Genomic DNA, 109,430 nt, shown 5'->3' with positions numbered 1-109,430 from the left:
AAGATGACGGCAGACGAGAGAGAGGTCAGTTCCGTGGGCCCGGAGATGTGTAGAAGGGGCAGGGCGGTGGACAAGGGCATCGGGCCGGGCGGCGGGAAGATCGCGTCAGGATGCCCCGGGGACGGTGTCAGCCGTGTGATCCGGGCGCCAGGACGCCGCTGGAATCTAGTCGTAGCGGACTAAACAGGGTCTGACCATCCAGCAGGACCTGACCGTCGCGTTCAGCCAGGCGGCCGGCCACGGCCAGGGCCATGACCGCGGTCACCAGCCGGTGTTCCTGCGGCAGAAGCCGGGCGGCCAGGGTGTCGGGGGTGTCGCCGGCCACGACCGGGATCCGGACCTGGGCCGCCACCGCGCCGGCATCCAGCTCGGGCACCACGAAGTGGACGCTGGCGCCGTGCTCGGCATCGCCGGCCTCCAGCGCCCGGGCATGGGTGTGCAGGCCCTTGTAGCGCGGCAGCAGGGAAGGGTGGACGTTGAGCAGGCGGCCCTCGAAGCGGCGCACGAAGGCCTCGCCCAGGATCCGCATGTAGCCGGCGCAGAAGACCCAGTCCGGGGCGCTGGCGGCCACCGCATCGGCGAGCGCGGCGTCGAACGCGGCGCGGTCGGGGAAGCCGCGCGCGTTCGCGCTCCAGCGCAGCCCCGGCGGCACCCTTGCCAGCGCGGCCGCGTCCGGGCGGTCGGAGAACACGCCGGCGATTTCCGCATCCAGGCGGCCCTCGGCGATGGCCTCCAGCAGCGCCTGCAGGTTGCTGCCGCGGCCGGAGACGAGCACGGCGATGCGCGGTGCGGGCGCCATCAAGAACGGCATCGGGATCGGATCAGCCGATCCGCACGCGCTCGCCCTCGCCGGCGGCGGCGACCTGGCCGATCCGGCGGTGTTCCAGGCCCAATGCGTCCAGCGCCGTTTCCAGCGCGCCGGCGCCGGCCGGGTCGGCGACCAGGACGAAGCCGATCCCGCAGTTGAAGGTGCGCCACATCTCGGCGTCGGCCACCGCGCCCTCGCGCTGCAGCCAGTCGAACACCGGCGGAAGAACAATGGCCGAGGCCTCGATCTCCAGGCCCAGCCCTTCCGGGACCACCCGGATGATGTTCTCGGTCAGGCCGCCGCCGGTGATGTGGGCCATCGCGTGGATCGCCTCGCCATGTTCGCGTAGCAGCGACAGCACCGGCTTGACGTACAGCCGGGTAGGCGCCATCAGCGCATCGACCAGGGCCACGCCGCCGACCTGGACGTCGGCCGGGCGGCCGGCGCGGTCGTAGATCCGGCGCACCAGCGAATAGCCGTTGGAATGCGGGCCGGAGGAGGCGATGCCGATCAGCACGTCGCCGGCGCGCACCTTCGCCCCGTCCAGCAGCTGCGACTTCTCCACCGCGCCGACGGTGAAGCCGGCCAGGTCGTATTCGCCCGGCGGGTACATGTCCGGCATCTCGGCGGTCTCGCCGCCGATCAGGGCGCAGCCGGCCTCGGTGCAGCCGGCCGCGATCCCGCCGACCACAGCCACGGTGGTGTCCACGTCCAGCTTGCCGGTGGCGAAATAGTCCAGGAAGAACAGCGGCTCGGCGCCCTGGACCAGGACGTCGTTGACGCACATGGCGACCAGGTCGATGCCGATGGTGTCGTGCCGGTTCAGCTGCTGGGCCAGCTTCAGCTTGGTGCCCACGCCGTCGGTGCCGGACACCAGCACCGGCTCGCGGTACTTGCCGGACAGGTCGAACAGGGCGCCGAAGCCGCCCAGGCCGCCCATCACCTCCGGCCGGAAGCTGCGCCTGACCAGCGGCTTGATCCGCTCGACCACCTCGTTGCCGGCGTCAATGTCCACGCCCGCGTCGCGGTAGGTCAGGGGGGCGGGCGAGGGAGTCTGGCTCACGTGCGGGGCCTGCGGATCGGAATCGGGGCCGAGATTCTAGCAGCCGGGCCGCGCCCGGACCCCTGGCCCAGCCCGGTGTGCGCCTGGGCCCGCCCGCATGCCGGCGTGCCGTCGCTGCGGTCCTCACGCCGGCTCGATTGGCGCGCCGGCGGCATTCGGGCAACAATTCCTGCACCTCCGCCCACCGCGGTCTTGCCCGAAGGACTCCGCATGCGCGCCTGCCGTGCCGCCGGTACCGCCCTGTTCCACCTGCCTTCGCTGGGCCTTTCGCTGGCCCTGGCGATCCTGGCCGCGACCGCGCCGGCCCACGCCCAGGACGGCCTGCGCACCGAAGGCGACGTGGCCAGCGCCCAGGGTCTGTACTCGGGCGAGGTGCCGGTCAACAGCCAGACCGAGCAGGCCCGCGAATCCGGCTTCGCCCGCGCCCTGGCCCAGGTGCTGGGCAAGATTTCCGGCGATCCCAACGTGGTCAACCGCCCCGGCGTGGCCCAGGAACTGCGCAACGCCGCCAGCTACGTCGAGGGCTACGACTACCGCCAGGACCAGGGCACCTCGCCCGGCGGCGCGCCGACCTTCCGGACCATGCTGGTGGTGCGCTTCGACTCCGAGTCGGTGGACGTGCTCTCGGCCGCGCTGGGCCTGCCGGTGTGGCCGCAGCCGCGGCCCAAGCCGGTGCTGTGGCTGGCGATCGACGACGGCAGCGGCCCGCGCCTGCTCGGCACCGGCCAGGTCAATGCCGCCCGGCCCTTGTTGGACCGGGCGATCGAGCGCGGCTTCCGCCTCGGCCTGCCGGCCGGCGGTGCCGCCGAGCAGGCCGCGGTCGGCGCGATCTGGCGCCAGGACCCGGCCGCGGTGGCGCGCGCCTCGGCCCGCTACAGCCCGGCGATGCAGCTGATCGGCAAGATGTACCGCGCCGGCGCCGGCTGGACCACCGACTGGACCTTCGTCGACGCCGGCCGGGTCCTGGCCACCCGTTCGACCAGCAACGGCGATCCGCGCCAGGCCATGGCCAGCGGCGCCGACGTGGCCGCCGACGCGCTGATCAAGCGCTACGCCAAGGTCCCGCCGTCCGAGCCGGCCGGCACCTACCGGGTCGCCTTCAGCGGCCTGCGCAGCGCCGACGACTACCTCAAGGTCTCGGCCCTGCTGCAGAGGATGCCGGTGGTGCGGCGGGTGGCGCCGGTGCGCGCGGCCGCCGACCGGGTCGAGTTCGACCTGGACCTGCTGACAGGCATGTCCGGCTTCGAGCGCATGCTCGGCGCCGACGCCCCGGTGGTGGCGGTGGAAGGCGTGCCGGCGGAGTACCGGATCCGATGAACGCCGCCCGCGAGGAGTCGCCCGAATCGGAGATCGCCCGCTTCCTGCGCCAGCTCAAGTGGCTGGTGCTGGGCCTGCTGGCGCTGTGGCTGGTGTGGCTGCTGGGGCCGATCCTGACCCCGTTCGTGCTCGGTGCCCTGCTGGGCTGGCTGGGCGATCCGCTGGTGGACCGGCTGCAGCGCGCCGGCCGCTCGCGCAACGTCGCCGTGACCCTGGTGTTCGGGCTGATGTCGCTGCTGCTGGTGCTGGCCCTGCTGGTGCTGGTGCCCTTGCTGGAGCGCCAGATCAGGACCCTGGTCAACTCTTTGCCGCAGTACCGCGACTGGTTCCTGCAGACCGCGCTGCCGTGGGTGGAGGCCAAGACCGGGCTGGAACTGGTGGTATGGCTGGATCCGGAGCGGCTGATCGAGTGGGTGCGCTCGCACTGGCAGCAGGCCGGCGGCTTCGCCGCGACCCTGTTCGGCTACCTGTCGCGCTCGGGCTTCGCGATGGTGGCCTGGATCGCCAACATCGTCCTGCTGCCGATCCTGACCTTCTACTTCCTGCGCGACTGGGACCTGCTGGTGGAGAAGGTCGCTGCGCTGATCCCGCGCGACCACCTCGACACCGTCTCGCGCCTGGCGCGCGAGTCCAACGACGTGCTCGGCGCGTTCCTGCGCGGGCAGTTCGTGGTGATGGTGGCGCTGGGCGCGATCTACGCCATCGGCCTGCAGCTGGTCGGGCTCAAGGTGGGCGTGCTGATCGGGATCGTCGCCGGGCTGATCAGCTTCATCCCCTACCTGGGCGCGACCACCGGCGTGGTGATGGCGGTGGTGGCCGCGCTGGTCCAGGCGCAGGGGTTCGACCTGCAGCTGCTGGTGCTGGTGGGCGTGGTGTTCACCGTCGGCCAGTTGCTGGAGAGCTACGTGCTGACCCCGCGCATCGTCGGCGACAAGATCGGCCTGCATCCGGTGGCGGTGATCTTCGCGGTGATGGCCGGCGGCCAGCTGTTCGGCTTCCTCGGCATGCTGATCGCGCTGCCGGTGGCGGCGGTGGCCAACGTGCTGCTGCGCTTCGCCAGCGAGCGTTACCGGCAGAGCGGGCTGTATACCGGCGACCACGTGCAGATCGTGCTCGATCCCTACGTGGACCGCGGCAGCCTGGAGCAGGCGGCGGCCAGCGAGTCCGCCGTGCGGCAGGAGCAGGGACCGGCGTGACCGCGGCATCTCCGCCGGCCGGGACGCCGCAGCTGCCGCTGGCGCTGCGCTACCCGCCGGAACAGCGCCTGGACAGCTACATCGGCGCGCCTTCCGGGGCGCTGGAGCAGCTGCGCGCGCTGGCATGCGAGCCGGGCGCGGATTGGCTGTACCTCGAGGGCCCGGCCGGCTCCGGCAAGACCCACCTGGGCCTGGCCGCCTGCGCCGAGGCCGAGCAGGCCGGCCGCCGCGCCGCTTACCTGCCTTTGCGCGCGGCCGCCGGGCGCCTGGGCGAGGCCCTGCAGGCGCTGGAGGCCGATCTGGTCGCGCTGGACGGGCTCGAAGTGGTTGCGGGCGGACGCGAGGACGAGGTCGCGCTGTTCGATTTCCACAACCGGGCCCGTGCTGCCGGCATCGGGGTGCTGTACCTCGCGGCGGCCGCGCCGCAGGCCCTGCCGCTGGTGCTGCCGGACCTGCGTTCGCGCCTGGGCCAGTGCACCCGGATCGCTCTGCGGCCGCTGGACGACCAGGCCCGCCGGGACATCCTGCGCGACCGTGCGCGCCGCCGCGGGCTGGTGCTGGAGGAGGCGGCGATCGACTGGCTGCTCACCCGCACCGGCCGCGACCTGGTCCAGTTGCTGTCTTTGCTGGAGCGCATCGACCGCGAGTCGCTGGCGGCGCAACGCCGGGTGACGGTGCCGTTCCTGCGCGGCATGCTCGGCGCCCGCTAGTTCCCTCCGTGTAGGAGCCGGTCTTGCCGGCGACCGTGGAGGCGGACGCATCACCTGCACCCGGTTTCACGCAGACGTATCCGCCATGGCGGTCGCCGGCAAGACCGGCTCCTACGGGAGAAGCCAAAGACACCGGGCTATGGTCAGGCCTGCATTCGCAGGCTCCGGTCCAGCTCTTCCAGGCGCTGCGGCGTACCGACATCGGTCCAGCGCCCACGGTGGTGTTCGCCGGTGACCGCACCGCGCGCCATCGCCGCGCGCAGCAGGGGCGCCAGCCGGAAGCGCGGTGGCGAGCCGGGATCGCCGTCCACGGTGCCGCGCCAGCCTTCGAGTATCGACGGCCGGTATACGCCGATCCCGGAGAAGGTCAGCTTCGTTTCGCCTTCGGCGGCGATCCGGCCATCGCTGCCCAGGACGAAATCGCCGCCGGGGTGATGCCCGGGATTGTCGACCAGCAGCAGGTGCGCGTCGCCGTCCGGCTCGCGCGGCAGCCGGGCGAAGTCGCAGTCGCTCCAGATGTCGCCGTTGACCGCCAGGAACGGCGCGTCGCCCAGCAGGGGCAGCGCGTGCAGCATGCCGCCGCCGGTTTCCAGCGGCGCCGGGCCTTCGTGGCTGTAGTGCAGGCGCAGGCCCCAGCGCGCACCGTCGCCGAGCAGCTCCGGGAAGCGCGGCGCCAGCCACGAGGTGTTGACCACGACTTCCTCGATGCCCAGCGCCGCCAGCTTCTCCAGGTGCCAGGCGATCAGCGGCTTGCCGCCCGCTTGCAGTAAAGGTTTCGGCGTGTGCTCGGTGAGTGGGCGCATGCGCTCGCCCAGGCCGGCGGCGAAGATGAGCGCCCTCATGCGCCGGCTCCCGCGGCCGTGGCCTGCAGCGCCGGGCGGATGCGTGCGTCGAGCAACTTCTGCAGCCCCTCCAGCTGCGGATGCCGCGGCAGGACCTCGTCCAGGTAGGCGATGAAGCGCGGGGCGTCGTCCAGGTAGCGGCTCTTGCCGTCGCGGTAGCGCAGGCGGGCGAAGATGCCCAGGATCTTCAGGTGGCGCTGGACGCCCATCCAGTCGGCATCGCGCAGGAAGGTGGCCAGCGCCGGCACCGGCAGGCCCGCGGCTGCGGCATGAGCGTGGTAGCCGGCCAGCCAGCCGTCCACGCGCTGCAACGGCCAGGACAGGAAGGCGTCCTTGAACAGGCTTACCGGGTCGTAGGCGATCGGGCCGCGCACGCAATCCTGGAAATCCAGGACTGCCGGCGGCCGCGTGGGCATCAGGTTGCGCGGCATGAAGTCGCGGTGGGTCAGCACCTGCGCCTGGCCCAGGGCGTTGTCCATCAGCCGGCGCTGGGCCAGCTGCAAAGCCTCGGCCTCGCCGCAGTCCAGTTCGATGCCCAGGTGCCGGCGCAGGAACCATTCCTCGAACAGCCCGGCGTCGCGCTGCAGCAGCGCCTCGCCGAACTCGCCCATGCCCGGCGGCGGAACGATCGCCTGCAGCCGCAGGAGCTGGTCGATGGCCGCGTCGAACCAGGCGTCGGCGTTGCCGGCGTCGATCGCCTGGGCCAGGGTCGGCCCGCCCAGGTCCTCCAGCAGAAGGAAGCCGGCGTCCACGTCGCGCGCCAGCACCTGCGGCACGCGCACGCCGCCGCCTTCGAGCAGGTCGCGCATCGCCAACCAGGGACGCACGTCTTCCAGCCCGGGCGGGGAATCCATCACGATCCGGCTCGGGCCCTCGCCGCGGCTGCGCCAGTAGCTGCGCAGGCCGGCATCGACCGAGGCCCGTTCCAGCACCGCGCGCGGATCGCCCAGCGCGGCCCGCGCCCAGGCCAGGCGCCGGGCGTCGCGGGTGAAGGCCTCGGTCGTGCTTTCGTTCATGCGGGGGTCGGCGGAGGGCTTGGTGGCAAAGGGTAAACTGGCCCGCCACCGACGTGTGAGAAGTCCGATGACACGACTGCAACCCGTCCTCCTCTCCGGCGGTTCAGGCACGCGGCTGTGGCCGCTCTCGCGCGAGGCCTATCCCAAGCAGTTCCTGCCGCTGGCCGGCGAGGAGTCCTTGCTGCAGGAGACCTGGCGGCGGGTGGCCGAGCTGGCCGAGGCCGCGCCGCTGGCGGTGGCCAACGAGGAACACCGCTTCATGCTCGCCGAGCAGCTGCGCCAGACCGGCGCCGCGCCGGCGGCGATCGTGCTCGAGCCGGTCGGGCGCAACACCGCCCCGGCGATCGCCGCCGCCGCCCTGCAGGCCAGCGCCGGCGGCGAGGATCCGCTTTTGCTGGTTTTGCCGTCCGACCATGCGATCGCCGACGCGGCCGCCTTCCGCGCCGCGGTCCAGGCCGCCCGGGCCGCGGCCGAGGCGGGACAACTGGTCACCTTCGGCATCGTCCCCACCGGCCCGGAAACCGGCTACGGCTACATCAAGGCCGCCGCCGGGCAGGGCGTGCGCGCGGTCGAGCGCTTCGTCGAGAAGCCCGACGAGGCCACCGCGCGCGGCTATGTCGCCTCCGGTGAGTATTTCTGGAACAGCGGCATGTTCCTGTTCCGCGCCTCGCGCTACCTGGAGGAACTGGGCCGGTTCCGCCCGGACATACTCGAGGCCTGCCGCGCCGCCTTCGCCGCCGCGACCCGCGATGCCGACTTCGTCCGCCTGGAACGCGAGGCCTTCGCCGCCTGTCCGTCCGACTCGATCGACTATGCGGTGATGGAGAAGACCGATGCAGCCGCGGTGCTGGCGGTGGACGTGGGCTGGAACGACGTCGGCAGCTGGTCGGCCCTGTGGGAGGTGGCCACGCGCGACGATGCCGGCAACGCCCACCACGGCGACGTGGTCGCCCTGGACTGCCGCGACACCTATGCCTGGACCGACCGCCGCCTGGTGGCGCTGATCGGGCTGGAGGACGTGGTCGTGGTGGATACCGACGACGCCGTGCTGGTCGCGCGCAAGGACAAGGTGCAGCAGGTCAAGGACGTGGTCGCCGGGCTCAAGCGCGACGGCCGCGGCGAGGCGGTCCTGCATCGCAAGGTCTATCGGCCCTGGGGCGCCTACGACTCGATCGACACCGGCGACCGCTTCCAGGTCAAGCGGATCACGGTCAAGCCCGGCGCCGCCCTCAGCCTGCAGATGCACCACCATCGCGCCGAGCACTGGATCGTGGTCCGCGGCACTGCCAAGGTGACCCGCGGCGAAGAGGTGCTGCTGCTGTCGGAGAACCAGAGCACCTACATCCCGCTCGGCGTGCAGCACCGCCTGGAGAATCCCGGCAAGGTGCCGCTGGAGCTGATCGAGGTGCAGTCCGGCAGCTACCTGGGCGAGGACGACATCGTCCGCTTCGAGGACGTGTACGGGCGCAGCGCCTGAGGCCTGGCGCCACGCCGGCGCCGGAAAGAGAAGGCCCCGCCTTGGCGGGGCCTTTCCGTATGCGGCATCGATCCAGGGGCCGCCTTCAGCAGCAGCCGTGCTCGCCGTGCGCCTGGCCGCCGGCGACCGCGCCGACCCCGGCGGTCTCGCCGCGGACGCTGGCCTGGTAGTGCTCGGCGATCACGTGCGAGACGCACTGGGTCACCCGCTTGCCCATCGGGATGTGCAGGAACTCGTTGGGGCCGTGGGCGTTGGAATGCGGGCCGAGCACGCCGGTGATCATGAACTGCGCGCCCGGGAACTTCTCGCCGAGCATGCCCATGAACGGGATCGTGCCGCCTTCGCCCATGTACATCGCCGGCTTGCCGAACGCGGCCTGCGAGGCGGCCTCGATCGCCGCGGTCAGCCACGGCGACTGCGCCGGCGCGTTCCAGCCGGTGGAGGCCTTCTCCAGCTCCAGCTCGACCCGGGTGCCGTTCGGCGGGTCCTTGAGCAGCACTTCCTTGAGCAGCTCGCCGGCACGCTTGCCGTCCAGGGTCGGCGGCAGCCGCAAGGACAGCTTCACCGAGGTGTGCGGGCGCAGGACATTGCCGGCCGAGGACAGGGGCGGCATTCCGTCCACCCCGGTCACCGACAAGGCCGGGCGCCAGGTGCGGTTGAGCACCAGCTCGGTCAGGTCGCCGGACATCGGGGCCATGCCGTCCAGGAACGGGAACTTGCTGAAGACCTCGTCGCCGAGCACCCCGGCGACCTTGCCGGCCTGCTCCAGGCGTTCGGCCGGGACCTCCACGTACAGGCCCTCGACCTTGATCCGGCCGGTGTCCTCGTCCTCCAGCCGCGACAGCAGCTGGCGCAGCAGGCGGAAGCTGGATGGCACGATCCCGGAGGCGTCGCCGGAGTGCACGCCTTCGCTGAGCACGTTGACGGTCAGGTTGCCGCCGGCCAGGCCGCGCAGCGAGGTGGTGCACCACAGCTGCTCGTAGTTGCCGCAGCCCGAATCCAGGCACACCACCAGCGAGGGCTTGCCGATCCGCGCGGCCAGGTGGTCCACATAGGCCGGCAGGTCGTAGCTGCCCGATTCCTCGCAGGCCTCGATCAGCAGCACGCAGCGCGCATGCGGCACGCCTTGCTTTTGCAGGGCCTGGATCGCCGCCAGCGAGCCGAAGATCGCGTAGCCGTCGTCGGCGCCGCCGCGGCCATAGAGCCTGTCGCCCTTGAGCACCGGGACCCAGGGACCCAGGTCCGGATCCCAGCCGGTCATTTCCGGCTGCTTGTCCAGGTGGCCGTAGAGCAGCACGGTGTCCTCGCCGGCGCCTTCGCCGCTGGCCGGGACCTCGACGTAGATCAGCGGGGTGCGGCCTTCCAGTTGCACCACCTCGACCTGCAGGCCCGGGATCGCCTGCGACCTCGCCCAGGACTCCATCAGCCGCACCGCCGCGTCCATGTGGCCGTTGGCCTGCCAGTCCTTGTCGAACATCGGTGACTTGTTCGGGATACGGATGTACTCGACCAGCTGCGGGACGATGTCCTCGTCCCACTTCTGGCCGATGAAGTCCGCGGCGTCGGAATGATCCAGCCGGGTGCTGTCCATGAGGGCTCCAGAGGTAAGTGATGCAACCAATTCTACGGCGGAGCGGCGTGTAGGATTTTTCCTACAGATGAACGGGAGGTTTCCCGGCTGTCACCGGGCCGGGCCGGCGATAGGCTTGCTGCCGGTAACGCGGAAGATGGAACGCACCGGGGAGACGGCAGGACGCCGGTCCCGGTCCATCAACCAACAAGGAGCGTTGCCATGAAGCCGTTTTCCGTCCTGATGAAGTCGCTGGTGCTGTCCGTGCTGCTGCTGGCCGGGACCGCGTTCGCCGCGGACAAGGTCGACATCAACACCGCCGACGCCGCGCAGCTGGAACAGGTCCTGGTCGGCGTGGGGCCGGCGAAGGCCGAAGCCATCGTCGAGCACCGCAAGGCCAACGGGCCGTTCAAGAGCGCCGACGAGCTGGCCCTGGTCAAGGGCATCGGACTGAAGACGGTGGAGCGCAACCGCGACCTGATCGCGGTCGGCAACGCTCCGTCGCCGCAAGTCAGGCCGTCGGCCGCCCCGGGCGCCGCGCAGGCCAAGCCGGTGGCCCCGGTCGCCCGCCGCTGAGGCGGGCACCGGAGCCGGAAGGCCGGAAATTCCGGCCTTCCCCGTAACGAGGCAGTACGCGCAAGGTTTCGTTTCGCCGGACGGATGCTGGACGTCGCGGACCATCTGGATGGTCCATGCCGCAAGCGGCATCCGCCCGCAGCGCTGGAGTCGGTTTCACGTACGGATGCGTGGCCGACGCCTACTGGCAGGGATGCGGTGAGGGAGGCAGGAAGCCGACAGGGAAGTACCCATCGCCCGGTGTTGCACAGGGAGTGCAGCCGGGCGATGTCATTTCCGCTGATCGATTTCCGTCTTGCTTTGCTCCCACATGGGGAACGAAGCGCAGGCTGCGGCAACTGGACACCGCGAGCTCCGGCGGCACAATTGCCGGATGTTCCATGGCCCCGCCCAGTTCCTGCCTGCCCACGAGTACCGGCGCCTGCGCTGGCGCAACGGCGCCGGCTGGACCCGCGAGATCCTCGCGCTGCCCGACCCGGAACGCTGGGACCTGCGGCTGTCGATCGCGGAGATCGAGGCGCCGGCCGCCTATTCGCCCTTTCCGGGGATGCTGCGCGAACAGGTGCTGCTGGCGGGCAACGGCCTGCGCCTGGACTTCGCCGATGGACAACAGGTGGAACTGGCGCCTCCCTACCAGCGCGTCCGCTTTTCCGGTGAACGTGACCTCGTCGCCATGCCCGTCGATGGCCCGGTGCAGGCGTTCAATCTCATCTGGCGGCCGTCGGCGCTGGAGGTGGAACTGCTGCACCGGCCGCTGGTGGGCGGGATGTTCTGTTTCGCCGACGCCGAAACCGCCTGGGCGCTGCACCTGCTGGGCGGCACCGCGCGGATAAGCGGCGATGGCGGCGAGCAACTGCTGGCGGGCGGCGACAGCGCCTGGCTGGCCAGCGCGCAGCGCCGCCGCTTCGCGATCGATGGCGCGGGCGAGGCTTTGCTGCTGCGTGTGGGGCGTGCCGGCGGCGATGAGTCGCCGCGGTTTCAGTAAACGTCGCGGCGGTAGCGGCCTTCGATCCGCAGACGGTCGCGCAGTTCGTCGCCCAGGATCGACGCCAAAGCCGTGTCCACGCCCGGCGCCATGCCGCTGGCGTTGCCGCAGACCAGCACGCATGCGCCCTCGGCGATCCACTGGCGCACGGCGTCGCCAGCCGCCAGCAGCCGGTCCTGGACGTAGGCGCGGTCGCCGTCGTCGCGCGAGAAAGCCAGGTCCAGCCTCTGCAGCCAGCCCTGCGCCTGCAGCTCCCGCAACTCCTCGCGGTGGAAGAAGTCGCGGTCGGCGTTGCGCTCGCCGAACAGCAACCAGTTGCGGCGGGCGCCGGCGGCGACCCGGGCGTGCAGGTGGGCGCGCAGTCCGGCCAGGCCAGTGCCGTTGCCGACCAGGATCAGTGGCTTTCCGGGCGGCGGCGGGTGGAATCCGGGATTGGCACGCAGGCGCAGGTCGATCGCATCGCCGCGCCGGGCGTGGCGGCACAGCCAGCCGCTTCCGAGGCCGGGTTGGCCATCGGCTTCCGTCATTTCCCGGACCAGCAGGTGCAGCTGGCCGTCCTCCGGGATCGAGGCGATCGAGTACTCGCGGTGCGGCAAGGGCCGCAGCCGCGCGGCCAGCGCCGCGGCGGGCAGGCCGTGCAGTCCGGCCGCGTCCGGCAGTTGCGAGCGGGCCAGCAGCGCGGCGAGGGATTCCTCGCCGCGTTCGCCGGCCACGACCGTCTCGCCGTCCAGTTCCAGCTGCCGCAGCAGTGCGCCGACCCGCGTCGGCGGATTGCGCGGCCCGATCTCGGCGATGTCGCCGGGCTGCCAGGCGGGTAGCGGACCGGTCGCCGGCAGCAGGCGCAGGTCGTAGACCGGCCCGCCCTGGCTGCCCGGGTTGAGCAGCTCGCGCTCCACCAGCCGCCAGGGCTCGTAGGCCGGAGGCGCCCAGTCGGGCAGCTGGCCGGTGCCCGCGATCCGGCCCAGTTCGTACTGCCAATGGCGCAAGGCGGCTTCGTCGGCGTTGTCGACCTCGACCCGGTCGAACAGGGGCCGGGCGCCGCGGTGGCGCAGCCATTCGTCCAGTTGCCGGCCGAAGGCGCAGAAGTCCACGTACTCGCGGTCGCCCAGCGCGAGCAGGGCGTACTCCAGCTCCGCCAAGGCCGGGGCGCCGGCCATCGGGCCGCGCAGGAAGCGAAGGGCGTGGTCGGGCGGGTCGCCCTCGCCGGTGGTGCTGGCGATGAACAGCGCGCGCCGGGTCGCCGCCAGTAGGGTGCCGTCGACCTGGTCCAGCGGCAGCAGCAGCACCTGCCGGCCGCCTTCGTGCAGCGCCGCGGCGCTGCGTTCGGCCAGGGCGGTGGCGAATCCGGTCTGGCTGGCCCAGGCCACCAGCAAGGGCGGCTCGCCTCCGTCCGCGGCGCCGGCGGCGGCTGCGCGGCGCGGCCACAGCAGCGCCGCGCAGGCCGCGGCATAGGCCAGCGCGACCGCGCCGGCCAGCCACCAGTGCGAGGGCCGCGGCGTCGCCAGCCACCAGGCGTCGGTATGCAGGGCCAGCAGTCCGCCGGCGGAGGCGGCGAGCACGAGCAGGACCAGGGCGTTGCCCAGCAGGTTCCAGCGGCCGTCCGCGGGAGGAGAGGGCGCGCTCATGCCGCCAGCCGCGCGCGGAACGCGTCGGTCATCGATTCGTGCAGCCGACCGGCGGCCTGGCGGGCGACGAAGCGCGCGGCCAGGCCGCGGGCCTGGGCGAACGCCAGGCCCTGTTCGAGGCCCATCACGGTCAGCGCGGTAGCCCAGGCGTCGGCATGCATGGCGTCGGCGGCGACCACGGTGACCGAGGCGGCCGCGCGTTCGACCGGGGCGCCGCGGCGCGGATCGAAGGTGTGTGCATAGCGCACGCCGTCCTGCTCGAAGCGGTGCCAGCGGTCGCCCGAGGTCGCCACCGCGGCCTCGTCCAGCACCAGCACGCGCGCCGGCAATTCCTCGATGGCCGCTTCCTCGTCCACTTCCGATTCCACCAGCACCCGCCAGGCCTGGCCGTCGGGCTTGCGGCCGAAGGCGCGGATCTCGCCGCCCACTTCCACCAGCGCCGCGGCGATATCGCGTGCACGCAGGTGCTCGGCGACGAGGTCGGCGCCGTAGCCCTTGGCGATCGCCGACAGGTCCAGCTGCAGCTCGCCGGGCTGCAGCAGTTCGCGGCCGTCGGCCCGGCGCTGCAGGCTTTGCCAGCCGGTGCGCGCTCGCTCGCGGGCGATCTCGGCCGCGGCCGGCACCCGCCGCGGCCGGCCGGCGCTGCCGAAGCCCCACAGGTCCACCAGGGGGCCGATGGTCGGGTCGAACGCGCCGTCGCTGGCGTCGGCCACGTCCAGCGCGCAGGCGAGCACGGCGGCGAATTCGGCCGGCAGCCTTTGCCAGCTGCCGGCCGGCGCGCGCCGGTAGCGGCTGATGTCCGAGTCCGCCTCCCAGGTGCTCATCTGCGCCACCACCCGATCCAGCTGGCGCTGGATCCCGGCGTGCAGCGCATGCAGGTCCGATCCGGGAGGCGCGTACAGGCGCGCGCTCCAAGTGGTCCCCATGGTCTGCCCGCCGAGGCTGGCGAGGCTCCCGGCGGCAGCCTGTTCCATCGCGGTTCCCGTCGCCGCGCTTACTGCGGCAGCACTTCCAGGGTGGCCACGTAGCTCAGCCGGCGCTGCTTGGCCTGCGGCACGCTGGTCTTGGCGTCCTGGCTGGACGTCTCCAGCCAGTACATGCCGGCCTCCGGCCAGGTCACGCTGAACTCGCCGGCGGCGTCGGTGGTCGCCTTGATCTCGTCCTGGGCGTTGCGATAGCGGGTCTCGCCGCGGACGATCTCGAACTCCAGCCCCGATGCCGGCTTGCCGTCGACCAGCACCCGGAACTTCGCCGGCTCGCCGGCGAACAGGTCGTTGGGATGGGTCAGCGGCAGCAGTTCGATGCCCTTGCCGCTGGGCTTGAGCGCGGTCTCGTTCGGCGAGCCGTTGGTGACGAAGGTCTCGTTGCGGCCCACGCTCTGCGACACCTGCAGGTTCTTGGCGTCCTTCGGCACTTCGGTAGCGAAGGTCTGGGCGTTGCCGCGCCAGCGCTTGGGCTTGCCGTCCTCTTCCCAACTGGCGAACAGACCTTCGCTGACCACCGCGATCCGGTAGGTGCCCTGCTGCTTGAGCTGCACGTCGAACACGCTGCGGTACTTGCCGGTGGCCGGGTTCTGCGGCTGCACGCTGCTGCCGTCGGGCGCGGTGATCACCAGGTTGTCCAGGCGGATCGGCACGTGGTTGAAGTAGAACAGGTCGTTGGACACGGCCGCATCAACCGTGATCCACGGGTCGGCGCCGGCCAGCACGGTCTGCGAGGGACGCAGCCAGGCCTTGTGCGCGGCGGCGGAGAAGGGGACGGCCAGGGCGAGTGCGGCTGCCAGGATCAGGGTGCGCTTCATGGTGGACCTCCGGTGGGTATCGACGACGGACGGGTCGGATCGGGAAAGAATGCGGGCGGGCGTGGCGCTCAGGGCTTGACCGCCAGGCTGACCGCGCCCAGCTCGCTTTGGCCCTGGACCTTGGCGGCCTGGGCCTTGCCGTTCCAGGAAAAGGGCAGCTTCACCAGTTCGCGGCCGCCGACTTCGCGCGCGGCCTCGACCACCAGGGTGTACTCGCCCGGGGCCAGGTCCTTGAGCTGCGGCTGGCTGCCGGCGAAGGCCAGGGCATGGGTGCCTACCGGCCGGGTCGGCCCGGTGACGCCGTCCACCGGCACCTGCAGGTTGCGCCCGGACTTGCGCCACCACTGGCGCAGGTCGGGCAGCCACTTGGTGCCATGGCCCTCGGCGGTGTCGCGCAGCTGGTACCAGACGGCGAGGTTGGCCGCGACCTTCTGGTCGGCGCCTTCCACCCAGATCGCCACGTAGGGGCGGTGGTATTCGGCGACGTTGAGCTTGGGGATCTCGACGTTGACCTGCAGCTCGGCGGCGTAGGCCGGGAGCGTCAGCAGGCCGCTGACCGCGATGAAGAGCGTGGCGCGCATCGGTGGAACCTCGTGTGGAAGTGGAGGGTCAGTGGATCAGGAGCAGGGCCAGCAGCACCGGCACCACCAGGCCCAGGCCGACCAGCGGCCAGGTCAGGCGCCTTTGCCGCGCATGCAGGTGCAGCAGGAACAGGCCGGTGATGCAGAACACCAGGCAGGCGATCGCGAACACGTCGATGAACCAGCCCCAGGCCGGTCCCGCGTTGCGGCCCTTGTGCAGGTCGTTGAAGTAGGAGACCCAGCCGCGGTCGGTACGCTCGTACTCGATCGCGCCGGTCTCGCGGTCGATGCTCAGCCAGGCATCGGCGCCGGGCGAGGGCATCGACAGGTAGGCCTCTTCCGGCGACCACTCGGCGGGGCGGCGGCCGACGGGGACGTCGAGCGCATCGTCCAGCCATGTGGCGATGGCTGGCGGCAGCGGCGCGTTGCCTTCTTCCGGGGCGCCGGCCAGCGTCTCCAGCAAAGGTGCGGGCAACTCCAGGGCGCGGTTGTCGACCTGCGGGCTGGCCTCGATCTTCGCGGCGTGGTTGAGGGTGATGCCGGTGGCGGCGAACAGCAGCATCCCCACCAGGCACACCGCCGAGCTGATCCAGTGCCACTGATGCAGCGTGCGCAGCCAGAAGCCGCGACGGCGCTGGGCGGTGACCGGGTCGGGAGAGGCGGTGGCGGGCACGGAAGGACGGGTTCGGTCGGGTCGCCAAGTATAGGCCATCGATGAGAACGATTCTCATCGATGGCCGGTTCCCGGGAGGAAACGCATGCGCGGCCGGGCGGTTGACACACCCGGCCCACGCGCGCGCGAAAGTCAGAAGCTGAAGTTCACGCTGACCCAGACGTTGCGGGCCTTCTCCTTGTTGTTGTAGTCGTCCTGCGCCGACAGGGTCCAGCTGCCGTCGCCGGCATCCAGGAACGAGTACTGGTAGCTGGTGAAGTCCCGGTCCAGCAGGTTGTTGATGCGGGCGTTGACCGTGACCCATTCGGCCAGCTCGTACGAGGCGCCCAGGTGGAACACCTCGTAGTCCTTCCAGTACAGCGGCTGGCGGGTGGTCGCATCCACGCCGCGATAGCGCTTGGAACGCAGCTCGGCGCTCAGGAACAGGTTGAAGCGCTCGGTCGCCTGCCAGTCCAGGGTGGCGTTGGCCATGTGCTTGGCGCTGTTGCCCAGCGGCAGGCCCTTGGACGTGCCGCTCTTCTGTTCGCTGTCGGTGTAGGTGTAGTTGGCGCGCAGGCCGAAGCGCTCGGCGACCTGCCAGCGGCCGGCCAGCTCGGCGCCCTGGACCACGGCCTCGTCGATGTTGACCGGCACGCTGCCGGTGACGTAGCCGAGCTCGGCGTATTCGCCGGTGGGGCAGGCCAGCGCCAGGTTGGCGCCGCAGCTCTCGGTGGAGAGCTTGTCGTCGAATTCGTTGCGGAACACGGTGGCGTTGAAGTTGTGCCCGTCCGGATGCTGCCAGTACACCGCCAGCTCGGTGCTGGTGCTGGTCTCCGGCTGCAGGTCCGGATTGCCGAACAGCGGGGTGGTGCCCTGGCCGCCGAAGCCGGTGATGCCGTCGTACAGCTGGGTGGTCTTGGGAGTCTTGAAGCCGGTGCTGACGCCGCCCTTGACGGTCCACTGTTCGCTCAGGGTCCACACCCCGTACAGGCGCGGGCTGACCTGGCTTCCGAACACCTCGTGGTCGTCGTAACGCAGGCCGTAGGTGACCGCCAGCGGCTCGACCACGTACCAGGTGTCCTCGGCGAACAGCGAATACATGTTGTGCTCCTGGATCGCGCTGGGGGTGCCGGCCTCCATGCCGAACACGCCGTCCTCCAGTTCGCCGCGGATCACCTGGGTGCCCAGCACCGAGGTGTGCCGGCCGCGCGCCTGCCAGGGAATGTCGAGCTTGGCGTCCAGGGTGTACTGGCGGCTTTCCAGGGTGCGCTTGGGGCGCGGCAGGAAGGTCGATTCAGCCAGGGCACGGCGATCGGCCAGGCTCATGCCGGCGTACTGGCCGGTGCCGTCGAACATCGCCAGCAGCTGCTCGCGCTCGGCCACGGTGAACGGCAGGGTGCGGCCGTCGTTGTTGGTGGCGATGTGGGCCAGCGAGACCAGGCTGTTGCCGAACGCCCACTTGCCGTCGTGGGTGATCGACCAGCCCTCGCGGGTGAACTCCTGGGTCGGACCGTAGCCGACCCGCGGATTGGCGCGGCGCCCCCAGGTGCCGCCGTTGGCGCGGCAGGCGTTGGCGTTGGCACCGGCCGCGCCCAGGCAGGCGTTGCCCGCCGCCCAGATGCTGGCGAGGCTGTCGACGGTGCCGACCGGGTATTCCTCTTCGCCGTCGTCGTTGATCTTGGTGCCGTTGTCGTATTCCTGCTTCGAGGTGTCGTAGTCGAAGGTCAGGCTCTGGTTCTGCGCCAGGATCCACTCCAGGCTGGCGCCGGCGGCCTTGTTGGTGTTGTCCACGGTCTTGCCGCCGGCGCCGAAGCCCAGCGGGCGGGTGTGGGTCACGCCGGCCGGGTCGGTGACCGGGGCGTACACCGGGTTGGAGGCGTCGCGCTGGTACCAGCTGCCGCGCGCGCTAAGGTTCAGCAGGCCCTTCACCAGCGGGCCGGTGACGAAGAAGTCCGCGGTGGCGTCGTCGCCGAACTGGTCGTCGGTCTCGATCGTGCGGCTCAGGCTGAGCGAGCCGCTCCAGTTGTCCAGGTTCTTCTTGGTGATGACGTTGATCACGCCGCCCATCGCGTCGGCGCCGTACAGGGTCGAGGCCGGGCCGCGGATCACCTCGATCCGCTCGATCGCGTCCAGCGGCGGGATGTGGTTGAACTGGTTGCCGCCGAAGTTGTTCGGGTAGATGTCGCCGTGGTTGTTCTGGCGGCGGCCGTTGACCAGGATCAGGGTGTAGTCCGAGCCCATGCCGCGCATGGAGATGGTGCCCTGGCCGGTCTTGTCGCGGGTCTCGCCCACGTCCACGCCTTCCAGGTCGCGGACCGCGTCGAGCAGGGTCATGTACGGGCGCTTGGCCAGGTCTTCGCGGGTGATGACGCTGATGCTGGCCGGGGCGTCGGTGAGCTTCTGCTCGAAGCCGGCGGCGGTGACGACCACGGTGTCGAGGGTATTCGGATCGCCGCTGGCGACCGGGGCGGCAAGGGCCTGGATGGCGGTGGAGGCGAGCGTAGCAGCCAGGGCGGCGGGGAGGAGGGCAGGACGGAGGTGACGGTTCATGGGAAGGCTCGACAAGGCGATGAGGTGCGCTGGCCGTTGCGCGTGTCCAGGGCGGGCGCACGCCGGCCGCACGCGGGGGTGCGGGAAGCGGGATGGGAGCGGGGCGCGCGCGGCGGCTCGGCGGCCGGCGCAGGCACGGAGCGCACGGAATCGACACCGGCCGGTTGCGTCAGCAGGACCCAGGTGGCGTCCTGCACATCCGGCGCCAGGACCGGTATCAGCAGGGGGACCGGACGCCGCTTCTTCGCCGGCGCCTGGCGATGGAGTTCGTCGCCGGGGAGGCCGTCACCCGGTACGTCCAGGGACGCATGCAGGACGACAGCCTCTTGTTCGAGGAGGAGCTGGTCGCAATGCCCGTCCGCCTGGGCGGCCACCGGAAGCAGCACCGAGGCCAGCGCCAGCAGCAGGGCCACGATCCAGCCGGCCGGCAAGACGCGCGCGGCCACGGCCCTTACGGGCAGCGGCAGGCCGCATCGTGCGCTGGAGTTGGGTTGGATCACGCGTTCCCCGGTCGCCGCCCGGTGGCGGTCGCCGCATATCTTAGATGGGAATGCTTATCATATCCAGACGGGAACGGTTTACGTCAGACCTCGGCCCATTGCCGCAGAAGGTTGTGGTAGACGCCGGTCAGCTGCAGTACCGCGCTGGGGTCGGCCTGGCTCTGGCGCAGGGATTCAATGGCCGTGTCCATCTCCAGCAGCAGGCGCCGGCGGCCGTCGTCGCGGACCATGCTCTGCACCCAGAAGAACGAGGCCAGGCGCGCGCCGCGGGTCACCGGAAGCACGCGGTGCAGGCTGCTGGACGGATACAGGATCATGTCGCCGGCCGGCAGCTTCACTTCGTGTTCGCCGTAGGTGTCGCTGATCACCAGCTCGCCACCGTCGTATTCGTCCGGCTCGCACAGGAACAGGGTGCAGGAGACGTCGGAGCGTACCTGCAGGCGTTCCGGCCCGCTGCCGCTGATCATCACCGCGCCGTCCACGTGGAAGCCGTACTCGCCGCCGCCGGTGTAGCGGTTGAAGCGCGGCGGCAGGACGCGCAGCGGCAGCGCGGCGGCGAAATAGAGCGGATTGCGTTCCAGCGCCGCCAGCACCACCCGGCCCAGTTCGGCCTTCAGCGGCGAGGCATCGGCGAGCTGGTGGTTGCGCTTGACCTGGGCGCCTTGGGCTCCGACCGTCTCGCGGCCGTCGGTCCAGTCGGCCGTTTCCAGTGCCTGGCGGACGCGGGCCAGTTCCTGCGCGTCGAGTACCTGGGGAACGTGCAGCAGCATCGTGGCGGCTCCGAAAGCCGGCCGGGGCCCGGGCCCCGGCCGGCGGTGGATCAGAAGCGCAGTTCCGCGCTCAGCAGGCAGGTGCGCGGCATGCCCGGAGTGTAGCGGTAGCCGCTCTTGTTGATCGCCGCCACGTACTGCTTGTCGAACACGTTGTAGGCGTTCAGGCGCAGGCTGAGGTGGTCGTTGACCGGATAGGAGGCCACCGCGTCCCAGACGGTATAGGACTTGGTGAACGCCGGAGTGCCCACCGCGCCGTCGGTTCCACGGTGCATCTGCCCGGAGTAGCGCACGCCGCCGCCCACGGTCAGGCCGAACGGCAGGCGGTAGGTCGTCCAGCTGGTGAACGCATCCTCGGGGGTGTAGGTCAGGTTGTTGCTGCCGTCGGCGGTCAGCAGGCTGCCCTTGTCCACTTCGGTCTTCTGGTGGGTGTAGCCGGCCGAGACCGACCAGTTGTCGGTGAGATGGCCGACCACGGAGATCTCCACGCCTTCCACGGTCTTCTGGCCGTTCTGGTAGTAGCCCTCGGCCGCGTTGCCGGTGATCTCGTTGGTCACCTCGGTGCGGAACAGGGCCACATCCAGCGCCAGCGCGTCGTCGAACAGGCGCCACTTGGAGCCGATCTCGGCGGTGCGCGCCTCCTGCGGGTCCATGTTGATGTTGTTGGCGTTGCCGGCGGTCTCGTTCAACTGGAAGTTGCTGCCGCCCGGCGGCTGCTGCGAGAGCGCGTAGTTGGCGTACAGGCTGACGGCCTCGTTGGCCTTGTAGACCGCGCCGAGCTTCCAGTTGATCAGGGTGTCGGAGTCCTCCACGGTCCGGCTGGCGATGACGGTGCCGGCCGGACTGCTGCCGCAGGCCGGGCCGCCGCGGCCGCCGCACACCGAGGCGCTGCGGTACTCGGTCTCGTAGTGGTCGGCGCGTACGCCGGCGGTGAGCAGGAAGGCCTCGCCGAACGCGAGCGTGTCGAACAGGTACAGCGACGAGGTGGTGGTCCTGCCGTCGGTGTAGGCGCCGGTAAGGCGGGTGGTCAGGCCGGTGGCGTTCCAGTCCGGGTCGTACAGGTTGGCGGGCGTCCAGCCGGCGCCGGTGGTGCCGGCCAGGCCCCAGGACTTCTGCTGCTCGCGGGTGAATTCCAGGCCGGTGCTCAGGTTGTGCCGGACCTGGCCAGTGGCGAAGTCGGCGCGCAGGTTGAGCTGGTCGGTGAGGATGGTGTTTTCCTGGTCCTTGTAGGTCAGGTTGCTGCGATTGAGGGTGTAGGTGGACAGGTCGTCGATGTCGGTCCACTTGATGTTGCCGGCCATCGGGTTGCCGCTGTTGCCGCCGGTGGACATGAACGCGGTCAGCAGGTAGTCCTGTTCGGTCTTGCCCCAGCGGGCGATGTTGCTCAGCTTCAGCGCTTCGGAGAAGTCGTGCTCGAAGCGGAAGGTGGCCTGCTGCGCGGTGACGTCGTCGTGGTCGTAGCGGGTACCGTAGAAGTTCTCCGGATCGACCGGGTGGTCGGCCAGCTGTTCCAGGCCCGGCTGCGGGGTCCAGCCCGGCAGGCCGAGGGTCGGCACGAAGCCGTCCGGCACGTTGTCCTGCTCGATGTAGAGCAGGTTCAGATGGTAGCGGGTGTCGGTGCCCAGGCCGAAGCCGAACGACGGGGCCAAGCCCCAGCGGCTGTTGTTGACGTGGTCGCGGCCGGCCACGTCGCTGTCCTGCCACAAGGCGTTCACGCGCACTGCGGCGGTGGCGCCCAGGGTCTGGTTCCAGTCCGCGGTGGCGCGCTGCTGGCCATCGCTGCCCGCCGAAACCACGGCGGAGACGGCGTCGTGCAGGTTGGCCTGCTTGCTGACCATGTTGATCGCGCCGGTCGGCGCGCTGCGGCCATTGTCGGTGCCGGCCGGGCCCTTCACCACTTCGACCTGCTCGGTGTTGAACACGTCGCGCGAGATCGAACCCAGGTCGCGCACGCCGTCGACATAGATGCTGCCGGAGCTGTCGAAGCCGCGCATGTAGACGGTATCGCCGGTACTGGTGTTGCCGTTCTCGCCGGCATAGAAGGTGCCGACCCCGGCGCTGTTGCGCAAAGCCTCGGTCAGGGTGGTCGCGCCCTGCTGGTTGAACAGGTCGCCGGTGATGACCTGGATGGTCTGCGGGGTGTCCTGCAGCGGTTGGGTGAACTTGGGCGAGGCCACGCGCTCGGCCTTATAGCCGTGCACGCCCTTGACCTCCAGGCCGTCCAGGGTGGTGGCGTTGCCGGCGCGGGTTTCGGCGGCGTCGACCGCGTCGGCGGCGGCGACCGGCCCGGCCAGGGCCAGGCCGGTGAGCAGGGTGGCGGTGGCCAGGCTGGGCTGGGTGCGCAGCGCGGCAGGCGCGTATTTGCGGGTCCTGATGTGGGTCATGGGTGGTTTCGCGGGTGGGTGGTGGAGGAAGAGCGGCCCGAAGCGGCGGCGCAGGCGCGGCGGCAGCCGTCCCGGAAGGGAACGGAGCGGAGGGCGAAGGACGAATGCGCGTGCTGTTGCGCGCGCATCGACAGGCGCGTCAGACGGCGGGAGGACCCTGGCCGCGATGGCGTGGCGGACGGCTGCCGGCTAAGGACGGCGCAGGTGCGGTGCGCGCGGGGTGGCCGGCTTCAGGGTGTGCTGCAACTACCGGCGGCGGCAGGCAGGGGTCTTCGCTTTCGCACGCGCCGCTGCAGGGCAGGCAGACGCGCGCGGCGGCGGAAAGCGGACTGGTAGCGACGGGACAGGAGCGATGGCCGTCCGTACCGGCCGTGGCGGCGACGGGCGCGTCGTGGGCTGTCGCTTGGCGGCCCGGCTCCGTCCAGGCCAGCAGCCCGAACAGGAACAGCCCCGCGAGCCAGGCGATCGCGAAGGCGATCCGGCTGCGAGGCGGCGGGCAGGCGCGGGACGGGGCGGTTTCCAACGACGTTGACCGGCGGCACGGGCTCGACGGGCGGGGCGCCGATGTTAATGAGATGGATTCCTATTTGCAACCGTGGGCGCATCCACCCGCGTTGCCGGAACCGGCTCAGCCGCGGTCGTCGCGGGTCCAGATCCCGCCGTGCTCGAGCTTGACCGGGAACTTGGGCACCGGCGAGTAGGCCGGGGCGCACAGGGCGCGGCCGTCGCGGAGGTCGAAGCGGGCGCCGTGCAGGACGCACTCGACGCTGCCCTCGGCCGGATCGACCACGCCGGAGGACAGTTCGAAGTCCTCGTGGCTGCAGCGGTCCTCCAGCGCGTACAGCTCGCCGTCCAGGTTGACCACCAGGATCGGGGTACCGGTGACCTCGTCGAACACCGGGCGCATCTCGCCGGGCAAAAGCTCGCCGCTGGCGCAGACGAAGGTCCAGGCCTGCGCGCTCATGCGGCCCGCTCCGCGCCCAGGTCCTTTTCCAGCACCTCGAAGCGCAGGTCGTCGCGCAGCGGGATGCCGAAGCGCTCGTCGCCGTAGGGGAAGGGCTTGAGGATGCCGGTGCGGACGTAGCCGCGGCGCTGGTAGAAGGCGATCAGGCTGTCGCGCACGTCGATCACGGTCATGCGCATCGTCGCCAGGCTCCAGTCCTCGCCGGCGATGCGCTCGGCCTGCGCGAGCATCGCCTTGCCGACGCCGCCGCCCTGCAGCTCCGGGCGCACGGCGAACATGCCGAAGTAGCCGGCGCCGTCCTCCTCGGCGACGTGGGCGCAGGCCAGCAGGGCGCCGTCGCGCTCGGCCAGCAGGACCACGCTGCGCGGGCGGGCGATGTCGGCCGCCAGGACCTGCGGATCGATGCGCTGGCCGTCGAGCAGGTCGGCTTCGGTGGTCCAGCCGGCGCGGCTGGCGTCGCCGCGGTAGGCGGAGGTGACCAGGTCGACCAGGGCGGGGATGTCGGCGGGATTGGCGTGGCGGAAAGCGAGCGGATCCATGGCGCGATTCTAGTGTCCCTACTGGAGCAGGCGTCGGGTCTTGTCGAGCGCCGCGGCGAAGCGCTCGATCTCCTCGTGGGTGTTGTAGAAGGCCAGCGAGGCGCGCAGGGTCGCGGCAACACCGAAGAACTGCAGCAGGGGGTGGGCGCAGTGCTGGCCCGAACGCACGGCCACGCCTTCGAGGTCGAGCAGGGTGGCCAGGTCGTGGGCATGGGCGCCCTCGACCAGGAACGAGATCACCGCGGCCTTGTGCGGGGCGGTGCCGAAGATGCGCAGGCCGGGGATGGCCTGCAGGGCCTCGGTGGCGTGGGCCAGCAGTTCGGCCTCGCGCGCGGCGATCGCGTCCATGCCGACCGACTCGAGGTAATCGACCGCTGCGCCCAGGCCGACGAAGCCGGCGATGTTCGGGGTGCCGGCCTCGAACTTGTGCGGCGGGTCGTTGAACACCGTGCCGTCGAAGCTGACCTCCTTGATCATCTCGCCGCCGCCGATGAACGGCGGCATCGCCAGCAGGTGCTCGCGCCGCGCCCACAGGGCGCCGGTGCCGGTCGGCGCGCACATCTTGTGGCCGGTGAGCGCGTAGAAGTCGCAGCCGATCGCGGCCACGTCCAGCTTCATGTGCGGCGCGGCCTGGGAGCCGTCGACCACGGTGACGATGCCGCGGCGGCGGGCCTCGCGGCAGATCTCGCGCACCGGGTTGACGGTGCCGAGCACGTTGGAGACGTGGGCCAGGGCCAGCAGCTTCACCTCGGCGGTCATGGCCCGGTACAGCGCGTCCAGGTCGAGGCTGCCGTCGGCCAGGATCTCGGCGACCCTGACCGTAGCCCCGGTGCGCTGGGCGACCAGCTGCCAAGGCACGATGTTGGCGTGGTGCTCCATCCGCGAGACCAGGATGACGTCGCCGGCCTTGAGCCGCGGCAGGGCCCAGGAGTAGGCGACCAGGTTGATCGCGAAGGTGGTGCCGCTGCACAGCACCAGTTCGTCGGCGCGCACGCCCAGGAAGCGCGCCAGCTTGCCGCGCGCGCCCTCGTAGGCCTCGGTGGCCTCGGTGCCGAGCGCGTGCACGGCGCGGCTGACGTTGGCGTTCTGGCGGCGGTAGAACGCGTCCTGCGAGGCGATCACCGGCAAGGGCTTCTGCCCGGTGTTGGCGTTGTCGAAGTAGACCAGCGGCTTGCCGTGGACCTCGCGCATCAGCAAGGGGAAGTCGGCGCGCACGCGGGCCCAGTCGACCCCGCCCTCGTGGCTGGGCAGGGCGGCGTCGTGGACGGCGGCCGGGACCGGCGTGCTCATGCGCCGTCCCCTGCGCCGAGCGCGGCCGCCAGCGCCGCGTCCAGGCGCGCCAGCAGCAGCTGGCGCAGGCCGTCCTCGCCGCCCTCGTCGCCGAGCGCCAGCAGCGGCTCGCGACAGAAGGCCACGGTCAGCAGGCGCCGTGCCTGCGCCTCGGGCAGGCCGCGCGAGCGCAGGTAGAACAGGGCGTTGGCATCGAGCTGGCCGACGGTGGCGCCGTGCGCGGCCTTGACCTCGTCGGCGTCGATCACCAGCACCGGCTGGGTGTCGATCTCGGCCTCGGCCGACAGCAGCAGGTTCTTGTTCGACAACGCCGCGTCGGTGCCGTCGGCGCCGGCGCGGATGTCGATTCCGCCGTGGAACACGACCTTGCTGCGGCCGTCGGCGATCCCGCGCCAGAGCAGCTCGCAGGCGGTGTTGCGGCCGATGTGCTCGATTCCCAGGCGGGTGTCGACGTGGCGGCGGCCATCGCCGAGCAGCACGCCGTTGGCGGTAAGCACGGCGCCATCGCCTTCCAGGCGCACGTTGAGCTCGTGCCGGCTCAGCGCCGCGCCCAGTTCCAGGTCGAAGCGCCGGTACTGCGCTTCGCGCGCCAGCACCGCGTCGGTGCGGGCGAAGCGGGTGGCGCGGGCGGCGTCGTGCTGCACCCGGGCGTGGCGCACCCGTGCGCGCTGGCCGGCGTGCAGGTGCAGCACCTCGTTGGCCAGGTGGGCGTGGTCGCCGGCGGACAGCTGGTGCTCGACGATGTCCAGCGCGGCGTCGTTGCGCAGGTCGATGAAGTGGCGCAGGTGCCAGGCGCGGTCGCCGGCCTGCGGCACGCCGACGAAGACCAGGTGCAGGGGCGCTTCGACCCGGACGCCGGCGTCGATCCGGACCACCGCGCCGTCCTCGGCCAGGGCGGCGTTGGCGCGGGCGAAGACCTCGTCGCGGCGCTCGTAGCGGCGGGCGAGGAAGTTGGCGTCGCGCGGCTCGCCGCTGGCCAGGACCTGCGACAGGGCCTCGACGCTGGCGCCGGCGGGCAGGCCGGACAGGTCGCTCTGGCCGGGATCGAAGCGGCCGTTGGCGAACACCAGGCGCGGGGCGGGGATGCCGGCCAGCAAAGCGGGATCGAACGCCGGCGGCGCCGCGTCGGCCGGGGCGAAGGCGCGGCGCTCCAGCGCGCGCAGGGAGGTGTATTTCCACGCCTCCTCGCGCGGGCCGGGCAGGCCGTCGGCGAGCAGGGCGTCCAGGGCGGCCTGGCGCGCGGGCAGCAGTTCGTTGGAAGGTCCGCACATGGAGGTGCGGGCCGTTGCGAGGGACTCGCCAAAAGCCTCGCGGAAGGAATCGAGCAGGGCGCCCATCAGACCGCCTCCGGCGCCACCCGGTCCTTGAGCCAAGCGTAGCCGTGCTTCTCCAGCTCCAGCGCCAGTTCGGGGCCGCCGGTCTGGACGATCCGGCCCTCGGCCAGGACGTGGACCACGTCGGGCTTGATGTAGTCGAGCAGGCGCTGGTAGTGGGTGATCACCAGGAACGAGCGCTCGCCGTTGCGCAGGGCATTGACGCCGTCGGCCACGGTCTTGAGCGCGTCGATGTCCAGGCCCGAGTCGGTCTCGTCGAGGATCGCCAGCTTCGGCTCGAGCACCGCCAGCTGGAAGATCTCGTTGCGCTTCTTCTCGCCGCCGGAGAAACCCTCGTTGACGCCGCGGTGCAAAAGTTCGTCCTTCAGGTGCAGCACCGCCAGCTTCTCGCGCACCAGCTTGAGGAACTGCATCGAGTCCAGCTCGGCCTGGCCGCGCGCCTTGCGCTGGGCGTTGAGCGCGCTGCGCAGGAAGTAGGTGTTGTTCACCCCGGGGATCTCGACCGGGTACTGGAAGGCCAGGAACAGGCCTTCGGCGGCGCGCTCCTCCGGCTCCAGTTCCAGCAGGGGCTTGCCGTCGAACTCGACGCTGCCTGCGCCGACCTCGTAGCCGTCGCGCCCGGCCAGGATGTTGCCCAGTGTGGACTTGCCGGCGCCGTTGGGGCCCATGATGGCGTGCACTTCGCCCGGCTTCACCTGCAGGGAGAGGCCCTTGAGGATTTCCTTGCCGGCGACGCTGGCGTGGAGGTTTTCGATCTTCAGCATGTTGGTTCCATTCGGTTCTTGAGCCCCTCTCCGATGGGAGAGGGGTTGGGGAGAGGGCCGGGGGCATTGCGACGGTCCGGACGCCGCGGCCGCTCCGAACCCTCATCCGCCCCTTCGGGGCACCTTCTCCCGGAGGGAGAAGGAACTAAGGCGTCAGCCGACGCTGCCTTCCAGCGACACTTCCAGCAGCTTCTTGGCCTCCACCGCGAACTCCATCGGCAGCTCGCGGAAGACCTGCTTGCAGAAGCCGTCGACGATCAGCGAGACCGCGTCCTCCTGGCCGAGGCCTCGCGAGCGGCAGTAGAACAGCTGGTCGTCGCTGATCTTGGAGGTGGTGGCCTCGTGCTCGACGGTGGCGCCGGGGTTGCGCACCTCGATGTAGGGGAAGGTGTGGGCGCCGCACTGCTTGCCGATCAGCAGGCTGTCGCACTGGGTGTAGTTGCGCGCGCCGTCGGCATTGCGGTCGACCTTGACCAGGCCGCGGTAGGTGTTCTGGCCGCGCCCGGCGCTGATGCCCTTGGACACGATCTTGGACTTGGTGCGCTTGCCGACGTGGATCATTTTGGTGCCGGTGTCGGCCTGCTGGCGGTGGTGGGTCAGCGCCACCGAGTGGAACTCGCCCACCGAGTCGTCGCCCAGTAGCACGCAGGACGGGTACTTCCAGGTGATCGCCGAGCCGGTCTCGACCTGGGTCCAGGTGACCTTGCTGCGCGCGCCGCGGCATTCGGCGCGCTTGGTGACGAAGTTGTAGATGCCGCCGCGCCCTTCCTCGTCGCCCGGGTACCAGTTCTGCACGGTCGAGTACTTGATCTCGGCGTCGTCCAGCACCACCAGCTCGACCACCGCCGCGTGCAGCTGGTTCTCGTCGCGCATCGGCGCGGTGCAGCCTTCCAGGTAGGAGACGTAGGCGCCTTCCTCGGCCACGATCAGGGTGCGCTCGAACTGGCCGGTGTGGCCGGCGTTGATCCGGAAGTAGGTGCTCAGCTCCATCGGACAGCGCACGCCCCGGGGGATGAACACGAAGCTGCCGTCGGAGAACACCGCCGAGTTCAGCGCGGCGAAGTAGTTGTCGCCATGCGGGACCACGCTGCCCAGGTACTTCTTCACCAGTTCCGGATGCTCGCGGATGGCCTCGGACATCGAGCAGAACACGATGCCCTTCTCGGCCAGCTCCTTCCGGAACGTGGTGCCGACGGAGACCGAGTCGAACACCGCGTCCACCGCCACCCCGGCCAGCTTGGCGCGCTCGTGCAGGGGTACGCCGAGCTTGTCATAGGTATCCAGCAGTTCCTTCGGCACCTCGTCCAGCGACTTGTACTTCGGGCCCTTGGGCGCGGAGTAGTAGCTGATGGCCTGGAAGTCGATCGGTGCGATCTTTAGCTTGGCCCAGTGCGGGACCGGCATGGTCAGCCAGCGGCGGTAGGCGTCCAGCCGCCACTGGGTCATCCACTCCGGCTCCTCCTTCTTCGCCGACAGGGCGCGGATCGTGTCCTCGTCCAGGCCCGGGGGCAGGGAGTCGGACTCGATCTGGGTGACGAAGCCGGCCTCGTAGCGGCGGCCCAGGCGCTCGAGGATCTCGGCGTTCTGCGGCGGCGCTTCGGCGGTGGCGGGAAGAGTGTCGATTTCGGTGGCCATGGGGCTGCCTACTCGTTCAGCTGGCGACGCGCACGGCGATCTCGCGCCGGCGCGTGGTGGGGGAGGTGGGGGGGTGGAGCATCTGCTCCAGGGTCACGCCGCGCAGGGCGTCGGCGACCACGTCGTTGATCAGCCGCCAGTTGGCGCGTACGCCGCACTGGTGGGCGATGCCGCACTGGCTCTCGTGCTGGCTGCATTCGGTCATCGCCAGCGGGCCTTCCATCGCCTCGACGATCTCGATCAGGCTGATCTCGGTTGCGTCGCGGCTGAGCCGGTAGCCGCCGTGGACGCCGCGCAGGCCCTCGACCAGGCCAGCCTGGGCCAGCGGCTTGAGCAGCTTGCTGACGGTGGGCTGCTCCAGCCCGGAATGCTCGGCCAGCTCGGCGGCGCTCAGCACCTGGCCCTGGCGCGCGGCGAGCACGGTCAGGACCACGGTGGCGTAATCGGTCAGCTTGGTGACGCGGAGCATGGCGGGACGTGGGGGTCTTAAAACGTACCGAAATTGTACGCTTTCGCGCCGGCCGGGCCAACCCGGCGTTTTCAGCTGCCGTTCTGCCGTCGCCGGCGAGCCGGCTCCTGCATTAAGAGGAGCCGGCGGTTGGTGCCGGCGGGCGGCATCGGCGAGAATCGCCTCCGTCCCCCGCCCCCGGAACGCGCATGCCCCGCAAGATCGTCGCCCGCAAGTCGCCCATCCACGGCAATGGCGTGTTCGCCGTGGCGCCGATCCGCAAGGGCGAGCGCGTCATCGAATACAAGGGCCGCCGCCGCAGCCACGACCAGGTCGACAACGACACCTCCGGCGACGTCGAGAGCGGCCACACCTTCCTGTTCACCCTCAACGACGAGTGGGTGGTCGACGCCAACTACGAAGGCAACGACGCGCGCTGGATCAACCACAGCTGCGACCCCAACTGCGAGGCGGTGATCGCCGAGGCCGAAGGCGACGACCGGCGCAAGGACCGGGTGTTCATCGAGTCCGTGCGCGACATCGCCCCCGGCGAGGAGCTGACCTACAACTACGGCATCGTCCTGGCCGAACGGCACACCCCGCGGCTGAAGAAGATCTGGGCCTGCCTATGCGGCTCGCCCAAGTGCACCGGGACGATGCTGCAGCCCAAGCGCTGAGCGCCGCGCGGCGGCGCCAGCCGGCGGTCACTCGCCGGTGACCGCCGGCGCGATCGCGCCCAGGTCGCGGTCGAAGGTCACCGCCAGGCGGCCGTCGGCAATAGCCACATCCTGTACCTGCAGGCCGCCGAACATCGCCGCCAGCGCCGGATCTATCCGGTACACCGGCTCGGTCCGTGCGTAGTCGGCCAGCCAGGCGTTGAGCAGGCCGCGCCCGCTTTCGTCGAGCCGGCCCTGGCCGCTCGCCGGCAGAAAGCGCTCGATCCTCGGCTGGTCGAGGTGGAAGGCCTGGCCGGCCGGGTCGTAGCGCAAGGCGCTGCTCAGTTCCGCGGTGCCCAGCGGCACCGGCGCACCGCCGGTGGCCACCGCCAGGTCCAGCATCAGCCGCAGGCGCGGGCCGGGCGGCAGCGACAGCCGCGGCCGGCTCACGTCCAGCGCCAGCAAGGGGCCCAGCGGCGCATAGCGCAGCGGGAACCGGGTCTCGATGAAGGACTGCATGTCGGCCGCACCGACGCTGAGGCGGCGGCCCTCGACCTGGACGCCGGCAGCGCGCGCGATCGGAGCGGCGGCGAGCAGCAGCAGTCCGGCCAGCAGGATGACGGTCGACGTGAGGCGGTGCAGTGGGGAAGCGGTCATGGCGACATGCCTGTGCGGGTCATGGCCATGATCCCGGTCCGGGCTGAACGGCCGGTGCAGCCCGGACCGGCGTCAGTCCAGCTGCGGCTGCAGTTCGGCCGAGGTGATCTCCCAGCCCTGGCCGTCGACGCGGGCGCGCAGGCGGTAGTGGCCTTCCACCCTGGGCGTGCGACCGCCGTCCAGGACCAGCCGCAGGTTGACCGGGATCTCGAACGCGCGCGGCGGCGATTCCCGGTCCAGCGGCAGTGGCGTATAGGTCTGGATGCGCAGGCTGCGCAGCCCGTCGATGCCGCGCAGCAGCGCGTCCCCGGGCGGCGTGCCCGGATCGCCGCCGGCCCACCAGGCGTCGGCGCGCGCGGTGTCCTTGCCGGGCAGCGCGCCGAGGTAGGCATGCAGGGAGGAGGCGGCATGGGTGGCCGCATCGCTGGCGGTGCGGCGGGTGGCGGCGGCAGGGTCGGCCGCGGCCGGCGGGTCCTGCACTTCGCTGGCGTGCGGCGGAGCCGTCGTTGCCGCGGCGCCCTCGGAGGCGGTGTCCGGTTCGTTGCGGCAGCCGCGCCAGGCCACGGCCAGGACGGCCAGTACGAGCAGTGCCAGCAATCCCTTGCGCATTGGTCCGTCCGGAGGAAGTCGCGGTCGCCGCAGGATACCGCCGGCGGCCGCGCCTTACTCAGACCGGGCGCGGCGGCTGCAGGCGTTCCAGCAGGCGCGCCAGCGGTGCGCGCAGCTCGCGCAGGGGATCGTCGGCCAGCTCGGGATGGCGGCGGGCGATGCCGTCGAGCAGACGCGCGCCAATCACCAGGGCGGTGCGTTCGTCGCCGGCCAGGCCGGGCAGGCGCTGGGTGCCTTCGACCAGGCGCATCCAGTCCTCGCCGCAGGGCTGCTCGAATTCGATGCTGCAGCGGCCCGGGCAGGGCAGGCCGCCGTGTTCGACCGGGGTAACCGTGACCCGGTAGCGTTGGGGAGAGGAAGCCATGGAACGGTTCCGCGATGGGGGATGCGGCCAAGATAGGCACGCGCGCCGCCGGGGACGAGGCCCGCGGCCACGATGGTCCGTTCCACCGCGCCGCGCAGGCCGTTCAGTGCGCGGTGCGCATCCGCGGCAAGGGATCCAGGGCGCCCTCGCCGCCATAGATGCCGTAATGCAGGTGCGGCGGGGTGCCACGCGCGTTGCCGGTGTCGCCGACGGTGCCCAGCGGGGTGCCGGCCTCGACCACCTGGCCGGTGGCCAGCCCAGGCGTCCATTCGTCCAGGTGGGCGTAATAGTGGCGCTCGCGCGCCGGGCCCAGCACCCAGACCTGGCGCCCGCCCAGGCCGCGCTCGCGCACGGCCAGGACGATGCCACGGGTGGCGCTGCGCACGGGCGTGCCGCGCGCGGCGAAGATGTCCACGCCCTCGTGGCGACGGTCCTGGCCGCGCGGGGCGCCGAAGGTGTCGGCGATCTGGCGCGCACGCACGCCCTGCACCGGAACCGGCAGCGAGGACGGCGGCGGCATCCGCGACAGCTCCCATAGCGTGCGCGGGTAGTCCAGCCAGGGTTGCCGCCAGGCCCAGGCGGCGAACAGCAGCAGCGCGGCGAGCAGCAGCAGGCGCCAGAGCCAGCGGACCAGCCGCGTGGCCGGCGAGCGCGGGGCGGACGAGGCGGGAGACGGCTGCATCCGGCGAGGATCCACGGGCGGCGTATATGCAGGAAGAAGGCTCTTCGCCCAACTGGGGGAAGCATCCGGATGCAGCGCTGCGGCGCTTTGGCGCGCAGCCTGCTGCCGCTCATGTCCCCCGGTCCCGGCCCGTTGGGCCTTTACTTCCTGTAGGAGCCGGTCTTGCCGGCGACCGTGGAGGCGGACGGATCATTGACAACCGGTTTCACGCAGGCGTTTCCGCCATGGCGGTCGCCGGCAAGACCGGCTCCTACAAAACCGGCGGCCGATGACCGTGAAGCGGTGTGGTGCGATGCCTGCTGACGGGAAGTAAAGGAGGAGGCTGCGGCCGCAGGCCGCAGCCGGGGGACATGAGCGGCAGCAGGCATCGTGCCGCACCGCCGCGACTCCACTTCCCGCCTCGCCGCTTTCCGGGGGTAAGACGACGCATCCCTTAGTTGAGAAAAGACCCAAAAAGAAAAGGCGGCATCGCTGCCGCCCCTTCCGGAAACCCTGGAGTCGCGCCGGTATCAGGCCGCGGCGTCCTTGAGCTTCTTCAGCGGACGCACCTTGACCTTGACCGAAGCCGGCTTGGCGGCGAACCACTGCTCTTCCTTGGTGAACGGGTTGACGCCCTTGCGCTTCGGCTTGGCCGGCACCTTGACCGCGCTGACCTTGAACAGGCCCGGCAGGGTGAAGCTGCCCGCGCCCTTCTTGCTGATCGCGCCGGAGACGGCGTCCTCGACGGCGGCCAGAACGGCCTTGACGTCCTTGGCGACCACGCCACTGGTTTCGGCCAGGTGCTTGATCAGCGCGGACTTGCCCAGCACTTCCTTGAGGGCGGGGGCGGCCTTCTTCGGCGCGGCGGCCTTGGTCACGGCCTTCTTCGCGGCTTTCGGCGCGGCCTTCTTGGCGGCCGGCTTCTTGGTGGTCTTCGCCATAACTTTCCTGTTCCGTTCGATTGGATGATGTGGGAACCGACGTGGTCGGCAACGCGAATGTAGGCCATGCCGGGGCCGGCGCCAAGGGGAAAACAGGGAAAAATCGCGGGAAACACCTTCCAGGCGGTCGTGGCGGGGGGCGCCGGCCGATCGAGCCGGCCCGGTCAGGCCGGGTCGAGGGTCCCGCCGCCGTGGCGGGCGCGCTTGCGTTCGGCCACCTTCTGCCCGGCCTCGTGCTCGCGCGCGGCGCGGATCATCTCGGTCAGCCAGCCGACCAGCACGTCGGTATAGGCCTTCTGGTGCGGCTTCTGGGAGAAGGCGTGGTCGGCGCCGGCGATCCGCCGCTTGGTCAACGAGGCGGCGCCGGAGAAGGCGGCGGCATAGTTCTCGATCACCGCGTGCGGCACGGTCTCGTCGTGCTCGGCCTCGACCAGCAGGACGTCGCCGGCGAAGGCCTGGCAGGCGCGCAGGGCGCGGTTCTCCTCCCAGGCCACCGGGCGGCGGCGGAACGCGGGCAGGTCCGGGTCGGCGTGCAGCCGGCGCTTGGGCAGGTCCCAGCCTTCGTCCTTGTAGAGCGCCGGCGAGCGCAGGGCCAGCCAGCGCACCGGGCGCAGGGCGGTCAGCAGGCTGGCCAGGTAGCCGCCGTAGCTGATCCCGACCACGGCGATCGCGCCCGGGTCGACGTTGCCGCGGCTGGCCAGCCAGTCGTAGGCCGCCACCAGGTCGGCCAGGTTCTGCGGCCGGCTCACGGTTTCCCACTGCGCGGCGGTGGCTTCGTGGCCGCGCAGGTCGAAGGTCAGGCAGACGCAGCCGATGCCGGCGGCCTGGCGGGCGCGGCCCAGGTCATGCTCCTGGCTGCCGCCCCAGCCGTGCGCGAACAGCACGCCCGGCAAGGCGGCGGCGGGGGAGAGCACGGTGCCGCTGACCTGGTCGCGGTCGACGGCGATTTCCACGGGATCGAGACGGACATCCATGAACGGTTCTATGACAGGACGGGAACGGGGTCGACCAGGGCGTACTTCAGCACCGGCCCGCGCACGGCGGCCGGATCGTGGAAGTGCACCTGCGCGCCCGGCGGCGGCGCCTGCTCCGGATCGTGCGACTCGTGGCAGGACACGTCCAGGGGCTGGCCGTCGTCGCCGGCGAGGAACACCTCCAGCGCCGCCAGTTCGGCCGGCGAGGCGCCGCCCAGGCGCCAGGACTGCTCGAGCACTCCGCAGCGCCAGCGTCCGGCCGGATCCAGCCCGGCGACCACGTCGTAATTGCGGCGCGAGGCGTAGAAGCCCGGATAGGCCGCCTGCACCGCCGCGTCGTAGGCCAGCACCTGGCGCAGGGCCGTGCGTTCGGTGGCGTCGCGGGCGTGGTCCTGCAGGGCCTCCAGGCCGCCGCGCACCACCCGCAGGCTGGAACCGCCGTAGACCTCCTCGCCCTGGCGGTCGCGGATCTGGCGCTGGCGGCCGAGGTAGGCCAGGCGCAGCCCGGCGACCCGGATCTCGCCGACGCTGACGGTGTCGGCCTGGTCGAGGTGCTGTTCCAGCACCAGGCCGTAGCGGCGGATGGAGTCGGGATCGAGCGCGGCGGCGGCCTCGCGCAGGGCCTGCGGATCGGCGACCAGCTGCTGGCCGCCGCCGCCGCGCGCCTGCGCCGGCTTGAGCCGGACCTGGCCGCCGAGCGCCAGCAGGCGCAGCCCGGCGGCCTCGACCTCGTCCGGATCGAACACGCTGAAGCCCGGCAGCACCGTTCCTGCCAGGTGGGCGCCCAGGGCGTGAGCCCAGCCTTCAGGCGCGGCCGAGCCGGGACCGGGCAGGGCATGGGTGACCACCTTGCTGGCGACGAAGGCGTGCGGGACCACCCCGCCGAACAGGTCGTCCTCGCCGGCGATGCCCAGCGCGTCGGCCTGGGCCGTGGTCAGGGTCTCGTCCGGAACGAAGTAGGCGCGTCCGGGCTGCGGTGACGGACTGCGCGGATCGTGCGCGCCGGCGAACTCCCAGCCCAGCAGGGTGGCCAGGCGCCGCGCCGCCCAGGCCTGGCTGGCGCGTTCATGGACATCGCGGGGACAGGCGCAGGCGTCGGCGGTGAACACGCTGCGCGGCGGCGCAGGGACGGGCGACATGGACGGCATGCCGGGGTTCCGGTGGTTGGGGGTGGTGGCGTCCACGCTCGCGCGCCGGCGGTGAATCCGCCGCGAAGGCCGCGCCATGGACGTCGCCTTCGCGAAGCCGCCACGGCGCGGCGACACGCCCGGTCCCAGGCTGGGGCTCCCGGAGGATCGCGCTGAAGAGGAGACGGCCATGGCCGGCAAGGCGAAGAAGAAGATCAACCCGCCGCAGAGGCAGCGGCGGCAACCGGGCGTGCAGTCGAAGATGCGGCCCGAGCCGGTGGTGGTGCGTGCCGGCTACCGCGGCAGCGGCCGCCTGCAGGGCAAGGTCGCGCTGGTCACCGGGGGCGACAGCGGCATCGGCCAGGCGGTGGCGGTGCACTTCGCCCTGGAGGGCGCGCAGGTGGCGATCGCCTGGCTGTCGCCGCGCGAAGCCGAGGACGCGGCGCGCACGGTGGCGATGGTCGAGGCCGCGGGCGGCCAGTGCCTGTCGGTGCGGACCGACCTGCGCGCGCCGGCGCGCTGCCGGCAGCTGGTCGAGCGGGTGGTGAAGCGGTTCGGGCGGCTGGACGTGCTGGTCAACAACCACGCCCGCCAGTACCCGGTCGAGGACGCGGAGGAACTGACCCCGGCGCGCCTGCGCGACACCTTCGCCAACAACCTGTTCTCGTACTTCCACCTGGTCGACGCGGCCCTGCCGCACCTGGAGCCGGGCGGCTGCATCGTCAACACCGGTTCGATCACCGGGGTGCGCGGCCACGCCACCCTGCTGGACTACGCGGCGACCAAGGGCGCGATCCACGCGATGACCTTCTCCCTGGCGCAGTCGCTGGCCGAGCGCGGGATCCGGGTCAATGCCGTAGCCCCTGGGCCGGTGTGGACGCCGCTGATCCCGGCTTCGTTCACCCCGAAGCAGGTGGCCGAGTTCGGCAGCGACACCCTGATGCAACGGCCCGGGCAGCCGGCGGAAGTGGCGCCGGCCTACGTCTTCCTGGCCAGCGAGGACGCCAGCTTCGTCACCGGCCAGGTGCTGCAGGTCAACGGCGGCGCACGCACGGGGGCGTGAGCCGCCCGCGGGCGCGGCGCGTCAGCCGGCTGCGGCGAACAGCACCCCGTAGGCCGGCAGCGTGGTCTGGTCGCCGGCCACCGCCGGCGCGCCGAGTCCGTGCCCGTCCAGTACCGTCCAGGCGCCTTCCGGCAGCGCCAGCGACGCCGGCGCGGCGGACAGGTTGAACGCGGCCAGCAGCCTCTGCCCGGCGTGCTCGCGGACGAATGCCAGCACCGGCTCGCCGGTGGCCAGGAACGCGATCGAGCCCTGCACCAGCGCCGGCTGCGCCTTGCGCCAGCGCATGAAGGCGCGGAAGGCGTTGAGCACCGAGCCCGGGTCGGCCTCCTGCCGCTCCACCGCCAGCGCGCGATGGGCCTCGGGTACCGGCAGCCAGGGCGCGGCGGCGCTGAAGCCGGCATCGGCCGCGCCGGTCCACGGCATCGGCGTGCGGCAGCCGTCGCGGCCCTTGAAGTTGGGCCAGAAGGTGATGCCGTAGGGGTCCTGCAGCGCCTCGAACGGCACCTCGGCCTCCGGCAGGCCCAGTTCCTCGCCCTGGTAGAGGCAGACCGAGCCGCGCAGCGAGCAGACCATCGCCACCAGCATCTTCGCCAGCGCCGGCGAGGGATCCTGCCCGCCCCAGCGGGTCACCGCGCGCTGCACGTCGTGGTTGGACACCGCCCAGCACGGCCAGCCCTCGGTCATCGCCGCCTCCAGGCGCGAGACCGTGCCGCGGATGTAATCGACGCTGAAGTCGTCCACCAGCAGCTCGAAGCTGTAGCCCATGTGCAGGCGCTGGCCGGAGGTGTACTCGGCGGTGGTGGCCAGCGAGTCCTCCGAGGAGATCTCGCCCAGCGCCGCCGTGCCCGGGTAGCGGTCCAGCAGGGCGCGCAGGTCCTCGAGGAACGGGATGTTCTCGGGCCGGGTGTTGTTGTACCAGTGGTACTGGTAGGCGTAGGGGTTGTCCGGGCTGAAGCCGCGGCCGGTGCGCATCTCCTTCGGCTTGGGCGGGTTGTCGCGCAGCTGCGGGTCGTGGAAGCAGAAGTTGATCGCGTCCAGGCGCAGGCCGTCGACCCCGCGCGCCAGCCAGAACTCGACGTTGTCCAGGACCGCGGCCTGGACCTCCGGGTTGTGGAAGTTCAGATCCGGCTGCGAGGTCAGGAAGTTGTGCAGGTAGTACTGCTCGCGCCGCGGCTCCCACTGCCAGGCCACGCCGCCGAACAGCGACATCCAGTTGTTGGGCGCGGTGCCGTCCTGCGCCGGGTCGGCCCACACGTACCAGTCGGCCTTGGGGTTGTCGCGGCTCAGCCGGCTCTGGCGGAACCACTCGTGCTCGGTCGAGGTGTGGCTGAGCACCTGGTCGATCATCACCCGGATGCCCAGGCCGTGGGCCTTGGCCAGCAGCCGGTCGAAATCCTCCAGCGAGCCGAACAGCGGATCCACCTGGCGGTAGTCGGCGATGTCGTAGCCGAAGTCGGCCATCGGCGACTTGAAGAACGGCGAGATCCAGATCGCGTCCACGCCCAGGCTGGCGACGTAGTCGAGGCGGTCGATGATCCCGGGCAGGTCGCCGACGCCGTCGCCGCTGGCGTCCAGGAAGCTGCGCGGGTAGATCTGGTAGATGACGGCACCGCGCCACCAGGGAGATTCGGACATACGGAGGACCGGTTGGAGTGCCGGCGTTCCGGCGCGGGGGCTATGGTAGTCGTGGCCTCCGCCGCGGCAATCGACCTGCATACGTATTCATCGCATCCGCGCATCTTCCGGCACTGATCGCGGCTCGCGGCGATGGAATACTCCGGCCGCCACGCGAAGGCCGCAGCCGCGGCCGCACGGCGAAAGGGAGGGGGAATGGCAACGACGGGAGCCCGCGGAGCGATCCGCGCATGCTGCATCGCCGCACTCGCGGCCGCGCCGCTCATCGCGCAGGCCACGCCATCGGCCTGCGCCGGGCAGCAGGCCGCATCCACCGCGCCGGACTGGCGCGACCAGGTGATTTACTTCGCGATGATCGACCGCTTCGACGACGGCGATCCCTCCAACAACGACCAGGGCGCGGACGAGTACGATCCGGCCGACAACGCGCGCTGGAGCGGCGGCGACCTGCGCGGCCTGCGAAACCGGCTGGACTACCTGCGCGGCCTGGGCGCGAGCGCGCTGTGGATCACCCCGCCGGTGGCCAACCAGTGGTGGAACCCGCGGGTCGGCTACGGCGGCTACCACGGCTACTGGGCCGAGGACTTCTCGGAGGTGGATGCGCACTACGGCAGCCTGGACGATTACCGCGCCCTGGCCGACGCCCTGCACGCCTGCGGCATGCAGCTGGTCCAGGACATCGTGGTCAACCACACCGGCGACTACTTCCAGTACCGCGCCGGGGAATGGCGCGCCGGTGCGCCTGCGCGCGGCTTCCACCGCACCGCGGACAGCCGCGGCCGGCGCGCGCCGGTGCAGCCGCCGTTCGACCGCAACGACGCCCGCTCGCGCCGCGATCGCGACGCCGCGGTCTACCACTGGACCCCGGACATCGCCGACTTCGGCCAGCGCCGCCAGGAGACCGATTTCCAGCTGGCCGGCCTGGACGACCTCAACACCGAGAACCCCGAGGTGCGCCGCGCCCTGCGCCGGGCCTACGGCGACTGGATCGGCAAGGTTGGAGTGGACGCATTCCGGGTCGATACCGCGTTCTACGTGCCGGAGGACTACTTCGCCGACTTCATGCACGCCCGCGATCCGCAGGCGCCGGGCATCGCCGAGGCCGCGCGCCGCGCCGGGCGGCCCGCGTTCCATGTGTTCGGCGAGGGCTTCGCCATCGACCGCGGGTACGCCGACGCAGGCGCGCGCAAGATCGAGCGCTACGTCCGCGGCGATGCCGGCGAGGAACGGCTGCCGGCGATGATCAACTTCCCGCTGTACGGCACCCTGGGCGACGTGTTCGGGCGCGGCCATCCCACCGCCGAGCTGGGCCACCGGATCGAGAGCATGATGGCGATCCACGCCCGCCCGCACCTGATGCCGACCTTCGTCGACAACCACGACCTGGACCGGTTCCTGGCCGGCGGCAGCGAGGCCGGGTTGAAGCAGGCGCTGCTGGCGATCATGACCCTGCCGGGCATCCCGACCATCTACTACGGCACCGAGCAGGGCTTCGCCGCCCAGCGCCAGGCGATGTTCGCCGGCGGCCACGGCAGCGGCGGCCGCGACCATTTCGATGCCGATGCGCCGTTGTACCGTTACCTGCAGAAGGCCATCGGCCTGCGCCGCGGCGACCTGCTGTTCTCGCGCGGGGTGCCGACGGTGCTGGCCACCAACACCGCGACCGCCGGCGCGCTGGCCTGGCGGATCGACCACGAAGGCCGCCAGGCGCTGGTGGCGTTCAACTCTTCCGACCGGCCAGCGCTGATGGCCGGGCTGGACACGGGGCTGGCGCCGGGCACCCGGCTGGCGCCCGCATTCGCGATCGACGGCCAGGCGCCGGTGCTGGAGGTGGACGGGCAGGGCCGGATCGGACTGGTGCTGCCGCCGCGCGCGGGCCTGGTGTGGATGGCGGAGGCGGGCACGGCCGGGACTTCGCCGCGTTCCGCATCGAAGGCGTCGGCGGGCCGGATCGTGCTCGACCCGGTGCCGGAGCGGGTGCCGGGCGAACTGCAGGTCTCGGGCCGCGCGCCGGGACTGGCGCGGCTGTCGCTGGTGCTGGATGGCGACATCGCCGCGGCGCAGGAGGTGGCGGTGGCCGCCGACGGCCGCTGGCAGGCCTCGGTCGATACCGCCAGCCTGGTCGATCCGGCACTGGAGCACGCCTTGGTGGCCTGGTCGGCGGACGCGGGCCAAGCCTCGGCGCCGGCACGGTTCCGGGTCGAACGGCAATGGCAGGTGCTGGCGCGGGTCGCCGATCCGGCCGGCGACGACCGCGGCCCCGACGGCCGCTACGTGTATCCGCGCGAAGCCAGCTGGCAGGGCCGGCACACCCTGGACCTGCTCGGCGCCGAGGTGGCCGCCTCCGGCGGTTCCCTGCGGATCGACCTGCAGCTGCGCGACCTGGTCGCCGACTGGAACCCGCCCAACGGCTTCGACCACCTGCTGGTCACCGCCTTCCTGGAGCTGCCCGGGCGCGACGGCGGCGCCAGCGCGATGCCGATGCAGAACGACGCACTGCCGGACGGCATGCGCTGGCACTACCGGCTGCGCGCCGGCGGCTGGAGCAACGCCCTGTTCTCGAGCGAAGGCGCGGGCGCCAGCCACGAGGGCACCCCCGCACCGGTGGCGGCACGCCTGGACGTGGACCGCGGGCAGGGGAGGCTGCGCCTGTCGCTGCCGGCCGAGGCGATCGGCCGGCCGGCTTCGCTGTCGGGCGCGCGCCTGTACCTCACCACCTGGGACTACGACGGCGGCTACCGCGCGCTGGCGCCGCAGGCCGGCGGACACACCATCGGCGGCGGCCGCGCCGACGGGCCGAAGGTGATGGACGCGATGTTGATCGAGCTGCCCTGAGCGGGGCCGTCGTCCCCGCGCAGGCGGGGATCCAGCGTCTTTCGCAACCCGGCTTCAGAGCGGCACGAAGCGGATCGCCTGGCCGCCGCCGCGCCCCAGCTCCAGGGTCAGCACGTCGTCGCGGCCGACCTCCCGGGTCTCGCGGACGAAGGCGAACGGATTCTTCTCCCAGTCCGCACCCGCACCGTCGCGGTAGATCTCGGCGCGGTAGCGGCGCCCCGGCTCGAGGAAGGACAGCGGCGTGCGCAGGCTGCGCGGGCGGTCGTCGCCGACGCTGCCCAGGAACCACGCGTCGCCGCCACGGACCTTGCGCGCGATGGTCGCGTACTCGCCGACCTCGCCATCGACCACCACGCTTTCCTCCCAGTCCACCGCCACGTCCTGGATGAAACGGAACGCGTCCGGATGTTCGGCATAGTGCTCGGGCAGGTCGGCCACCATCTGGATCGGGCTGTACAGGACCACGTACAGCGCCAGCTGCTTGGCCAGGGTGCTGCGCAGGAGCTGGCCGTTGCGACCCTTCAGGCTGACGATGCCCGGGGTGAAGTCCATCGGCCCGGCCAGCATCCGGGTGAACACCAGGGTCGCCTCGTGCTCCGGCGGGTTGGGCGGATTGCCCCAGGCGGCGAACTCCATGCCGCGCGCGCCCTCGCGCGAGACCCAGTTCGGGTACGTGCGGCGCAGGCCGGTGTCCTTGATCGGCTCGTGCGAGTTGACCGCGACATGGCGCTTCGCCGCGGCCTCCAGCACCCGCAGGTGGTGGTTGCTCATCCACTGGCCTTCGTGCCACTCGCGCACGACCGGGCCGCCGGCGCGATCCTGGCGCTGGATGTCGCCGGCGTCGCAGACGTAGCCGGTCTTGACCACGTCCACGCCGTTGCGCGCGTACAGGTCGAGCGCGGCCGGCAGCTGGCGCTCGTAGTGGCTGACCGCGCAGGCGGTCTCGTGGTGGCCAACCAGGTGCACGCCCTTGCCCGCGGCGTACTTTGCCAGGCCTTCCAGGTCGAAGTCCGGGGTGGCCCGGGTGAAGTCGAAGCCCCAGCCGTTGGCGAACCAGTTGCCGTCCCAGCCCGGGTTCCAGCCCTCGACCAGCACCCCGCGGAAGCCGTTGGCGGCGGCGAAGTCGATGTAGCGCCGGGTATTGGCCGTGGTCGCGCCGTGCTTCGGCCCGGTGCCCCAGGTCTCGGTCTCCAGGTGCAGGGACCACCACACCCCGACGTACTTGGCCGGCGTGAACCAGCTCACGTCGCCGATGGCGTTGGGCTCGTTGAGGTTGAGGATCAGGCTGGACTGCGCCAGGTCGCCGGCGCGCTCGCCGACCTGGATCGTGCGCCAGGGCGTGGTGAACGGGGTGGCGCGGACCACTGGGGCGGAATGGTCGTTGCCCGGCGTGAGCGCGGCGCGCAGCACGTCGCCGTCCCCGCGGGCCAGGTTCATGCCGGCGTAGTCGACCAGCGCGGCCTCGTGGATCGACACGTGCAGGCCGTCGCCGGTGCGCAGGGTCAGCGGCGTCTGCGCGGTGCCGATCTGCTGCAGGGGCGTGCGCGAATACAGGTATTCCTCGCGGTTCCACTCGAACGCCGGGATCCACCAGGCGGTGGTGCGCGCGGCGTCGGCCAGGGCGAACTCGGTCAGCTCCTGGCGGATCCGCACCTCCTTCGCCGCCTGTTCGGGGAACTCGTAGCGGAAGCCGATGCCGTCGTCGTAGACCCGGAACACCAGGTCGATGCGGCGGCCCGGATGGCGCGCATCCACCGGCTTCTCGGCGAAGCGGGCGCGCAGTTCGTTGTAGCGGTTGCGGGTCAGCCGGCGCTCGCCCCAGGGCTGTTCCCAGGTCTGGTCGACGCTGCGGCTGGACTGGCCGACCAGTTCCAGGTTGCGCTCGAGGCGGCCGTCGCCGAGCACGAAGCCCAGCCGCGACGGTGCGATCACCGGCGTGCCCTTGCGCTCCACCCGGTAGGCGAGGCGGTCCTCGTGCTGCGATTCCAGGGTCACGGTGAGGACGTCGCCGGGCGAGGCGATCCGGGCCAGGGTCGCGGCCGTGGCGGGCAGGGCGGTGGCGAAGGCCAGAAGCGCCGTCAGTGCGGACAGGTGCCACGTCCGCGGGCGACGCGACGGCGTGCGGTCGGCGCGGGCATGACGGGCGGGCAAGGCGGTGAGGCGTCGGTCGCGCATGGCGGCATTCACTCCAGGACGTAGACGAGGACGGTGCGCGGCGGCACGCTGAAGCGGCCGCGGGCGGGATCGAAACGGGCCTGCTGGCGCGGACGGCGGTCGGCCGCGGCGGGGGACAGGTGGACCGGGTGCAGCACGTAGTGCTTGCCGCGCTCGGACGGCAGCTCCAGCACCTGCGCCTGCGGCGAGGCGTTGAGCAGGTAGAGGACCTCGCCGAAGCCGGCGCCCGGATGGCCATGGCCGTCGAGGTGGCCGGCGATCACCAGCGGATTCTGCCCCGCACCGCTGTTCGGGAAGCTCAGGCGGGCGGAGACCTCGTCGGCCGTGCGTAGCCGGAACAGGCTCGAGCTGGCGCGGATCCGAAGAAGGTCGCGCAGGCCGTCGCGGGCGAAGGCGATGTCGGCCGGCGCCGGCCGCAACGCGGAATCGGCCAGGCGCGGCGCGATCCAAGGCCAGGCCGCCTGGTTGCCGCCGGCCGGCGGCAGGCCGGTGCCGAAGAAGTTGTCGCGGTAGCTCCAGTCCAGGCGGTTGAACCAGTCGCCGGAGTCGAAGCTGTTGCGGTCCATCGACTTCGAACGCAGGGTGTCGATGCCGGCGTGGAAGTAGGCCACGCCCTGGCTCAGCGCGGTGGTGGCCATGCCCAGCAACTGCACCCGGGCGCGGTCTTCGCTCGAAGTGTCCAGCGGCAGCCGGTAGGCATTGAGGTCGTAGAGCGTCTCGTTGTCGTGGTTCTCGACGTAGTTGACGACTTCGCCCGGTGCGGCCGCGTAGCCGGCCGGCTGGCCGTTGTAGTCCAGCGCGTGCAGCGGCGCGACGATCCCGTCGGCAGTGGCCAGCACGTAGTCGCGCAGGGTGCCGGCCAGGCCGGCGCGGACCAGGTCCGCGGCGTGCAGGAGCGCCTTGCGGGCTGCGTCCGGATCGTCGCCGGCGGTTTCGGCGTTGGGCGCGTAGCCCAGGCCGTTGAGCCAGCCCTGGCGGGCGACCTTGTCGCGGCCGTCGCCCGCGCCACCGCGCAGGGCGTCGCGGGCGCGGTCGCTGAAGCTGCCGATCCCGCTGCCGGCCAGCGACAGCTGCGCGGCCTGGACGAAGCGCGCGCCGTCGGCGACCTCGCCGAAGTTCCAGCCCTCGCCGATCAGCGGCACCCGGCGGCCGGCGGCGGCGTCCACCCGCCGCTGCAGGGCCTCCATCGCCGCGCGCGGCTGGTGGCCCATCAGGTCGAAGCGGAACGAGTCGATCCGGTAGTGGCGCACCCACGACTCGGCGGAGTCGATCATCAGCCGCGCCATCATCGGGTGCTCGGTGGCGGTGTTGCCACAGCCGCCGCAGGTGCTGCGCTCGACGTTCCCGACCGCATCCAGGCGGTGGTAGTAGCCGGGCACGATCCGGTCCAGCACCGACGTTTCGTCCTGGCCGGCGGCGTAGGTATGGTTGTAGACCACGTCCATGCCCACCCGCAGGCCCAGCGCGTGCAGGCCCATGACCATCGCCCGGAACTCGCGGATCCGCGCCGCGCCGTCGCCCGGGTCGCTGGCGTAGCTGCCCTCGGGCGCATTGAAGTGGAACGGGTCGTAGCCCCAGTTGAAGCAGTCGCGCGGGGCATCGGCCATGACCGCGGCCTGCTGCGCCGGGCTGTCCGGCGCGGCGGCGGGCACCTGTGGCGTGGCGCAGCCGCGCTCGGGCACGCTGGCGAAGTCGTACACCGGCAGCAGGTGGACGTCGCTCAGCCCGGCCTGCGCCAGCGCGCGCAGGTGGGCCATGCCGGCGCTGCCGGCGTCGGTGAAGGCCAGGTAGCGGCCGCGGTGCGCCGGCGGCACCGTGGCGTCGCCGAGGGAGAAGTCGCGCACGTGCAGTTCGTACACCGACATGTCGGTCTGCGCGGCCAGCGCCGGCGGGCGCGGCGCGGTGTCCCAGCCGGCGGGTTTCAGCGCCGGATCTTCCAGGTCGGCGATCCAGCCGCGCCGCGAATCGGTGCCCAGGCCGACCGAGTACGGATCGGTCACGCGGTTGCGGACCAGGCCGGTGCCGCGGACATGCACGTCTACCAGCCAGGTGTAGTAGCGGCCGCGCAGATCGTCCGCCGTGTGCACCGACCACAGCCCGGTGGCCGGATCGAAGCGCGCCGGCAGCCTCTGCGTGGCCGCCCGCTTGTCGTCGGGATATATGCAGACCGAGACCTGGCGCGCGGTCGGCGCCCACAGGCCGAAAGCGGTGCCGGCGGGCGAGGGATGCGCACCCAGGCCCGGCGCATCGGCCGCGGCGGCGTACAGGTCGTCCAGCGCGCCCGGGGACTGCAGCGCGGTCGCGTGCAATACCCGGCCGGCCGGGTCCTCCTCGACCAGCACCTGGGCCTGGCGATGCAGTTCGCGCAGGGTGGCGTCGCCGGCGTCGAGCGCCAGGGTGGCGCCGTCGCCGGCCCAGGCGAAGCGGCGGCGCACGTCCGCGCCGGGCTCGGCGGCAGGCCGCAGGGCGATCGCGCCGGCCGCGCCGGTCACGCGCCGGCCGGGCAGGGCGACGATGCCGCCGGCGGGCGCGTGGTACAGGCGGTAGCGCGATCCAGGCGCGGCGCCCGGCCAGCGCAAAGTGCGCCGGTCCAGCCACAGCGCGCGGGCCTCGGAGGGCGCCTGCGGATCGGCGGCCAGGACCGTGGCATGCGTGGGTGCGTCACAGGCCGCGGCCGGCAGGGTGGAAGGCTGTGCCGCGGCCGCGTTGCAGGCCGGCAGCAGCACGGCCGCCAGCCAGCACCGCAATGCCTTGGCGGCGCGGCCTGATTCGCGACGGCTGTCGCCGCCGCCTGTCCGATGTCGCATCGTGCCCTCCCAGGCCTTCGTCGATGCTCCGCTGGCACGTGTCCCGGAGCGGCCCGTCACTATTCCACGCGATGCATGCCATCCGGCCGGGCGGGACGCATGAATACGTATGCAGCGGCCGTGCGCGTGCTGCGGCACGCCTCTACCATGGCCGCGAACCGCGCCGGCATTGCAGTCCCATCGCCGGCGCCGCATCGCATCCACGATTCCCGGAGGGGGGAACCGCTCGATGGAAAGCAAACCGCGCCTGTCGTTCTGGCAGATCTGGAACATGTGCTTCGGCTTCCTGGGCATCCAGTTCGGGCTGGCCCTGCAGAACGCCAACGTCAGCCGCATCTTCCAGACCCTGGGCGCCGACATCGACCAGGTGCCCGGGCTCTGGATCGCCGCGCCGCTGACCGGCCTGCTGGTGCAGCCGGTGGTCGGCTACTTCTCCGACCGCACCTGGACCCGTCTGGGCCGGCGCCGGCCGTACTTCCTTGCCGGCGCGATCCTGGCGACCCTGGCGCTGTTCGTGATGCCGAATTCGCCGGCGCTGTGGATCGCGGCCGGCACGCTGTGGATCCTGGACGCCTCGATCAACATCTCGATGGAGCCGTTCCGCGCCTTCGTCGGCGACCAGCTGCCGCCGGCGCAGAGGCCGGCCGGGTTCGCGATGCAGAGCTTCTTCATCGGCGTCGGCTCGGTCGTGGCCAGCCTTTTGCCGTGGCTGCTGGCCAAGGCCGGGGTCGCCAACACCGCCGGTCCCGGCGAGGTGCCGGACACGGTGCGCTATGCGTTCTACCTCGGCGGCGCGGTGCTGTTCGGCGCGATCGGCTGGACCGTGCTGCGCAGCCGCGAGTATCCGCCGGAGTTGCTGGCGCGGCATGGCGGCGCGGTCGCGGTCGCGCCGCGGGCGCCCGCCCCGGCGATGGCCGCCGTGGCCTGGCTGTTGGCCGGCGTAGCCCTGGCGGCGCTGATCGCCGCGCGCGGCTGGGACCGGATGCTGTACGTGCTGGCCGGCATGCTCGCCGGCTACGGCGCGCTGCTGCTGCTGGCGCGCGCGTTGCGGCCCGGAGGCATGCTGCCGACGATCGTCGCCGACCTGCGGGCGATGCCGCTGGCCATGCGCCGGCTGGCGGTGGTCCAGTTCTTCTCCTGGTTCGCCCTGTTCGCGATGTGGATCTACACCACCGCGGCGGTGACCGGCGTCCACTTCGGCAGCCAGGACCCGACCTCGGACGCCTACAACGAGGGCGCCAACTGGGTCGGGGTGCTGTTCGCCGCCTACAACGGCTTCGCGGCGGTGGCGGCGGTGGCGATCCCGTGGATGGTGCGCACCCTGGGCGTGCGCGCCAGCCATGGCCTCAACCTGTGCCTGGGCGCGGCCGGCTTCCTCTCGTTCCTGCTGGTCCGCGACCCGCACTGGCTGCTGCTGTCGATGGCCGGAGTGGGCTTCGCCTGGGCCTCGATCCTGTCGCTGCCCTACGTGATGCTGTCCGACTGCCTTCCTGCCACCAAGATGGGAACCTACATGGGCCTGTTCAACTTCTTCATCGTCATCCCGCAGCTGGTGGCGGCCAGCCTGCTCGGCTTCCTGCTGCGGTTCCTGTTCGGCGGCCAGCCACTGTGGGCGCTGGGCCTGGGCGGGCTGAGCCTGCTGCTGGCGGCGGTCGCCATGCTCGCGGTGCCGCGCCAGGGCGGGCAGGAGGTGCGGGCATGAGCGCGACGATGATCCGCGCGCGCCTGGGCGCGCTGGCTGCAGGCCTGGCACTGGCCGGCAGCGGCTTGCCCGCGGCGGCGGCCGAGGAATTCCACGGCACCCTGGAGCCGTTCGCGCAGGAGGCGGTCTACTTCGTCCTCACCGATCGCTTCGTCAACGGCGACCCGGGCAACGACCACCGCGACCAGGGCGGCGAGCACCGTACCTTCGACGTGCCCTTGCCGCCGTGCGACGGGACGGTCGGCAACGTCGGCTACCTGGGCGGCGATTTCCGCGGCCTGCTCGACAACGCCGGCTACATCCGCGACCTGGGCTTCACCGCGGTGTGGACCAGCCCGATCGTGGACAACCCGGACCAGGCTTTCACCGGCGGCAAGGAGATCACCTGCACCGGTTTCAACACCGACCGCGGCAAGACCGGCTACCACGGCTACTGGGCGATCAACTTTCACCGCCTGGACGAGCACCTGCCCAGCCCCGGCCTGGACTTCGCCGCGCTGAACCGGGGCCTGAAGGCGCACGGCCTGAAGACCATCCTCGACGTGGTCGGCAACCATGGTTCGCCGGCCTTCAGCATGCCGGTGGCGCAGCCGCAGTTCGGCCAGCTGTTCGACGCCGACGGAAAGCTGGTGGCCGACCACCAGAACCTGCATCCCTCGCAGCTGGACCCGGTCCACAACCCGCTGCACCGCTTCTACAACACCGCCCCGGAACTGGCCGAGCTGTCCGACCTCAACGCCGACAACCCGGAGGTGATGGACTACCTGGTGAGCGCCTACCTGAAGTGGATCGGGCAGGGCGTGGACGCCTTGCGGATCGACACCATCCGCCACCAGCCGTTCGCGTTCTGGAAGGCGTTCGCCGACCGGGTGCGGGCCGAGCATCCGGGCATGTACATGTTCGGCGAGGCCTTCGACAACGAGGCCAGCCACATCGCCCCGTACACGCTGCCGGAGAACGGCGGGATCAGCGTGCTCGACTTCCCGATGAAGGAGGCGATGGTCGCGGTGTTCGGGCGCAAGCGCGCCGGCTTCCAGCGCATGGACAGCGCGCTGTACCTGGAGGACGGTCCCTACGCCAATCCCTACGACCTGGCGACCTTCTACGACAACCACGACATGCGCCGGCTGGACCCGGCCGACGACAACGGCTTCATCGACGCCCACAACTGGCTGTTCACCGCGCGCGGCATCCCGGTGGTCTACTACGGCTCGGAGGTCGGCTTCATGCGCGGCCATGTCGAGCATGCGGGCAATCGCGCCTACTTCGGCCAGGCGCGGATCGACGCGGCGCCGGCCAGCCCGATCTTCCAGGCGCTGAAGCGGATCGCGACCCTGCGCCGCGAGTCTCCAGCCCTGCAGCGCGGCCTGCAGTTCAACCTGCGCCTGGCCGGCGACACCGCCGCGTTCTACCGCGTCTACCAGCACGGCGACACCGCGCAGACCGCGCTGGTGCTGCTCAACAAGGGCGACCGGGCACGCACGCTGAAGGTGTCCAGGTACCTGCAGGCCGGGACCTGGCGCGACGGCTTCAGCGGCGAGAAGGTCGAGGTCGGCAGGCGCCTGCGCGCCGAGGTGCCGGCGCACGGCGTGCGGGTGCTGTTCTTCGACGCGCCGCTGACCCGCGCCGACCTGCGCGCGCGGCTGGCGGAGCTGATGGCGGATTGACCGGCTCCTACAAGGCGCCGCGCAGGGATCTCAACCCGCCCCGGTCGACCCGCGCGGCACCAGCTTCGCCGGCAGCTTGCGGCTTTCCACCGGTTCGCCGCGGATCAGGCCGATCAGGCTGTCCACCAGCACCTCGCCGGCCAGGCGGGTGTCCTGCTGCACGGTGGACAGCCCCGGCTGGGTGAAGCTGGCCAGGGCGATGTCGTCGAAGCCGGCCACCGCCACGTCCTCGGGGATGCGCAGGCCGGCCTCGCGCAAGGCCTTCATCGCCCCCAGGGCGATCAGGTCGCTGGCCGCGAACACCGCGTCGAACGGGCGGCCGCGCGCCAGCAGGGCCTGCGCGGCCTCGTAGCCGGCCTGCTCGGTGGTGATGGCGTCGACCTGCAGGGCCGGGTCCGGCTTCAGCCGGGCCTTGCGCAGGGCGCCGGCATAGCCGCGCCAGCGCTCGAAGAATTCGGGGTAGTGGTCGGAGGCGTGGCCGAGGAAGGCGATCTTCCTGCGCCCGCGGGCCAGCAGGTGGGCGCCGACGTCCTGCCCGCCCTGGAAGTTGTCGCAGCCGATCGACACCCCCGGCTCGCCCGGCAGGGCCGCGCCCCAGCGCACGAAGTGGGTGCCCTGGGCGACCAGCTGCTGCAGCTTGGACTCGGCCTCCAGGTAGTCGCCGTAGCCGAGCAGGATGATGCCGTCGGCCTTGTGGCTGTCCTCGAAGTCGGCGTGCCAGTTGGTCGACAGCTGCTGGAACGAGACCAGCAGGTCGAAGCCGCGGCGGGCGCAGGCGCGGGTGATCGAGCCCAGCATCGAGTGGAAGAACGGATTGATCAGCGAGTCGTCCGGGGTCGGGTCCTCGAAGAACAGCAGGGCCAGGGTCCCGGACTGCTGGGCGCGCAGGTTGGAGGCGTTCTTGTCGACCTTGTAGTTCAGCTCGCGGGCGATGGCCAGGATCTTCTTCCGGGTCTCCGGATTGACCGAGGGGCTGCCGCGCAGGGCACGCGACACCGTCGGCTGGGAGACCCCGGCCAGGTGGGCGATGTCGAGCGAGGTGGCCTTGCCCTTGATGATCATGCCGGTCCCCCTCGGGCCGGATCCACGCGGTACCGCCGGCATCATGCCACGCCGTTCCCGGCGGTTTACGCCATCGGCCGCGGCCTGGGCTAGAATCGCCGCATCGCCGCCGGCACCGGGCCGGCGCGCCGGAACGACAGGGTGGCCCGCGGCAACGCCGGCCGAGCGTGCGACATGAGCACTACCACCGCCCACCGCTGAACGCCGCCGAGGCCCCGCTCATCCGCAGGCGCCTCAGGGCGCTTTCTTTTTGCCCGGATGCGTTCGTCCCTGAACAAGAGCCCGCACATCCATGTGCGGACTTTCCAATGCAACAGCGCCGGCTCCGGTCCGGTGCATCGATAGCCGAAGCCTTCCCATGATCACGATCACGCTCCCCGACGGCAGCCGCCGCGAGTTCGACGCCCCCGTTTCCCCGCTGCAGGTCGCCCAGTCGATCGGCGCCGGCCTGGCCAAGGCCACCGTCGCCGGCCAGGTCGACGGCCGCCTGGTCGACGCCGGCGACCTCATCGACCACGACGCGAGCCTGCGCATCATCACCCCCAAGGACGAGGAGGGGGTGGAGATCATCCGCCACTCCTGCGCCCACCTGGTCGGCCACGCGGTCAAGCAGCTGTACCCGGACGCGAAGATGGTGATCGGCCCGGTGATCGCCGAAGGCTTCTACTACGACATCTACAACGAGCGCCCGTTCACCCCGGAGGACCTGGCCGCGATCGAGGCGCGCATGCGCGAGCTGATCGCCCAGGACTACGACGTGGTCAAGAAGGTGACCCCGCGCGCCGAGGTGGTGGAGGTGTTCAAGGCCCGCGGCGAGGACTACAAGCTGCGCCTGATCGATGACATGGGCCCGGAGGTCACGGCCATGGGCCTGTACCACCACCAGGAATACGTGGACATGTGCCGCGGCCCGCACGTGCCGAACACCCGCTTCCTCAAGGCGTTCAAGCTCACCCGCATCTCCGGCGCCTACTGGCGCGGCGACGCCAAGAACGAGCAGCTGCAGCGCATCTACGGCACCGCCTGGGCCGACGAGAAGCAGCTCAAGGCCTACATCCAGCGGATCGAGGAGGCCGAGAAGCGCGACCACCGCCGGATCGGCAAGCAGCAGAACCTGTTCCACCTGCAGGAGGAGGCCCCGGGCCTGGTGTTCTGGCATCCCAAGGGCTGGTCGGTGTGGCAGGTGGTCGAGCAGTACATGCGCAAGGTCTACCGCCAGACCGGCTACGGCGAGGTGCGCTGCCCGCAGATCCTGGACGTGTCTTTGTGGCAGAAGTCCGGCCACTGGGACAACTACAAGGACAACATGTTCTTCACCGAGTCGGAGAAGCGCACCTACGCGGTCAAGCCGATGAACTGCCCGGGCCACGTCCAGGTGTTCAACCAGGGCCTGCACAGCTACCGCGACCTGCCGATCCGCTACGGCGAGTTCGGCAGCTGCCACCGCAACGAGCCCTCCGGCGCCCTGCACGGCATCCTGCGCGTGCGCGGCTTCACCCAGGACGACGGCCACGTGTTCTGCACCGAGGACCAGGTCGAGGGCGAGGTCCGCGCCTTCCACGAGCAGGCGCTGAAGGTCTACGCCGACTTCGGCTTCGACATCGCGTCCGGTGAGAGCATCCAGATCAAGATCGCGCTGCGCCCCGACTCGCGCCTGGGCGACGATGCCACCTGGGACAAGGCCGAGGAGGCCCTGCGCTCGGCCCTGCGCGCCTCGGGCGTGGAGTGGAAGGAGCTGCCGGGCGAGGGCGCCTTTTACGGCCCGAAGATCGAGTACCACCTCAAGGACGCGATCGGCCGCACCTGGCAGCTGGGCACGATGCAGGTCGATTTCATGATGCCCGGGCGCCTGGGCGCCGAGTACGTGGACGAGAACAGCCAGCGCCGGCACCCGGTGATGCTGCACCGCGCGATCGTCGGCTCGATGGAGCGCTTCATCGGGATCCTGATCGAGCACCACGCCGGGTCGTTCCCGGCCTGGCTGGCCCCGGTCCAGGCGGTGGTGGCCAACATCACCGACGCCCAGGCTGAATACGTGGCCGAAGTGCAAAAAACCCTTGTGAATCAAGGATTCAGGGTCGAGGCCGATTTGCGCAACGAGAAGATCGGCTTTAAGATCCGCGAGCACACGCTGCAGCGGGTGCCGTACCTGCTGGTGGTCGGGGACCGCGAGAAGGAGAACGGCGCCGTGGCGGTGCGTACGCGTTCCGGCGAAGATTTGGGCACAATGTCGCTGTCCGCCTTCGCCGAGACCCTGCGCTCGCAGCAGATGGCGTGACCAGAAGGTGGACCGGCCCCGGGGCCGGTCCGCCGCCCAACCCACCTCCGGAGACTGAACAATCAGCACCCCCGAGAAACAAAACCGGAAGAACGGCGAGATCCGTGTCCCGCGCGTGCGCGTGATCGGCTCCGACGGCGAGATGATCGGCGTCCTGACGCGCGACGAGGCCCTGCGCATGGCCGAGGACGAAGCCCTCGACCTGGTCGAGATCCAGCCCAATGCGGACCCGCCGGTCTGCAAGATCATGGATTTCGGCAAGTTCCGCTTCGAGGCCCAGAAGAAGGCCAACGAAGCGAAGAAGAAGTCCAAGCAGGTCGAGATCAAGGAACTGAAGTTCCGTCCGGTGACCGACGAGGGCGACTACCAGATCAAGCTGCGCAACATGCGCCGCTTCCTCGAGGAAGGCGACAAGGTCAAGGTCAACATCCGCTTCCGTGGCCGCGAGATGAGCCACCAGGAACTGGGCCGGCAGATGGCGGCGCGGATCGAGGCCGACCTGGGCGAGGACATCGTGATCGAGTCGCGCCCGCGCCTGGAAGGCCGGCAGATGGTCATGATGATCGCGCCCAAAAAGAAGTGACTTCCGCGCCTTGGCGCGGAAGACCACCCGTTCCCCTCTCCCTGCGTAGAGAAACGGGAGAGGGCAGGGGCGCCGATGGCGCCCCTCGCTTTTTCGGCCTTCCCCGAACCCGCTGATTTGCAAGGCAAAGCGCCGCCGGGCATAATGCGCGGCTCCGGTTCGCCGGAGGGGCTGGCAACAGCTACAGGACCCGTCGAGGTTTCCCCGGGGATTCAACGACTTACAGACCGGTTTGGGCATGGATGGAAAGAGCGGTTACGGCCGCCGCCCGCACCAGTGACAGTTCCTACAAGGACATTCGCAATGCCCAAGATCAAGACCAACCGGGCGGCGGCCAAGCGGTTCCGCAAGACCGCCTCCGGCAAGTACAAGGCCGGCCACGCCAACCGTAGCCACATCCTCACCAAGAAGGCGACCAAGCGGAAGCGCAACCTGCGGCAGACGAACCATGTTCGTGCCGAGGACGCGGGCCGTCTGGACCGCATGCTGCCGTATCTCTGAGGAGGACTGACCAATGGCACGAGTCAAGCGTGGCGTCCAGGCGCGCCGCCGTCACAAGAAGGTCCTCGACCTGGCCAAGGGCTATTACAACGCCCGCCGCAAGGTCTTCCGCGTCGCCAAGCAGGCGGTCATCAAGGCGCAGCAGTACGCCTACATCGGCCGCAAGCAGAAGAAGCGCAACTTCCGCTCGCTGTGGATCACCCGCATCAACGCGGCGGCCCGCAGCAACGGCCTGAGCTACAGCCGTTTCATCAACGGCCTGCTGAAGTCCGGGATCACCCTGGACCGCAAGGTGCTGGCGGACATCGCCGTCAACGACGCGGCCGGGTTTACCGCGCTGGCGGAGAAGGCGAAGAGCGCGCTCGCGGCGTAATGCAGGTTGCCCCTGCCCGCGGTGGCCCGTGCATCGGCATGGGCCGCCGGACGGAGCGGGGAAATCATTGCAGACATGCAAGGGGAAGGGCGCGAGTCCTTCCCCTTTTTGTTTTTGTCCGGTCCGTTCCGCTCCCGGGATGGATCGCCGAAGCGGGACACAGGCGGAAACGACCTCGATGAGCGATATCGCGAAGGTGGGGCAGCAGGCGCTGGCGGAGATCGCCGCCGCGCGGCAGCCCGAGCAACTCGAAGCCCTGCGGGTTTCGCTGCTTGGCAAGAACGGCAGCATCACCGCCCAGCTCAAGCAGCTGGGCGCGCTGCCGGCGCAGGAGCGCAAGGTGGCGGGCGAGGCGATCAACCGCGTGCGCGATGCGGTCGGCCAGGCCCTGGCCGAGCGCAAGGACGTGCTGGAAGAGGCCGCACTCGACGCGCGCCTGGCCGGCGAGGCGATCGACGTGACCCTGCCGGGCCGCGACGCCGCGCGCGGCGGCATCCATCCGGTCTCGCGCACCCTGGAGCGGATCGCCGAGATCTTCGGCCGCCTGGGCTACGAGCTGGCCGACGGCCCGGAGATCGAGGATGACTGGCACAACTTCGAGGCGCTGAACTTCCCGCCGCACCATCCGGCGCGGGCGATGCACGACACCTTCTACTTCCCGCCCGACGCCGCGGGCGTGGCCCGGCTCCTGCGCACCCACACCTCGGGCGTGCAGGTGCGCTACATGGACGACCATGCTCCGCCTCTGCGGATGATCGCCGCGGGCAAGGTCTACCGCAGCGATTCGGACCAGACCCACTCGCCGATGTTCCACCAGGTCGAAGGCCTGCTGGTGGACGAGCACGCGACCTTCGCCGACCTCAAGGGCACCCTGGCCGAGTTCGTGCGCGCGTTCTTCGAGCGCGACTTCCAGATGCGCTTCCGCCCCAGCTACTTCCCGTTCGTGGAGCCGGGCGCCGAGGTCGACATCGCCTGGCAGCAGCCGGACGGCAGCGTGCGCTGGCTGGAGGTGCTGGGCTGCGGCATGGTCCACCCGAACGTGCTGCGCAACTGCGGCATCGACCCGGAGCGCTACACCGGCTTCGCCTTCGGCCTGGGCGTGGAGCGCTTCGCCATGCTGCGCTACGGGGTCAACGACCTGCGCGCGTTCTTCGAGAACGACGTGCGCTTCCTGAGGCAGTTCGCATGAAATTCTCCGAGAACTGGCTGCGCAGCCACGTGCCCGTTTCCGCCAACCGCGACGGGCTGGCCGCCACGCTCACCGCGATCGGCCTGGAAGTGGAAGAGGTCACCGCGCTGGGCGACGGCCTGGCCGGCGTGGTCGTGGCCCGCATCGTCGAGGCGGTGAAGCATCCGGAGGCCGACCGCCTGCAGGTCTGCCAGGTCGAGGTCGGCGGCGGCCAGCGTTTGCAGATCGTGTGCGGCGCGCCGAACGCGCGCGCCGGCCTGGTCGCGCCGCTGGCCACGGTCGGCGCCAACATCGGCGGGATCGCGATCAAGGCGGCGAAGCTGCGCGGGGTGGAGTCCAACGGCATGCTCTGCTCGGCGAAGGAGCTGGGCCTGGATGCCGATGCCTCCGGCCTGCTCGAGCTGCCGGCCGACGCGCCGGTCGGCGCGGCGCTGGCCGACTATCTCGGCCTGCCCGACGCCAGCATCGAGATCAAGCTGACCCCCAACCGCGCCGACTGCTTCAGCGTGCGCGGTATCGCCTACGACGTGGCCGCGGCGCTGGCCAGCGAGGTGCAGCCTTTGCAGGCCGATCCGGTGCCCGCGCAAAGCACCGCGGCCATGGAAGTGGTGCTGGAGGCCGGCGCGAAGGTGCCGCGTTTCGCGGGCAGGGTGATCGAGGGCGTGGACGCCGCCGCGCCGACGCCGGCCTGGATGGCCGAGCGCCTGCGCCGCGCCGGCGTGCGCCCGATCAGCTTCCTGGTCGACGTCACCCAGTACGTGATGCTGGAGCTGGGCCAGCCGATGCATGCCTTCGACCGCGACGCGCTCGAAGGCCCGGTGGTGGTGCGCCCGGCGCGCGCCGGCGAACAGGTCAAGCTGCTCGACGGCCGTACCGCCGAACTGGACGAGGAGTTCCTGGTGGTCTCCGACAGCCGCGGCGGCCGCGCCGCGCGCGCGGTGGCGCTGGGCGGGATCATGGGCGGCGAGGAGACCAAGGTCACCACTGAGACCGCCAACGTGTTCCTGGAAGCGGCGCACTGGATTCCCTCGGCGATCATCGGCCGCAGCCGCCGCCTGGGCCTGCACACCGACGCCGGGCACCGGTTCGAACGCGGCGTGGACCCGGAGCTGCCGGCGCAGGCGGTCGAGTACGCGACCCGCCTGATCCTCGCCACCGCCGGCGGCGTGCCCGGTCCGCTGACCGTGGTCGACGTGCCCGGCGCCCTGCAGCCGCCGGCGCCGATCGCCCTGCGCCGCGCCCGGATCGCCCGCGTGCTGGGCATCGAGATCGCCGATGCCGAGGTCGAGCGGATCCTGCGCGCGCTCGGCATGCGGGTGGCGTCGGCCGTCGACGGCTGGCAGGTCACCGCGCCCGCCCGCCGCTTCGACATCGCCATCGAGGAAGACCTGATCGAGGAGCTGGCCCGGATCCACGGCTACGACCGGATCCCGACCACCGTCCCCGGCGGCCCGGCGCGGATCGCCGCGCCGAGCGAGACCGTGGTCCCGGCCGGCGACCTGCGCCGGCAACTGGTCGCGCGCGACTACCTGGAGGCGATCAGCTTCGCCTTCGTCGAGGCCGAGCTGCTCGCGAAGTGGCACAGCGCCGCCGATACGGTGCCGCTGGCCAACCCTTTGTCCGCCGAACTGGCGGTGATGCGGCCGCGGCTGCTGCCGGGCCTGGTCGATGCGCTGGCGCGCAATGTCGCCCGCCAGGCCGGACGGGTGCGCCTGTTCGAGCTGGGCCGCAGCTTCGCTTCCGCCGATGCCGCCGAACGCGCGCCCGGCGCGCCGGTGCCGGCACCGCTGGAAACCCGCCGGATCGCCGCGGTCGCCTGCGGCGCCGCCCGCGCCGAGCAGTGGGGCGAGAAGACCCGCGCGGTGGATTTCCACGACCTCAAGGGCGACCTGGAATCGCTGGCGGCCGCGTCCGGCGCGGTGCTGGAGTTCCGGCCTTCGGCCGAGGCCTTCGGCCATCCGGGCCGCAGCGCCGACGTGTACCGCGCCGACCTGGAATGCGGCGCGGTGCGGATCGGCTGGATCGGCCAGCTGCACCCGCGGCTGCGCAAGGCGCTGGACCTGGACGTGGACGTGCTGGGCTTCGAGCTGGACCTGGAGCCGCTGGAACGCCGCGCCTTGCCGCGGGCCGAGGCTTCCTCGCGCTTCCCGGCCGTGCGCCGCGACCTGGCCTTCGTGGTCGCCGAGAACGTGGCCTGGGCCGCCCTGGCGGCCAGCGTCCGCGCCGCCGCCGGCCCGGTCCTGCGCGACCTGGAACTGTTCGACCGCTACCAGGGCCAAGGCGTGGAAACCGGCTTCAAGAGTCTGGCTATGGGCTTGATTTTGCAGGACAACACGCGCACTCTGACCGACCATGACGCGGATGAAACGGTGGCACGGGTGGTGGCGGCGCTGGCCGACGCCCACGGTGCCCGGATCCGCGCCTGACCAGGGGAACTGAATGGCACTGACCAAGGCGGAGATGGCCGAACGTCTGTTCGACGAAGTCGGCCTGAACAAGCGCGAGGCGAAGGAATTCGTCGACGCCTTCTTCGACGTGCTGCGCGAGGCCCTGCAGGACGGGCGCCAGGTGAAGCTCTCGGGCTTCGGCAATTTCGACCTGCGGCGCAAGAACCAGCGCCCGGGCCGCAACCCCAAGACCGGCGAGGAGATCCCGATCTCGGCCCGGACCGTGGTCACTTTCCGCCCCGGGCAGAAGCTGAAGGAGCGGGTCGAGGCCTACGCCGGAGCCGCGCCGAATGCTTGATCCCGGCAGCAACCGCGAGCTCCCGCCGATCCCGGCCAAGCGCTACTTCACCATCGGCGAGGTCAGCGAGCTGTGCGACGTCAAGCCGCACGTGCTGCGCTACTGGGAGACCGAGTTCCCGAGCCTGAGCCCGGTCAAGCGCCGCGGCAACCGCCGCTACTACCAGCGCCACGACGTGCTGATGGTCCGCCAGATCCGCGGCCTGCTGTACGAGCAGGGCTACACCATCGGCGGCGCGCGGCTGCGGCTGGAAGGCGAGGGGGCGAAGCAGGAGTCGGCCCTGAGCAGCCAGATCGTGCGCCAGGTGCGGATGGAGCTGGAGGAAGTGCTGCAGCTGCTGCGGCGCTGAGATTTCACCGGGCGCCGCGCGGTCTCGCCGCAGGCACCGTCGAACCGGTATAATCGCCGGCCCGCCTCGGCGGGAAAGCTGCTTCGGGGTATAGCGCAGCCTGGTAGCGCACCAGTCTGGGGGACTGGTGGTCGTCGGTTCGAATCCGGCTACCCCGACCAATTCGTTTGAAGGAACGGCCCGCATCGCAAGGTGCGGGCCGTTTTGCTTTGCTTCCGCTTCTACAAGGGACGCGCGAAAGGCATCGTGCTACGACGCCTCAGCCATGCTTCCCGGGCATCGCTTTCGAGCATCACATCCGTGTCTTTCGATTGCTGCTGTTTCTGAGGCGATTCCCGATGTAATCGCCGCATTCACGCATGCATCGAGCGCGCTTCGCTCATGGTTGTGGAAGCTGCGTGAAAGCTGCGGAGACAAACTTTAACCGTTGCCCACATGCGAGTCGGAATTCTGGCGCCAAGGGATTGTCGCCGCGATCTTCCATGCAATAGTGCATAGCAACATTGCTCGAAAAATCTGTCGTCGGTTCGACGGCATTCCCCCACAACCTGCGGACGCACGAACCCACGACTGACTGGCCCGATGCCGGTCGGAGCCGGCTTCGTGTTGCCGGAAATCCACCCGCCGACACGGTGATCGCGACGCATGAATCCCCGCCTGCGCCCTAGTCTCCATGTGCTCCTTTTGCTCTGCGCGCTGGCGCTGTGCGCCTGCCGCAGCACCGCGCACATGGCGCGCGAACTGCCCCAGCCCGATCCGCTCGCGCTGGCGACGGTGCAGCCCGAATACCGGCTCGCGCCCGGCGACGTGCTGCTGGTGAAGGTGTTCCAGGTCGACGATCTCGAACGCCAGGTGCGCATCGACAACGACGGCAAGCTCTCCTTGCCGCTGGTCGGCGAGGTCGCCGCGGTGGGCCTGGGCGTGGCCGAGCTCGAGCGCGAAGTGGCCGCGCGCTACCGCGACGGCTACCTGCAGGATCCGCAGGTCTCGATCTACGTGCAGGAGGCCAACGGCCGCCGGGTGACCGTGTCCGGCGCGGTCGAGGAGCCGGGCATCTATCCGCTGGTCGGCGCCAACCTCACCCTGCAGCAGGCGCTGGCCCAGGCCAAGGGCGTGAGCACCGTCGCCAGCCGCCGCAACGTGGTGGTGTTCCGCACGGTGCAGGGGCAGAAGATGGTCGCGCGCTTCGACCTCACCGACATCGAGCAGGGGCAGGCGCCGGATCCCGAGATCTATGGCGGCGACATCGTCGTGGTCTACCGCTCCGATGCGCGCCTGCTTTTGCGCACGGTGCTGGAGCTGACCCCGTTCGTGATGGTCTGGCGGGCCTACCGATGAGCAGCCGCCGCGACGACGCCCGGGCGTACCCGATGCCGTACGCCGATTCGGCCGAACTCACCCTGCGCGACTACTGGCGCGCCCTGCTGGCCCAGCGCTGGCTGGTCGTCGGCATCGCCCTGGTAGTGCTGGCCATCGCCCTGGCGGTGAGCCTGCTGATGCCGACCAAGTACCGCGCCACGAGCACGCTGCAGATCGAGCGCGAGCCGATGAACGTGGTCAACGTCGACAGCCTGATGCCGGTCGAGTCGCCCCAGGACCGCGACTTCTACGAGACCCAGTACGAGCTTCTGCGCAGCCGCTCGCTGGCCAAGGCGGTGGTCCGCGAGGCCGGACTGGCTGCGGAAGCGCGCTTCAAGCCACTGGCCGGGAAGGCCGGAGCGGACTACGACGCCGCACACTCCGGTGCCGGTGCCGGTGCCGGTGCCGGCGACGACGGGCGCCGCGAGCACGTGGAGCAGGCCCTGGCCGGCACCCTGCTGCAGGGCCTGGAGATCGAGCCCATCCGCAATTCGCGGCTGGTGCGGATCAACTTCGACTCGCCCGATCCAGCCCTGGCGGCGAAGGTGGCCAATGCCTACGCCAAGGTGTTCATCGACAGCGGCCGGCAGCGCCGGCTCGAGGCGTCGGCGTCGGCCTCGAAGTACCTCTCCGAGCGGCTGGTCCAGCTGCAGCAGAAGGTGGAGGAGTCGGAGGCCAAGCTGGTCGCGTATTCCGGGCAGGAGCGGATCGTATCGGTCGGCGACGACAAGCCCTCGCTGCCGGCGCAGAACCTGGCCGAGCTCAACGCCCTGCTCGCCAGCGCACAGGAAAGCCGGATCCGGGCCGAGGCGGCCTGGCGGCAGGCGAGCCAGGGCGACGGCATGGGCATCCCGCAGGTGGTGGCCAATCCGCTGGTCCAGCAGCTGCGCGCCGAGCAGGTCAGGCTGCAGGCCGAATACCGGCAGAAGCTGGCGACGTTCAAGCCCGGCTACCCGGAGATGCAGCGCCTGGACGCGCAGGTCGGCGAATTGCAGCGGCAGGTCAACGGCGAGGTCCTGCGCATCCGCCAGTCGCTGCGCGACCAGTACCAGGCAGCCGCGCGCCAGGAGGAGCTGATGAACCAGCGGATCGGCACGCTGATGGACGACGAGCTGGACCTGCAGTCGCGCAGCATCCAGTACAACCTGCTCAAGCGCGAGGTCGACACCAACCGCCAGCTCTTCGACGCGATCCTGCAGCGCTACAAGGAGATCGGCGTGGCCGGCAACGTGGCCGACAGCAACGTCTCGATCGTCGATCCGGCGGTCGTGCCGGCCCGGGCGCATTCTCCGAAGCTGATGCTGAACCTCGCGCTCGGCGCGATCTTCGGGCTGTTCATCGCGGTGTCGGTGGCGCTGGTGCGTTTCCTGCTGCGCGACCCGCCGGTCGCCTGAGTTCGACGCCCGACGCGGCGCTGCCGCCGCATCGTGTTTTCCATAACCGGAGGAGGTGGAGCGAGAGACCAGGACATGAGGATCGATCGGGCTTCGGCTCGTTGGAAATGCAGGGCTGTCGCATGACCCGGGGCCGGCGAGGAGGGCGCCACGGCGGCGTGCGGCAGGCAATCGAGGCACGAAGGACAGGGCGTGATCCCCCGCGCGCCATGTCCGGAAGGCTTGGAGGAAACCCCCATGCTACTCGCAGACCTGAGCAGTACCACCTACACCACGGCCGCGTCGCCGCGGTTGTTGACCAAGTACGCGGCCGCGGCCGACCTGATGTTGCGCGTGTTCGACCTGGCGGTCGTGGTGGCCAGCGCCCTGGTCGCCTACCGCCTGCTCTACGGCACGGCCCTGCCCGCTGCGGCCTACCGGGTCGCGATCGGCACCACCCTGCTCTACGCGGTGATCTGTTTCGCGTTGTTCCCGCTGTACCGCAGCTGGCGCGGCAGGGGCCTGCGCCAGGAGCTGCTGATCCTCGGCTGCGCCTTCGGCGGGGTGTTCGCCCTGTTCTCGGTGCACGCGCTGGTGATCCAGTACGGCCAGACCGTGTCGCGGCTGTGGATCGTGCTGTGGTTCGTCGGCGGCCTGGCCACCCTGGTGGTCGCGCGGACCCTGCTGCGCCTGTTCCTCAACGGCCTTCGCGCCCACGGCATGGACGTGCAGCGGGTGGTCGTGGTCGGGCTGCGCCAGCCGGTGGTCAAGATCGACCACTACCTGCAGCGCAATCCCTGGGTCGGGATGGAGGTGGTCGGTTATTTCCGCAGCCCCTACGACCTGCGCATCGCCGGCAGCCGGCGCGATGACCTGCCGTGCCTGGGCGACCCGGAGGAGCTGATCGACTACCTGGAGCACAACCGGGTCGACCAGGTCTGGATCTCGCTGCCGCTGGGCGAGCGCGACCGGATCAAGGACCTGCTCGCGCGCCTGGAGCACTACCCGATCAACCTGAAGCTGGTGCCCGACCTGTTCGACTTCGGCATGCTCAACCAGCAGGGCGACCAGATCGGCAGCGTGCCGGTGATCAACCTGCGCCAGGGAGGGGTGGACCGCAGCAGCTACTTCATCGTCGCCAAGTCGCTGCTGGACCGGCTGCTGGCGCTGCTGGCGATCCTGGTGCTGTGGCCGCTGATGCTGGCCATTGCCATCGGGGTGAAGCTCGGTTCGCCGGGGCCGGCCCTGTTCCGGCAAAGGCGGCACGGCCTGGGCGGGCGCGAGTTCTGGATGCTCAAGTTCCGCTCGATGCGGATGCATGCCAGCGGCGCCGCCGGGCCGGCGCAGGCCACCCGCAACGACAGCCGGGTCACGCCCTTCGGCGCGTTCCTGCGCCGCACCAGCCTGGACGAACTGCCGCAGCTGTTCAACGTGCTCGGCGGCAGCATGTCGCTGGTCGGCCCGCGGCCGCACGCAGCCCAGCACAACACCTACTACGAGCGGCTGATCCAGCACTACATGCACAGGCACTACGTCAAACCCGGGATCACCGGCTGGGCGCAGGTGAACGGCTACCGCGGCGAGACCCCCGAGCTGCGCACGATGAAGAAGCGGGTGCAGTACGACCTGGACTACATCCGCCGCTGGTCGCTGTGGCTGGACCTGAAGATCATCGCGCTCACCGTGGTGCGCGTGCTCGGCCAGAAGAACGCGTACTGACGTGGCCGCGACCGGCATCCACCCGGGCATCGCCTCGCCGCCCGCGCCGCGTCCATGGACGGACGCGCGGCGGGCGCGCTGGCGCAGCCGCGCGATCGAGGCGGTGCTGGTGCTCGGCATCGGCTACAACTTCGTGCTGGCGCTGGTCAACGCCAATGTCTTCGCCGTCGGCCCGGCGGTGACCTATGCGATCGAGTTCGCGGTCTACGCGGCCTGCTTCGTGCTGGGGCTGTGGTCGCTGGACCGCCGGCGCGCGGCCCTGGTGGTCGGCGGCCTGGGCTTCGTGGTCGCGCTGGCCTGGCTGCGCAGCCTGGCCAGCGGGCAGATCGATCCCAAGTTCCTGCGCGATGCGCTGATCGCCTTCGCCTTCCTGGTGCTGGGCGCGGGATATCGCGGCTCGCTGCCGCGGCTGTGCCTGGGCCTGGCCCTGCTGGTGGCGATGGTGGCGGCGTTCGAGCTGGCCGCGCCGCAGGCCTACGGCGAGGTGGTCAACCCGAAGAGCTACTTCGTCAACGCGCGCGGCGCCAGCGCGGCCGGATTCTGGAACCAGGACAGCAACCTGTACGTCAGCGCGACCCGGCCCGGCGCGCGCAACTTCCTGCCGTCCAGCGATCTGCCGCGCGCCTCGTCGATCTTCGTCGAGCCGGTGACCATGGGCAATTTCATCATCTTCTTCGCGGCCACGGTGCTGGCGTTCCGACGCCACCTGGGGCTTCCGGCGCAGGCGCTGGCGGCGGCGCTGGTGGTGTTCCTGGTGCTGGCCTCGGACGGGCGGCTGGCGGCGGGTACCTGCCTGCTGATGCTGGTGCTGGCGCCGCTGTTCCGGCGGCTGGACCAGCGCCTGGCGTTCGCGGTGTTCGGCGTGGTGCTGTTCGCCGGCGCCGGGCTGGTGGCAGTGGCCGGGGTCGAGGCCTTCGACGACACCCTGCTGGGCCGGGTCTTCTTCTCGGTGGATTCGATCCGCGGGCTCTCCTTCCAGGAATGGATGGGGATGGACCCGGGCTCGGCCTACCGCTACTTCGACAGCGGCATCGCCTACTTCATCGGCTCGCAGTCGCTGCCGGGGGTGCTGGCGTTCCTGCTGGCGTATTCGTTCCTGCTGGTGCTGCCGGGCAGGGAGGGGCGGCTGTTCAAGCACCTGGCGATCTTCGCCTTCGCCCTGAGCCTGCTGGTGTCCAACGGCTACTTCTCGATCAAGACCGCGGCCTTGTGGTGGTTCGTCTGCGGCGTGCTGTGGCAGGCGGGCGCGCGGCTGCAGCCGGCAGGCCCGGCGCACCGCATTCCCGCAGCGGCGGAGTCGGCGCGATGAGCGCGCTTCTGACCCGGCGCGACACCCGACTGGACGCGGCCCGGGCGATCGCGATCGTGCTGGTGGTGCTGGGGCATGCACGCGGCATCCCGGGCGGGTTCGCCCTGCTGGTGTTCAGCTTCAACGTGCCGCTGTTCTTCCTGGTGTCGGGCTGGGTCACCACCGTCCACGGGCAGGCGCGCAGCGATGCGCAGGCCTTGGTCCGGCTGGCGCGCGGACTGCTGCTGCCGTACCTGGGCTTCTTCCTGCTGGCCTACCTGTACTGGCTGCTGACCCGCCACATCGGCGAGAAGGCTGCGCGCTGGGGCGATCTGCCCTGGTGGGATCCGCTGCTCGGCGCGTTGCGGGCCAACGGGCCGGGCCTGTACGTGCAGCCGGCGCTGTGGTTCCTGCCGGCGCTGTTCGTCACCGTGCTGGCATTCCGCCCGCTGGTCCGGCGCCTGCCGCCCTCGCTGCTGGCGGCGGTTGCCGCTGCGGTGGCATGGGCCTGGATCGCCTGGTTCCCGCCGCTGGGCCTGCGCCTGCCCTGGGGCTTGGATGTGCTTCCGGTGGCGCTGTTCTTCTTCGCTTGCGGCGCGGCGGTGGGCCGGCCTCCGGCACGGGCGCGCGCGTTCCTGGAGTGGAAGGGCATGGCGCTGCTGCTGGCCGCGGCCTGGCTGCCGCTGGCGTGGCTGAACGGCCGGGTCGACGTCAACATGCTGCGCTTCGGCCAGTGGCCGCCGCTGTTCCTGCTGGTGGCTTTGCTGGGCGCGGGAATGGTCCTTGGCGTGGCGGCCCGGATCGGGCACTGGCCGGCGGTGCAGTGGATCGGGCGCAACACCCTGCTGATCCTGGGCACGCATTTCCCGGTGTTCTTCGTCCTGTCCGGGGTGCGCTCGCTGGCCGGCGTGCAGTCGCCGCCGGGGCTGGGCTGGGCGCTGGGGGTGAGCGTGCTGGCTCTGCTGGCGGCCGTTCCCCTGCGCTGGATCCTGGTGCGCTGGGCGCCGTGGATGCTCGGCGTCGCGCCTCCGTCCCGGGAGCCGGCGGTAGGCATGCCGGAGGCGGGCCGGCGATGAAGGTCGTGCACGTGGTGCGCCAGTTCCACCCTTCCGTTGGCGGCATGGAGGAGGTCGTGCTCAACCTGGCGCGGCACCACGCCCGACTCGGTGGCGAGGTCCAGGTGCTGAGCCTGGACCGGCTGTTCACCGCGCCGGATGAGCGGCTGCCGGCGCGCGACCTGCATGAGGGGATTCCCGTGCGGCGGATCGGCTATGCCGGCTCGGCGCGCTATCCGCTGGCGCCGTCGGTGCTGTCGGCCCTGCAGGGCGCCCACCTGGTGCACGTGCACGGCATCGACTTCTTCTACGACTACCTGGCCCTGACCCGGCTTTTGCACCGCCGGCCGCTGCTGGCCTCCACCCACGGCGGCTTCTTCCACACCGCCTACGCCTCGGGCCTGAAGCGGGTGTGGTTCAACACCCTGACCCGGGCCTCGGCGCGCGCCTATGCCCGGATCGTGGCCACCAGCGAGAACGACGGCGACGTGTTCGCGCAGGTGGTGGCGCCGCAGCGGCTGCGGGTGATCGAGAACGGCGTGGACGTGGACAAGTTCGCCGGCCTGGCCTGCGCGCGGCCGGGGCGGACCCTGCTCTATTTCGGGCGCTGGTCGGTCAACAAGGGACTGCTGGAGACCCTGGACCTGCTGCGCGCCCTGCGTGGCCACGACCGGCGCTGGCGGCTGATCCTGGCCGGGCGCGAGTACGACTTCGACCGGGAAACCTTGCGCGAACAGATCGTCCGGCGTGGCCTGGAGCAGCACGTCGAGCTGGTGGTGGCGCCGACCCTGGAGCGGTTGCGTGCCTGCATCCGCCAGGCGCAGTTCTTCGTCTGCCTGTCCCGGCACGAAGGCTTCGGGCTGGCCGCGGTCGAGGCGATGAGCGCCGGGCTGCTGCCGGTGCTCAGCGCGATCCCGCCGTTCGCGCGGCTGCACCACGAATCCGGGGCCGGGGTACTGGTCGAGGCGGGGCAACCGGATGCGGCCGCCGCCGCGGTCCAGGCGCTGGCGGCGCGCAGCGACGAGGGGCTGGCGGCGATGCAGGCCGCCTGCCGCGGGTTCGCGGCGCGCTACGGCTGGGAGCGGGTCGGCGCGCGCTACCTCGACGAGTACGAGCAGGCCCTGCGCGCGCCGCGCCGGCGGCATCCGGAGGCCGCCTGATGGACGTGCGCCGGAAGGATGCGGACGGATCGCTGGTCGTGCTGTTCTCGACCGAGCAGGCCGGGGCGACCACCAATCCCTACCTGACCCAGCTCTATCGCGCGCTGCCGCCGCCGGTGGAACAGCGCCACTTCTCGATGCGCGCAGCCCTGCTGTCGCGCTACGACGTGCTGCACCTGCACTGGCCCGAATACCTGCTGCGCCATCCGGGCCGGCTCGGGACCTGGGCCAAGCGCCTGTGCGCCGTGCTGCTGCTGGCCCGGCTGCGGCTGTGCCGCACGCCGGTGGTGCGGACCCTGCACAACCTGCAGCCGCACGAGAGCCACGGCGCGTTCGAGCGCTGGCTGCTGGCGCGGATCGACCGGGCGACCCGGCGCTGGATCCGGATCAACGCCACCACCCCGGCGCGCGCGCCGGCCACCGACACCATCCTCCACGGTCACTACCGCGACTGGTTCGCCGGGCTGCCGCGTCCGGCGCCGGAGCGCGGCCGCCTGCTGCATTTCGGCCTGCTGCGCCGGTACAAGGGCGTGGAGACCCTGATAGCGGCGGTGCAGGGGCTGGACGACCGCGGGGTCCAGCTGCGGATCTGCGGCAGGCCCGCCGACGATGCCATCGGTCAGGCCGTGCGCGACGCCTGCCGGCGCGATCCGCGCATCAGCGCCGAACTGGCCTACGTCGACGACGCCACCCTGGCGCGGGAAGTGGGTCTGGCCGAACTGGTGGTGCTGCCGTACCGGCAGATGCACAACTCCGGCACCTTGCTGCTGGCGCTGTCGCTGGAGCGGCCGGTGCTGGCGCCGTGGAGCGAGGCCAACGCCGCCATCGCCGAAGAGGTCGGACCGGGCTGGGTGCACCTGTACGACGGCGAGCTGGAACCGGCCTTGCTGGCGCGGACCCTGGCGTGGGTGCGCAACGTCCCGCGCGGCGTCGTGCCGGACCTGTCGCGGCGCGACTGGGACGCGATCGGCCGCCAGCACCACCGCAGCTACCTGGCCGCGCTGGGGCGCGGTGTGGAGGCGCGGGCATGAGCGGGCAGGCGCCGCCATTGCCTTTGCCGCCACCGCGGCTGGGCGCGCGCGCCGCCGGCGGCGCGGCGGTGACCATGGCCGGGCAGGGCGTGCGCATGCTGGTCCAGTTCGGCGGCATCGTGCTGCTGGCGCGGCTGCTCACCCCGCACGACTACGGCCTGATGGCGATGGTCACCGCGATCGTCGGCGTGGCCGAGATCTTGCGCGACTTCGGCCTGTCGTCGGCGGCGATCCAGGCCCGCCAGCTCAGCCGGGCGCAGCGCGACAACCTGTTCTGGATCAACGCCCTGATCGGCCTGGGACTGGCGGCGGCTGTGTTCGGCGGCGCGCAGGCGATCGCGGACCTGTACCGCGAGCCGGCGCTGGTCGCGATCTCGCAGGCGCTGGCGGCGACCTTCCTGCTCAACGGCATGGCCACCCAGTACCGCGCCCATCTCAGCCGCGACCTGCGCTTCGGCCAGCTGGCCCTGGGCGACGTCGGCGGCCAGGTTGCCGGGCTGGTCGCGGCGGTGGCCGCGGCGCTGGCCGGTGCCGGCTTCTGGGCCCTGGTGGTGCAGCAGCTGGTGCAGGCGGCGGCCACCCTGACGCTGGCGATGCTGTGCGCGCGCTGGCTCCCGCGCGGCTACCGCCGCGACGCGGCGGTCGGGCAGTTCCTCGGCTTCGGCGGCAGCCTGGTGCTGGCGCAGCTGCTGGGCTATGCCAGCCGCAACGTCGGCCAGGTGCTGATCGGCGTGCGCATGGGCGCCGAACCGCTGGGCCTGTACAACCGCGCGTTCCAGCTGCTGATGATGCCGCTCAACCAGGTCAGCGCCCCGGCCACCACGGTCGCCCTGCCGGTGCTGTCGCAGCTACGCGACGAACCGGCGCGCTTCGCCGCGTTCCTGTTGCGCGGGCAGACCGTGCTGGTGCACGCGATGGCCGCGCTGTTCGCCTACGCCTGCGCCCAGGCCTTGCCGCTGATGGTCCTGCTGCTGGGCGAGCAGTGGCGGCCGGCTGTGCCCTTGTTCCAGTGGCTGGCTTTGGGCGGGGTGTTCCAGGCGGCGGCCTACGCGACGTACTGGGTGTTCCTGGCCAAGGGCCTGATGCGGGCGCAGCTCGCCTACGCGCTGGTCGGCCGTTCGCTGCTGGTCGCCTGCGTCGTGGCCGGAGCGGCCTGGGGCGTGGAGGGCGTCGCCGCCGGCTATGCGCTAGGGCTTTTGCTGCTCTGGCCCCTGTCGCTGGCCTGGATCGGCCGGATCAGCGACGCACCGGCGCTGGCCATGTTCAACAACGGCGCCCGCGCGGTGATCGGCTACGGGCTGTGCGCCTGGTTGTCGGCGGAGGTTTCTGCCTGGATCGACGGCCCGCTGGAGTGGCGGCTGCTGGCCGGCACCGCGGCGATGACCGTCGGCTTCGCCCTGGTCTGCCTGCTGTGGCCCGCGTTCCGCCGCGACGTGGCCGCGATCGTCCATATCCGCCATCTGCTCGCCGAAGCCAGGAGCCCGCGATGAATTCCGCCATCCTGCAGCCGCCGCCCACATCCATGCATGCGCCGGGCGAGACCGCGGTCGCCGCCGCCGCGCGCAGGCCCAACCACCTGGTCCTCTCCGCGCACGACTACCGCACCCCGCGCCGGGCCAACATCCACTTCATCGCCCGCGAGCTGGCCCGACGCGGCCCGACCCGGTTCTTCTCCCTGCGCTACAGCCGCCTGTCGCGCTGGAAGGGCGATGCGCGCCTGGTCCTGGACGAGCAGGCCAACCGCGTCGGGCGCCACGAGGACGGCGTGGAGTGCTACCTGTGGCGCAGCCTGGTGCATCCGTTCAACAGCCGCCGGCGCTGGGCGCGGCCGCTGGAGGACGCGATGTTCGGCTGGTACGCGCGGCATCCGCCGCCGGTCCTGCGGCGATGGATCGCCGAGGCCGACGTGATCGTGTTCGAGAGCGGCACCGCGATCGCCTTCATCGAGCTGGCGCGCCGGCTCAACCCGGCCGCGCGCCTGGTCTACCGCGCTTCCGACGCGCTGTCGGCGATCGACGTCGCCGCCTGGATCACGCGCACCTTCGACCGGGTCGCGCCGATGCTGGACGCGATCGCGCTGGTCTCGCCGGCGATGGCCGGCGAGATCGCCGGCGCCGGCAACGTCTTCCACGTCGGCCACGGCATCGATCCCGGGCTGGCGGAGCTGGGCGATCCCTCTCCCTACGGCGAGGGCATCCACGCGGTCTCGGTGGGCTCGATGCTGTTCGATCCGCGGGTGTTCGTGGCCGCCGGCCGCGCGTTCCCGCAGGTCACCTTCCACGTGATCGGCTCGGGCATGGGCCGGCATCCGGACTACGGCGACAACGTCGTCGTCCATGGCGAGATGGCGCATGCGCAGACCATCGGCTACATCAGGCATGCGCGCATCGGGATCGCGCCCTACGCCTCGCCGCAGGTGCCGGCCTACCTGGCCGACAGCTCGATGAAGCTGCTGCAATACGAGTTCTTCGGCCTGCCGGCGGTATGCCCGCACGCGGTGGTCGGCGGGCGCGGCTCCCGCCACGGCTACACGCCCGGGGACGCCGATTCGCTGCTGGCGGCGGTCGCGCACGCGCTGGAGGCGCCGCGCGCACCGGCCCGGCGCTGGCTGGACTGGGCGCAGACCACCGACCGGGTGCTGGACCCGGCGCGCTTCCCCGATACCCGGATCGCCGTCGCGGAGCACGGCCGGTGAGCGCCGCCGCGGATGCGCATCCTTCCATTCCCCCCATGAGCGAAAGGCGGCCCATGCTCGATGTCCTGCTGCACGCCTGGACCGAACGCGCCGAGCGGCGCGCTTTGTACTGGTGGCGGCCGCGCGACGGCCGCATCAACATGGGCGACCAGCTCTCGCAGGTGATCGTCTCTCGGGTGCTGGCCTTGCGCGACCGGCGCCTGGCGGCCAAGCGCAACACCCGCCGGCGGCTGCTCGCGATCGGTTCGGTGCTGCACTTCGCCGCCAGCGGCGACACCGTCTGGGGCAGCGGGGTCAACGGCAAGGTGGCGGCGGATCTGCATCGCTTCGACGACCTCGACGTGCGCGCGGTGCGCGGCCCGCTGACCGCGCGCTTCCTGCGCGAACGCGGGATCGCGGTGCCCGAAGTGTTCGGCGATCCGGGCCTGCTGATGCCGCTGTTCTTTCCGGCCGCCCTGCTCGGGCCCGGCCAGCCGCGCCCGCTGGCGATCGTGCCGCACTTCAACGAGCCGCTGGAGAAGTACCGCGAGCACGCCGCCCTGCTGGTCGCGCCGGATTGCCCGCCGGTGACCTTCATGCGCCGCCTGCTTGGGGCGCGGCTGGTGGTGAGCAGCTCCCTGCACGGCCTGGTCCTGGCCGAGGCCTACGGCATTCCCGCGGTGTACCTGGACTGGGGCAACGGCGAGGACCGCTTCAAGTACGACGATTACTACGCCGGCACCGGGCGGGTGCGATGGCATTCCGGGGGCAGCGTGGACGAGTGCGTGGCCCTGGGGGGCAATGCCGGCTTCGACCTGGCCGCGATCCAGGCCGGCCTGCTGGCGGCCTTCCCGCACGAGCTGTGGTAGCGCGCATGGAACAACGCTCTGGCGACGGCGCCGCGCGCCGGACCTTCGCGGTGGGGGAGACGGTCGCGCTGGGCGGCTTCCAGGTGCTCTCGACCACCCAGGAAGCGTTCGCCCATGAGCTGTTCGCGGCGCTGGCCGCCGGCCAGCCGCGCCGGGTGCTGTTCGCCAACACCAACTTCGTGGTGCAGTGCCAGCCGTTGCGCGCGCGGCTGCGGCGCCTGCCGGCGCTGCGCATCGTCAACGACGGCATCGGCATGGACCTGGCGGCGCAGTGGCTGCACGGGCGCCGCTTCGCCGGCAATCTCAACGGCACCGACCTGGTGCCGTGGCTGTGCGCGCATTCGCCGCAGCCGCTGCGGTTCTTCCTGCTGGGCGGCCAGCCCGGGGTGGCCGAGGCGGCCGCGATCGCGCTGCAGGAGCGGTACGGCCAGGCGGTGGCCGGCACCTGCGACGGCTACGCGGGCAGGGCGCAGGCCGGCGAGGCGCTGGTCGAGCGGATCAACGCCTCCGGCGCCAACGTGCTGCTGGTGGCCTTCGGCAATCCCCTGCAGGAGCAGTGGATCCTGGAGCATGCCGACCGGCTGCGCGTCCCGCTGGTACTGGGGGTCGGCGCGCTGCTCGACTTCCTCTCCGGTACTGCGCGCCGCGCGCCGGACCGGGTACGTCGCTGGCGGCTGGAGTGGCTGTACCGGCTTTGCCATGAACCGCGGCGCCTTTCGCGGCGCTACAGCTGGGACCTGCTGGTGTTCTTCCGCATCTGCTGGCGCCACCGCCGCGGCTGAGGGCGGTCACGGGCCGGAAGCAGACCGACTTGCCTGGCGCGTTCCTGAATCAAGCCCTCGTGCGATGCCATGGGTGCGGACGAAGCGCCGGCCGGTGGGTATGCTCCGCCATCATCCATCCGCAGGGGGCAGGCATGCCGGTACGCATGGTGGCAATGGCATGGATCGCTTTGCTGTTCGCGCCGGCGCTGGGCGCGCAGGAGCGGACGGATCGCATCGAGCTTGCACCCGACGCCGTGCGGGACATGGACACGGTGGTGGTGACCGGGGTGCAGCCGGGCCCCGGGCTGTGGCGGATCCGCGACGGGGATGGCCACACTCTCTACCTGCTTGGCACCCAGTCGCCCTTGCCGCGCGACATGGACTGGCGCGCCGACGAGGTGCGCCAGGTCCTGGGCGAGGCCGGGATGGTGCTGGGGTCGCAGGGCGTGACGGTCAACGCCGACGTTGGCTTCTTCCGCGGCCTGAGCCTGCTGCCGTCGGCGATGAAGGCGATGAAGAACCCTGACGGCGCCACCCTCGACGAGGTCCTGCCGGCCGACCTGTACGCGCGCTGGAGCGTGCTCAAGCAGCGCTACCTCGGCCGCGACCGCGGGGTCGAGAAGAAGCGGCCGATGATCGCGGTGTACGAGCTGTACAAGGCGGCGCTGGAGCGCAACGGCCTGCGCGAGGGCGGCGTGGTCGGCCCGGTGGTGGAGGCCGCGCTGAAGGCGCGCGGGATCAAGACCACCCCGGCGCAGCTGCGGCTGAAGATCGAGGACCCGCGCCAGGCGCTGGCCGACTTCCGCGGCGAAGGGCTGAAGCCGCAGGACCTGGAATGCGTGCGCACCACCCTGGACATCATCGAGCGCGACCTGCCGCAGATCGCGGCGCGGGCCAACGCCTGGGCCACCGGCGACCTGGACGCGCTGCGCGCGCTGCCCGAGCGCCGGCGCCAGGTCGACGCCTGCCTGGCGGCCTGGTCCGGCAGCGAGACCGCGCGCAAGCTGGGCTTCACCGACATCGAGCGGCGCAGCCAGCAGGCCTGGCTGGAAGTGGCGGAAAAGGCCCTGCGCGAGCAGGCCGTCTCGTTCGCGACCCTGTCGATCGACGACCTGCTGCGCGAGGACGGCTTCCCACTGGCCGACCTGCGCGCGCGCGGCTACCGGGTGCTGGCGCCGGACGAACCGGAAGAGACCGAGCCGGGCGAGGGCACGGACGCGGTGCAGGTGGAGACGGCGGCGCCCTGAGGCGCCGCCTCAGGCCCCGGCGGCGAGCGGCAGGCTGTCGCCGCCGCCGGCCAGCTGCGGCCAGCGCCGCAGCACCGCCGCGCGGATCCCGGCGGCGTCGATCCCGGCCTCGGCCAGCAGGTCCTCGCGGCTGGCGTGGTGCTGGAACGCGTCCGGCAGGCCCAGCTGCAGCACCGGCAGCAGCACGCCCTCGGCGTTGAGCAGTTCGGACACCGCCGAGCCGGCGCCGCCGGCGACCACGTTGTCCTCGACGGTGGCGAAGCCCTCGTGGGTCCTCGCCAGGTCCAGCACCAGGGCGCGGTCCAGCGGCTTGACGAAGCGCATGTTGACCACGGTCAGGCCCAGCTCGGTGCCGACCTGCTCGGCTGCCGGCACGGTCGCGCCGAAGGCGAGCAGGGCGATCCGCGAACCCTGGCGGCGGACCTGGGCCTTGCCGACGGGCAGGGTGTCCAGGCCCGGCGCCACCGCCACGCCCGGGCCGGTGCCGCGCGGATAGCGCACCGCGGCCGGGCCGGCATGCCGCAGGCCGGTGCTGAGCATCTGCCGGCACTCGTTCTCGTCGGCCGGCGCCATCACCACCATGTTCGGCACGCAGCGCAGGTAGCTCAGGTCGAGGTTGCCGGCATGAGTGGCGCCGTCCGGGCCGACCACGCCGCCGCGGTCGATCGCGAACAGCACGTCCAGCTTCTGGGTGGCGACGTCGTGCACCAGCTGGTCGTAGCCACGCTGGAGGAAGGTCGAGTAGATCGCCACCACGGGCTTGGCGCCCTGGGTGGCCATGCCCGCGGCCAGGGTCACCGCGTGCTGCTCGGCGATGGCCACGTCGAAATAGCGCTGCGGATACTCCTTCGAGAACCGCACCAGGCCCGAGCCCTCGCGCATCGCCGGGGTGATCCCGAGCAGGCGCGGCTCGGCGGCGGCGGCGTCGCACAGCCAGTCACCGAACACGTCGGTGTAGGTCGGCTTCTTCGCCCCGACCTTGGCGACCAGGCCCTTGGCCGGATCGAACGGGCCCACGGCGTGGTAGCCGATCTGGTCGCCCTCGGCCAGTTCGTAGCCCTTGCCCTTGGTGGTGATCACGTGCAGCAGCTGCGGGCCCTTGAGGGTCTTGAGCGTACGCAGGGCGGCGACCAGCGCCGGCAGGTCGTGGCCGTCGATCGGGCCGGTGTAGTGGAAGCCCATCTCCTCGAACAGAGTGGAGGGCACGAACATGCCCTTCCAGTGCTCTTCCCAGCGGCGGACGAAACGCGCCGGCGGCTTGTTCTTGTCGCCCAGCAGCTTCTTGCCGCCCTCGCGCAGCTTGTTGAGGGTGGCGCTGCCGGTCATCCGCCCGAGCATCCGGGTCAGGCCGCCGACGGCCTCGGAGATCGACATCCGGTTGTCGTTGAGGATCACCAGCAGGTTGGGCTCCTCGTCCATGCCGCCGGCGTGGTTGAGCGCCTCGTAGGCCATGCCGGCGGTCATCGCGCCGTCGCCGATCACCGCGACCACGTGGCGCGGGTCGCCGGCGTTCTGCAGGGCGATCGCCATGCCGAGCGCGGCCGAGATCGAGGTCGAGGAGTGGCCAACGCCGAAGGTGTCGTACTCGCTTTCCTCGCGCTTGGGGAACGGCGCCACGCCGTCCTTCTGCTTGACCGTGTGGATGCGGTCGCGGCGGCCGGTGAGGATCTTGTGCGGATAGGTCTGGTGGCCGACGTCCCAGACCAGCTGGTCGGCCGGGGTCTCGTACAGCCAGTGCAGGGCCACGGTCAGCTCGACCACGCCCAGGCCGGCGCCGAAGTGGCCGCCGCTGCGGCCGACCGATTCGATCAGGTACTGCCGCAGTTCGGCGGCGATCGCCGGCAGTTCGGCCTCGTCGAAGCCACGCAGGTCGGCTGGCGTATCGATGCGCGACAGGCGCGGATAACGGGCGGGATCGATGCTCATCGGGAACGGCACAGTACGGGCGGTCATTTTCCTCCCCGGGGGCGTGACGGGGCAAGCAAGGCGGTTCAGGAGGCCGGGCGGGGCAGCGGCTACGGCGCCTTCGAGGCCCCGTCAGGCGTTTCCTGCGGCCGCGGCGTGGCCTGGGCTTCGCGCAGCTGTTCGCGCGCCTGCTTCAGCGCCTTGGTGTCCAGGGGGCGGATGCTTTCGATCCGGCAGGGGATGCGGCCGACGTGGCCGACCATGGAGCCCAGCGGCATCACCGAATCGAAGCGCGCGTACACCTGGCTGGTGTTGCTGGTCAGCGCGATCGCGGTGGCGTAGTCCAGGTCCTGGCACGGCCCCATCAGGTCCAGCAGCCAGGCTTCCTGCGGCCGCGTCCACACCACCAGGGCACGCTCACCCAGCGGCGTCCAGCCATCGAGCCGGCTCCACATCCGGAAGCTGCGCACCTCGGCCCCGGCATGCGCCTGGTACAGCGCCAGGCGCTCGGCATCGCTCAGCTTCGGCGTGCTGGAGCACCCGGTCAGGGCCGCGGCCAGCGCGGCCGCCACGAGCATCTTGTTCATCGCACCACCTGTGCGCCTGGATGTCCCGCGATCATCGCCCCGGCCACGATCCGCGGCCAACGGCCCGGCGGCGGGACGTTCAGCGCACGTCCTGCTTGTCGGAACGCGGTGCGCCCGTTATGATGCCGCCCCTCGCCGCAGCCAAGCTGCAGCGACGGATGGCCGGGTAGCTCAGTTGGTAGAGCAGGGGATTGAAAATCCCCGTGTCGGGGGTTCGATTCCCTCCCCGGCCACCATCTTTCGGATTCGGTGGTAGCGATCGGGCGCCTTGCGGCGCCTTTTTCGTTTCCGGCGATCGTCCCACGGAATCCTCGGGCCGCGGAATTTTCCTACCGCGATATGGGGCGCTGCCCGACTTGCGCGTTCCCGGCACCCGGCCAGACTGCGCGTCATCAGCCAGGGCTGCCCCGCGGGCAGCCGCAGCCGACCGCACGGCGCGCAAGGATGTCGCCCATGGATTTCCGCCTGCTCACCCTGACCAAGGACCACCGCGGCTGCACCCTGCGCGACGACGGTCGGCCGCTGGCCTGGTATCCGGCGGTACAGCCGGCGCTGGAACTGGCGCGGACCCTGGCCGCCGCCAGCCGCCTGCGCGAGGACCGGGCGGTGGTGCTCGAGCTGAGCGCCTACGGCCAGCCGCCTCGGCGCCTGCCACTGGATTGAGGCGTGCGGCCGCAAGGCCGGCCGGGACCGCCAACGGCCGCTTCCGGGCGGGGTGCTAGCATCCCGGCCCACGCCGTATCCGGAGGCTCCATGCGCGTCCTTCCGATCCTGCTGGTGCTGGGCCTGGCCGTGGCGCCCGCCACCCACGCCAGCGAACCGGTCAGCTCCGTTCCCGCGCTCGACCTGTCGCGCTATGCCGGGCAGTGGTACGAGATCGCGCGCCTGCCGGTCTCGTTCCAGCGCCGCTGCGCGGCCGACATCACCGCCACCTACAGCCTGCGCGGCGACGGCTCGATCGGCGTGCGCAATGCCTGCCGTGACCGCGAGGGCGGGCTGCAGGCCGCCGAGGGCACGGCGCGCACGGTCGAAGGCCATCCCGGCCGGCTGCAGGTGCGCTTCGCCCCGGACTGGCTGTCCTGGGTGCCCTGGGTCTGGGCCGACTACTGGGTGATCGCGCTGGACCCGGAATACCGGTGGGCGATGGTCGGCGAACCCGGCCGCGACTACCTGTGGATCCTCTCGCGCGAGCCGTGGATGGAGCCGGCGCTGTTCGAGCAGCTGCGGGCGCGTGCGGCGGCGATGGGCTACGACCTTTCGCCGCTGGTGATGGCTGCGCCGCTGCGCGAGGCGCCGGCGGCGCCGTAGTATCCTGCCGCTTCATCGTTACCGGAGGCGGCATGAAGGCTTTCCTGCACCCGTTCGCGCGTACCGCGGCCCTCGCACTGGCTGCCCTGGCATTGCTGGCGCTCGCCGCGTGCAGCAGCAGCGGCAAGCGGGTCTCGCCGCCGGCGGCCGCGATCCAGCAGCTGACGGTGCAGGCCAACGGCGACTGGGCGCTGGAACTGCGCCTGCACAACTACAGCAGCGTGTCGATGCGCTTCGACTCGGTCGACCTGGAAGTCAGCGTGGACGAACACGTCGCCGGCCGCGTGCGGGTGGCGACGGGCATCTCCATCGGCCCGACCTCGGCCGACGTGGTCCAGGCCACGCTCAAGCCCGAAGGCATGGCCCGGATCGCGGTGGCCGATGCCCTGGCCGGGCGTCGCTCGCTGGCCTACCGGCTGCAGGGCAAGGTCAACGCCACCCCGGACGAGGCGAGCAAGTCGCGCGAGTTCGAGGTCGACGACCGCAGCGCGCTCAATCCCGCGCCCGGCCTGGACGGCGTACTGCGCTGAGCCGCATACACAAACCGTCACCATTGGGGTATAAGCTGTCTTCCCGATGGAGACGGACACAGCAACGCTAGGTCTGGTCTGCGCCGGCGCCGACAACGGCCCGGTCGCGCCCCCGCTTCCGGTGCGGACTACCGCCCCGGCACTGCGCGTCCTTTCGCTCGATGCCCATGGCCGGGCGATGGACTGGATCCACTGGCAGGACGCCACCTGCCTCTACGCCCGCGACGCCGTCGCCTGGACCCTGGGCGATCCCTGCATGCGCGTGCGCGGCGGCATCCGCCGCGACACCGGCGACCGCAGCATCATCGAATTGCACCCGATCGTGGCCACCCGCGGCCATGCCCATGCGCGGGCGCTGGACCCCACTCCGTCCTTGTCCAACACCGCGCTCTTCGCCCGGGACGCGCACCTGTGCCTGTACTGCGGCCGGCAGTTCGCCCGCCCGCACCTGACCCGCGACCACGTCATGCCGCTGTCCAAGGGCGGGCGCGACGTCTGGGAGAACGTGGTCAGCGCCTGCTTCCACTGCAACTCGCGCAAGGGCAGTCGCACCCCGCAGCAGGCGCACATGCCTTTGCTGGCCGTGCCCTACCGGCCGAGCTGGATCGAACATCTGATCCTGTCCAACCGCAACATCCTGGCCGACCAGATGGCCTTCCTGAAGGCGCAGCTGCCCAAGCGCTCCAAGCTGTCGGACTGAGGCCGGGGCCGGACTGGATAGCGCCTCAGTCGCTTTCGGCCGGCGCGCTGTAGCCGGCCGGCTTGTCCGCGCCGCCGCCGAACAGGAACTTCTCCATCTCCGCCTCGAGGAAGGCACGGTGCTTCGGATCGCGCGGGGAGAGACGGTTCTCGTTGATCAGCATGGTCTGGTGCGCCAGCCAGGCGGCCCAGGCGGTCTTGCCGATGTGGGCGTGGATGCGCTGGCCCAGCGCGCCCGGCCAGGGCACGAAGTCCAGGCCCTCGGTATCGCGTTGCTGGTACTGGCAGAAGACGGTGCGGGACATGGGCGTGCCGGAGTGGGGAGTCAGAGGGCTTCGAGCAGCCGGCGGATCGGCGCGGGCAGGCCCAGCGAGGCCAGTTCGGCGCGCGTGACCCAGCGCTGGGCCTCATTGTCGCCGACCCGGTCGCGCGGCGCGACCTTGCGCAGCCGCCGCGGCTGCAGGTGCAGGCGGTAGTGGCTGAAAGTGTGCACGATCATCGGCAGTTCCTCCGCCGCGTCGTAGTCGCCGTCGATCTCCAGTTCGAACCATTGCCGCAGTTCGGCCCCGGTCTCGGCCTGCGGCAGGGTCCACAGCGAGGCCCAGATGCCGCTGGGCGGGCGCCGCTGCAAAAGGAGTTCGCCGCGGACATTCTCCAGCAGCAGGGCGACCGCCTCGCGTTCGGGCAGGACCTTGCCCGGGCGTGGCGTCGGCAGGGCATCGACCAGGCCCTCGCGCACGGCCGTGCAGCCGTCGCGCACCGGGCACGTCAGGCAGGCCGGCGCGGCGCGGGTGCACTGGGTTGCGCCGAAATCCATCTGCGCCTGGGTGTAGTCGGCCATGCGCCCGTCGGGCACTTCGGCCACGTGCGCCTCGGCCAGGGTCCATAGCCGCTTTTCCACCGCCGGGGTGCCGGGCCAGCCGGCCACACCGTGCCAGCGCGCCAGCACCCGCTTGACGTTGCCGTCCAGGATCGGGAAGCGGTCGCCCCAGGCCTGGGCCAGGATTGCGCCGGCGGTGCTGCGGCCGATACCGGGCAAGGCATGCAGGGCATCGAAGTCGCGCGGCAGCTCGCCGCCGTGCAGTTCGACGCAGCGTTTGGCCGCGGCGTGCAGGTTGCGGGCGCGGGCGTAGTAGCCCAGCCCGGCCCAGTGCGCCATCACCGCGTCGGTGGAGGCGGCGGCCAGGTCGGGCAGGGTGGGGAACGCTTCGACGAAACGCAGGAAGTACGGCACCACCGTGGCCACCTGGGTCTGCTGCAGCATGATTTCCGACAGCCACACCCGGTAGGGCGTGCGCGGATGCTGCCAGGGCAGGCCGTGGCGGCCGTGGCGGTCGAACCAGTCCAGCAGCGGGACGGCGAAGGCGGGGGGCTGGCTCATGCTGGCTCGGCGCTTGCCCTTCTCCCGGCGCGAGAGCGGAGAAGGGCAGGGGTCAGGCGCCCAGAGCCTCGGGCAGCAGGGCGTCGACGAAAGCCTCCGGATCGAACACGCGCAGGTCCTCCGGGCGCTCGCCGATGCCGGCGAAGCGGATCGGGATGCCGAACTCGCGGGCCAGGGCGAACACCACCCCGCCCTTGGCGGTGCCGTCGAGCTTGGTCACCACCAGCCCGGTCACGCCCACCGCGGCATGGAACTGGCGCAGCTGGCTGAGCGCGTTCTGGCCGGTGGTGCCGTCGATCACCATCAGCACCTCGTGCGGCGCGGCCGGGTCGAGCTTGGCCAGCACCCGCTTGATCTTGCCCAGCTCGTTCATCAGTCCGACCTGGGTGTGCAGGCGGCCGGCGGTGTCGGCGATCAGCACCTCGGTGCCGCGCGCCTTCGCCGCCTGCAGGGCGTCGAACGCGACCGAGGCGGCGTCAGCGTTCTGGCCCTGGGCGATCACGGTCACTCCGTTGCGCTCGCCCCAGGCCTGCAGCTGGGCCACGGCGGCGGCGCGGAAGGTGTCGCCGGCGGCCAGCATCAGGCCCCGGCCCTCGTCCTTGAAGCGGCGGGCGAGCTTGCCGATGGTAGTGGTCTTGCCGACGCCGTTGACGCCCACGGTCAGCAGGACGAAGGGCCGGGCTTGGCGGTCGATGGCCAGCGGCCGGGCCACCGGCTGCAGCAGGGCGATCAGGTCGGCGCGCAACGCCGACAGCAGTGCATTGGCGTCGGCGAACTCGCGCGCCTTCATCCGCTTGCGCAGGCCCTCCACCAGCGCGGTGGTCGCGGCCACGCCGACGTCGGCGGTGAGCAGCGCGGTCTCGATCTCGTCGAGCAGGTCGTCGTCGAGCTTGGGATTGCGCGAGAACAGGCCGCCGAAGCTGCGGGCGAAGCTGCTGTTGCGCAGGCGCTCGCGCCAGCCGGGCTTGCCGGCCGCGGCGGCCGGCTGCAAGGCCAGTCCCTCGTCGACCAACCCGGCATCGGCGACCACCACCACTTCCGTGTCGGCCTCCACCGGCGCCTGTTCGACCACCGCCTCGGGCACGACCAGGGTCGCACCGGCGGCCGGGTCGACCAGTCCGGCGTCGGCCGCGGGAACGTCGGCGACATCGGCCAGCGGTGCCGCCCCGGGCGTCGCCGCGTTCGGCGCCTGCGGGAACGCGGCGGCCAGGTCCTGTGCACTGAAGCGGCTGCCCGGTCCGGCGGGAGGGGCGGTTTCGGGCTTCTTGCGGCGGAAGAAACTGACCATTGCACGCGGATGTCGGAGAATGCGCACATGCTAGCACCGCGTTCCCGTACCGCTCCTGCACACAGGCCTGCTGCGCCCGTCCGCCGCCGGTGGTGGGCATGAGCCGGCGCCTGCCGCCGGGCGGCGTTCCGGACGCGCGGCATGGCGGCGGCAGCGTGCGCATCATCGGCGGCCGCTGGCGCGGTACCCGCCTGCAGGTCCCCGATGCGCCGGGCCTGCGCCCGACCTCCGACCGGGTCCGCGAGACCCTGTTCAACTGGCTGATGCCGGCGCTGCCCGGCGCCACGGTGCTGGACCTGTTCGCCGGCAGCGGCGCGCTGGGGCTGGAGGCGGTCTCGCGCGGCGCCGCGCGCGCGGTCCTGGTCGAGCGCGACCCGGCGCTGGCGGCGATGCTGCGCCAGCACGCGGCCCGGCTCGATGCCGGCGACCGGATCGAGGTCGCCAACGAGGACGCTTTGCGCTGGCTGGCGCGCGCGCCAGCGGCCAAGGCCGACATCGCCTTCGTCGATCCGCCGTTCGCCGCCGGCCTGTGGGAGGCGGCGATGCCGGCCCTGCTGCCGCACCTGGCGGCCGATGCCTGGCTGTACGTCGAATCGCCGGCCGGCACCGCGCCCGCGCCGCCGCCGGGCTGGCGCCTGCACCGCGAGCTGGCCACCGCGCAGGCGCGCGCGGCGCTCTATCGTGGCCCCGGGGCCAGGGGCGCTGATACACTCGGCCCCGCCAATCCGGCACCCTGAAGCCCGAGCCCGTGGCCCATCGCCGCATCGCCGTCTATCCCGGCACCTTCGACCCGATCACCAACGGCCACATCGACCTGGTCGCCCGCGCCGCGCCGCTGTTCGAGAAGGTGATCGTGGGCGTGGCCTCCAGCCAGGCCAAGGGTCCGACCCTGCCGCTGGAACTGCGCGTGCGCCTGGCCCGCGAGGCCCTGGCCGAGCACGCGCACGTGGAGGTGATCGGCTTCGATTCCCTGCTGGCGCACTTCGTCCGCGACGTCGGCGCCGGGGTCCTGCTGCGCGGCCTGCGCGCGGTGTCGGACTTCGAATACGAATTCCAGATGGCGAGCATGAACCGCCACCTGATCCCCGAGGTCGAGACCCTGTTCCTGACCCCGGCCGAGCAGTACAGCTTCATCTCATCCTCGCTGGTGCGCGAGATCGCCCGACTGGGAGGCGACGTCTCGGGCTTCGTGACGCCGGCGGTGGCCGCCGCCCTGCGCGACGCGCGCCGGGGCGGTGCTGTTTCCGAGTGACCCCATCCATCCAGAAGAACTACGGGAGGTTCCTGATGAACAAGACCACGCGCGCGCTTTTGCTCGCCTGCCTGCTGATCTCGCCGCTGGCGCTGACCGCCTGCAAGAAGGAAGCGCCGGTGAACAACGAGGCCGCCGAGAACAAGGCGCTGGCGGCCCCGGGCAAGGACGACGACGCCGGCTGGAAGGCCTACCTGCCGCAGGTCGTGCAGCAGAACATGGGCACCATCACCAACAACCCGTTCCTGTACTACCTGCCGCCGGAGTCCGACCCGGAGTTCGCGGCCAAGTACGAGCGCCAGGTGGAGGCGGCCACCACCGCCATGGCCCGCGGCGTGCAGAAGGGCAACCTGCTGGCCTTCGGTTCGCCGGCCTCGGCGAGGATGGCCGACCTGATCGAGGTCGCGTTCAAGGACGTGCCGGCCGACACCCTGAAGGGCGTGCGGATCGTGTTCATCGGCGACGCCGCCGACAACGCCCGGGTCCAGGTCGCCCTGTCCCACACCGGCGCCGACTACGTCTTCGTCGAAGCCAAGTGATCCTCCCGCGCCCGGCCGCCACGGCGGCCGGGCGTTTGCGGAAAGGTCGTCCGCAAGCCGATGTCCCTCAAGATCAACGAACTCTGCGTCAACTGCGATGTCTGCGAGCCGGCCTGCCCGAACCAGGCCATCTCGATGGGCGAGACGATCTACGTGATCGATCCGGCGCGCTGCACCGAATGCGTCGGCCATTTCGAAGAGGCGCAGTGCGTGGTGGTGTGTCCGGTCGAGTGCATCGACCCCGATCCCGAGCATCCGGAAAGCCACGGGCAGCTGCTGGCCAAGCTGCTGCGGCTGCAAAGCGAGCATCCGGAGCTGTACGCCCCGGAGGCTTCCGAATGAAATCCGTTTCCCGCGTCCTGCTGGCGTTCGTGCTGGCGCTGGCGGGGCTGCCCGCCCTGGCCGAAACCGCCCGCCCGCCTTCAGCGCATGCCGATGCCGCCGCTGCACGCGCCGAGGGCGACGGCAAGGCCCTGGCCACGCATCCGCCCGGCGCCGCCATCGCCAGCGCCCACGCGCTGGCTACCGATGCCGGCTTCGAGGTGCTGGCCGCTGGCGGCAATGCCTTCGATGCGGCGGTCGCGGTCTCGGCCGCCTTGTCGGTGGTCGAGCCGATCAGCTCGGGCCTGGGCGGCGGCGGCTTCTTCCTGCTGCACCAGGCCGATGCCGGCGGCGGTGCCGGCCGCGACGTGTTCGTCGATGCGCGCGAGACCGCGCCGGCGGCGGCCACGCCCGAGCGCTACCGCGACGCCGAGGGCAAGCTCGACCGGGAGCACTCGCAGAACGGCCCTTGGGCCGCGGCCATTCCCGGCCTGCCGGCCGCCCTGGTGCACCTGGCCCAGCGCTACGGCAGGCTGCCGCTGTCGGCCAGCCTGGCGCCGGCGGTGCGGCTGGCGCGCGACGGCTTCCCGGTCTACGAGCGGCTCGAGCGCGGCTATGCCGCCCGGCGCGAGGTGATGGAGCGCTATCCCGGCACCCGCGCGGTATTCCTGGCCGGCGGCCAGCCGCCGAAGAGCGGCCAGCTGCTGAAGCAGCCCGATCTCGCCCGCACCCTGGAGGCGCTGGCGAAGGACGGCTTCGACGGCTTCTACCGCGGCCCGGTGGCGAAGAAGCTGCTGGCCGGCGTGCGCGCGCAGGGCGGCCGCTGGACCGCCGACGAACTGGCCGGCTACCGCGTGCAGGAGCGCGAGCCTTTGCGCTTCGGCTACCGCGGCTGGGAGATCGTGACCGCGCCGCCGCCCTCCTCCGGAGGCGTGGCCCTGGCGCAGATGCTGCAGATCCTGGCCGGCTGGGACCTGGCCCGGCTCGACCCGGCCCACCGTACCCACCTGACCATCGAGGCGATGCGCCGCGCCTACCGCGACCGCACCTTCTACCTGGGCGATCCCGATTTCGTCCACGTGCCGGTGGACGTGCTGGCCAGCCCGTACTACGCCGCCGGCCTGCGGGCGACGATCAACCCGGAGAAGGCCACCTCCAGCGACGTCTTCTCCGGCCTGCCCACCCCGCTGGAGGACGAGGAGACCACCCATTTCTCGATCATCGACGTCGCCGGCAACCGGGTCGCCGCGACCCAGACGGTGAACCTGCTGTTCGGCTCGGGCCTGGTGCCACCGGGCACCGGGGTGTTGCTCAACAACGAGATGGACGACTTCGCCCTTTTGCCGGGCCAGCCCAACGCCTTCGGGGTGATGGGCTACGAGGCCAACGCGCCGCAGCCGGGCAAGCGCCCGCTCAGCTCGATGACCCCGACCTTCATGGTCTCGCCCGACGAGGTCGCGGTGCTCGGCACCCCGGGTGGCAGCCGGATCATCACCATGGTCCTGCTCGGCGTGCTCGGCTACGCCGACGGCCTGGGCGCGCAGGAGGTGGCGGCGTTGCCGCGCTACCACCACCAGTGGCTGCCGGACGTGGTCCAGGCCGAGAGCGGCGCGTTCGCCCCGGAGCTTGCCGCGCGGCTGCGGGCGATGGGCCACACCCTGCGCCTGCCCGAGGACACGGTGTCGGCGCGCGCCTCCAGCCACGTCTGGGGCAACCTGCAGACCGTGCTCTGGAACCGCCGCGACAACGCCCTGAGCGGCGGCGCCGATCCGCGCAATCCGGTCGGCAAGGCGCAGGTGCAGGTGCCGATGGCGGTGGCACCCTGAGCGCCGTCGGGCCACGGCCGGGGACGCCGCCGCGGCGCGTCCCGGGCTTCCGGATTCTTAACCGTCCCGGGACTAGCATCCGGCCATGAAGCTCTGGTCCATCCGCGGCAACTCGCAGAAACTCGACGGCGGCTCGATGTTCGGCAACGCTCCGCGCGCGATGTGGGCGCAGTGGTCGCCGCCGGACGAGCACAACCGCATCGACCTGGCCTGCCGCGCCCTGCTGGCCAGCCCGCTCAACGGCAAGACCGTGCTGTTCGAGACCGGGATCGGCGCCTTCTTCGAGCCGAAGCTGCGCGAACGCTACGGCGTGCAGGAGGACCGCCACGTGCTGGTCGAGTCCCTGCGCGCGGCCGGCTTCGAGCACGAGGACATCGACGTGGTGGTGCTCAGCCACCTGCATTTCGACCACGCCGGCGGGCTGCTGGCGCCGTGGGCCGAGGGCCGGGCGCCGGAGCTGCTGTTCCCCAACGCCGCCTACCTGGTCGGCGCCGCGCACTGGGAGCGGGCCCGGCATCCGCACCTGCGCGATCGCGCCAGCTTCATCCCCGAGCTGCCGGCCCTGCTGGAAGCCAGCGGCCGGCTGGAGATCGTCGATGGCCCGCATTCGCGCGCGCTGGGCGAATCGGTGCGCTTCGGCTTCAGCGACGGCCACACCCCGGGACTGATGCTGGCCGAGATCGTCGGGCCGGAGACGGTGGACGGGCAGCCGCACGGCGGGGTGGTGTTCTGCGCCGACCTGATCCCGGGGCGCTCCTGGGTGCACCTGCCGATCACCATGGGCTACGACCGCAACGCCGAGCTGCTGATCGACGAGAAGCGCAGCTTCCTCGAGGACAAGCTGGCGCGCAACGTGCACCTGTTCTTCACCCACGACCCGGGCTGCGCCCTGGCCCAGGTGGTGCGTGACGAGAAGGGCCGCTACCGCACCGCCCACGAGGTCGCCGAACTGCAGGCGCGGCCGCTGGCGGCCTGAGCCGCGCGCGTGCCGGGCGGACGCCGCATCTACATCGGGGAGGTCCGGAACCTGCTGCCGCCTGACACCGGACGCCCACCTGCGGCAAGATCGCCGCCACGTCACCCGTTCCGATGGAAGGTCCCATGGCACCGCTGCCGCGCATCACCCTGCTCATCGTCTCGCTGCATGTCCTGCTCTACCTGCTGTTGTCGCTGCGCGTGGTCCTGCGGCGCAAATCCAGCCGGATCGGCATCGGCACCGGCGGCGACACCGCCCTGGCCCTGAGGGTCCGGGTGCACGCCAACTTCGCCGAGTACGTGCCGCTGGCGCTGCTGCTGCTGCTGGCCCTGCTCGAGCTGTCGGGCACCGTGGCGTGGTTCGTCTGGGCCTGTGGCCTGATCCTGCTGCTGGCGCGGGTGCTGCATGCGATCGGCCTGGGCGGTTCGGCCGGCTATTCGTTCGGGCGCTTCGGCGGCGCAGTGCTGACCTTCGCGGTGCTGCTGGCGATGGCGGCGATGGGGCTGTGGCGCTTCCTTTTGCAGGCGACGCTGTGATGGCCTGCGCGGGTCGCCGCAGCGCGTGTTGGCTGGGCCTGGCGCTGTGTGCCGCCGCAGCGGCGTCGCCGCTCGTCGCCGTCGCGGCTGAAAGCGGCAGCGGAGCGGCCGGCATCCGCCTGGACCAGCTCGGCTTCCTGCCCGGGGCGCGCAAGCTGGCCGTGGTCGAGGGCCACGGCGGGCAGTCGTTCGAGGTGCTGCGCGACGGCGACGGCGCCGTGGTCCGGAGCGGGGTGCTGACGGCGGCGGCCCAATGGGCGCCGGCCGCGCGCCCGGCCGCGGTCGCCGACTTCAGCGCGCTGGACGCGCCCGGGCGCTATCGCCTGCGGGTGCAGGGGCTGGCGCCGTCCGATCCGTTCCCGGTCGATCCGCAGGCCTATGCCGGGCTGGCCGATGCCGCGCTCAAGGCGTTCTACTTCAACCGCGCCGGCACCGCTTTGGAACCGCGCCATGCCGGCCGCTTCGCCCGCGCCGCGGGCCACCCCGACACGAAAGTGGTGATCCATCCCTCGGCCGCCTCGGCGGCGCGCCCGGCCGGCACCGTGGTCGCCGCGCCCGGCGGCTGGTACGACGCCGGCGACTACAACAAGTACGTGGTCAATTCCGGAATCACGACGTGGAGCCTGCTGGCGGCGTACGAGCATTACCCGGAGTTTTTCCGCGGCCGCGACCTGGGCATCCCCGAGAGCGGCGACGCGGTGCCGGACATCCTCGACGAGGCCTGGTGGAACCTGCGCTGGATGCTGGCGATGCAGGACCCGTCCGACGGCAGCGTGTACCACAAGCTCACCAACCTGGCCTTCGACGGCGAGTTGATGCCGGCGCAGGCCGACAAGCCGCGCTACATGGTCGGCAAGGGCACGGCCGCGGCCCTGGACTTCGCTGCGGTGATGGCGATGGCCAGCCGGATCTATGCGGGCTACGAGGCGCAGTTCCCGGGCGAGCCGGCGCGCATGCGCGCGGCGGCCGAGGCGGCCTGGCGCTGGGCGCTGGCGCATCCGGACCTGGCCTACCGCCAGCCGAAGGACGTGCACACCGGCGCCTACGGCGACGAGGCGTTCGACGACGAGTTCGCCTGGGCAGCGGCCGAGCTGTACCTGCTCACCGGCGATGAGGAATACCGCCTGGCCTTCGGCCGGCATGCGGCCGATGCCGGGGTGCCGTCCTGGGCGGGCGTGGGCAGCCTGGGCTGGATCTCGCTGGCGCAGCACCGCGGGCGCCTGCCCGCCGAGGACCGGGTCGAGGTGGAGCAGCAGCTGCGCACGCTGGCCGCGCAGCTGGCGGCGCAGTGGCAGGCGTCGCCGTGGCGGGTGGCGATGCAGGCTGCCGACTTCCGCTGGGGCAGCAATTCGACCGTGCTCAACCAGGCGCTGGTGCTGCTGCAGGGTTACCGGCTTTCGGGCGAGCGCGCGCAGCTCGACGCGGCGCAATCGCAGCTGGACTGGGTGCTGGGGCGCAATCCGCTGGGGGTGTCGTTCGTGACCGGGCAGGGCGTACGCACGCCGATGCACGTGCACCACCGGCCTTCGCACGCGGACGGGATCGACGATCCGTTGCCGGGCTGGCTGTCTGGCGGCCCCAACCCGGGCCAGCAGGACGCCAAGGATTGCCGCGGAGTCGCCTATCCGTCGTCGCTGCCGGCGCTGTCGTGGCTGGACCACGGGTGCAGCTATGCCAGCAACGAGGTGGCGATCAACTGGAACGCGCCGCTGGTGTACGTGGCCGCGGCTTTGCAGGTGCTGACGCCGGCGGCGCCGTGAGCGGCCGCCGTAGCCCTCATTCCACCCGGGTGCCGAAGATGCGGTCGCCGGCGTCGCCCAGGCCGGGCAGGATGTAGCCCTTCTCGTTGAGGCGGCGGTCGATCGCGGCGGTGTAGACCTCCACGTCCGGATGCGCCGCCTCCAGCGCCGCCAGGCCTTCCGGCGCGGCGACCAGGAACACGCCCTTGATCCGCCGCGCGCCGGCGCGCTTGAGCATGTCGATGGTGGCGATCAGGGTGCCGCCGGTGGCCAGCATCGGGTCCAGGATCAGCGCGTCGCGCTCGTCCAGGCGCCCGGTCAGGCGCTCGAAGTAGGGCACCGGCTGCAGGGTCTGCTCGTCGCGCTGCAGGCCGACCACGCTGACCTTGGCGGCCGGGATCAGGGCCAGTACCCCCGGCAGCATGCCCAGCCCCGCGCGCAGGATCGGCACCAGGGTGATCTTGGCCCCGGCGATCCGCCGCACTTCGACCTCGCCGGCCCAGCCGGTGGTGGTGGCCGCCTCGGTCTCCAGGTCGGCGGTGGCCTCGTAGGCGAGCAGAGTGCCCAGCTCGGTGACCAGTTCGCGGAAGCCCTTGGTGCTCAGCCCGGCGTCGCGCAGCAGGCCGATCTTGTGCTGGACCAGCGGGTGGCGGACTTCGACGGTCTTCATGGTGGTCTGCTGCGGGTGGGATGGCCGAAGTCTGCAACAAACCTGCCGCTCCGGAAAGGAAGAAGCCGGCTTGCGCCGGCTTTTCCATGCACACGCGATGCGCCGGTCAGAACGCCCAGCGCATCACCAGCTGGTAGCTGGGGCCGGCTTCCTCGGTCTCCAGCTCGTACTCGTCGTAGTCGCGGTCGAGCTGGTCCTCGAGGGTGTTGAACTTGTCGAAGAATTCGTCCTTGCTGGCGTCGAGCAGGTTGTTGGCCGACAGCCGCACCGAGAAGTTCCGGCTAAAGCGCTTCTCAACGAAGGCGTCCAGTTCCTCACCGTAGCGGATGATGGCCTCCTCGCCAAGGATCCGGGCGTAGGCGTCGCCCTGCTTGCGGTAGGTCATGCCGAAGCTGGCGGCCAGGGCCGGCAGATCCTGGATGAAGCCGATGTTGAAGGTGCTCTTGGCCTGGTCGTTGAAGCGGCGCCGGCCCATGAAATCGTCGACCCGGGAATCGACCCAGGAGTAGTTCAGGAACACGCCGGTGTCGTCCATGCCGAACGCGGACAGCGGGGTGGAGAGGTCGAACTCGAAGCCGTAGACCTTGCCGTCGCCGACGTTGGCCGAGGTGAACAGCCAGCTCTCGGCCTCGAACGGGTTGGCGGCGATGGCTTCGGCCTCGCTGGCGTAGTCGCCGTCGTCGACCATGTCGGCGATGTCGTCCTCGTAGTCCTCGACCGCCGCCTCGCTGGGTGCGCCGGTGTTGACCAGCTCGATCAGGTCCCTGACGTCGCGGTAGAAGAAGTTCAGGCCCACCACGCCGCGCCGGCCCAGGCGATGCTCGAAGCCCAGGTCGATGCCGTTGGCTGTCTCCGGCTCCAGTTCCGGGTTGCCGATGTAGTCGTTGTCGCCGAACTCGCCGTCCAGCAGGGCCGGGATCAGCTCGTTGAAGTTCGGGCGCTTGACCGTCTTGGCCAGCGACAGGCTGATGCGGTCGGCATCGGTCACGTCCCAGCGCAGGTTCACCGAGGGCAGCAGCTGGTCGTAGTCCTTGTCGATGCGGCCCTCGCTTTCCTCGTCCTCGATGTACTCGACCCGGCCCCGGGTGGTCTCGTAGCGCAGGCCCGCCTCCCAGGCGAAGATCTCGCCGCGGCCGCTGAGCATGACGTAGGGATCCACGCGCTTTTCCTCGATCACCGAGGCCACGCTGCCGTCCAGGGCGTAGTCGGCCGGGAAGACCGGGGCGGCCTGGCCTTCCTCGTCGGCCTCCCATTCGTAGCCGGTGACCAGGCTTTCGCGCTTCTTGTTGCGCACATCCACGCCGAACTGCAGCTCGGCCCGGCCGAGCGGACGGGTATGCGCCAGGGTGAAGCCGGTCTCGCTGTCGCGGGCTTCGATCGCCTCGGCCTCGTAGACGGTCTCGTCCCACTCGGCGCCGTCCACGCTCCAGGTCTCGTCCCAGTTCCCGGCGTCGCCGACGTAGACGTGCTCGCCCTCGGTGGTGCCCTCGTAGTCCTCGAAGCGGGCGTGGTCCAGGCTCAGCCGGGTGGTGCCGCCGGCCATGTCGAAGCGGTAGTCCAGGCCGATGCCGTAGTTCTTCTGGTCGTAGGGATTCAGGCCCGGGACCCGCTTGTTCTCGACCTCGTCGTCGTCCACTTCCTCCTCGAACGACACCTCGGTCACGTCGCGGTCGGTCTTGACGTAGAAGGCGTCGACGCCGAAGCGGCCGGTCTCGCCGACCTCGGCGGTGTAGCTCAGGTTGGCCGAGTAGTCGCGGCCGTCCTTGACCTCGCTCTGGTCCTCCCAGCTGACCTTCTCCTCCAGGGTGTCGTCGGTGAAGCGGTCGGAGCGCTTGAACTTGGAGCGGTAGCGGTCCTGGACGTTGACCCCGGCCAGCAGCCGCCCGCCCAGCGCCTCGAACGAGGTCACCGCGCCGAAGGTCGGGTTCACCTCGCCGTCGTCCCAGCGGTTGGCGCCGATCCGCACGTAGCTGCCGTCGAACACGTAGGCGTCGCGCAGGACGATGTTGATCGCGCCGGCCATCGCGTCGCCGCTGCGGTTGGCGCTGGCGCTGCGCTTGATCTCGATGTGGTCGACCATCTCTGCCGGGATGCGGTCGACGTAGAACGAGCGGTCGTCGCCGGCGCCGGGCACCTTCTTGCCGTTGATCAGCACCTGGGTGTAGCCGCCGCCCAGGCCGCGCAGCTGGGCGCCGTCGTACTCCATGATGTCGCTGCCGACGAAGCCCACGCCGGGCACCCGCTTGAGCATGTCGCCGACGGTGTTGGGCTCGAAGCGCTGGAAGTATTCCAGGTCGTAGACCAGGGTCGGCTCGATGTCGGCGGCGCGGTTGCGGTAGGCGATCTCGCCCTGGACCACGACCGCGTCCAGCTGCTTGGGCTCGCCCGCGGCGGCGGCGTCCGGCGCCGGTTCCGGGGCGGCGAGCGCGGCGCACGGGGGCAGCAGGACGGCGCAGGCGAGGGCGCGTGAAAGGCAGATGGCGAGAGTGTTGCGTTTCATCGGGGGAAAGTTCCGTGGGGTGTAAATGAACGGAACTTTCACCGCCGGATATGGCACCGGTGTGACACGTGAGCGGGCGATGACAGCGGCGTGTCGGTTCTCCGGATTGTCACAATCGCTTCATACGATGCGGCACCTGCCTTGGAACCATGCTGGGGAAACCATGAAGTTGCGCCTTCCTTCCTGCCTTTGGCTGGCTGCCGTGCTGCCGCTGGCCGCCTGCTCGAGTACGCCGACAGCGGCCGTGCCGGACCGCGAGCCCGACCAGTACGAGGCCGACGACGTCCTCCTGCGCGACCACCGGGTGCCGCATGTGGTGGTGAAGGAAGCCTTCCTGACCCCGGCCACGCCGGAGGACAACATCGATTCGCCGGCCAGCTGGATCCAGGACGGCAAGCGCATGCTGGTCGCCAGCGCCAAGGCCACCGACCGGCTGGTGGTCTACGACGGCGACAGCGGCCGGCGCCTGCGTACCGTCGGTGGTCCGGGGGATGGCCCGGGCCAGCTGAGCAGGCCCAACGGCGTGGCCACGGTCGACGACCGCTACCTGTTCGTGGTCGAGCGCGACAACCGCCGGGTGCAGATGTTCTCCCTGCCGGACTTCGTTCCCCTGCTGAGCTTCGGCCAGGACGGGCTGCAGCAGCCCTACGGCCTGTGGGTGCGCCACCGCGGCCAGGGTTACGAGGTGCTGGTCAGCGACGCCTACATGGCCGGCGAGGACGCCAAGGGCGACGACATCGTGCCGCCGCTGGACCAGCTGGACCGGCGCTTCCGCCGCTACGAGGTGGTCCAGGCTGCGAACGGCTGGAGCGCGCGCGCCGCCGGGACCTTCGGCGACACCAGCGCCGCCGGCGCGATCCGGGTGCCGGAGTCGCTGTTCGGCGACGAGGCCCACGACCGCCTGCTAGTGGCCGAGGAGGACGTGCCCACCGGCACCCGCCTGCGCGAGTACGACCTGCAGGGCCGCTACCGCGGCCGCGACGTCGGTGCTGGCCAGTACGTGGCCCAGGCCGAGGGCATCGCCCTGATGGCCTGCGCCGACGGCAGTGGCTGGTGGGTGGCCAGCGACCAGTTCGCCGATCGCACCGTGTTCCACCTGTTCGACCGCACCCGCCTGGAGCACGTTGGATCGTTCGCCGGACAGGCCACCGGCCTGACCGACGGCGTGTGGCTGGATCCGCGCGGCGACGCGCGCTTCCCGCAGGGCGTGTTCTACGCCTCGCACCTGGACCTGGGCGTGGCCGCGTTCGACTGGCGCGACATCGCCGCTGCGTTGAAGCTGCCGGCATGCGCGCGCTGATTCCGCGCGCCGCGGCGGTGCTCCTGCTGGCGGCCGCCAGCGCATCGCTGCAGGCCCGCGCCGCCGCGCCCGAGCCGAACACCCAGGTCCCGAAGGGCGCCGCCTGGCACGCGCCGACCGGCGCGCCGGACCGGATCGTCGCCTCGCCCCTGCAGCAGGCGGCCACCGGCTTCGCCGTGGCCTGGCGCACCGATGCCTCGGTGCGCTCGCCCGCGCTGGAGATCGTGGTTGCCGGCGACTCTCCGGACATGGGCACGCCGCGCCGGCTGCAGGCGGCCAGCACGCCCTTGCGGACCGAGAACGGGCTTGCGCACCAGCACCGGATCGAGGTCGACGGCCTGCGGCCCGACACCCTGTATGCCTGGCGGGTGCAGGGCGACCGCAGCTGGAGCGCCTGGTTCCACACCCGCACCGCCGCGGCCGCGGATGCGCCGCTCACCCTGTTGTACTTCGGCGACACCCAGAACAAGAACCTGAGCCTGGGCACGCGGGTGTTGCGCGAGGCCATGCGCCAGGCCCCCGACGCGCGCCTGGCGCTGTTCGCAGGCGACCTGGTCAGCGGCGGCGACGGCGAGGACGACAACGAATGGGGCGAGTGGTTCGCCTCCCTCGGTGCGTTGCCGACCTCGATGGTGGTCGCGCCGGCGCCGGGCAACCACGAGTACTTCGAGGAGTTCGAGGACACGCCGCAGGAACGCCGCGTGCTCGGCGCGCACTGGCCGGTCGTGTTCGCCCTGCCCGACAACGGCGCGCCGGGTGCGCGCGGCACCAGCTACTGGTTCGACTACCAGGACGTGCGGGTGGCGATGCTCGACGGCACCTCCGCCCTCGACTTGGGCACGGCCCGGGACCAGGCGCGCTGGCTGGACGCGGTGCTGGCGGACAGCCCGCGGAGCTGGAGCATCGTGATGGTCCACCAGCCGATGTTCTCGCCGCGCCAGGACCGCGACAACGCCTTGCTGCGCGAACACGTGCTGCCGGTGCTGGAGCGGCGCCGGGTCGATCTGGTGCTGCAGGGCCACGACCACGTCTACGGCCGTCGCGGCGGGCTGCGGGCCGGCCGGGCGACGCCGCAGTACCTGGTCTCGGTGGCCGGCGCCAAGCAGTACCGGCTCTCGCCTGAGGCGCGCGCGACGATGGCGCCGGTGGCCGAGGACACCCAGCTGTTCCAGGTGATCCGGATCGATGGCGCGCGCCTGCGCTACGAGTCGCGCACCGCGACCGGCCGCCTGTACGACGCCTTCGAACTGGTGCGCGAGGGCGAGGCGACCCGGCTGGTCGAGCAGGCCGACGGCCGCATAGGGGAGCGCGCCTGCGGCCGCGCGCAGACCCTCAAGGGGCGCGCCGACCGGTGCTGGGAGTGATGCGCCGCCGCTTCGCCGCCCGTCGAATCCATCCGTTCCCCCAGGAGCCGATCCCATGCACGTCCTGATCCGTCGCGCCGCCGCGGTGGCGCTGCTTTCCTGCCTGTCGTGGCCGGCGCTCGCCGGGCAGGAGCAAGCGCACGTCCGCCATCCGTTCCAGGCGGCCCAGCCGCAGCAGGCGCCGGACGAGGTGCTGCTGGCGGTGGAGATCCCGGCCGGGAGCTTCACCAAGTACGAGATCAACGAGGAAGGGCTGCTGTTCGTCGACCGTTTCCAGTCGATGCCGGTGGTCTACCCGGCCAACTACGGTTCGATGCCGCGGACCCTGGCCGGCGACGGCGATCCGCTGGACGCGCTGGTGCTGACCCGCGAGCCCCTGCATCCGGGCGTGCTGGTCCGCTTCCGCCCGATCGGGGTGCTGCGCATGCTCGACAAGGGTGAGCACGACGAGAAGATCGTCGGGGTGCCGGTCGACAAGGTCGATCCGACCTATGCGCGGATCCGCGACCTGGCCGACCTGCCGGAGATCGAACGGCAAAGGATCGAGGCCTTCTTCCGGATCTACAAGGACCTGCCGGAAGGCCGCAATCCGGTGGAACTGTCGGGCTGGGGCGATGCGGCCGAGGCCAAGGCGCTGATCGGCCAGGCGCTGGGGCGGTACCGCGGGGAGTGAGAGGGCAACAGCAACTCCGCCCTCAGGCCGCCGCTACCTGCTCCCGACGCGGCCCTTCGCGCAGGGCGCGGCCGACCAGCGACACCAGCAGGTCCAGCTCTTCCTCGTCCATGCCGAAGTGCGGGGTGAAGCGCAGCGAATTCTCGCCGCCGTGGATCACGTTGACCCCGTGCCGGCGCAGCCACTCCTCGGTCGAGCCGGCGCCGTAGCACTTGAACTGCGGCGCCAGCGCACAGGAGAACAGCAGGCCGGTGCCCTGGACCTGGGTGATCAGCCCGCCCAGCTGCGACTTCAGCTGCTCCAGCTTCTGCAACGCCTGCGCGCCGCGTTCGCGGATGTTGGCCCGCACCTGCGGGGTCAGCAGGCCCAGGGTCGCGCAGGCCACGTCCAGCGCCCGCGGGTTGGTGGTCATGGTGTTGCCGTACACGCCCTTGCGGTACAGCCCGGCCGCATGCTCGGTCACCGCCAGCACCGACAAAGGGAACTGGGCGGCGTTGAGCGCCTTGGAGTAGGTCTCCATGTCCGGCGGCTCCACGCCTTCGAAACCGGGGTAGTCCACCAGCGACAGCACGCCGTGCGCGCGCAGGCCGGCCTGGATCGAATCCACCAGCAGCAGGCTGCCGTGGGCGGCGGTCAGCTCGCGGGCGGCCTGGTAGAACGCCGACGGCAGCGCGCGGCCGGGATCGCCTTCGCCCATCACCGGCTCCAGGAACACCGCCTCGATGAACCAGTGGTTGCGTTCGGCATCGGCGAAGGCCTGGCGCAGCGCGGCCACGTCGTACGGCGCGATGGCGATCACCGAGTCCTCGCCGCGGTAGCTGGCCAGGTGCTGGACGTAGGTGCGGCGGCTGGAGTGCGAGTACAGGCCCGGGCGGTCGGTGCGGCCGTGGAAGCTGCCCTTGACCACCAGCCGCTTGATCGCCGCGCCGGCATGGCGCGCGCCGGGGTCGGTCTGCAGCTTGGCGTTGACGTCGACGACCCGCGCGGCCAGGCCCACGGCCTCCGAGCCGGAGTTGAGGCACATGAAGCGGGCGTAGGGGCAGGCGCCGCGGGTATGCCCGATCTCGGCGCGCAGGGCGGCGACGAAGCGGCCCTGGGCCAGGTTCGGGGTCATCACGTTGGCCATCACCTGCGGGCGGGCCATGGCCTCCAGCACCGCCTCCGGGGCGTGGCCGAAGCCGAGCATCCCGTAGCCGCCGGCGTCGTACAGCACCGCGCCCTTGAGGGTGACCACCCAGGGGCCGCGCGCGGCCAGGGCGACGTAGGGGGTGACGCAGTCGTCGGCGTAGAAGTTGACGAAGCCGGCCTGCAAGGCCTCGATCTGGGCGGCCTCGTCCAGCTCCATCAGCCCACCGAGGCCATCGCCCAGGCGCGCGTATTCGGCGGCGGCCGCGTCGATGGCGGCGGCCAGGTCCGGATGCGAGCCGGCCAGGCGCGCGATCGTGGCGTCGTCCAGGCCGGTGGTCAGGCGCTGGCCGCCGTGGGCGCGCAGCGGGGCGAGGGGGGCGAGGATGGACATGGCGGGCTCCCGGAGTGCGGCCGTCGCGGGGCCGCGTACGCTGGTGTGCGGCAGGCCCGGTTCGGCAGGCGGATCGAATGCCCGGCGGCACTGCGGCCGGGCGGTTCGGCCCCATCTTAGGCCAGCGTATCGTCGCATGGCAGATATGATCCGGCGAATAAGCGGTAGTATTTCGTCGATACGACGAGATGGATGTGCCGGCCATGAAGATCACCGCCGCCGACGAGCAACTGCTGTCGCTGCTGCGCGAGAACGCGCGCTCGTCCACCGCCGAGATCGCGCGCCGGCTGGGGCTGTCGCGGACCACGGTGCAGAGCCGGATCGACCGCCTCGAGCGGCAGGGCGTGATCCGCGGTTACGCCGTGCGCCTGGACGACGGCTACGAGCGCGACCGGATCCGCGCCCACATCCTGATCACCGTGCTGCCGAAGAAGATGGCGGCGGTGGCCAAGGCCTTGGCCGAGATGCCGGAGGTGCGCGCCCTGCATTCGGTCAGCGGCGCGCACGACCTGGTGGCGCTGGGGGTGGCGGCCGACGTGGGCGCGATGGACGAGCTCACCGACCGGATCGGCGCGGTCGACGGGGTCGAGCGCACCTCCTCCTCGATCATCCTGTCGACCAAGTTCGAGCGCTGAATGCGCCGATGCCCGCGGCCGCGGCGCCCCGTGGCCGGCCGCTTACAATGGCGCCCCGCCGCCCGCCCGATCCGCCTTGAAGAAGTCCGACTTCCACTACGAGCTGCCCGAGGAACTGATCGCCCAGGCCCCGCTTGCCGAGCGTTCGGCCAGCCGCCTTTTGCTGGTGCCGCCGGGGCAGGGCGGGTTCTCCGACCTGCAGGTGCGCGACCTGCCGGAGCTGCTGCAGCCGGGCGACCTGCTGGTGTTCAACGACACCCGGGTGATCCCGGCGCGGCTGTTCGGGCAGAAGGACAGCGGCGGCCGGATCGAGATCCTGATCGAGCGGCTGCTGCCGGAGGAGCAGGCCCGGGCCCAGGTGCGGGCGAGCAAGTCGCCGAAGCCGGGCAGCCGGATCGCGCTGGACGGCGGCGGCCAGGCCGAGGTGCTGGGCCGCGACGGCGAGTTCTTCCTGTTGCGGTTCGAGGTGGACGGGCCGTTCGAACAGTGGCTGCAGCGGGTCGGGCGCCTGCCCCTGCCGCCGTACATCCGCCGCGAGCCGGGCCAGGACGACGCCGAGCGCTACCAGACCGTGTTCGCCCGCCAGGTCGGCGCGGTCGCCGCGCCGACCGCAGGGCTGCACTTCGACCAGGCCCTGCTCGAGCGCCTGCGCGAACGTGGCGTGCAGTTCGGGCACGTGACCCTGCACGTGGGCGCCGGCACCTTCCAGCCGGTGCGGGTGGAGGATGTGCGCACGCACACCATGCACAGCGAGTGGCTCAACGTCGGCGCCGAGCTGGTGGCCCAGGTGCGGCGCACCCGCGCGGCCGGCGGCCGGGTGGTGGCGGTGGGCACGACGGTGGTGCGGGCGCTCGAGAGTGCGATGCGCGACGGCGAGCTGCAGCCGTTCGCCGGCGAGACCCGGATCTTCATCTTTCCCGGCTACCGGATCCGCAGCGTGGATGCCCTGCTGACCAACTTTCACCTGCCGGAGAGCACGCTGCTGATGCTGGTGTCGGCCTTCGCCGGCAAGGAGCGGGTGTTCGATGCCTACCGCCACGCGGTCGAGCAGCGCTACCGCTTCTTCTCCTATGGCGATGCGATGCTGCTCTGGGGCCAGTCCCAGTAGGAGGCGGTCCGGAGGCGATCGCCGGCCCGATCGGCGACAATGCCCGCCCCGCAGGATCCTCCCGTTCCATGTCCCGACTGCAGTTCCAGCTCCAGACCACCGACGGCGCCGCCCGCCGCGGCCGCCTGACCTTTCCGCGCGGCACGGTGGAGACGCCGGCGTTCATGCCGGTGGGCACCTACGGCTCGGTCAAGGGCATGTTGCCGGACCAGGTGCGCGACCTGGGCGCGCAGATCATCCTCGGCAACACCTTCCACCTGTACCTGCGCCCGGGCCTGGAGGTGATCGGCGCCCACGGCGGCCTGCACGGCTTCGCCCGCTGGGACGGGCCGATCCTGACCGACTCGGGCGGCTTCCAGGTGTTCTCGCTGGCGCACCGGCGCAAGATCACCGAGCAGGGCGTGACCTTCGCCTCGCCGACCGACGGGGCCAAGGTGTTCCTGGGGCCGGAAGAGAGCATGCGGATCCAGCAGGTGCTGGATTCGGACATCGTGATGATCTTCGACGAGTGCACGCCGTACCCGGCCGCCGAGGACGTGGCCCGGCGCTCGATGGAGCTGAGCCTGCGCTGGGCGCGGCGCTCGCGCGATGCGCACGACGAACTGGGCAACGATGCGGCGTTGTTCGGCATCGTCCAGGGCAGCGTCTACCACGACCTGCGCAGCCGCTCGCTGGAAGGCCTGCAGGAGATCGGCTTCGACGGCTATGCGATCGGCGGGCTGGCGGTGGGCGAGCCGGAGGAGGAGCGCAACGCGATGCTCGATCACCTGCATCCGCGCCTGCCGGCCGAGCGTCCGCGCTACCTGATGGGCGTGGGCCGGCCGGAGGACCTGGTCGAGGGCGTGGCCCGCGGGGTCGACATGTTCGACTGCGTGATGCCGACCCGGAACGCGCGCAACGGCCATTACTTCACCTCCTTCGGCACGGTGCGGATCCGCAACGCGAAGTACGAGAAGGACCTGCAGCCGATCGAGCCGGGCTGCGGCTGCGTGGCCTGCGCCGGCGGCTATACCCGCAGCTACCTGCGCCACCTGGACCGCTGCAACGAGATGCTGGGCCCGATTCTGGGCACGCTGCACAACCTCTGGTACTACCAGAAGCTGATGGCCGACATGCGCGCGGCGATCGCGGAGGGGCGCTTCGAGGCGTTCCGGCGGGAGTTCTACGCGATGCGCGGTGTGGGGTAGATCTGACACACCAGAACCGGTGAACCCCCAAGGCATGGCGGCCCCCTCCGAAGCCGGCGTTTTTGCTCAAACATCCAGGCATGACGGCCCATTACGCCCCCCAGCCGGGAACCCCGCCCCCGGAGAACGGTCACAGCCCGGGCTTGCAAAGGGGCGGGGGCGCCCCTATGGCATAATCCCCGGCTATTTTCGAAAAGACCCAGGACACCCATGAGCCTTCTCGCCACCCTCAGCCCGACCGCCATCCTCGCCGCCGCGCCCGCGCCGCAGGGCGGCTTCGGCATGCTGCTGTTCCCGGTCATCCTGATCGCGATCATGTACTTCCTGATGATCCGTCCGCAGATGAAGCGGCAGAAGGAACACCAGGCCCTGCTGGGCAAGCTCTCCCGCGGCGACGAGGTCCTGACCAGCGGCGGCCTGGCCGGCGTGGTCACCGACATCGGCGACAACTTCGTGACCCTGGAAGTGGCCGACAACGTCCGCATCCGCGTGCAGAAGTCCGCGATCGGCAACGTCCTGCCCAAGGGCACCCTGAAGTCCGCCTGATCCTCCCGTCCCACCGCTGAGCGTGGTCCCGCGGGGCGGGGCCGCGCGGGGTCCCGCAATGCTCGAATTTCCCCGCTGGAAATACCTGGCCATCCTGGTCGTGCTGGCGGTCAGCGTGCTGTACGCGCTGCCCAACGTCTACCAGAACGACTACGCCGTGCAGATCACCGCCAACCGCGGCGCCACCCTGGACGGCGCCCTGCGCAACCGGGTCGACGCCGACCTGAAGGCGGCGGGCGTGGCGCCCAAGTCGGTGGCGGTCGAGGGCGACAGCCTGATGGTGCGCCTGCTCGAACCCGATGCGCAGACCCGCGCTGCCGACGCCCTGCGCGGCGAGCTGGGCGAGAACTACACCGTCGCCCTGAACCTGGCCTCCAACGTGCCGGACTGGCTGGACCGGCTGGGCGCCAAGCCCATGGTCCTGGGCCTGGACCTGCAGGGCGGCGTGCACTTCGTGCTCCAGGTGGACCAGAAGGCCGCGCTGGACAAGCGCGTCGACGCCTACGTCGAGGACGTGCGGGTGACCCTGCGCGACAACCGCGTCCGTTACACCGCGGTGGACCGTCGCCCCAACCATTCCATCGCCGTCTCCCTGGCCTCCGACGCCGACCCGGCCAAGGCCCGCGAGCTGCTGGCCAAGGCCATGCCGACCCTGACCCTGGAAGGCGAGGGCGGCCGGGTGCTGGTACAGATCCCGGAGGCCGAGCTGGCCCAGATCGCCGGCTCGGCGATCGAGCAGAACATCACCACCCTGCGCAACCGCGTCAACCAGCTGGGCGTGGCCGAGCCGATCATCCAGCGGCAGGGCAGCGACCGCATCGTGGTCCAGCTGCCGGGCGTGCAGGACACCGCCGAGGCCAAGCGCATGATCGGTGCCACCGCCACCCTCGAGTACCGCGCGGTAATCGACGGCAACGCCGCCGACGCGGTCGCCAGCGGCCGGGTGCCGCCGGAGGCCAAGGTGTTCTACCGCCGCGACGGCCGCCCCGAGTTGTTGAGCAAGCGGGTGATCGTCACCGGCGACCAGATGGTGGCCGCGACCAGTTCGGTGGACCAGAACGGCCAGCCCTCGGTCAGCGTGACCCTGAACAACGTCGGCGGCGACCGCATGTTCGACTTCACCAGCGCCAACGTCGGCAAGCCGATGGCGGTGGTGTACACCGAGCGCGTCCCGCAGGTGACCATGGTCAACGGCGAGGAGGTGCGCAGCTTCCGGGTCAAGGAGGAAGTGATCTCGGTGGCCAACATCAACGGCGTGTTCGGCAAGAACTTCCAGACCACCGGCCTGGAGAAGACCGAGGCCGACGACCTGGCCAAGCTGCTGCGGGCCGGCTCGCTGGCCGCGCCGATGGACTTCGTCGAGGAGCGCATCGTCGGTCCCAGCCTGGGCAAGGAGAACGTGGAGCGCGGCGTGACCGCGGTGCTGTACGCGTTCCTGTTCACCCTGGTGTTCTTCGGGGTGTATTACCGGATGTTCGGCGTGATCACCGGCATCGCGCTGATGTTCAACCTGCTGATCGTGGTCGCGGTGATGTCGCTGTTCGGGGCGACCATGACGTTGCCGGGCTTCGCCGGCCTGGCCCTGTCGATCGGCCTGTCGGTGGACGCCAACGTGCTGATCAACGAGCGCATCCGCGAGGAACTGCGCGCCGGGGTGCCGCCGAAGGCGGCGATCACCGCCGGCTACGAGAAGGCCGGCGGCACCATCCTCGACGCCAACCTGACCGGCATCATCGCCGGCGTGGCCCTGTACGCGTTCGGCACCGGTCCGCTGAAGGGCTTCGCCCTGACCCTGATCATCGGCATCCTGGCCTCGATGTTCACCGCCATCACCGTCTCGCGCGCGATCACCGTGCTGGTGTACGGCCGCCGCAAGAAGCTCAAGTCCCTGGCTGTCTGAGGGAAGGACCAAGAACATGAAGATCTTTCCCCTGACCCTGATCCCCAACGACACCCGCATCGATTTCATGCGGATGCGCTGGGTGGCGCTCGCTGTTGCCGCCCTGGTGTTCGTCGCCTCGGTGGCGGTGATCGCGACCAAGAACTTCAACTACGCCCTGGACTTCACCGGCGGCACCGTGGTCGAGGTCCGCTTCGACCAGCCGGCCGACGTGGACGGCGTGCGCGAGCGGCTGGCCACGGCCGGCTACGAGGGCGCGCAGGTGCAGAGCTTCGGCTCCGGCAGCGACCTGCTGGTGCGGCTGCAGCCGCGCGATGGCCAGACCACCACCGACGCCAACAACCGCACCGCCCAGGAAGTGATGGCGGCGGTGGGTACGGCGGAGAACCCGGCGCACCTGCTGCGCACCGAGTTCGTCGGCCCGCAGGTGGGCGAGGAGCTGGCCCGCAACGGCCTGTACGCGGCGCTGTTCGTGATGGTCGGCTTCCTGATCTACATCGGCTTCCGCTTCGAATGGAAGTTCGCGGTGGTGGCCACGTTGACCACGCTGTTCGACGTGCTGGTGACGGCGGCCTATTTCTCCTTCAGCGGCCGCGACTTCGACCTGACCGTGCTGGCCGGCCTGCTGTCGGTGATGGGCTTCTCGATCAACGACACCATCGTGGTCTTCGACCGCGTGCGCGAGAACTTCCGCGGCCTGCGCGCCGAGCCGCTGGAAGTCCTCAACCGCTCGATCAACCAGACCCTGTCGCGCACCATCATCACCTCGCTGGTGTTCTTCCTGTCGGTGCTGGCGCTGTACCTGTACGGCGGCGGCTCGCTGGAAGGGCTGGCCCTGACCCAGATGATCGGCGCGGTGATCGGCACCCTGTCCTCGATCTTCATCGCCTGCCCGCTGCTGACCATCGGCTTCCTCCGGGTCACCAAGCAGGACCTGCTGCCCAAGGCCAAGGACGAGGCGGCGCTGGCGCGGCGGCCGTAACGATCGCTCGCCCGAGCAAGCGAAGAAGCCGCCTCCGGGCGGCTTCTTTTTTGGTTCCGCCTCCAGGAGCCGGGCGGGTCCGGATGCAGGGCTGCGGCGCTTTGGCGCGTGGCCTGGTTGGCGGCCCACGGAAAGCGGGAGCAGTCGGCCTTTCGTTCAGCGGCCAATGACCGTGAAGCGGTGCGGTGCGATGCCTGCTGACGGGAAGTAAAGGAGGAGGCTGCGGCCGCAGGCCGCAGCCGGGGGACATGAGCGGCAGCAGGCATCGTGCCGCAACGCCGCGACCAACCTCCCGCTTTCCGCCGGTAGAACGACGTGGGGCACCAGTCGGGAGAAGGACCATGAAAAAAGCCGCCCCGGAAGGCGGCTTTTCCTGTTGCGCGACCCTGCTCAGGCGGCGCCGGGCCGGCTCCCTCAGTCGAACGCCTTGGCGTACCCGGTGTTGACGATCAGCTTCTGCAGCTCGTCGGTGACCTTGACGTTGCCGGCCACCAGCTGCCGCGCCTCGGGGCCGCGCTCGTCGAGGCGGGCAGTATTGGCGCCGCGGAAGTCGCAGACCCGGCCGCCGGCCTCGCGCACCAGCAGCACGCCGGCGGCCACGTCCCAGGCCTTCACCCCGGCCTCGAAGTAGGCGTCCAGGCGGCCGCAGGCCACATAGGCCAGGTCGAGCGCGGCCGAGCCGGTGCGGCGCACGTCCTCGGCCGAAGTCAGCAGGGAGTCCACGCACTTGAGCTGGGCGCTGGCGCGGGCACGCTCGCGCGGCGGGAAGCCGGTGCCGATCACCGTGCCTGCCAGGTCCTTGCGCTCGCTCACCCGGATCTTCTTGTCGTTGAGCACCGCGCCGGCGCCGCGGCTGGCGGTGAACAGCTCGTTGCGCAGGGGATCGAAGATCACCGCGTCGGTCGGCTCGCCGTTGTCGACCAGGGCGATCGAGACGCAGTAGTGGGGGAAGCCGCGCAGGTAGTTGCTGGTGCCGTCCAGCGGGTCGATCACCCACTGCAGCCGGCCCTGGCGGCCAGGCTGGTGGCCGCCTTCCTCGCCCAGCACGCCGTAGTCCGGGTAGGCCCGGCGCAGCTCCTTGACGATCGCCTTCTCGGCGTCGGCGTCGACCTCGCTGGCGTAGTCCATGCGCTGCTTCTGGACCACGTTCAGCGATTCGAGCCGGTTGATGCTGCGCAACAGGACGTTGCCGCCGAGACGGGCGGCCTTGACCATGACATTGACGACGGGTTTCTGCATGGCGAAGGCTCCCGGAAGGGCTGGAGGCGGGCGGACGAAGGAAAAGAGCGGGCCGGCACATCGCAGGCCGGGCGCGCAGTTTACCATCTGCGCCATGTCCGAACCCGTACCCAACCCCACCGAACCCGCCGCCTTGGCCCGCCAGGTCCGCATCGTCCTGGTCGGCACCCAGCACCCGGGCAACATCGGCGCCGCCGCCCGGGCGATCAAGACCATGGGCCTGTCGCGGCTGGTCCTGGTCGCCCCGGAGAAGTCGCTGGACGACGATGCCTACCGGCGCTCGGCCGGGGCCGAGGACGTGCTGGAGCAGGCGCCGGTGTACGCCACCCTGGCCGAGGCGGTGGCCGACTGCCGGCTGGTGCTGGGCTGCACCGCGCGCAGCCGCCGGGTGCAGCTGGAGCAGCTGGAACCGGATGCGGCCGCGGCGCGGCTGCTGCGGTTCGCGCCCGAGGGCGCGGTCGCGCTGGTGTTCGGCCGCGAGCGCACCGGCCTGAGCAACGAGGAACTGCAGCTGTGCCATGCCTCGGTGCACATCCCCTCCGACCCGGCCTTCAGCTCGCTCAACCTGGCCGCGGCGGTGCAGGTGCTGGCCTACGAGCTGCGGCTGGCCGCACTGGCGGCCGCCCCGGCCCCGGTCGAGGCGCCCTCGCCGGACGAGCAACCGGCCACCCACGAGCAGATCGAGGGCTTCTTCGCCCAACTGGCCGACACCCTGGACGCGATCGATTTCCACAAGGGCCGCACTCCGGATTCGGCGATGCGCAAGCTGCGCCGGCTGTTCCTGCGCACCGACCTGACCGTGCACGAGGTCCGGCTGCTGCGCGGGGTGCTGGCCGACGCCCAGCGGATGGCGCGCCTGGCCGGCGAGGCGGGCGCGGCCCGGCCGCCGCTGTCGCCTTGAGCGGCTTTCGGCTAGGCTGCGCGCATATGAAGGGGGCCGGTCGTTCGTCGAGCATGCGCGCATGGGTGCGTTCCCTGTGCTGCCTGCTGCTGCTCGCCGCATCCCTGCCGGCCGCGCGCGCGGCCGAAGACGCGCACGTGCTGGTGCTGGGCCGGATCAGCGACGATCCGCGCGCCCATTACGACCAGCTCAAGGCGCTGCTGGACTACGTGGTCCCGCGCATGCGCGAGGTCGGCATCACCGAGGGCCGGGTGCTGATGGCGCGCGACCCGCAGCAGATGGCCAGCTACCTGCGCCGCGGCCGGGTGGACTGGGTCACCGAGACCGCCAGCACCGCCGTGCAGTTGCAGCAGCGCGCCGACGCCAGGCCCCTTTTGCTGACCGAGCGCAACGGGGTCAGCCGCTACCACACCGTGTTCTTCGCCCACCGCGACAGCCCGGTGCGCGACCTGCCCGGCCTGCGCGGCCATACCCTGGCTTTGCAGAGCACCGCTTCCACCAGCGCCTACATGGTGCCGATGACGACCCTGCTCGATGCCGGGCTGAAGCCGGAGATCCTGCTCGGTCCCGGCGACCGGCCGGCGCCGGACCGGGTCGGCTACGTGTTCGCCCGCACCGAGGCCAACATCGCGGTCTGGGTGCAGAAGCGCATGGTCGATGCCGGCGCGCTGAGCAGCCTGGACTGGAACGATCCGCAAAGGATGCCGCCGGCGTTCAAGGCCGACCTGCAGGTCGTGCACGAGACCCCGGCCTATCCGCGCGCGGTGGAACTGGTGCGCGACGACCTGCCGGCGCCGGTGGAAGCGCGCCTGCGCGAGGTCTTGCTGCAGGCCGCTGCCGATCCCGAGGCGGGCCAGGCCCTGCACCTGTTCTTCAACACCTCGCGTTTCCTGCCGCTGGACGAGGACTCGCGCCAGGCCCTGGCCGAGCTGCGCGACGGCGTGGCCCGCGTGCGCGCGGAGGTCGAATGAAGCTGCGCTTCGGCCTGCAGGCCCGGTTCCTGGTGGCGATGGCGCTGGTGCTGCTGGTGGTGCTGGTGATGCTCGGGGTGCTGCTGCAGAGGCAGCGGCTGGTGGAGCGCGAATCGGAGGCGCTGAGCAGCGACGTCATCCACCAGCTGGTGGACGGCTACCTGCACGGCCAGGGCCGCGAGCTCGCCACCCGCCTGGCCGACAACCTGGCCAACCCTTTGTACTACTCCGACCTGGACGCGATCGGCTCGATCCTGCGCGACCAGAAGCGCGACGACCTGGTCCAGTACCTGATGGTGTTCGACACCGCCGGCCACCTGGTCCACGACGGCTCGGCCGAGATCGAGGGCTACGGCCAGCCGATGGGCGATCCGCTGGCGGCGGCCGCCACCGCCGCGGCCGGCCCGCACGTCCAGGCCACGGCGCAGGTGCTGGAGGTCTCGGCGCCGATCCGGGTCGGCAGCGAGCGCATCGGCGGCGTGCGCATCGGCCTGTCGATGGCGGTGGCGCACCGCTTCGAGCAGCGCAACGCCGAGCGCCTGCGCGGCCGCATCGACGAGCTCTCGCAGCGCCACCAGGGCTGGCTGGCGCTGATGCTGCTGGCCCTGCTGGCGGTGCTGGTGGCTGCGGCCTGGTACGTGCAAAGGCTGCTGGTGCGGCCGATCCGGCAGCTGGCCGCCTCCGCGCGCCGGATCGAGGCCGGCGACTACAGCGTCCAGGACCACGGCGACACCCGCAACGACGAACTCGGCGACCTGGTCCGCGCCTTCGACCGGATGAGCGAGAGCGTGGCCCGCCACGACCGCGACGTGCGCCGGATGGCCTACACCGACGCGCTCACCGGCCTGACCAACCGCCTGGCCTTCCGCGAGAGCCTGGACCACCGGCTGATGCTGCTGCGCGGCTCCGGCCGCCAGCTGGCCCTGCTGTTCGCCGACATCGACGACTTCAAGCGGGTCAACGACACCCTCGGCCACGAGGCCGGCGACGAGGCCCTGCTGCAGTTCGCCAACCGGATCCGCGAGGCGGTGGAGAAGTACGGCGGCGACGACGCCCTGCTGGCGCGCTTCGGCGGCGACGAGTTCGTGATCCTGATCCAGGAAGGCGACGTGCGCGCCTCGGCCACCCGCCTGGCCGAGGTGCTGGTGGCCGAACTGCGGCGGCCGCTGGACATCCACGAGCGCCAGGTGTTCCTGGGCACCTCGATCGGCATCACCCTGTTCCCCGAGGACGCCTCCAGCGCCACCGCGCTGATGAAGAACGGCGACATCGCCATGTACCAGGCCAAGGTCGCCGGCAAGAACGGCTTCCGCTTCTACAGCCGGGCCATGGACCACGCGGTCGAGCGCCGGGTGCACATGGAGCAGGAGCTGCGCGGGGCCTGGGAGCGCGGCGAGCTGAGCGTGGTCTACCAGCCGGTGTGCCGGACCAGCGACGGCCGGGTGGTCGGCGCCGAGGCCCTGCTGCGCTGGCAGCACCCGATGCTGGGCACGATCGCGCCGTCGGTGTTCATCGACGTGGCCGAGCAGAGCGGCCTGATCGAGCAGATCGGCCCGCGCGTGCTGCACGCGGCCTGCACCGAGGCGGTGCGCTGGATGCAGCTGGGCGAGGGCGAGAAGCTGTTCGTCTCGGTCAACGTCTCCCCGCGCGAACTGCGCCGCGGCGACCTGCCCGAGGTGGTCGCCGAATGCCTGCGCGAGACCGGGCTGCCGGCCTCCAGCCTGCACCTGGAGCTGACCGAGACCTCGGTGATCAGCGACGAGTTGCAGGCCGCCGCCCTGCTGGCGCGGCTGCACAGCACCGGGGTCAAGGTGTGGCTGGACGACTTCGGCACCGGCTTCTCCGGCCTGAGCCACCTGCGCCGGGTGCCGGTGGACGGGGTCAAGATCGACCGCAGTTTCGTCGCCGACCTGCAGCGCGACCCGGACGACCTGGCCCTGACCACGGCGATCATCGCCATGGCCCACTCGCTGGGGATCACGGTGGTGGCCGAGGGCGTGGAGAAGGAATCGCAGTACAACCTGCTGGCCGAGCGCGGCTGCGACCTGGTCCAGGGCTACTGGCTCAGCCACCCGGTCAGCGCCAGCGAGTTCACCCACCTGCTGGCGCGGCGGATGCGCTGAGCGCCGCTCAGGCCGGCCGCAGCCTTTGCCACCAGTGCGCGGCCAGTTCGGCCAGCTGTTCGGACAGCAGGCCCATGGCGACCAGGCCGGCGATGGTGACGATCCACAGCCCCAGCAAAAGGGCGCCGTCGCGCTCCATCAGCGCCAGCGCGTACAGCAGCAGGACGCCGGCGAACAGGTAGTTGGTCATCGGGATCGGCAGGCCCAGCAGGATCCCGAGCACGACCAGCAGAAGCCCGGTGAACGCGCGCGCCACCCGGTTGTCAGCCAGCACCTGCAGGCGCGGCCGGATCAGGTGTTCCAGCCGGGCCAGCCACGGGGTGATCCGGTCGCAGAAGCGGACCATGGTCTGGCGCCTGGGACCGCGCCGGCCGATGAAGCCCGGCAGCCACGGGCGCGACAGCCCGACCAGCAGCTGCAGCCCGATCAGCACCACCAGCGGCCCGCCGACCGCGCCGCCGACCCCGGGGATGGGGATGAAGCCCGGCAGGATCGAGACGAACAGGAACATGCCGAAGGCGCTATGGCGCAGTCCGGACAGCAGCCCGTCCAGGGTCAGCACGTCGTCCGCGGCGCCGGCACCGAAGGAACGCAGCAGGCGGGTGATGCCCTGGCCTTCGGTGGGATTGGGCGGTGCGGCGGGGTCAGACGGCGAGTTCATCGTCCTGCACGGCGATGCGGGCCAGCAGCAGCTTGTCGATCCGCGCCCCGTCCAGGTCCACCACCTCGATCCGCCAGCCGGCCCAGTCGAAGTGCTCGCCCACGTGCGGGATGCGGCCGAAGTGGGCGATGCACATGCCGGCCAGGGTGTGGTAATCGCCGTCCTCGGCGTCGGGCAGGGCGGCGCCGTCCATCAGTTCGCGCAGGTCCTCGGTCGGCAGGGTGCCGCCGACCAGCAAGGAGCCGTCCTCGCGGGTGACCACCAGCGCGTCCTCGTCGGCGTTCTCCACCGCCTGCAGACGGCCCACGATCGCGCCCATCAGGTCGCTGATCGTGACCAGGCCCTGGATCTCGCCGTACTCGTCCACCACCAGCGCCAGCGACTGCTGTTCCTCGCGGAAGATCTCCAGCAGCTTCATCGCGTGGGTGGACTCGGACACGAACAGGGTGGGGCGCAGGTCGCGGAACAGGCTGCCTTCCAGCCCGCCGGGGGAGTGCAGCAGGGTCTTGACCTCGAGCACGCCGGCCACGTCCTGGTCGCTGTCGCGGTAGACCGGGTAGCGCGAGAACTGCTGCTCGCGCATGGTCTCCAGGTTTTCCTCCAGCGGCGCGCGGGTGTCCAGCCAGGCGATCCGGTTGCGCGGGGTCATCAGGCTGGCCGCGGTGCGGTCGCCCAGGCGCATGACCCGGTTGACCATGTCGCGCTCGTGGCTGTCGATCACGCCCTGCTCGTGGCTCTCGGCCACCAGCATGCGGATCTCCTCCTCGCTGATGGCGCTGGCCTCCTGCCTGCCCAGGCCCAGCAGCCGCAGCACCAGCCGGGTGGTGGCGGCCAGCAGGGCCACCGCCGGGGCGGCGGCGCGCGCCAGCCAGCCCATCGGCATGGCGACGAAGCCGGCGATCCGCTCGGGCGCGGTGATGGCCAGACGCTTGGGCACCAGTTCGCCGAAGATCAGCGTCAGGAAGGTGATCAGGGCCACCGCCACCGAGGTCCCGATGGTTTCCGAATAGCCCGCCAGGGCCGGCGCCACCCCGCGGATCCAGGCCGCGATGGCGTTGCCGATGGCCTCGCCGCCGAACAGGCCGGTGAGCACGCCGATCAGGGTGATCCCGATCTGGACCGTGGACAGGAAGTTCTCGGGCTTCTCCGACAGGGCCAGGGCCTTGGCCGCGCGCTTGCTCGACTGGGCCAACTGCTTGAGCCGGCTCTTGCGCGAGGTCATCACCGACATCTCCGACAGGGCGAAGAAGCCGTTGAGCAGGACCAGGGCCAGGACGATCAGCAGTTCAACCATGGGGACGGGCCCCACGGCCAGGAGAGGAGGGCGGGAGGGCGGCTGTCGCTTATACATCTCTGACGCTGGCTCTGAAAGGAG

98 protein-coding genes and 2 tRNA genes are annotated in these 109,430 nt (G+C 71.2%); 57 read left to right on the top strand and 43 right to left on the bottom strand.

Annotated features, from left to right (window positions below; translation table 11 throughout):
- Nucleotides 1-127: 127 nt before the first annotated feature.
- Nucleotides 128-799, bottom strand: a complete 672-nt coding sequence (gene purN, locus CSC62_RS10910) for a phosphoribosylglycinamide formyltransferase (RefSeq protein ID WP_162406210.1) — start codon at nucleotides 797-799, stop codon at nucleotides 128-130.
- Nucleotides 800-821: 22 nt separating this feature from the next.
- Complete coding sequence (gene purM / locus CSC62_RS10905; protein ID WP_162406209.1) at nucleotides 822-1,871, bottom strand: phosphoribosylformylglycinamidine cyclo-ligase; 1,050 nt, start codon at nucleotides 1,869-1,871, stop codon at nucleotides 822-824.
- 210 nt (nucleotides 1,872-2,081) lie between these two features.
- Between purM and CSC62_RS10900 the strand changes: the two genes are divergently transcribed.
- Genes CSC62_RS10900 through hda form a run of 3 tightly spaced genes read left to right on the top strand, consistent with a single transcriptional unit; the run spans nucleotide 2,082 to nucleotide 5,094 of the window.
- The gene (locus CSC62_RS10900) at nucleotides 2,082-3,188 is read left to right on the top strand and encodes a DUF2066 domain-containing protein (RefSeq protein WP_162406208.1); all 1,107 of its coding nucleotides are present in this window, start codon (nucleotides 2,082-2,084) and stop codon (nucleotides 3,186-3,188) included.
- A complete protein-coding gene (locus CSC62_RS10895; RefSeq protein ID WP_162406207.1) occupies nucleotides 3,185-4,384 on the top strand; it encodes an AI-2E family transporter in 1,200 nt (399 codons plus the stop codon). The genes CSC62_RS10900 and CSC62_RS10895 overlap by 4 nt, the downstream gene beginning before the upstream one ends.
- The gene (hda, locus tag CSC62_RS10890) at nucleotides 4,381-5,094 is read left to right on the top strand and encodes a DnaA regulatory inactivator Hda (protein ID WP_162406206.1); all 714 of its coding nucleotides are present in this window, start codon (nucleotides 4,381-4,383) and stop codon (nucleotides 5,092-5,094) included. Before CSC62_RS10895 ends, hda begins: the two co-directional genes overlap by 4 nt.
- A 143-nt stretch (nucleotides 5,095-5,237) precedes the next feature.
- Here the strand turns inward: hda and murU are convergent, their stop codons facing one another.
- Together murU and CSC62_RS10880 are read right to left on the bottom strand one after the other, a co-directional pair.
- Nucleotides 5,238-5,936, bottom strand: a complete 699-nt coding sequence (murU, locus tag CSC62_RS10885; RefSeq protein WP_162406205.1) for an N-acetylmuramate alpha-1-phosphate uridylyltransferase MurU — start codon at nucleotides 5,934-5,936, stop codon at nucleotides 5,238-5,240.
- Complete coding sequence (locus tag CSC62_RS10880; protein ID WP_162406204.1) at nucleotides 5,933-6,952, bottom strand: aminoglycoside phosphotransferase family protein; 1,020 nt, start codon at nucleotides 6,950-6,952, stop codon at nucleotides 5,933-5,935. The genes murU and CSC62_RS10880 overlap by 4 nt, the downstream gene beginning before the upstream one ends.
- Before the next feature lie 67 nt (nucleotides 6,953-7,019).
- On the opposite strand from CSC62_RS10880, the gene CSC62_RS10875 reads away from it, so the two are divergent.
- Nucleotides 7,020-8,429, top strand: coding sequence for a mannose-1-phosphate guanylyltransferase/mannose-6-phosphate isomerase (locus CSC62_RS10875; protein ID WP_162406203.1), 1,410 nt, complete (start codon nucleotides 7,020-7,022; stop codon nucleotides 8,427-8,429).
- Nucleotides 8,430-8,514: 85 nt separating this feature from the next.
- Here the strand turns inward: CSC62_RS10875 and CSC62_RS10870 are convergent, their stop codons facing one another.
- A complete protein-coding gene (locus tag CSC62_RS10870; RefSeq protein WP_162406202.1) occupies nucleotides 8,515-10,020 on the bottom strand; it encodes a M20 family metallopeptidase in 1,506 nt (501 codons plus the stop codon).
- Nucleotides 10,021-10,221: 201 nt separating this feature from the next.
- Here CSC62_RS10870 and CSC62_RS10865 point away from each other — a divergent pair, with 201 nt between their 5' ends.
- Together CSC62_RS10865 and CSC62_RS10860 are read left to right on the top strand one after the other, a co-directional pair.
- The gene (locus tag CSC62_RS10865; RefSeq protein ID WP_162406201.1) at nucleotides 10,222-10,575 is read left to right on the top strand and encodes a ComEA family DNA-binding protein; all 354 of its coding nucleotides are present in this window, start codon (nucleotides 10,222-10,224) and stop codon (nucleotides 10,573-10,575) included.
- 373 nt (nucleotides 10,576-10,948) lie between these two features.
- The gene (locus tag CSC62_RS10860) at nucleotides 10,949-11,560 is read left to right on the top strand and encodes a HutD family protein (RefSeq protein WP_162406219.1); all 612 of its coding nucleotides are present in this window, start codon (nucleotides 10,949-10,951) and stop codon (nucleotides 11,558-11,560) included.
- On the opposite strand, the gene CSC62_RS10855 is transcribed toward CSC62_RS10860, so the two are convergent.
- The 16 genes from CSC62_RS10855 to CSC62_RS10780 all read right to left on the bottom strand — a co-directional run bounded on the left by CSC62_RS10855 (nucleotide 11,554) and on the right by CSC62_RS10780 (nucleotide 29,418).
- A complete protein-coding gene (locus CSC62_RS10855; protein WP_162406200.1) occupies nucleotides 11,554-13,185 on the bottom strand; it encodes a sulfite reductase subunit alpha in 1,632 nt (543 codons plus the stop codon). The two genes, CSC62_RS10860 and CSC62_RS10855, sit on opposite strands and share 7 nt — an antisense overlap.
- Nucleotides 13,182-14,159, bottom strand: a complete 978-nt coding sequence (locus CSC62_RS10850) for an FAD:protein FMN transferase (protein WP_246194354.1) — start codon at nucleotides 14,157-14,159, stop codon at nucleotides 13,182-13,184. The genes CSC62_RS10855 and CSC62_RS10850 overlap by 4 nt, the downstream gene beginning before the upstream one ends.
- 20 nt (nucleotides 14,160-14,179) lie before the next feature.
- Nucleotides 14,180-14,986 (bottom strand): DUF4198 domain-containing protein, encoded by an 807-nt coding sequence (locus CSC62_RS10845; RefSeq protein WP_162406199.1) that lies wholly within the window; start codon nucleotides 14,984-14,986, stop codon nucleotides 14,180-14,182.
- 68 nt (nucleotides 14,987-15,054) lie between these two features.
- On the bottom strand, nucleotides 15,055-15,567 hold the full coding sequence (locus CSC62_RS10840) for a DUF2271 domain-containing protein (RefSeq protein ID WP_162406198.1): 513 nt from the start codon (nucleotides 15,565-15,567) through the stop codon (nucleotides 15,055-15,057).
- A gap of 28 nt (nucleotides 15,568-15,595) precedes the next feature.
- On the bottom strand, nucleotides 15,596-16,240 hold the full coding sequence (locus CSC62_RS10835) for a PepSY-associated TM helix domain-containing protein (RefSeq protein ID WP_425502017.1): 645 nt from the start codon (nucleotides 16,238-16,240) through the stop codon (nucleotides 15,596-15,598).
- A 132-nt stretch (nucleotides 16,241-16,372) separates the two neighbouring features.
- Entirely contained in the window at nucleotides 16,373-18,769 is a 2,397-nt protein-coding gene (locus tag CSC62_RS10830; RefSeq protein WP_162406196.1) for a TonB-dependent receptor domain-containing protein, read from the bottom strand.
- Complete coding sequence (locus CSC62_RS10825; protein WP_162406195.1) at nucleotides 18,766-19,182, bottom strand: hypothetical protein; 417 nt, start codon at nucleotides 19,180-19,182, stop codon at nucleotides 18,766-18,768. Before CSC62_RS10825 ends, CSC62_RS10830 begins: the two co-directional genes overlap by 4 nt.
- Nucleotides 19,183-19,352: 170 nt before the next feature.
- Nucleotides 19,353-20,039, bottom strand: coding sequence for a Fe2+-dependent dioxygenase (locus tag CSC62_RS10820; protein WP_162406194.1), 687 nt, complete (start codon nucleotides 20,037-20,039; stop codon nucleotides 19,353-19,355).
- A gap of 50 nt (nucleotides 20,040-20,089) precedes the next feature.
- Nucleotides 20,090-22,423 (bottom strand): catecholate siderophore receptor Fiu, encoded by a 2,334-nt coding sequence (locus CSC62_RS10815; protein ID WP_162406193.1) that lies wholly within the window; start codon nucleotides 22,421-22,423, stop codon nucleotides 20,090-20,092.
- 628 nt (nucleotides 22,424-23,051) lie between these two features.
- A complete protein-coding gene (locus CSC62_RS10810) occupies nucleotides 23,052-23,387 on the bottom strand; it encodes a non-heme iron oxygenase ferredoxin subunit (RefSeq protein ID WP_162406192.1) in 336 nt (111 codons plus the stop codon).
- Nucleotides 23,384-23,926, bottom strand: a complete 543-nt coding sequence (locus tag CSC62_RS10805) for a GNAT family N-acetyltransferase (RefSeq protein WP_162406191.1) — start codon at nucleotides 23,924-23,926, stop codon at nucleotides 23,384-23,386. The genes CSC62_RS10810 and CSC62_RS10805 overlap by 4 nt, the downstream gene beginning before the upstream one ends.
- 18 nt (nucleotides 23,927-23,944) lie before the next feature.
- Nucleotides 23,945-25,216 (bottom strand): cysteine desulfurase, encoded by a 1,272-nt coding sequence (locus CSC62_RS10800; protein ID WP_162406190.1) that lies wholly within the window; start codon nucleotides 25,214-25,216, stop codon nucleotides 23,945-23,947.
- Nucleotides 25,213-26,553: a Fe-S cluster assembly protein SufD gene (gene sufD / locus CSC62_RS10795; RefSeq protein WP_162406189.1), complete on the bottom strand. Its 1,341-nt coding sequence runs from the start codon at nucleotides 26,551-26,553 to the stop codon at nucleotides 25,213-25,215. The genes CSC62_RS10800 and sufD overlap by 4 nt, the downstream gene beginning before the upstream one ends.
- Nucleotides 26,553-27,314, bottom strand: a complete 762-nt coding sequence (sufC, locus tag CSC62_RS10790; protein WP_162406188.1) for a Fe-S cluster assembly ATPase SufC — start codon at nucleotides 27,312-27,314, stop codon at nucleotides 26,553-26,555. The genes sufD and sufC overlap by 1 nt, the downstream gene beginning before the upstream one ends.
- A 153-nt stretch (nucleotides 27,315-27,467) precedes the next feature.
- Nucleotides 27,468-28,949 carry a Fe-S cluster assembly protein SufB gene (gene sufB, locus CSC62_RS10785; protein ID WP_162406187.1) on the bottom strand — a complete coding sequence of 494 codons (1,482 nt, stop codon included), beginning with the start codon at nucleotides 28,947-28,949 and terminating at the stop codon, nucleotides 27,468-27,470.
- 16 nt (nucleotides 28,950-28,965) lie between these two features.
- On the bottom strand, nucleotides 28,966-29,418 hold the full coding sequence (locus CSC62_RS10780) for an SUF system Fe-S cluster assembly regulator (RefSeq protein WP_162406186.1): 453 nt from the start codon (nucleotides 29,416-29,418) through the stop codon (nucleotides 28,966-28,968).
- A 188-nt stretch (nucleotides 29,419-29,606) separates the two neighbouring features.
- Between CSC62_RS10780 and CSC62_RS10775 the strand changes: the two genes are divergently transcribed.
- The gene (locus CSC62_RS10775; RefSeq protein WP_162406185.1) at nucleotides 29,607-30,074 is read left to right on the top strand and encodes an SET domain-containing protein; all 468 of its coding nucleotides are present in this window, start codon (nucleotides 29,607-29,609) and stop codon (nucleotides 30,072-30,074) included.
- 27 nt (nucleotides 30,075-30,101) lie between these two features.
- Here CSC62_RS10775 and CSC62_RS10770 read toward each other — a convergent pair whose 3' ends face one another.
- The 7 genes from CSC62_RS10770 to CSC62_RS10740 form a co-directional block, all read right to left on the bottom strand.
- Entirely contained in the window at nucleotides 30,102-30,710 is a 609-nt protein-coding gene (locus CSC62_RS10770; protein ID WP_162406184.1) for a YceB family lipoprotein, read from the bottom strand.
- Nucleotides 30,711-30,782: 72 nt separating this feature from the next.
- The gene (locus CSC62_RS17850) at nucleotides 30,783-31,319 is read right to left on the bottom strand and encodes a hypothetical protein (RefSeq protein WP_211368977.1); all 537 of its coding nucleotides are present in this window, start codon (nucleotides 31,317-31,319) and stop codon (nucleotides 30,783-30,785) included.
- Between the two features lie 58 nt (nucleotides 31,320-31,377).
- Nucleotides 31,378-31,683 (bottom strand): DUF3861 family protein, encoded by a 306-nt coding sequence (locus CSC62_RS10760; RefSeq protein ID WP_162406183.1) that lies wholly within the window; start codon nucleotides 31,681-31,683, stop codon nucleotides 31,378-31,380.
- Between the two features lie 103 nt (nucleotides 31,684-31,786).
- Nucleotides 31,787-32,365 carry a M23 family metallopeptidase gene (locus CSC62_RS10755; RefSeq protein ID WP_162406182.1) on the bottom strand — a complete coding sequence of 193 codons (579 nt, stop codon included), beginning with the start codon at nucleotides 32,363-32,365 and terminating at the stop codon, nucleotides 31,787-31,789.
- A gap of 509 nt (nucleotides 32,366-32,874) precedes the next feature.
- Nucleotides 32,875-33,285, bottom strand: coding sequence for an HU family DNA-binding protein (locus CSC62_RS10750; protein WP_162406181.1), 411 nt, complete (start codon nucleotides 33,283-33,285; stop codon nucleotides 32,875-32,877).
- 164 nt (nucleotides 33,286-33,449) lie between these two features.
- Nucleotides 33,450-34,259: an alpha/beta hydrolase family protein gene (locus tag CSC62_RS10745; RefSeq protein ID WP_162406180.1), complete on the bottom strand. Its 810-nt coding sequence runs from the start codon at nucleotides 34,257-34,259 to the stop codon at nucleotides 33,450-33,452.
- Nucleotides 34,260-34,267: 8 nt separating this feature from the next.
- Nucleotides 34,268-35,398, bottom strand: coding sequence for a DUF3182 family protein (locus tag CSC62_RS10740; protein ID WP_162406179.1), 1,131 nt, complete (start codon nucleotides 35,396-35,398; stop codon nucleotides 34,268-34,270).
- 178 nt (nucleotides 35,399-35,576) lie between these two features.
- Here CSC62_RS10740 and CSC62_RS10735 point away from each other — a divergent pair, with 178 nt between their 5' ends.
- Nucleotides 35,577-36,449, top strand: a complete 873-nt coding sequence (locus tag CSC62_RS10735; RefSeq protein WP_162406178.1) for an SDR family oxidoreductase — start codon at nucleotides 35,577-35,579, stop codon at nucleotides 36,447-36,449.
- Nucleotides 36,450-36,470: 21 nt separating this feature from the next.
- On the opposite strand, the gene CSC62_RS10730 is transcribed toward CSC62_RS10735, so the two are convergent.
- Nucleotides 36,471-38,084 carry an alpha-glucosidase family protein gene (locus CSC62_RS10730; RefSeq protein WP_162406177.1) on the bottom strand — a complete coding sequence of 538 codons (1,614 nt, stop codon included), beginning with the start codon at nucleotides 38,082-38,084 and terminating at the stop codon, nucleotides 36,471-36,473.
- 195 nt (nucleotides 38,085-38,279) lie between these two features.
- Between CSC62_RS10730 and CSC62_RS10725 the strand changes: the two genes are divergently transcribed.
- A complete protein-coding gene (locus CSC62_RS10725; protein ID WP_162406176.1) occupies nucleotides 38,280-40,919 on the top strand; it encodes an alpha-amylase family glycosyl hydrolase in 2,640 nt (879 codons plus the stop codon).
- A gap of 54 nt (nucleotides 40,920-40,973) precedes the next feature.
- On the opposite strand, the gene CSC62_RS10720 is transcribed toward CSC62_RS10725, so the two are convergent.
- Together CSC62_RS10720 and CSC62_RS10715 are read right to left on the bottom strand one after the other, a co-directional pair.
- On the bottom strand, nucleotides 40,974-43,094 hold the full coding sequence (locus CSC62_RS10720) for a glycoside hydrolase family 97 protein (protein WP_162406175.1): 2,121 nt from the start codon (nucleotides 43,092-43,094) through the stop codon (nucleotides 40,974-40,976).
- Nucleotides 43,095-43,102: 8 nt separating this feature from the next.
- The gene (locus CSC62_RS10715; RefSeq protein ID WP_162406174.1) at nucleotides 43,103-45,901 is read right to left on the bottom strand and encodes an alpha-1,6-glucosidase domain-containing protein; all 2,799 of its coding nucleotides are present in this window, start codon (nucleotides 45,899-45,901) and stop codon (nucleotides 43,103-43,105) included.
- A 229-nt stretch (nucleotides 45,902-46,130) separates the two neighbouring features.
- On the opposite strand from CSC62_RS10715, the gene CSC62_RS10710 reads away from it, so the two are divergent.
- Nucleotides 46,131-47,603: an MFS transporter gene (locus CSC62_RS10710; protein WP_162406173.1), complete on the top strand. Its 1,473-nt coding sequence runs from the start codon at nucleotides 46,131-46,133 to the stop codon at nucleotides 47,601-47,603.
- Nucleotides 47,600-49,270, top strand: a complete 1,671-nt coding sequence (locus CSC62_RS10705) for an alpha-amylase family glycosyl hydrolase (RefSeq protein WP_425502016.1) — start codon at nucleotides 47,600-47,602, stop codon at nucleotides 49,268-49,270. Before CSC62_RS10710 ends, CSC62_RS10705 begins: the two co-directional genes overlap by 4 nt.
- Before the next feature lie 30 nt (nucleotides 49,271-49,300).
- On the opposite strand, the gene CSC62_RS10700 is transcribed toward CSC62_RS10705, so the two are convergent.
- Complete coding sequence (locus tag CSC62_RS10700) at nucleotides 49,301-50,332, bottom strand: LacI family DNA-binding transcriptional regulator (RefSeq protein WP_162406172.1); 1,032 nt, start codon at nucleotides 50,330-50,332, stop codon at nucleotides 49,301-49,303.
- Between the two features lie 358 nt (nucleotides 50,333-50,690).
- On the opposite strand from CSC62_RS10700, the gene thrS reads away from it, so the two are divergent.
- The 21 genes from thrS (at nucleotide 50,691) to CSC62_RS10595 (ending at nucleotide 72,889) form a co-directional block, all read left to right on the top strand.
- Nucleotides 50,691-52,610, top strand: coding sequence for a threonine--tRNA ligase (gene thrS, locus CSC62_RS10695; protein WP_162406171.1), 1,920 nt, complete (start codon nucleotides 50,691-50,693; stop codon nucleotides 52,608-52,610).
- A gap of 61 nt (nucleotides 52,611-52,671) precedes the next feature.
- Nucleotides 52,672-53,193 (top strand): translation initiation factor IF-3, encoded by a 522-nt coding sequence (infC, locus tag CSC62_RS10690; RefSeq protein ID WP_162406216.1) that lies wholly within the window; start codon nucleotides 52,672-52,674, stop codon nucleotides 53,191-53,193.
- Nucleotides 53,194-53,496: 303 nt separating this feature from the next.
- Entirely contained in the window at nucleotides 53,497-53,694 is a 198-nt protein-coding gene (rpmI, locus tag CSC62_RS10685) for a 50S ribosomal protein L35 (RefSeq protein ID WP_010342861.1), read from the top strand.
- A 13-nt stretch (nucleotides 53,695-53,707) separates the two neighbouring features.
- Entirely contained in the window at nucleotides 53,708-54,067 is a 360-nt protein-coding gene (gene rplT / locus CSC62_RS10680) for a 50S ribosomal protein L20 (RefSeq protein WP_162406170.1), read from the top strand.
- A gap of 178 nt (nucleotides 54,068-54,245) precedes the next feature.
- Nucleotides 54,246-55,256 (top strand): phenylalanine--tRNA ligase subunit alpha, encoded by a 1,011-nt coding sequence (pheS, locus tag CSC62_RS10675; RefSeq protein WP_162406169.1) that lies wholly within the window; start codon nucleotides 54,246-54,248, stop codon nucleotides 55,254-55,256.
- Entirely contained in the window at nucleotides 55,253-57,682 is a 2,430-nt protein-coding gene (pheT, locus tag CSC62_RS10670; RefSeq protein ID WP_162406168.1) for a phenylalanine--tRNA ligase subunit beta, read from the top strand. Before pheS ends, pheT begins: the two co-directional genes overlap by 4 nt.
- Before the next feature lie 13 nt (nucleotides 57,683-57,695).
- Nucleotides 57,696-58,001, top strand: a complete 306-nt coding sequence (locus tag CSC62_RS10665) for an integration host factor subunit alpha (RefSeq protein ID WP_162406167.1) — start codon at nucleotides 57,696-57,698, stop codon at nucleotides 57,999-58,001.
- Complete coding sequence (locus CSC62_RS10660) at nucleotides 57,994-58,350, top strand: MerR family transcriptional regulator (RefSeq protein ID WP_028916088.1); 357 nt, start codon at nucleotides 57,994-57,996, stop codon at nucleotides 58,348-58,350. Before CSC62_RS10665 ends, CSC62_RS10660 begins: the two co-directional genes overlap by 8 nt.
- An 84-nt stretch (nucleotides 58,351-58,434) precedes the next feature.
- Nucleotides 58,435-58,511: transfer RNA gene (locus CSC62_RS10655), tRNA-Pro, on the top strand.
- A gap of 568 nt (nucleotides 58,512-59,079) precedes the next feature.
- On the top strand, nucleotides 59,080-59,688 hold the full coding sequence (locus tag CSC62_RS10650) for a polysaccharide biosynthesis/export family protein (RefSeq protein WP_162406215.1): 609 nt from the start codon (nucleotides 59,080-59,082) through the stop codon (nucleotides 59,686-59,688).
- Nucleotides 59,670-61,103: a GumC family protein gene (locus CSC62_RS10645; RefSeq protein ID WP_425502018.1), complete on the top strand. Its 1,434-nt coding sequence runs from the start codon at nucleotides 59,670-59,672 to the stop codon at nucleotides 61,101-61,103. Before CSC62_RS10650 ends, CSC62_RS10645 begins: the two co-directional genes overlap by 19 nt.
- 237 nt (nucleotides 61,104-61,340) lie before the next feature.
- Nucleotides 61,341-62,801, top strand: coding sequence for an undecaprenyl-phosphate glucose phosphotransferase (locus CSC62_RS10640; RefSeq protein ID WP_162406165.1), 1,461 nt, complete (start codon nucleotides 61,341-61,343; stop codon nucleotides 62,799-62,801).
- 28 nt (nucleotides 62,802-62,829) lie between these two features.
- On the top strand, nucleotides 62,830-64,110 hold the full coding sequence (locus CSC62_RS10635; RefSeq protein WP_162406214.1) for a polysaccharide biosynthesis protein GumE: 1,281 nt from the start codon (nucleotides 62,830-62,832) through the stop codon (nucleotides 64,108-64,110).
- Nucleotides 64,107-65,165, top strand: coding sequence for an acyltransferase family protein (locus CSC62_RS10630; RefSeq protein WP_162406164.1), 1,059 nt, complete (start codon nucleotides 64,107-64,109; stop codon nucleotides 65,163-65,165). The genes CSC62_RS10635 and CSC62_RS10630 overlap by 4 nt, the downstream gene beginning before the upstream one ends.
- The gene (locus CSC62_RS10625; RefSeq protein WP_162406163.1) at nucleotides 65,162-66,304 is read left to right on the top strand and encodes a glycosyltransferase family 4 protein; all 1,143 of its coding nucleotides are present in this window, start codon (nucleotides 65,162-65,164) and stop codon (nucleotides 66,302-66,304) included. Before CSC62_RS10630 ends, CSC62_RS10625 begins: the two co-directional genes overlap by 4 nt.
- Nucleotides 66,304-67,335 (top strand): glycosyltransferase family protein, encoded by a 1,032-nt coding sequence (locus tag CSC62_RS10620; protein ID WP_162406162.1) that lies wholly within the window; start codon nucleotides 66,304-66,306, stop codon nucleotides 67,333-67,335. The genes CSC62_RS10625 and CSC62_RS10620 overlap by 1 nt, the downstream gene beginning before the upstream one ends.
- Nucleotides 67,332-68,825, top strand: coding sequence for a lipopolysaccharide biosynthesis protein (locus CSC62_RS10615; RefSeq protein ID WP_162406161.1), 1,494 nt, complete (start codon nucleotides 67,332-67,334; stop codon nucleotides 68,823-68,825). Before CSC62_RS10620 ends, CSC62_RS10615 begins: the two co-directional genes overlap by 4 nt.
- Before the next feature lie 32 nt (nucleotides 68,826-68,857).
- Nucleotides 68,858-70,030, top strand: a complete 1,173-nt coding sequence (locus CSC62_RS10610) for a GumK N-terminal domain-containing glycosyltransferase (RefSeq protein ID WP_162406213.1) — start codon at nucleotides 68,858-68,860, stop codon at nucleotides 70,028-70,030.
- Between the two features lie 53 nt (nucleotides 70,031-70,083).
- On the top strand, nucleotides 70,084-70,878 hold the full coding sequence (locus CSC62_RS10605) for a polysaccharide pyruvyl transferase family protein (RefSeq protein ID WP_162406160.1): 795 nt from the start codon (nucleotides 70,084-70,086) through the stop codon (nucleotides 70,876-70,878).
- Between the two features lie 5 nt (nucleotides 70,879-70,883).
- On the top strand, nucleotides 70,884-71,660 hold the full coding sequence (locus CSC62_RS10600; protein ID WP_162406159.1) for a WecB/TagA/CpsF family glycosyltransferase: 777 nt from the start codon (nucleotides 70,884-70,886) through the stop codon (nucleotides 71,658-71,660).
- A 155-nt stretch (nucleotides 71,661-71,815) separates the two neighbouring features.
- The gene (locus CSC62_RS10595; RefSeq protein WP_246194350.1) at nucleotides 71,816-72,889 is read left to right on the top strand and encodes a TraB/GumN family protein; all 1,074 of its coding nucleotides are present in this window, start codon (nucleotides 71,816-71,818) and stop codon (nucleotides 72,887-72,889) included.
- 9 nt (nucleotides 72,890-72,898) lie between these two features.
- Here the strand turns inward: CSC62_RS10595 and dxs are convergent, their stop codons facing one another.
- Nucleotides 72,899-74,815 (bottom strand): 1-deoxy-D-xylulose-5-phosphate synthase, encoded by a 1,917-nt coding sequence (dxs, locus tag CSC62_RS10590; RefSeq protein ID WP_162406211.1) that lies wholly within the window; start codon nucleotides 74,813-74,815, stop codon nucleotides 72,899-72,901.
- A gap of 89 nt (nucleotides 74,816-74,904) precedes the next feature.
- A complete protein-coding gene (locus tag CSC62_RS10585) occupies nucleotides 74,905-75,381 on the bottom strand; it encodes a DUF6491 family protein (protein WP_162406158.1) in 477 nt (158 codons plus the stop codon).
- Between the two features lie 160 nt (nucleotides 75,382-75,541).
- Here CSC62_RS10585 and CSC62_RS10580 point away from each other — a divergent pair.
- From CSC62_RS10580 to CSC62_RS10560, 5 genes are all read left to right on the top strand, one after another.
- Nucleotides 75,542-75,617, top strand: a tRNA-Phe gene (locus tag CSC62_RS10580).
- Nucleotides 75,618-75,834: 217 nt separating this feature from the next.
- Complete coding sequence (locus tag CSC62_RS10575; RefSeq protein WP_162406157.1) at nucleotides 75,835-76,044, top strand: hypothetical protein; 210 nt, start codon at nucleotides 75,835-75,837, stop codon at nucleotides 76,042-76,044.
- Between the two features lie 90 nt (nucleotides 76,045-76,134).
- Nucleotides 76,135-76,689 carry a lipocalin family protein gene (locus CSC62_RS10570; protein WP_162406156.1) on the top strand — a complete coding sequence of 185 codons (555 nt, stop codon included), beginning with the start codon at nucleotides 76,135-76,137 and terminating at the stop codon, nucleotides 76,687-76,689.
- A gap of 32 nt (nucleotides 76,690-76,721) precedes the next feature.
- On the top strand, nucleotides 76,722-77,219 hold the full coding sequence (locus CSC62_RS10565; protein WP_162406155.1) for an LEA/WHy family protein: 498 nt from the start codon (nucleotides 76,722-76,724) through the stop codon (nucleotides 77,217-77,219).
- Nucleotides 77,220-77,265: 46 nt separating this feature from the next.
- Nucleotides 77,266-77,919 (top strand): HNH endonuclease, encoded by a 654-nt coding sequence (locus CSC62_RS10560; RefSeq protein WP_162406154.1) that lies wholly within the window; start codon nucleotides 77,266-77,268, stop codon nucleotides 77,917-77,919.
- 25 nt (nucleotides 77,920-77,944) lie between these two features.
- Here the strand turns inward: CSC62_RS10560 and CSC62_RS10555 are convergent, their stop codons facing one another.
- The 3 genes from CSC62_RS10555 to ftsY are packed head-to-tail and all read right to left on the bottom strand — an operon-like array spanning nucleotide 77,945 to nucleotide 80,587.
- Nucleotides 77,945-78,223, bottom strand: coding sequence for an oxidative damage protection protein (locus tag CSC62_RS10555; RefSeq protein ID WP_162406153.1), 279 nt, complete (start codon nucleotides 78,221-78,223; stop codon nucleotides 77,945-77,947).
- 20 nt (nucleotides 78,224-78,243) lie between these two features.
- On the bottom strand, nucleotides 78,244-79,299 hold the full coding sequence (gene mutY, locus CSC62_RS10550; RefSeq protein WP_162406152.1) for an A/G-specific adenine glycosylase: 1,056 nt from the start codon (nucleotides 79,297-79,299) through the stop codon (nucleotides 78,244-78,246).
- A gap of 52 nt (nucleotides 79,300-79,351) precedes the next feature.
- On the bottom strand, nucleotides 79,352-80,587 hold the full coding sequence (gene ftsY, locus CSC62_RS10545; protein ID WP_162406151.1) for a signal recognition particle-docking protein FtsY: 1,236 nt from the start codon (nucleotides 80,585-80,587) through the stop codon (nucleotides 79,352-79,354).
- 98 nt (nucleotides 80,588-80,685) lie between these two features.
- Between ftsY and rsmD the strand changes: the two genes are divergently transcribed.
- The 8 genes from rsmD to CSC62_RS10505 all read left to right on the top strand — a co-directional run bounded on the left by rsmD (nucleotide 80,686) and on the right by CSC62_RS10505 (nucleotide 87,797).
- Nucleotides 80,686-81,324, top strand: a complete 639-nt coding sequence (gene rsmD, locus CSC62_RS10540) for a 16S rRNA (guanine(966)-N(2))-methyltransferase RsmD (RefSeq protein ID WP_162406150.1) — start codon at nucleotides 80,686-80,688, stop codon at nucleotides 81,322-81,324.
- Between the two features lie 11 nt (nucleotides 81,325-81,335).
- Nucleotides 81,336-81,839 carry a pantetheine-phosphate adenylyltransferase gene (coaD, locus tag CSC62_RS10535; protein ID WP_162406149.1) on the top strand — a complete coding sequence of 168 codons (504 nt, stop codon included), beginning with the start codon at nucleotides 81,336-81,338 and terminating at the stop codon, nucleotides 81,837-81,839.
- Between the two features lie 35 nt (nucleotides 81,840-81,874).
- The gene (locus tag CSC62_RS10530; RefSeq protein WP_162406148.1) at nucleotides 81,875-82,378 is read left to right on the top strand and encodes a hypothetical protein; all 504 of its coding nucleotides are present in this window, start codon (nucleotides 81,875-81,877) and stop codon (nucleotides 82,376-82,378) included.
- 60 nt (nucleotides 82,379-82,438) lie between these two features.
- Nucleotides 82,439-82,720, top strand: a complete 282-nt coding sequence (locus CSC62_RS10525) for a YfhL family 4Fe-4S dicluster ferredoxin (protein WP_162406147.1) — start codon at nucleotides 82,439-82,441, stop codon at nucleotides 82,718-82,720.
- A complete protein-coding gene (gene ggt / locus CSC62_RS10520; protein ID WP_162406146.1) occupies nucleotides 82,717-84,525 on the top strand; it encodes a gamma-glutamyltransferase in 1,809 nt (602 codons plus the stop codon). Before CSC62_RS10525 ends, ggt begins: the two co-directional genes overlap by 4 nt.
- A gap of 85 nt (nucleotides 84,526-84,610) precedes the next feature.
- Nucleotides 84,611-85,501 (top strand): MBL fold metallo-hydrolase, encoded by an 891-nt coding sequence (locus CSC62_RS10515; protein ID WP_162406145.1) that lies wholly within the window; start codon nucleotides 84,611-84,613, stop codon nucleotides 85,499-85,501.
- A gap of 125 nt (nucleotides 85,502-85,626) precedes the next feature.
- Nucleotides 85,627-86,037, top strand: a complete 411-nt coding sequence (locus CSC62_RS10510; protein ID WP_162406144.1) for an MAPEG family protein — start codon at nucleotides 85,627-85,629, stop codon at nucleotides 86,035-86,037.
- Nucleotides 86,037-87,797 (top strand): glycoside hydrolase family 9 protein, encoded by a 1,761-nt coding sequence (locus CSC62_RS10505; protein WP_162406143.1) that lies wholly within the window; start codon nucleotides 86,037-86,039, stop codon nucleotides 87,795-87,797. The genes CSC62_RS10510 and CSC62_RS10505 overlap by 1 nt, the downstream gene beginning before the upstream one ends.
- 16 nt (nucleotides 87,798-87,813) lie before the next feature.
- Here CSC62_RS10505 and upp read toward each other — a convergent pair whose 3' ends face one another.
- Together upp and CSC62_RS10495 are read right to left on the bottom strand one after the other, a co-directional pair.
- Nucleotides 87,814-88,446, bottom strand: a complete 633-nt coding sequence (gene upp / locus CSC62_RS10500) for a uracil phosphoribosyltransferase (protein WP_162406142.1) — start codon at nucleotides 88,444-88,446, stop codon at nucleotides 87,814-87,816.
- 106 nt (nucleotides 88,447-88,552) lie between these two features.
- Nucleotides 88,553-90,946, bottom strand: coding sequence for a TonB-dependent receptor plug domain-containing protein (locus CSC62_RS10495; RefSeq protein ID WP_162406141.1), 2,394 nt, complete (start codon nucleotides 90,944-90,946; stop codon nucleotides 88,553-88,555).
- A gap of 163 nt (nucleotides 90,947-91,109) precedes the next feature.
- On the opposite strand from CSC62_RS10495, the gene CSC62_RS10490 reads away from it, so the two are divergent.
- Genes CSC62_RS10490 through CSC62_RS10480 form a run of 3 tightly spaced genes read left to right on the top strand, consistent with a single transcriptional unit; the run spans nucleotide 91,110 to nucleotide 94,283 of the window.
- On the top strand, nucleotides 91,110-92,246 hold the full coding sequence (locus CSC62_RS10490; RefSeq protein WP_162406140.1) for an NHL repeat-containing protein: 1,137 nt from the start codon (nucleotides 91,110-91,112) through the stop codon (nucleotides 92,244-92,246).
- Nucleotides 92,234-93,610: a purple acid phosphatase family protein gene (locus CSC62_RS10485; protein ID WP_162406139.1), complete on the top strand. Its 1,377-nt coding sequence runs from the start codon at nucleotides 92,234-92,236 to the stop codon at nucleotides 93,608-93,610. Before CSC62_RS10490 ends, CSC62_RS10485 begins: the two co-directional genes overlap by 13 nt.
- A gap of 55 nt (nucleotides 93,611-93,665) precedes the next feature.
- The gene (locus tag CSC62_RS10480; RefSeq protein ID WP_162406138.1) at nucleotides 93,666-94,283 is read left to right on the top strand and encodes an inorganic diphosphatase; all 618 of its coding nucleotides are present in this window, start codon (nucleotides 93,666-93,668) and stop codon (nucleotides 94,281-94,283) included.
- Nucleotides 94,284-94,305: 22 nt separating this feature from the next.
- On the opposite strand, the gene CSC62_RS10475 is transcribed toward CSC62_RS10480, so the two are convergent.
- Nucleotides 94,306-95,802, bottom strand: coding sequence for an aminotransferase class III-fold pyridoxal phosphate-dependent enzyme (locus CSC62_RS10475; RefSeq protein ID WP_162406137.1), 1,497 nt, complete (start codon nucleotides 95,800-95,802; stop codon nucleotides 94,306-94,308).
- A gap of 203 nt (nucleotides 95,803-96,005) precedes the next feature.
- On the opposite strand from CSC62_RS10475, the gene CSC62_RS10470 reads away from it, so the two are divergent.
- The 6 genes from CSC62_RS10470 (at nucleotide 96,006) to secF (ending at nucleotide 102,160) form a co-directional block, all read left to right on the top strand.
- On the top strand, nucleotides 96,006-96,437 hold the full coding sequence (locus tag CSC62_RS10470) for an Lrp/AsnC family transcriptional regulator (RefSeq protein ID WP_162406136.1): 432 nt from the start codon (nucleotides 96,006-96,008) through the stop codon (nucleotides 96,435-96,437).
- A 76-nt stretch (nucleotides 96,438-96,513) separates the two neighbouring features.
- Nucleotides 96,514-97,545, top strand: a complete 1,032-nt coding sequence (queA, locus tag CSC62_RS10465) for a tRNA preQ1(34) S-adenosylmethionine ribosyltransferase-isomerase QueA (protein ID WP_162406135.1) — start codon at nucleotides 96,514-96,516, stop codon at nucleotides 97,543-97,545.
- Nucleotides 97,546-97,613: 68 nt separating this feature from the next.
- Nucleotides 97,614-98,732: a tRNA guanosine(34) transglycosylase Tgt gene (gene tgt / locus CSC62_RS10460; RefSeq protein ID WP_162406134.1), complete on the top strand. Its 1,119-nt coding sequence runs from the start codon at nucleotides 97,614-97,616 to the stop codon at nucleotides 98,730-98,732.
- Between the two features lie 210 nt (nucleotides 98,733-98,942).
- Nucleotides 98,943-99,278, top strand: coding sequence for a preprotein translocase subunit YajC (yajC, locus tag CSC62_RS10455; RefSeq protein ID WP_162406133.1), 336 nt, complete (start codon nucleotides 98,943-98,945; stop codon nucleotides 99,276-99,278).
- 58 nt (nucleotides 99,279-99,336) lie between these two features.
- Nucleotides 99,337-101,178, top strand: coding sequence for a protein translocase subunit SecD (gene secD, locus CSC62_RS10450; protein WP_162406132.1), 1,842 nt, complete (start codon nucleotides 99,337-99,339; stop codon nucleotides 101,176-101,178).
- A gap of 16 nt (nucleotides 101,179-101,194) precedes the next feature.
- Nucleotides 101,195-102,160 (top strand): protein translocase subunit SecF, encoded by a 966-nt coding sequence (gene secF / locus CSC62_RS10445; RefSeq protein ID WP_162406131.1) that lies wholly within the window; start codon nucleotides 101,195-101,197, stop codon nucleotides 102,158-102,160.
- A gap of 414 nt (nucleotides 102,161-102,574) precedes the next feature.
- Here the strand turns inward: secF and CSC62_RS10440 are convergent, their stop codons facing one another.
- Complete coding sequence (locus CSC62_RS10440; RefSeq protein ID WP_162406130.1) at nucleotides 102,575-103,399, bottom strand: inositol monophosphatase family protein; 825 nt, start codon at nucleotides 103,397-103,399, stop codon at nucleotides 102,575-102,577.
- 94 nt (nucleotides 103,400-103,493) lie between these two features.
- On the opposite strand from CSC62_RS10440, the gene CSC62_RS10435 reads away from it, so the two are divergent.
- Genes CSC62_RS10435 through CSC62_RS10425 form a run of 3 tightly spaced genes read left to right on the top strand, consistent with a single transcriptional unit; the run spans nucleotide 103,494 to nucleotide 107,394 of the window.
- Complete coding sequence (locus CSC62_RS10435; RefSeq protein WP_162406129.1) at nucleotides 103,494-104,300, top strand: RNA methyltransferase; 807 nt, start codon at nucleotides 103,494-103,496, stop codon at nucleotides 104,298-104,300.
- 53 nt (nucleotides 104,301-104,353) lie between these two features.
- A complete protein-coding gene (locus tag CSC62_RS10430; protein WP_425502015.1) occupies nucleotides 104,354-105,271 on the top strand; it encodes a phosphate/phosphite/phosphonate ABC transporter substrate-binding protein in 918 nt (305 codons plus the stop codon).
- Nucleotides 105,268-107,394, top strand: a complete 2,127-nt coding sequence (locus tag CSC62_RS10425) for a putative bifunctional diguanylate cyclase/phosphodiesterase (protein WP_162406127.1) — start codon at nucleotides 105,268-105,270, stop codon at nucleotides 107,392-107,394. Before CSC62_RS10430 ends, CSC62_RS10425 begins: the two co-directional genes overlap by 4 nt.
- A 7-nt stretch (nucleotides 107,395-107,401) precedes the next feature.
- Here the strand turns inward: CSC62_RS10425 and CSC62_RS10420 are convergent, their stop codons facing one another.
- Together CSC62_RS10420 and CSC62_RS10415 are read right to left on the bottom strand one after the other, a co-directional pair.
- Nucleotides 107,402-108,055, bottom strand: a complete 654-nt coding sequence (locus CSC62_RS10420; RefSeq protein ID WP_162406126.1) for an exopolysaccharide biosynthesis protein — start codon at nucleotides 108,053-108,055, stop codon at nucleotides 107,402-107,404.
- On the bottom strand, nucleotides 108,039-109,349 hold the full coding sequence (locus tag CSC62_RS10415) for a hemolysin family protein (protein ID WP_162406125.1): 1,311 nt from the start codon (nucleotides 109,347-109,349) through the stop codon (nucleotides 108,039-108,041). Before CSC62_RS10415 ends, CSC62_RS10420 begins: the two co-directional genes overlap by 17 nt.
- Between the last annotated feature and the right edge of the window lie 81 nt (nucleotides 109,350-109,430).

The sequence above is a fragment of the Pseudoxanthomonas jiangsuensis genome, from assembly GCF_010093185.1.
GTDB classification, from domain to species: domain Bacteria; phylum Pseudomonadota; class Gammaproteobacteria; order Xanthomonadales; family Xanthomonadaceae; genus Pseudoxanthomonas; species Pseudoxanthomonas jiangsuensis.
The sequence above is the reverse complement of the archived record's forward strand: the minus strand, read 5'-3'. Positions and strand labels throughout refer to the sequence as shown.

Coding starts and splice junctions, on each gene's coding strand:
- CSC62_RS10805 (WP_162406191.1), bottom strand. CDS start 23,926: ATGGATCCGCTCGCTTTCCGCCACGCCAATCCCGCCGACATCCCCGCC.
- CSC62_RS10480 (WP_162406138.1), top strand. CDS start 93,666: ATGCACGTCCTGATCCGTCGCGCCGCCGCGGTGGCGCTGCTTTCCTGC.
- CSC62_RS10475 (WP_162406137.1), bottom strand. CDS start 95,802: ATGTCCATCCTCGCCCCCCTCGCCCCGCTGCGCGCCCACGGCGGCCAG.
- CSC62_RS10660 (WP_028916088.1), top strand. CDS start 57,994: ATGCTTGATCCCGGCAGCAACCGCGAGCTCCCGCCGATCCCGGCCAAG.
- CSC62_RS10760 (WP_162406183.1), bottom strand. CDS start 31,683: ATGGCTTCCTCTCCCCAACGCTACCGGGTCACGGTTACCCCGGTCGAA.
- CSC62_RS10710 (WP_162406173.1), top strand. CDS start 46,131: ATGGAAAGCAAACCGCGCCTGTCGTTCTGGCAGATCTGGAACATGTGC.
- CSC62_RS10815 (WP_162406193.1), bottom strand. CDS start 22,423: ATGACCCACATCAGGACCCGCAAATACGCGCCTGCCGCGCTGCGCACC.
- rpmI (WP_010342861.1), top strand. CDS start 53,497: ATGCCCAAGATCAAGACCAACCGGGCGGCGGCCAAGCGGTTCCGCAAG.
- CSC62_RS10470 (WP_162406136.1), top strand. CDS start 96,006: ATGAAGATCACCGCCGCCGACGAGCAACTGCTGTCGCTGCTGCGCGAG.
- CSC62_RS10485 (WP_162406139.1), top strand. CDS start 92,234: ATGCGCGCGCTGATTCCGCGCGCCGCGGCGGTGCTCCTGCTGGCGGCC.
- CSC62_RS10555 (WP_162406153.1), bottom strand. CDS start 78,223: ATGTCCCGCACCGTCTTCTGCCAGTACCAGCAACGCGATACCGAGGGC.
- CSC62_RS10845 (WP_162406199.1), bottom strand. CDS start 14,986: ATGAAGCGCACCCTGATCCTGGCAGCCGCACTCGCCCTGGCCGTCCCC.
- CSC62_RS10895 (WP_162406207.1), top strand. CDS start 3,185: ATGAACGCCGCCCGCGAGGAGTCGCCCGAATCGGAGATCGCCCGCTTC.
- sufB (WP_162406187.1), bottom strand. CDS start 28,949: ATGGCCACCGAAATCGACACTCTTCCCGCCACCGCCGAAGCGCCGCCG.
- CSC62_RS10880 (WP_162406204.1), bottom strand. CDS start 6,952: ATGAACGAAAGCACGACCGAGGCCTTCACCCGCGACGCCCGGCGCCTG.
- CSC62_RS10625 (WP_162406163.1), top strand. CDS start 65,162: ATGAAGGTCGTGCACGTGGTGCGCCAGTTCCACCCTTCCGTTGGCGGC.
- thrS (WP_162406171.1), top strand. CDS start 50,691: ATGATCACGATCACGCTCCCCGACGGCAGCCGCCGCGAGTTCGACGCC.
- pheT (WP_162406168.1), top strand. CDS start 55,253: ATGAAATTCTCCGAGAACTGGCTGCGCAGCCACGTGCCCGTTTCCGCC.
- CSC62_RS10440 (WP_162406130.1), bottom strand. CDS start 103,399: ATGCAGAAACCCGTCGTCAATGTCATGGTCAAGGCCGCCCGTCTCGGC.
- CSC62_RS10650 (WP_162406215.1), top strand. CDS start 59,080: ATGGCGCGCGAACTGCCCCAGCCCGATCCGCTCGCGCTGGCGACGGTG.
- ggt (WP_162406146.1), top strand. CDS start 82,717: ATGAAATCCGTTTCCCGCGTCCTGCTGGCGTTCGTGCTGGCGCTGGCG.
- CSC62_RS10775 (WP_162406185.1), top strand. CDS start 29,607: ATGCCCCGCAAGATCGTCGCCCGCAAGTCGCCCATCCACGGCAATGGC.
- CSC62_RS10630 (WP_162406164.1), top strand. CDS start 64,107: ATGAGCGCGCTTCTGACCCGGCGCGACACCCGACTGGACGCGGCCCGG.
- CSC62_RS10820 (WP_162406194.1), bottom strand. CDS start 20,039: ATGCTGCTGCACGTTCCCCAGGTACTCGACGCGCAGGAACTGGCCCGC.
- CSC62_RS10565 (WP_162406155.1), top strand. CDS start 76,722: ATGAAGGCTTTCCTGCACCCGTTCGCGCGTACCGCGGCCCTCGCACTG.
- ftsY (WP_162406151.1), bottom strand. CDS start 80,587: ATGGTCAGTTTCTTCCGCCGCAAGAAGCCCGAAACCGCCCCTCCCGCC.
- CSC62_RS10610 (WP_162406213.1), top strand. CDS start 68,858: ATGCATGCGCCGGGCGAGACCGCGGTCGCCGCCGCCGCGCGCAGGCCC.
- CSC62_RS10605 (WP_162406160.1), top strand. CDS start 70,084: ATGCTCGATGTCCTGCTGCACGCCTGGACCGAACGCGCCGAGCGGCGC.
- CSC62_RS10665 (WP_162406167.1), top strand. CDS start 57,696: ATGGCACTGACCAAGGCGGAGATGGCCGAACGTCTGTTCGACGAAGTC.
- CSC62_RS10770 (WP_162406184.1), bottom strand. CDS start 30,710: ATGACCGCTTCCCCACTGCACCGCCTCACGTCGACCGTCATCCTGCTG.
- CSC62_RS10700 (WP_162406172.1), bottom strand. CDS start 50,332: ATGATCATCAAGGGCAAGGCCACCTCGCTCGACATCGCCCACCTGGCC.
- CSC62_RS10495 (WP_162406141.1), bottom strand. CDS start 90,946: ATGAAACGCAACACTCTCGCCATCTGCCTTTCACGCGCCCTCGCCTGC.
- rsmD (WP_162406150.1), top strand. CDS start 80,686: ATGAGCCGGCGCCTGCCGCCGGGCGGCGTTCCGGACGCGCGGCATGGC.
- CSC62_RS10740 (WP_162406179.1), bottom strand. CDS start 35,398: ATGTCGCCCGTCCCTGCGCCGCCGCGCAGCGTGTTCACCGCCGACGCC.
- CSC62_RS10510 (WP_162406144.1), top strand. CDS start 85,627: ATGGCACCGCTGCCGCGCATCACCCTGCTCATCGTCTCGCTGCATGTC.
- CSC62_RS10810 (WP_162406192.1), bottom strand. CDS start 23,387: ATGAGCGCGCAGGCCTGGACCTTCGTCTGCGCCAGCGGCGAGCTTTTG.
- mutY (WP_162406152.1), bottom strand. CDS start 79,299: ATGAGCCAGCCCCCCGCCTTCGCCGTCCCGCTGCTGGACTGGTTCGAC.
- CSC62_RS10720 (WP_162406175.1), bottom strand. CDS start 43,094: ATGCGCGACCGACGCCTCACCGCCTTGCCCGCCCGTCATGCCCGCGCC.
- CSC62_RS10585 (WP_162406158.1), bottom strand. CDS start 75,381: ATGAACAAGATGCTCGTGGCGGCCGCGCTGGCCGCGGCCCTGACCGGG.
- CSC62_RS10735 (WP_162406178.1), top strand. CDS start 35,577: ATGGCCGGCAAGGCGAAGAAGAAGATCAACCCGCCGCAGAGGCAGCGG.
- sufC (WP_162406188.1), bottom strand. CDS start 27,314: ATGCTGAAGATCGAAAACCTCCACGCCAGCGTCGCCGGCAAGGAAATC.
- tgt (WP_162406134.1), top strand. CDS start 97,614: ATGTCCCGACTGCAGTTCCAGCTCCAGACCACCGACGGCGCCGCCCGC.
- murU (WP_162406205.1), bottom strand. CDS start 5,936: ATGAGGGCGCTCATCTTCGCCGCCGGCCTGGGCGAGCGCATGCGCCCA.
- CSC62_RS10435 (WP_162406129.1), top strand. CDS start 103,494: ATGTCCGAACCCGTACCCAACCCCACCGAACCCGCCGCCTTGGCCCGC.
- sufD (WP_162406189.1), bottom strand. CDS start 26,553: ATGGGCGCCCTGCTCGATTCCTTCCGCGAGGCTTTTGGCGAGTCCCTC.
- CSC62_RS10755 (WP_162406182.1), bottom strand. CDS start 32,365: ATGCAGCCGTCTCCCGCCTCGTCCGCCCCGCGCTCGCCGGCCACGCGG.
- CSC62_RS10420 (WP_162406126.1), bottom strand. CDS start 108,055: ATGAACTCGCCGTCTGACCCCGCCGCACCGCCCAATCCCACCGAAGGC.
- CSC62_RS10860 (WP_162406219.1), top strand. CDS start 10,949: ATGTTCCATGGCCCCGCCCAGTTCCTGCCTGCCCACGAGTACCGGCGC.
- CSC62_RS10870 (WP_162406202.1), bottom strand. CDS start 10,020: ATGGACAGCACCCGGCTGGATCATTCCGACGCCGCGGACTTCATCGGC.
- CSC62_RS10850 (WP_246194354.1), bottom strand. CDS start 14,159: ATGGAACAGGCTGCCGCCGGGAGCCTCGCCAGCCTCGGCGGGCAGACC.
- CSC62_RS10600 (WP_162406159.1), top strand. CDS start 70,884: ATGGAACAACGCTCTGGCGACGGCGCCGCGCGCCGGACCTTCGCGGTG.
- CSC62_RS10900 (WP_162406208.1), top strand. CDS start 2,082: ATGCGCGCCTGCCGTGCCGCCGGTACCGCCCTGTTCCACCTGCCTTCG.
- secD (WP_162406132.1), top strand. CDS start 99,337: ATGCTCGAATTTCCCCGCTGGAAATACCTGGCCATCCTGGTCGTGCTG.
- CSC62_RS10840 (WP_162406198.1), bottom strand. CDS start 15,567: ATGCGCGCCACGCTCTTCATCGCGGTCAGCGGCCTGCTGACGCTCCCG.
- CSC62_RS10715 (WP_162406174.1), bottom strand. CDS start 45,901: ATGCGACATCGGACAGGCGGCGGCGACAGCCGTCGCGAATCAGGCCGC.
- CSC62_RS10595 (WP_246194350.1), top strand. CDS start 71,816: ATGGCATGGATCGCTTTGCTGTTCGCGCCGGCGCTGGGCGCGCAGGAG.
- CSC62_RS10525 (WP_162406147.1), top strand. CDS start 82,439: ATGTCCCTCAAGATCAACGAACTCTGCGTCAACTGCGATGTCTGCGAG.
- purN (WP_162406210.1), bottom strand. CDS start 799: ATGGCGCCCGCACCGCGCATCGCCGTGCTCGTCTCCGGCCGCGGCAGC.
- CSC62_RS10725 (WP_162406176.1), top strand. CDS start 38,280: ATGGCAACGACGGGAGCCCGCGGAGCGATCCGCGCATGCTGCATCGCC.
- rplT (WP_162406170.1), top strand. CDS start 53,708: ATGGCACGAGTCAAGCGTGGCGTCCAGGCGCGCCGCCGTCACAAGAAG.
- CSC62_RS10575 (WP_162406157.1), top strand. CDS start 75,835: ATGGATTTCCGCCTGCTCACCCTGACCAAGGACCACCGCGGCTGCACC.
- CSC62_RS10855 (WP_162406200.1), bottom strand. CDS start 13,185: ATGAGCGCGCCCTCTCCTCCCGCGGACGGCCGCTGGAACCTGCTGGGC.
- secF (WP_162406131.1), top strand. CDS start 101,195: ATGAAGATCTTTCCCCTGACCCTGATCCCCAACGACACCCGCATCGAT.
- CSC62_RS10745 (WP_162406180.1), bottom strand. CDS start 34,259: ATGGATGTCCGTCTCGATCCCGTGGAAATCGCCGTCGACCGCGACCAG.
- CSC62_RS10865 (WP_162406201.1), top strand. CDS start 10,222: ATGAAGCCGTTTTCCGTCCTGATGAAGTCGCTGGTGCTGTCCGTGCTG.
- CSC62_RS10640 (WP_162406165.1), top strand. CDS start 61,341: ATGCTACTCGCAGACCTGAGCAGTACCACCTACACCACGGCCGCGTCG.
- CSC62_RS10830 (WP_162406196.1), bottom strand. CDS start 18,769: ATGAACCGTCACCTCCGTCCTGCCCTCCTCCCCGCCGCCCTGGCTGCT.
- upp (WP_162406142.1), bottom strand. CDS start 88,446: ATGAAGACCGTCGAAGTCCGCCACCCGCTGGTCCAGCACAAGATCGGC.
- CSC62_RS10490 (WP_162406140.1), top strand. CDS start 91,110: ATGAAGTTGCGCCTTCCTTCCTGCCTTTGGCTGGCTGCCGTGCTGCCG.
- CSC62_RS10730 (WP_162406177.1), bottom strand. CDS start 38,084: ATGTCCGAATCTCCCTGGTGGCGCGGTGCCGTCATCTACCAGATCTAC.
- CSC62_RS10560 (WP_162406154.1), top strand. CDS start 77,266: ATGGAGACGGACACAGCAACGCTAGGTCTGGTCTGCGCCGGCGCCGAC.
- CSC62_RS10780 (WP_162406186.1), bottom strand. CDS start 29,418: ATGCTCCGCGTCACCAAGCTGACCGATTACGCCACCGTGGTCCTGACC.
- CSC62_RS10515 (WP_162406145.1), top strand. CDS start 84,611: ATGAAGCTCTGGTCCATCCGCGGCAACTCGCAGAAACTCGACGGCGGC.
- CSC62_RS10415 (WP_162406125.1), bottom strand. CDS start 109,349: ATGGTTGAACTGCTGATCGTCCTGGCCCTGGTCCTGCTCAACGGCTTC.
- CSC62_RS10705 (WP_425502016.1), top strand. CDS start 47,600: ATGAGCGCGACGATGATCCGCGCGCGCCTGGGCGCGCTGGCTGCAGGC.
- CSC62_RS10620 (WP_162406162.1), top strand. CDS start 66,304: ATGGACGTGCGCCGGAAGGATGCGGACGGATCGCTGGTCGTGCTGTTC.
- CSC62_RS10615 (WP_162406161.1), top strand. CDS start 67,332: ATGAGCGGGCAGGCGCCGCCATTGCCTTTGCCGCCACCGCGGCTGGGC.
- CSC62_RS10425 (WP_162406127.1), top strand. CDS start 105,268: ATGAAGCTGCGCTTCGGCCTGCAGGCCCGGTTCCTGGTGGCGATGGCG.
- yajC (WP_162406133.1), top strand. CDS start 98,943: ATGAGCCTTCTCGCCACCCTCAGCCCGACCGCCATCCTCGCCGCCGCG.
- CSC62_RS10430 (WP_425502015.1), top strand. CDS start 104,354: ATGCGCGCATGGGTGCGTTCCCTGTGCTGCCTGCTGCTGCTCGCCGCA.
- CSC62_RS17850 (WP_211368977.1), bottom strand. CDS start 31,319: ATGCGCAAGGGATTGCTGGCACTGCTCGTACTGGCCGTCCTGGCCGTG.
- CSC62_RS10750 (WP_162406181.1), bottom strand. CDS start 33,285: ATGGCGAAGACCACCAAGAAGCCGGCCGCCAAGAAGGCCGCGCCGAAA.
- CSC62_RS10570 (WP_162406156.1), top strand. CDS start 76,135: ATGCGCGTCCTTCCGATCCTGCTGGTGCTGGGCCTGGCCGTGGCGCCC.
- CSC62_RS10875 (WP_162406203.1), top strand. CDS start 7,020: ATGACACGACTGCAACCCGTCCTCCTCTCCGGCGGTTCAGGCACGCGG.
- pheS (WP_162406169.1), top strand. CDS start 54,246: ATGAGCGATATCGCGAAGGTGGGGCAGCAGGCGCTGGCGGAGATCGCC.
- CSC62_RS10800 (WP_162406190.1), bottom strand. CDS start 25,216: ATGAGCACGCCGGTCCCGGCCGCCGTCCACGACGCCGCCCTGCCCAGC.
- CSC62_RS10505 (WP_162406143.1), top strand. CDS start 86,037: ATGGCCTGCGCGGGTCGCCGCAGCGCGTGTTGGCTGGGCCTGGCGCTG.
- dxs (WP_162406211.1), bottom strand. CDS start 74,815: ATGAGCATCGATCCCGCCCGTTATCCGCGCCTGTCGCGCATCGATACG.
- CSC62_RS10530 (WP_162406148.1), top strand. CDS start 81,875: ATGAACAAGACCACGCGCGCGCTTTTGCTCGCCTGCCTGCTGATCTCG.